This window comes from Flavobacterium pedocola (assembly GCF_053764385.1).
Genome location: NZ_JBSNCR010000001.1, coordinates 403,700 through 519,042, shown reverse-complemented (window position 1 = coordinate 519,042; position 115,343 = coordinate 403,700). Strand labels below are relative to the sequence as shown.

Sequence of the window (115,343 nt, the reverse complement as noted above, 5' to 3'; positions counted from 1 at the left end):
AAACATAAAAGCACAAAGTAGGGAAGAACTGCGTAACTCTTTAACCCACAACTCTTTTATGATTACTTCGCCTAAACGAGCCGCTTTTTTGAATTGCACTTTCAAGTCAACCGTTGGAATACCATTGGTTTCGTGCATCTTGGAAAAAGGTCTGTGCAATGCTTCTTCAAACCAGTCTTCCACTAATCCGTTAAGCATTTCCAGGAATCTTGGGTAAAATACAATTCCTGCAAAATCTATATGTTGAAAACGAATTTTCTCAGTTTTAATAAAATATTTCATATATGTGAAATTTATTTGTCAGCGGTCATATATGGTATCGCTTTTTAATTCTTTGGTGTTTATTTACAATAAACTGTTGTTTATTGCGATTTCATAAGTGTAAAATTAAGTATTATTTCAATTTAAATCGTTGGATTTTACCCGTTTCCGTTTTAGGCAAAACATCAATGAAATTGATTACTCTCGGATATTTATAAGGAGCAGCTACTTCCTTGAACCATTGCTGAATAGCCTTTGCGAATTCATCCGTTGCTTTATGTTTTTCTTTCAGAACAATATGTGCGCAAACGAGCATTCCTCTTTCTTCATCAGGCAAACCGACTACGGCACATTCCTGAATTGCATCATGGGTTAACAAAACGCTTTCCACTTCAATAGCAGCAATGTTATACCCCGAAGAAATGATCATATCATCACCACGGGCCACAAACCAAAAGAAACCGTCTTCGTCCTGACGGAAAATATCGCCTGTCAGGTTCCATCCGTTTTCCACGTATTCGCGTTGTTTTTCTTCTCTGTTTAGGTATTTACAACCTGTAATTCCTCTAACTGCCAATCTTCCCGGTTCGTTTCTCGGAACTTCATTTCCTTGCTTGTCAATGATTTTGGCTTCGTATCCAGTAATAGCAACACCTGTGGACCCGGGCTTCATGTTGGATTCGTTGGAGGAAATAAAAATATGCAACATTTCCGTAGCACCGATTCCGTCAATGATTTTTAAACCTGTTGCGTTGTACCAGTCTTCCCAAACTTTTAAAGGAAGGGTTTCTCCGGCTGACACACATTTGCGTAAACTTGAAATATCAAAATCATTTGCCTTCGTTGTTAAAACCCGCCAAGCTGTTGGAGCGGTAAAACAAATCGTGATCTTATATTCCTGAATCGCCTGCAATAACAAATCCGGGCTTGGTTTTTCAATTAAGAAAGTTGATGCGCCGAAATACATCGGAAACAACACCAAACCTCCTAAACCAAATGTAAAACCTAAAGGCGGACTTCCTGTAAATACATCATTTTGAGTAGGCTGTAAAGAATATTGCGGGAACGCCTCACAAATATTAAGCACATCTTTATGATAATGCGCTGTCATTTTCGGCAATCCCGTAGTTCCGGAAGTAAAACCGATTAAAGCAATACTATCTGATTTTGAATGGTAATTGGAGAATGTTTTTGGTTTGTTCTGCATTAAATTTTCCAATTCCGAAGCTTTGTAATAGCAGGTTCTTTTCAAAAAAGGAGATTTTACCAGTTCCATTTCTTCCGCTAAATCAGCGTCGCATAACACGTGTGAAATTTCTGCACAATCGATAATGGTTGTCAACTCTTTAGAGCGGAGCAAGGGCATGGTAGCTACCACAATTCCACCGGCTTTTAAAATGGCATACCAACAGGCTACCATCATAGGATTATTGGCAGAACGGATCAATACACGATTTCCGGACTTCAATCCTAAATCATCCACCAAAACATGTGCAATCTGATTAGCTTTTTCAAACAGATCGTTATACGTCCATTTTTCTTCAAATGTCTGAATACAAACTGCATCGCCGTGACCGTTCTGAATATGGTAATCCAATAAACGTTCAACACAATTAAGCATTTCAGGCCGATTGAATTGCGGCACATCCGAAAAAGTATAATCCGGCTGTAAATCCAGGCTTGGTAAACTATTGTGAGCGAAGTTATCTTCGTAATGTTTCATTGTCTAACTCTTTAAAAAATGCTTTATGCTGTTAAAATAAAGTTCTTTGGCATCCAGCCAGCCATAATGGCCACAATTCTTCATCAAAACAAGTTTAGAATTGGGAAAAGCCGCTGCATTCTCCTTTGCTGTTTCAATGCTGATAATATCATTTTCACCTTGCAAAACCAGAACAGGCTGTTTGAAATTACTGAATTTGTCGGTACAGTCAAAATTCCGTTGCATATCCTGAAAAACTATAGAATTGATCTCGAAATCAACCTGAGTCAGCCTTTGTGCTATAATAGAAGCATTTGCTTTGTTAAACACATAAGCATTAGCTAAATACTTCGCTCTCAATTTTTTGGTTATTTCTGTTGCATCACCATTGCTCATTTTCTGCTGATAATAATCTAAACTGTCTTTTTGCACTTTAGTAAGGTTATCAGCAATACGGCTTTGAGCATAACGGGTAAAATTCATGTTAACACCTCCTGAAGAAGAAAATATCAGTTTATCAATGTTATCCGGATGTTTTGTAGCATAATAAGCCGCAAGCATCCCGCCAAAAGAATGGCCCAAAATGGTCCATTTACTTATTTTAAGTGACTTTCGAAGCTTTTCGATGTCTTGTGTCATCAATTCCAAAGAAATATGTTCCGGATCAATTTTTTTAACCGATGATAAACCAGTGCCTCGCTGGTCATAAATAATGGTTTGATAGCCTAATTTAGATATTTCTTCTGCTACATAACTGAAGCCATCGCAATTCATTCCCGGACCACCGTTGATGATTAAGACGGGGTTACCTTTGCCAAAAGTTTTGTAGTGTAATTTCGAATCATGACTTACAACAATAGTTCCATTTACCTGTGAAAAACCAGTAAGCGTAATTATAAACAACAAAAAGGAAAGTATATATTTCATCTTAGTTTTTCTTATGACTTTCAGGTTTCAACGCTCTTTTCATGCCTTCAACCATTTTGCGGTCTGAAGTTTTTAGCGGATATAGATGTGTTGTTCCGGCCATGTATTGTTGTGGAATATCTGTTGGTCTGAAATTCTCGTAAGCCTGAGCATTTCGCACGAAATAAGGATCTAACAGCAATGGTCTTCCCAAAGAAACCAAATCGGCACGACCGTTTAATATAATCGTATTAATCTGATCGATATCTTGAATGTAACCTGCTGTAATCGTTGGAATATGAACGGTATTGCGAACCATATCCGAGAAAGGTGTTTGCCACATTCTTCCGGTTTGCGGTTTTTGATGAACAACTGTATTTCCTGTTGAAACGCTGATAATGTCTGCACCGGCTGTTTTGAACGCTTCTGAAATTGTAATCACATCAGCTTCCGTAATTCCGTTTTCGGCCCAATCGGATGCAGAGATTCGTACCGACATCGGTTTATGCTGCGGGAATACTTTTCGCATTTCGCTAAATACACGAATCGGGAATTTCATTCTGTTTTCAATACTTCCGCCGAATTCGTCTGTTCTGATATTGGTTAAAGGAGATAAGAATGAAGCCAATAAAAAACCGTGATGTGCCTGTAGTTCAATCATATCGAAACCTGCTTCATCTGCATTTTTAGCCGCCTGTACGAAAGCTGACGTTACCTGGTCCATATCTTCCAAAGTCATTTCCTTTGGCATCCCAAGTTTATCATTGAACGGAATTGGAGAGGCGGAAAGCAATTGCCAAGGATTCTCAATCGATTCAGAACCGCCTTCCCAAGGTTTTTTAGCAGCTCCTTTTCGTCCGGAATGCCCTAACTGGATTCCTATTTTGGTTTGTGTATTTTTATGAATAAAATTTGTGATTTTTTTCCAGCTAACTACTTGTTCCTGTGAATATAAACCAGCACAACTTTGTGTAATTCTTGCGGTTTCGGAAACTGCGGTCATTTCTGCGATAATCAATCCGACACCACCAATGGCGCGACTTGTATAATGTTGAAAATGCCAATCATTTACCTCACCGTTTTCCGCCGAATATTGTCCCATCGGAGACATAACAATTCGGTTCGGTAACGTCATTTCTCTTAATTTAAAAGGCGTGAAAGCTGCCGGTGTTTTAACATCGGTACCAATTTTTGCATTGAATTCTGTTAAAACTTTTTCAGGGTAAGAAGCATCTCGAATCGCTAAATTTTCAAAGGTAACTTTCTTGGAGCGTGTCATAACCCCAAAGGTAAACTGCTGAAAATCATGCTGTGCGTGACGATCCATATGCTCAAACCAATCCAGAGAAACATTTGCTGCATGCTGAATCATTTCCACACGGTTTCTTCTTGCATTCTCATATTGTTCAAAAGCTGCTGAAACATTATTCTGATTAGCAACTACCGAATCAGAAAGCGCAATCGCACATTCCATAGCCAGTTTAGTTCCGGAACCGATGGAGAAATGCGCCGTAGCTTTAGCATCACCTAACAAAACAATGTTGTCTTTCGACCATTTTTCATTGGTAACATGCGGAAACTGACGCCAATGCGATTTATTGGTGATTAGCGGATGCCCGTCTAATTCTTCTTTAAATATGTTTGCGATTTTAGCAATCGTATCTTCTTCATTTGTGACTTCAAATCCTGCTTTTTCCCAGGTTTCATTGGAACATTCGAAAATCCAGGTGCTCATTCCGGCTTCGTATTGATAGGTATGCGCCACGAAAGTTCCGAATTCAGTGGTTCTGAAGAAATAGGTGAAAGCATCCAGCGGCTTTGTAGAACCTAACCAAACGAAACGGTTTTTCTGAAGTTTTACATTGGTTCCGAAATCTGAAGCAAATTGTGTACGGATGGCGCTTCCGATTCCGTCTGCAGCTACAATGATATCGCTGTCTTTGAATTGTGATAAATCGGTGACATCAGTTTCAAAATGTAGATTTACACCTTCTTCGGTACATCTTTGCTGAAGAAGCTGTAATAAGGTTTTGCGCGAACAACCACAGAATCCGTTACCGGAAACACTAACTCTTTCACCATCACGCGCCACAACAATATCATCCCAATAAGCAAATTTACTGCGGATTAGTTCATAGGATTGTGTATCGCGGGTTAAGAATTCACCCAAAGTTTCATCAGAAAACACTACTCCGAAACCAAAACTGTCGTCGGCTTTATTTCGTTCGTAAACATCGATCTGACAATTTGGAATTGCTTTTTTGGTTAATATTGAAAAGTAGAGGCCTCCGGGACCACCACCAATTACGGTAATTTTCATTATAAAGGTCTTTTAACGGAGAAAATTTCTCCCAATTTTGAATAATTCGCGCCGGCTAAACGAGCAACAGGCTTATAGGTTTCCATATTGATTTTGAAATCGTCCAGCAATACACTTTCGTCCACATGAAACATTACTACACGGCCAATAATTACAGTCGCTCCACCATGTTTGTTATCTTCCAAAGTATAATGATGCACTAATTCACATTCCATGTTTATCGGGCTTTCCAAAACTCTTGGCGCTTTTACTTTTACGCATGGAGCAGGAGTGAGGCCGGCCAGTTCGAATTCGCTTACTTCGGGTCCGACAGGTTGTGAGGTTGTATTCATCTTTTCCACAATTTCTTCCACTACCATATTAACTACGAATTGTCCGGTTTCCAGAACATTGTTCAAAGTATCTTTGTTGGTATCATTCGGTCGGACGGTTGAAAACATTACATGTGGCGGATCTTCACCAACAGCATTGAAGAAGGAAAATGGGGCCAAATTCGGAACACCGTCTTTACTGATGCTGGAAATCCATCCTATAGGTCTGGGAATCACTGCTCCCGTTAATAATTTATAAGTAGCTTTCTGGTCAATTAGCTGAGGATCAAACTCCATAAGGATATTATAAGTTTTATTACAAATAAAGGAAAAATATCAAAAAGTTTATAGCAATATTACAGCGTTTTTTAACATATTTCGACAGAATCAAAAAGTGCAACAAATCAAAATAAATTAGTGACGAAAATCCCGTATTTTCTGAATAGTTTTCTTTAATTTGGTTTCCCTTAAAAAAAACAATTCAAGACATGAGTTATTATAAGATTAACAACCTTGAACAATACTTCAAACATTATAACAAATCTATCCGCGAACCACGTAAATTCTGGGGCAAAATAGCCGAAGAAAACTTTGTCTGGTACCAGGCATGGGACAAAGTAGTGGATTTCGATATGGGTGAAGCCAACGTAAAATGGTTTACCGGTGCGAAAGTGAATATCGTAAAAAACTGTATCGACAGGCATTTGGCGAAACGCGGCGACAAAACCGCTATCATTTTTGAGCCTAACAATCAGGAGGAAGCCGCACTTCATATTTCATACAATGAACTTTATGACCGAGTAGCAAGATTTGCCAATGTGCTTCGCGAACAAGGTATTAAAAAAGGAGACAGAATCTGCATATACCTTCCGATGATTCCGGAATTGGCGGTTTCGGTTTTGGCCTGCGCGAGAATAGGAGCGATACATTCAGTTGTATTTGCCGGTTTTTCGTCTTCAGCTGTTGCTTCCAGAATAAATGATAGTGAATGTAAAATGGTTATTACTTCCGATGGGGCCTATCGTGGAAACAAATCCATTGATCTGAAAGGGATTATCGACGATGCATTAGAAAAATGTCCTTCCGTTACTACGGTTTTGGTGGCTAAACGAACCAACACATCGGTAAACATGAAAGAAGGCCGCGACAAATGGTTACAGCCTTTATTAGATGATGCCATTCCGAATAACGTAGCCGAAATCATGGACTCGGAAGATCCGTTGTTCATCTTATACACTTCCGGATCAACAGGAAAACCTAAAGGAATGCTTCATACTACTGCGGGGTATATGGTGCAAACGGCTTATTCTTTTAAAAACATTTTCAACTACGAAGAAAACGATGTATTCTGGTGTACCGCCGATATCGGTTGGATTACAGGGCATTCCTATATTTTATACGGACCGCTTTTAAATGGTGCCACAACGGTAATTTTTGAAGGCATTCCGTCTTATCCGGATTTCGGACGTTTTTGGGAAGTGATTGACAAACATAAAGTTAGTCAGTTTTATACGGCACCGACAGCTATTCGTTCTTTGGCAAAAGAAAGCAATGAGTGGGTAGACAAACATGATTTATCTTCTTTAAAAGTAATTGGATCGGTAGGAGAGCCTATAAACGAAGAAGCTTGGCATTGGTACAACGATCACGTAGGGAAGAAAAAATGTCCGATCGTAGATACCTGGTGGCAAACCGAAACCGGAAGCATCATGATTTCGCCGGTTCCGTTCGTAACACCAACAAAACCAACGTATGCTACACTACCATTACCAGGAATTCAACCGGTTTTAATGGATGAGTTACGCAATGAGATTGAAGGCAATCAAGTCGTGGGAAGTTTATGCATCAAATTCCCTTGGCCTTCGATGGCAAGAACTATATGGGGTGATCATGAACGTTATAAAGAGACCTATTTTTCCGCTTTCCCTGGTAAATATTTCACTGGCGACGGTGCTTTACGTGACGAAGTTGGGTATTACCGAATCACGGGAAGGGTAGATGATGTTGTGATTGTGTCCGGCCATAACTTAGGAACCGCGCCAATTGAAGATGCCATCAACGAACATCCGGCGGTTGCCGAATCAGCGATTGTTGGTTTTCCGCATGATATTAAAGGAAATGCGCTTTATGGCTTCATCATCCTAAAAGAAACAGGAGAAAACCGTGACCGTGATAACCTGACCAAAGAAATCAACGAACACATTTCCAGCCATATCGGCCCGATTGCCAAATTAGACAAAATTCAGTTTGTAAGCGGTTTACCGAAAACACGTTCCGGAAAGATTATGCGCCGTATTTTGAGAAAGATTGCTGAGGGTGATTTTTCTAATTTCGGAGACATTACCACCTTACTGAATCCTGAAATTGTTGAGGAGATTAAAAACGAGAGGGTCTGAAATTAGCAGCCACGAATGCATTGATATTAATTAGTTAGCAGAAATTTTAAAAAAATGACTCAACAAATAAGAGATAAATTAATTTTCGAAAATCAAGAATTCTATCTTAATGTTGAACTAATTGAAGAATATTTTCGAGAATTTCCTGAAAAACGTCCAAAATTTGAAATACAATGTACAGCATTGTGGCGAGGATATGTTGCTAAATTTGAAGTCAAGAATAATGAATTAATAATTAATGAGCTTGATTGGTTAACCGACATAGATTTTAATATGAAATCATTACGTGACGAAATATTTCCTAATAATAAATTTGAATGGTATTCTGGTGTAATAAGAATTGATGAATTTAGAGGTGAATTTGACAAAGAGCCAGATGACGGAATTTTTGAGTACTTACAAATAGAAAATGGTAATTTTATTAAAAAAATAATATTTGATTACAAAGAATTGCAAAATTTTAAGAAAGAACAATATGAGTATTTTTTGTTATCAAATGAAGTGGAAATACTTTACGATTTTTGGAGAAAAAATAATGAAAATGGTGTAATCAATATAGAAAATGTAAATAAAATTATATTTGAAAACATAATGAGATTTACTCGAAAAGTATATGTATAATAAAAACTGTGTACAACAGCGGTTTTATAAAATGACTATTGCCGGTTCATAATTGAACGAACTGGAATCAATTAAACTTTTCGTTATATTTGAAAAATCAGTAATAAAAAGCAGGCTGGACGTTAGTAATCATTGTAGCATCTGTAATAATATAAATTAATAAATTATGTCTGAAGAAAAAAGCAATGAGTTAGGAAAATGGATTGGTCTTGGAGTTGCTTTTGGTGCAGCTTATGGAATTACTTCTAATGATCTTTCCTTTGGCGTTGGAATGGGAATATCTATTGGTAGTATCGCAGGTCTAATTTTCGGTTACATGAAAAAAAGATAAGAACAAACGCTAACAGCGGTAGTGCATATTAAAATATCTACATGAATAAAACATATTTAATCTTTACATTTCTGATTAGCCAAATAATCTTTAGTCAAAAAACAACTTTATTTGATAAATCTTCATCAGAATTACTTGATGATGAAATACTAAGTGTTTCCGTTGACAGATATGATAACAAATGGATTGGTACTTCAAAAAACGGATTAGTTATGTATAGTAACAAGGAGTTCATCCCATTTAAAAAAGATTTCTTTAACATGTTAAAGGGTGATTATATTACACCCATTTTTATAGATTCTAAAAATAGACTTTGGGTTTCTTATTCAAACCCAAATGATGGAGTTACAATGTTAGATGGATCTACTTGGAACAATTATTCTGAAAAAGAATTAGGTGACGTGTCAGTAATTTCTATAGCAGAAGATACCAATGGAATACTATATTTTGGAGGCACAAACGGAGTCATGACTTTTGATGGTAAGAAATGGTCAAAATTTAATCTGCCAAATGAAGAATATACCGAATATACAGTAAGGTCAATAACCATTAATTCAAATGGCGATATTGCAATAGGTCATAACGAAGGGTTATTAGTAAAACAAAATAATACCTGGAAAAATTATACTGAAGAAAATTCCGAATTAAAATTATCCACTGTCAGAGCGGTTAAGTTTATCAATAATAGTTTATTTGTTGGATATGGTGGTGGATATGGCAATGGTGGTTTTTCTATAGTAAACAATAATAAATGGCGCCACTTTAATAAAGGTAATTCAGATATATCAGACCATATGGTTAGGGATATAGAAATTGACCAAAAAGGAACAGTATGGATGGCAACCAATTTTGGTTTATTAAAATTTCAAGACAATAAAATAGTCCCGGTTTTTTTTAATGAAGGAAAATATACAAATGTTATTATGGATATTTTTATCGACAAAGAAGTTCTTTGGCTTGCCACAACTACAGGCTTAATAAAATACGTGCCGTAAACACCAAATTATTTCATTTTAAGTTTTCTTCGGAGTTTCAGAAATACCAGCGCGGAGGAATAAGCATCTCCTGAAGCGGTACTGCGGCTGTTTTTCTTAACTTTATAAATATCACACAATTGATCTAAAGTATTGTGCTGGTCTTCAGAAAGGTTTTTATGACGCTGATGCATTACATTGATATCGATGACTTCATTTTTGAGTTTGCCCAGATTCATTCTTTTTAACGCCTGATTGATCATTTCGATGTCAAGATTGGTGCTGTGTCCAACCAGAGTGGCATTTTTAATGAAACTTATAAATTGAACCATAGCTTCCGGTTCGGGAATTGATTCGATATTGGCTTTGAATAATTTCTCAACAGCTTCATTCTGATGCACTTCATGAGCATTCTCAATAAAAGTTTCAAAAAAATCACCGATAGCGATGGCATCATTTTGCACACCGATACAACCAATGGACAAAAGCTGATCTTCTTTCCAATCCTGTCCGGTCTTCTCACAATCAAAAACAATATAACGCACCGGAGCATTGGCATCCGCCTTATCAAAAGATTCGGAATACTTCTTCCAAAATTCGGGGTCTCCTTTACCTGTTAACCAGTCTAGCATCTTTTATGTGAAATATGTTAATTGGAAACGGTTTTTAATCAAATCCTGAATATCGTTAATCGGCTGAAAACAATTCTTTAATTTGACTTTATCAACTTTAGTTAATTCTTCAAGGTTGATGTATTGGCCACCTGAGTCTGTTTTCAAACCTTCTTCCGTTCTGAACCAGTGCAACGTATGAAAGGCTTCCGCACATTCTAAATACAAATCGGCATTCTGAGGTTCCAGATCGGCTAGTTTTTTATAACGCTGATAGGTATTTGTAATGCCTTTAATCCCTTTGCTTATGGCAAAAACACGAGCGGCATCCACCAATGGGGTTATTGCTCTGCTCTTGATATCAAAGGTGTCTTTATGTTCTTCATCCTGTTCCAATAAAAACTGACGGAAGAATCCTAACGGCGCCGGCTTTTTAATGGCATCGGTCCCTAAAAAAGCGTAGAACAATTGATTGTTATCTGCTTTGGCAAATATGTCGTCTGTCAATGCTTTTTCGATAAAAGGATCACCGAAAACGAAATCGTAATCAAAGAAAATTGTGCTTAAATGAATGCCTTTTTCACCTGGAGTGTTAATCCAAGTGTTGTATTGTTTTATCCAGTCAGTCAATGATTTACACCATAATTCATTATTCGAATTTGAACCTTGAGGACTTCTTTCAAAACCAATCTTTTCAAAAGTTTCCAAAACACGTTCAGACAATCTTAAAAAGTAATTTTTCACTTCATCGTATTGTTCCGAAGGCACATCTTCAAAGATAATGGAGTTATTAATGTCCGTCATCAAAAGCTGTTCTCTTCGGCCTTGGCTTCCTAAAGTAAACCAGGCAAAACGAACGGGTGCAGCACCGATTTTCTCAACACCTAATTCTATAGCTCTTCGGGTAATAGCGTTGTTGATTTCGCTCGCAACGCTTGTAATGTGAGAAATCGGAATGTTTTTATCAATGGAATTCTGAATCAGATCGGTTAATTTATCACGTACAATTTTCAGTTCTTTTGAACGGTTGGCACGTTTGGCCTGCTTTAACAGAACACCCGGGTTATTGGCCTGAGCAGCTACCACATCATGTTCCGAAATAATCCCAGTAATGGTACTTTTTTCAGTTCCGTCACGGGTTACGCATAAATAACCGACGTTGTGTTTCAGCATCATCATTTGGGCTTCGGCGATCGAAATGTTCTCAGGTACCGTCACGACAGGCGTAGTCATGATTTTATCTACCGTTGTATCAATAGGGAACTGGCCTGTAGCAATTTTAGAAGTCAGTTCAAAATCGGTCACAATACCAATAGGCATCTGGTTTTCATGAATGATCACACTTCCGATCTGACGACTGGACATCGTTTGAGCAATATGGCGCACCACGTCGTGAGTACTTGCCGTTATTGGGTTTTTAGTATATTTAATCGGTTGGAAATACTGAATATCCGTAGCGCTTTGTTCGTTGAAAATAGCGTTTTCAGAAATCAGTTTTCCGCGATTGTCTTTATCGTAAGGGTTTCGGGTATTCGAAGCAAAACTTTCCAGTAAAAAGCTTAAAACATAAGTGTTTCCGGCTACATACGGACGAAAGGTTTCAATTGGAATGGCATACACAATCGAGTCTTCACGCGATTTTGCCGTCATCAGATAATTGTTTTTGGCAAAGAACGGTCTTAAACCTAAAATGTCACCTTCGTCACATTTGTCAATTAAGGTTTCTTCCGCATCTGAAATAACCGACAAACCAATCGCGCCTGAAGCCACTACATAAAAGGAATCGTGAGTAGGATCCCCAATTTTGAACAAAATCTGATTTTTCTCTAAATAAACGACCTTAATATGTTCAGCGATTGCTACCAATTCCACGTAATTTAAACTGGAAAAAGGTGGATAATGCTTTAAAAAGTCGGCAATTCGTTCTGCAATTGGGTTTTTCATAACGTTTTCAGTTATTTGATTGTTGATTTTAAGATAGTTAATTTCAAAATCATTATGCTCTAAAAGTACTAATTTCTTATAAATATAAAAAGGAGGGAAGGAGATAATGTTTAAGAATAAACCTGCGAAAGCGTTATTATGATTACCGCTGTTAGGGCTAACGCAATTCCTATGTAATTTATTTTACTCAATTTTTCCTCAAAAGCTGCCACACCAATAAAACTTCCCAAAGCAATAACTCCGAAGTTCATGGCTGCAAATACTGTAGATGGATTATCCGCAAACGCCTGATGTGCTTTAAGATAGAAGAAAATGTTACCGAAATTCAGAAAGCCTAGTAAAATTCCCCAGTTGATGTTTTTCAATTGAAATTTGGACCTTCCTTTAATTATGTAAAATAGACTAATCAATGTTGCCACGACAAAAGCTCCTGAAAAAACAACAAAAAGCGATGTGGTAAACGGAATTTCTTTTGTTGCTGAAATTTGTTTAAACAATACATCAATAACTCCAAAACCCAAAAAAACTAGCATCGGATAAAGCCAATTGGCGGTTTTGGTATCAGTAGAATCTTTTTTATAAAGCGTAAGTAAGATGGCAGTAAATCCTAAGGCTAATCCCAGAAACTTTAAAAGACTAATATTTTCCTGAAAAATAAAATACGATGCGAGTATCGGAATGAATAAAGACAATCGTTGTGCAATATCTGTTTTGGCAATTCCGATAAATTTTATGGACATGGCAAGAATCAGGAATATTACGGGCAATAAAATCCATAAAGGAAAATAAATTTTCCAGGGCGCCGAATTTTGCAGTATTTGAAAATCCGGCTTAAAAATAAAATAACAAAGCCCGAGCGCAACTATGTAATTGGTATTTACAATCTGTTCAACGGCCACAGGGAAGCGTTTGGCATATTTTAAAAGCACGGCCACCGCAACACTGCAAAGGATACTCAATAGGATGTATATCATTAAAACCGGGTTTTATTACAAAGTAAAAGGAATATTGCACATCAAACAAATAAAATTATATTTTACATAATGTATATTATAGTTCAAAATAAGATATCAATAAAACTGCTAAAAAACATCATCAAAATGTTATGATAACTTTTATTTAATTAATAAATTTGCGCACCAAAATTAAATAACTAATCAACTATACTATCGTGGAAAACCCTACTGCTCAAAAACTAGTCAATAAAATCCAGTTAGATTTGTTTAAAAACGGATTTGATGCTAATACTTTAGTGACGGATTTGAAAAAATTAAGAGAATACGCTCTGGAGGAACAAAATCCGGTTTTAGTAAAAGCTATACGTTTGGCTTATGAGCATATTGAAGAAAACGGTGCCTTTTTAATTGCCATTCCAGATGATGAGCCGATTGAAGGTTTCGAAGAAAACAACGACGATTCTTCAAGCAACGAAAATAATCTTGAGAGTTTGGATTATCTTTTAAATCTTTTCACGGATTTGAAAAACAAAAACAACATCTCTGATTTAAGAGAATACAACAATGCTTTTCAGGCGTTTTAATCAGAAAACATCGTTCTATTTTACATAATATTAAAACTACGCAAACGCGTAGTTTTTTTATAAGTTTTAGTTAAATACTGTCAATTCTAAGGTTTTCTGGCTTATTTTTGACTTGATTTTTGATTTTTATCAACAATCCCACTAACTTCACAACATCAACAACCTGTTTATGAGTCGTTTATTTAAAATTATCGCGCTTCTTGAAGGCGTTTCCCTATTGGTTTTATTTGGTAATATGCTTTTCATAAAACCTAATGATCTTGAATTATACAAAGCCCTACTCTTCCCTGTCGGCATGACCCACGGTTTATTGTTTATCGCGTATATCGTATTGGCTACCATGTTTAAAATGGAAGAAAACTGGCCGTGGAAAAAATACGGTATTGTTTGCGTGGCATCGGTTTTGCCTTTCGGAACATTTTATGTAGAGAAAAAAATATTGTAAATTAGGACATCTAAATGCTGTTACTATTAAGTAATAGTTGTAATAATTGTATTCATGAAAATCTTTAATTGGGCGTATAAAATATTTAAGGAATTGGGATTCAGCGAAATTTGGGCTGATTATTCCAATTTGGCCATTAATATTATCATCCTGATCATCACCGCTTATGTTATCGATTACATCTTTAAAAAGATATTGATTATCCTGATGGCTATTGTTGCCGCCCGGACAAAATCAACTTTTGATGATTTTCTGGTAGCCAACAAAACCGCTAAATATGTAGCACACCTTTTTACGCTTTTCTTCATTCACAAAACGGTTCCTATTATTATGAAGGATTTTGTGTATTGGGAAGGTATTTTTTCCAAAGGCGTGAAATTCTACATTATTATATTATCACTTTGGATCATCCGAAGTATTTTCAATTCCTTAAAGGATTATCTTAAAGACCAGCCGAAATACAAAGATAAACCGATTGACAGCTACATTCAGGTAATCATGATCTGTTTGTGGATTTACGGAATCAGTTATTTCATCCTGACCCTTTTCGACACCAATTTCAAAACGCTGTTTACCACTTTAGGAGCTGTTTCGGCGTTGATTTTATTGATTTTCCGTGATACCATTTTAGGTTTTGTGGCCAGTATTCAGGTAACCGTAAACGATATGGTTCGCATTGGTGACTGGATTACCATGGAAAAATACGGTGCCGACGGAGATGTAATCGAAATCAACCTGGCTACGGTAAAAGTGCAGAATTTTGACAATACAATTACCACAATCCCAACATATTTCCTGATTTCTGATTCGTTTAAGAACTGGCGCGGGATGTTGGATTCAGACGGAAGACGTTTAAAACGATCCATTTTACTGAAGTCCAGCAGTATCCGTTTTTTAACTGAGGATGAGATTGAAAACCTGAAGAAAATACAATTGATTGCTCCGTATCTGAACCATCGTCAGACGGATATCAATAAATTCAATCAGGCAAACGGCATTGATAAATCAGTTTTAATTAACGGACGAAACCTGACCAACTTCGGGATTTTCAGAAAATATATCGATCAATATATCGCCAGTCATCCCGGAATCAATAAGAATATGATGTTTATGTGTCGTCAGTTGCAGCCTACCCAAAACGGTATGCCTTTGGAGATTTACGCGTTCATAAACGACAAACGATTAGTGGAATACGAACACATCATGGCCGATATCTTCGATCATATTCTGGCTTCGGTTCACTATTTCGATATGGAAATCAACGAAACCGGTGCAATAAAAATCGAGTATTAATTATTCTTCGGTTTCAATTACCGTTTTGCCGTGAATTGCCGGCTGTCCGAAACTATCTAAATTAACCATTGTTATTGCATCAACCGTAATGATTACGGCCTTTGTCATCACATTACGAACTTCACAACGCATGGTAATAGAGGTTTTACCGAATTTTACAATATCCAGACCGATTTCGATAATATCACCTTGACGTGCTGAACTCATAAAGTTGATTTCCGACATGAATTTGGTTACTATACGATTGTTTTTCAAGATGATAATGGAATACAACGCCGCTTCATCATCAATCCAGGACAACAATTTCCCTCCGAATAATGTTCCGTTAGCGTTTAAATCTTCTGGGCGAACCCATTTTCTGGTCTGGTAGTTCATAACGTAAGTTTCTGTAAGGACAAAGTTACAATATCTGAATGATCAAAAGCGAGTTTTGGCAAATCTTTTATGGAAAACCAACCGGCCTCTTTCGCATCATCAGCCGCAATGGCTTCGGTCGTATCAGGGACAATTCCGAAATAAGCAATAGATACCATATGGCCTCTGGGATCACGGAACGGTTTTCCAAAAGCTCCAACCTGTTCTAAATCAGTAGTTTTTATTTGTGTCTCTTCTTCAAGTTCACGGATGGCAGCGGCTTTTAAATCTTCATTTTCATCCACAAAACCGCCCGGAAGCGCCCAACAATCCTTGAAAGGTTCGTTTTTACGTTTGATCAGAAGCAATTCATAATCGGTTGATTTTCTAAGGATGACAGTATCAACGGTCACAAAAATTTTGGAAGTTTTCATACTAAAAGTTTTCAACACTAAACTACTAATAACTTTTTAAATGTGTCGATTATCAGCATTTCAGATTTAGTAATTTTAATACAAAGGATAGAAACCATGGAAAATCGCGACACATTTCTTATTGATTTGAGAGGAGAACCTCTTGGAACGATTTCGGCTCAGTCTACCTCTGAAGAAGTTTTTCAGAACAGGACTTTACGACCTATACTGGTTTTACAGAACGAACTTTTTGTTGAAGTTTTCCTGAATTATGCCATCAAACAGAAGAATGTATTCTTCTCTTTATCGCCGGAAAAGAAAATGGCTTACATCGAAAATGTGATCCAGCGGGACATTAAATTCAGAAACTCATTAAAAGGGATTATCATCGGGCTTTTTACGGTAGACGAATACAAAGACTACATCAAAAATTCCTCAAACATCAACAAAAGAATGATGAACATGCTGATTGAACGCTTAAAAAATCAGGTACAAATCCTGACTCTTGAATAGTACCACAACCAAAAACAATAAATACCAAGAACGAAAAAGCTGTCAATTACGACAGCTTTTTTTATTTTTTAATGTAACTCATCAGTTCTTTTGTTCCTTCATAAAAATAAAGTTTGTTGTTATCCACTTTAAATTTATCGGTACGATTTAAAAACCGATTGTAATTTTCATAATTCGTGTTCACACAGGCCATTTTGGTTCCGGCCATATTACCGAAAAGAATTTTATCACCCTGAACGCTGTAAGTACCTGTTATTAAATTACATCCGTCATTTCCTGTAACTTTTGAACCCACCCAGAAACGAACTTCAGGTGTTCTGGTAAAAGTTGTACTATCTATGACTTTTCCGTCAAACTTCACCAAACGCCAGGCTGCTGCGGTAAGCCCGTTATTAGTTGTAGAAGTACCTGTGCTGCTGCCGGACATTGTCGAGCATGAAAAACCCAACCCTAAAACAAAGGCAAGTCCTAAAGCAATCATTAAATTTTTCATAAACTATTCTTATTTGATTAATAAATACTTTCTCCATTCAGGTTAGTTCCCAAAACTTCACTCATGTAATCGAAAAATGGTCGCATGGCTAAAAAGGTCGCAATGACTTCAGCTTTGAAATTTTTATCCAACACTTCTTTATCCGTGAATTTTCGCATTACCAGATATTGTTTTTTACGGATCAGATCGTTGGCAGGATGTTCTTTATCAAATCCTTTTGGAGCCGTTTTCAGTTCATCACCCTGCAAAGAACCAAAGGTTTTTACGAAATTTTTATCCGCAACAATCTTTCGGATTTCGGTATCGTCCATCTCGAACTCTTTACGGATTCGGTTTAAATCTTCCGCGTTTGGCTCCCAAAATCCTCCACCGATAAAACATCCGCCCGGCTCAATGTGCAGGTAATAACCGCCGCGCAACAACGGTTTTGTTCTTCCTAAAGCCACACCGAAATTAGTCTTATAAGGCGATTTATCTTTAGAAAAACGAACATCACGGTAAATCCTGAACATCTGGATTTTATCAATACTGTCTGTTTTGGACAAATCGGTAACAACTTCCTGGGCAAAAGACTTGAACTCTTTTTCAAGTTGTTGAAACTCTTTCTTATTATCGGTAAACCATTCGCGGTTGTTGTTATTTTTCAGCTTAATTAAAAAATCCAGCGTCGCTTTTGAGATCATATTTTTCTTTTAAAAGTACGAATATTTTTATTTCATCTCTAAAATTATTTCGCTCTCAATTTCAAAATTCGAATAACATCTTCAAGCTGAAATCCCTTGGCCTGCAACAAAATCATATAGTGAAACAATAAATCTCCTGCTTCATTTAAAAACAAATCGTCATTGGCATCCTTTGCTTCTATCACCACTTCAACGGCCTCCTCTCCTACTTTTTGGGCAATTTTATTGATGCCTTTTTCGAATAACGAAGCAACATAACTGTCCTCTGAAGGATTCTCTCTTCTGTCTTTTATCGTTTTCTCCAATTCAGATAAAAACCCAAATGTTTGCTGGTTTTCTTCTCCCCAGCAAGTATCCGTTCCTGTGTGACATGTCGGTCCTTGTGGTTTGACCTGAATCAGGAGTGTATCGTTATCACAGTCAGTTTTTAAACTAATAAGATTTAAATAATTTCCGCTTTCCTCCCCTTTTGTCCACAGCCTGTTTTTACTTCTGCTGAAGAACGTTACTCTCCTTGTTTCAATGGTTTGCTGATAGGCTTCTTCGTTCATGTATCCTAACATCAAAATATTTTTTGTCAAGGCATCCTGAATGATTGCCGGTATAAGTCCGTCGCTATTTTTTGTAAAATCTATATTCATAACTTATAATCGAATTGCTATTTTGTTGTTTTCAAGTTCTTTCTTTAGCTCCGGAATTGTAACTTCCTGAAAGTGAAAAATACTGGCGGCTAAAGCTGCATCCGCTTTTCCATGGGTAAAAACCTTGACAAAATCATCACAGTTTCCGGCACCACCTGAAGCAATAACCGGAATGTTCACCGTTTCGGAAAGCTGAGCTAAAGCTTCATCGGCAAAGCCTTTTTTAGTTCCGTCATGATCCATGGAAGTGAATAATATTTCACCTGCTCCTCGTATTTCTACTTCTTTGGCCCAGTCGAATAAATTCAGATCCGTTGCTATTTTACCACCTACTAAATACACTTTCCATGTACCGTCAATTTGCTTAGCATCGATTGCCACAACAATACATTGACTTCCAAAGGCTTCTGCCAATTCATTGATTAATTGCGGGTTTTTCACTGCCGATGAATTCACGGAAATTTTATCCGCCCCGTTTTGCAGCAGCAGTTTTACATCTTCTACAGACGAAATTCCTCCACCTACAGTAAAAGGGATGTTGATCGATCGGGCTACTTCTCTAACCAATGGGATCAATGTTTTTCTGCGTTCTTCTGTAGCTGAAATATCCAGGAATACCAATTCATCGGCTCTGGATGCTGCATATTTTTTGGCCAATTCTACCGGATCACCGGCATCTTTGAGGTCTGTGAAATTTACTCCTTTTACGGTTCGTCCGTCTTTAATATCCAAACACGGAATGATTCTTTTTGCCAGCATAATTAAAGTGTTTGAAGGATAAATTTTTCCAATTGTTGCAGTGAGATTCGGTTTTCATAAATCGCTTTACCTATAATTACGCCTTCACAGCCTAATTTGGCTAATTCAGGCAGTTCATCAATGGTTGAAATCCCCCCGGAAGCAATCAGTTTTACATCGGAAGCCGATTCCAATATCTCTTTATACAAATCAAAGCTTGGCCCCTGCAGCATCCCGTCTTTACTGATATCCGTGCAGATAACATGCTTAATACCTGACTTTTGATACTTCTGAATAAACGGAACAATATCTTCGGAACTTTGTTCCATCCACCCTGAAACGGCAATTTTTCTGTTTTGTGCATCGGCTCCCAAAATAATTTTATCCGCACCGAAATCACTGATCCATCGCTTGAAAACTTCGGTCTTTTTTACAGCTATACTTCCACCGGTAATCTGTTTGGCACCAGAATCGAAAGCGATTTTCAAATCTTCATCAGATTGAATGCCACCACCGAAATCAATGTTCAGATTTGTCTTCGAAGCTATCTGCTCTAAAACTTTATAATTCACAATTTTAGCAGCTTTTGCACCGTCTAAGTCTACCAGGTGCAAATACTGTATTCCACTGTTTTCAAAGGCTTTGGCTATTTCCAACGGGTTTTCATTGTATATTTTTTTGGTTGTATAATCGCCTTTGGTCAATCGTACGCACTTTCCGTCGATTATGTCTATTGCTGGTATAATTCTCATTGTAAATTGGTTATTTGGTTATTCGGTAATTTGGAATTCTCTATAGTTTCAGAAAATTCTTCAGAATCTGTTCGCCTACACTGCCACTTTTTTCCGGGTGAAACTGAACGCCGTAAAAGTTATCCTTCTGTAAAGCGACCTCATATTCAATACCATAGCACGTTTTTGCGATACTTTGAGCAGCTTTAGGAACAAAATAGCTGTGTACCAAATATTGATATGAATCCTCTGAAACACCTTTAAACAGATTAGATTTTAAATTGAAAATGGTATTCCAACCCACTTGAGGCACTTTTACGTTGTTTGAAAAACGTACAACTTCAGCATCAAATATCCCGAGACATTTTGTATTTCCCTCTTCTGAAAAATTGCACATCAGTTGCATCCCTAAACAGATTCCCAAAACCGGCTGTGTCAAAGTCGGCAGCAAACTATCTAAACCTTTAGCTTTCAATTGTTTCATTGCACTGGCTGCTTCTCCAACTCCCGGAAAAATTACTTTATCCGCTGCCAGGATTTCGTTAGGATCATTGCTCACAATTCCTTCATATCCAAGGCGTTCCAGACTAAACAAAACACTTTGAACATTCCCGGCCCCATAGTCTATAATAACTGTCTTCATTTATAAAATCCCTTTAGTTGTAGGCAAAATCATTTTTTCAGTATCTCGTTTTACGGCCATTTTTATGGCTTTGGCAAACGCTTTGAAAATCGCTTCAATCTTGTGGTGCTCGTTTGTACCTTCCGCTTTAATATTCAGGTTGGCTTTGGCACCATCCGTAAACGATTTAAAAAAGTGAAAAAACATTTCAGTAGGTATTTGTCCAATCATTTCGCGCTTAAAATCGGCATCCCAAACCAGCCAGTTTCGGCCTCCGAAATCAATTGCTGCTTGCGCCAGACAATCGTCCATCGGCAGACAAAAACCATATCGTTCCATTCCCAGTTTATCCCCTAATGCCTTGGCAAAAACTTCCCCCAATGCAATAGCCGTATCTTCGATGGTGTGGTGCTCATCTACCTGTAAATCACCTTTTACCTGTATGTCCAAATCGATTTGTCCGTGACGCGCAATCTGATCCAGCATGTGGTCGAAAAAAGCCAATCCGGTATCGATTTTACTTTTGCCGGTTCCATCTAAATTTACCGTTATCATGATATCCGTTTCATTGGTTTTTCTGGAAACAGCTGCGGAACGTTCTTCCAATTTCAAAAACTCATATATTGATTTCCAGCTAGTTGTCGTTAAAACCACATCAGTAGCCAATTCATCCGCAGAATATGAAATCTCATTACTTCCAAGGTTTTCCTCCGTATTAATGAAAATAGCTTTACAACCTAAGTTTTTGGCCAGAGCGACATCGGTAATTCTGTCTCCAATCACTATGGAATTGACTAAATCGTAAGCCGGATTGTTTTGGTAACCGGTTAACATTCCCGTGTTTGGTTTTCGGGTTGGCGCATTGTCTTCCGGAAAACTGCGGTCTATGAAAATGTAATCGAAAGTCACGCCTTCTCCTTCAAAAGTCTTTATAATGAGATTCTGAACGGGCCAAAAAGTTTCTTCCGGAAAAGAGGATGTCCCAAGCCCATCCTGATTGGTCACCATTACTATTTCATAATCAAGCTCTTTAGTAATTTTTGACAGATATTGTAACGCAAACGGATAGAAAACAAGCTTATCAAAACTGTCCAGTTGATAATTGTTTGGTTCCAAAACCAATGTTCCGTCGCGGTCTATAAATAGCACTTTCTTTTTCATTCTAAAGTTTTTAAAGCAGTAATAAGCTTGCGGTTTTCATTATTAGTTCCGATGGTGATACGCAGGCAATTTTCACACAAAGGTTCATTGGTTCGGTTTCGGATTACAATACCTTTTTCCAATAATTGACGGTAACGTAAATTAGCATCATCGACTTTTATCAGCAGGAAATTAGTATCGGAGGGATATATTTTTTGAATAAAATTTATTTGAAGCAATTCTTTAAGTAACACATGCTTTTCATTTACAATAGAATCAATTTTACTTTTAACTGATTCTGAAAAAAGCAAAATGCTCATTGCTTTTTCCTGTGACAATATATTCAGATTGTAGGGCGGTTTTATCTTATTCAAAACACTGATGATCGTTTCCGAAGCATACAAAATCCCAAGACGAATCCCCGCCATTCCGTATGCTTTTGACAACGTCTGAACAATGACAAGATTCGGAAATTCATTAATTCTTCTCAACCAGCTTTCTTTATCTGAAAAATCGATGTACGCCTCATCGAGTATCACCAATCCTTTGAATTTCAACAGTAATTGCAAAACGGTTTCTTCTTCAAAAGTATTCCCGGTCGGATTGTTTGGCGAACACAGAAAAATCATTTTCGTCGTAGCATCAACCGTTTCCAGAATCTGCGAAAGCGTCGGCTGAAAATTTTCGTCAAGCTGAATTTTACGATTTTCAACAGCGTTTAAATCAGCAAGAACACTATACATTCCGTAGGTTGGTACTAACGTAATGATGCTATCCTGATTCGGTTCACAAAACGCCCTGAAAAGCAAATCGAGCACTTCGTCACTACCATTTCCCAGCAACATTTGTTTTTCACTGATGTTTTTCAGCTTTGACAAAACACGTTTTACTGCTTTCTGTTGCGGATCAGGATAGCGATTAATGCCATTTTCAAAAGGGCTTTCGTTAGCGTCCAGAAAAAGCATGGATTCACCAGACCCTTTGAATTCGTCTCTTGCGGACGAATACGGCTGCATTGCCGCAATATTTTTACGTACTAACTGATTAATTTCCATTGTCTAACGATTTTAAACGAACGGTTACTGCATTTTTGTGTGCCTGTAATCCTTCTGCTTCTGCCATTATTTCTATTGTATTGCCAAGATTTTGGATTCCTTTTACAGAGATTTTCTGAAAAGTCATAGTCTTCATAAAACTATCTATCCCTACACCACTGTAATTTTTAGCAAACCCATTGGTCGGCAAGGTGTGATTTGTTCCGGAAGCGTAATCCCCGGCACTTTCAGGAGTATAATTTCCAATGAATACCGAACCCGTATTTTGAATTCCGTCAATGAAAAACGCTTCGTTTTCACTGCAAACAATGAAGTGTTCCGGCGCGTATTCGTTGATTAAACACAAAGCTGTTTCGTCATTTTTTACATAAATCAGTTTTGAATTCTCAATCGCTTTTTCAGCAATTTCCTTTCTCGGCAATTTCTTTAATTGCTCAACTACCTGATTTTCAACTTTAGCAATCATTTTTTTTGACGTTGAAACCAAAATAACCTGACTGTCGGTTCCGTGTTCCGCCTGACTCAATAAATCAGAAGCGATAAACTCCGGATTTCCGCTATCATCCGAAAACACAAGCAGTTCAGAAGGACCTGCCGGCATATCGATCGCTACACCAAATTGAGTTGCAAACTGCTTGGAAGCCGTAACATATTGATTACCGGGGCCAAATATTTTATACACTTTAGGCAATGTTTCGGTGCCGAATGTCATTCCTGCAATCGCCTGAATACCACCAACTTTATAAACTTGTTTAATGCCGCAAAGTTTAGCCGCGTAAAGAATCGCAGCATTGATGTTACCGGATTTATCAGCAGGTGAACACAAAATAATCTCGTTGCATCCTGCCAACTGAGCCGGAACTCCCAACATCAAAACCGTTGAAAATAAAGGCGCTGTTCCCCCTGGAATATACAAACCGACTTTTTGTATCGGCCTTTTTTCCTGCCAACAAAATACTCCTTCAATTGTTTCTGTTTCAATTTTAGCAGTTTTCTGAGCGGCGTGGAATTTTTCAATATTTGCTTTCGCCTGTTTAATGGCTTGTTTTAAATCGTTTGAAACGTTTTTTTCAGCCAAATCAAATTCTTCTTTCGAAACCTGAAGTGCATCCAATGACACACCATCGAAAAAGGAAGTATATTTTTTAATTGCCTTATCCCCTTTTAATTCAACTTCTTTAAAAATTCCCTTTATCGTTTCCTCAATATTCTTAACATTAACAACCGGTCGTTTCAACAATAATGACCAATCTTTCTCTATCGGGTTCTCTATTTTATTCATCTTTCTATACTCTATTTTCTTTATTCTATTCTCTTTTCTCTTCTACAAAACCATTTTCTCAATCGGACAAACCAGTATGTCTTCCGCCCCAACTTCTTTTAACCGGTCAATCACCTCCCAGAATTGCTCTTCATCAATTACTGACTGGATGCTGCTCCAACCCACCTGAGTAAGCGGAACAATCGTTGGACTCTTTAAAACCGGAAGAATTTGAGTGATGTCCTCAATTTTAGAATCAGGAACATTCATCAGGATATAGCGTGATTTTTGAGATTTTAAAACCGATTGAATTCTGAATTTCAGTTTGTTCAACAGCGCTTCTTTTTCAACACTGATTTTGGGAGAAACCGCTAATACTGCTTCACTTTTGAGTATCACCGATACTTCTTTCAGATTGTTGTTGAAAAGCGTGCTTCCGCTGGATACGATATCAACAATAGCATCTGCTAAACCTATATTTGGCGCGATTTCAACAGAACCGGAAATCTCGTGCAGTTCCACATTGATGTTTTGGGAATCGAAGTATTTCTGAACGGTATTCGGATAAGACGTAGCAATTCGCAATCCGCTTAAATCCGAAAGATTTTTAAATGGAAAAGCTTTGGGGACAGCAACCGAAACCCTGCATTTTGAAAAGCCTAACTTTTCAGCTACCGGAATGGTTTCACCTTTTTCTTCAAGAAGATTGCTGCCGACAATAGCAACATCCACTACTCCATCCTGCAGATACTGAGGAATATCCGAATTACGAAGAAACAAAACTTCCAAAGGAAAATTTGTCGCTTCCGCTTTTAACTGGTCGTTCCCATTGTTAATGGAAATCCCGCAGTCTTTTAGCATTTTCAGGCTTTCGTCACTTAAACGACCTGATTTTTGAATTGCAATTTTTAATGTACTCATTGTGTTGATTTGGATTATGCCTGAGTACACCGAATGGATGGAATAAAAAAACCCGTTTGATGTACTCAAACGGGTTTTAAAAATATATGACTTATACACATACCATTATCACTTCGCTTGAGCGGAGAAATAATGATGATGATGTAGTTGGTTTAAAAACATGATTTGTCTTTTGTTGCTGCAAATGTATGTTTAAAAAAATCAAACTTGCAACATTTTTTTAAAAAAATTAATTTGAATCGCCTGAATGACTTCCTTCAGAATGAGCTTCAGCCCCTTTATTTTCAAGCTCTTCATGATGCTCTTCAGATGTGGAAAAATTTTCACGGATTTCCGTATGACGTAGTTCTCCTCCTGAAGTTCCAACCGGCTGAGCCAGAATTGCTGCACCCAACGATAGGAACAAGGTTACAAAAGCAAATACCTTTGCTTTCGCGTGGTTTTTAATGGAAGTGACCAAAGCCAATAAGGCCACAGCTCCGGTTAAATACAAAAGAATTACGAATTTTTCGGCAATTTCTTCGTGTTCATGAATCATATCGTGGGAAATACCCAATTCTTCGGCAATTTCCTCAGCCCCTTCTCCGGTTTTCATGGTCAACAATCCGAAAACTGCTGAAATGGCAAGTAAAACGAAGGCCGTGTGCTGAATCGATTTATTTTTAAACAATAAGCCGGCAAGCAAAATTCCAAAACCGAAAATCGTTCCGACAATTGGGAAATGGTTGAAAACCATGTGTAAATGTGCTTCATTCATAAGCATTTATATTTATGTTAGAAAATTAGTTTAAAAGTTGTAAGTTCATTTTCTGAACTTTCTACTGCTATATCGATTTGTAATAAATCACAAAGTTTTTTCACGATAGACAATCCCAAACCTACCCCTTTTTTTACTTTCATATTAGCGGAATGTGAACGGAAAAACGGGCTAAAAACCTTGTCTATCTCATCTTTAGGAATTCCAATTCCGCTATTTGATATGCTGAATTCTATTTTTTCATCAAGGCTACATATCTTAATACGAACTATTCCGTTTTCATTGGAATATTTTAGTGCGTTTGAAATTAAATTTGAAACGATAATACCAAGTTTCTCCGGATCGGAAAGGATATGAAAATCATCTTCAAAATCAGTTTCCAAATGAATCTTATTCATTTTAATTTTCTCTGTAAAACGCGTTAAAACATCAAGAACAATTGCATTTAAAGAAACAGACATCCTTTTTTGGCTTTCTTTCTGATTTTCAAACCGGGCCAATAACAACAATTCATCAACTAAAGTATTCAACCGGTCCACTTCGGCAATACAAAAATTAATTTTTTCTTCATACTCCTCTTTTTCTCTAGGTTTACGAATCAAAACCTCAAGCGTTCCTTTAAGTACTGCTAAAGGTGTTCGCAACTCATGTGATGCATCTGAAGTAAATTGTTTTTCTCTTTCTACAGCGCTTTCAATTCGATCCAAAAGGCTATTAATGGTAACTGAAAGAGTGTAAATTTCATCTTTATTTTTAGGCAGCCCGATTCGATAATTGAGATTATCTTTTGTAATCAGTTTTGATGTTTCTATGATGTTATCTACCGGTTTTATGCTTCTACCCGCAATCAGACGCGCTATAAAAAACAGAAGCACCAGAACGATCGGATAAAGCAGGAAAAGAATCATTTTAAGGTCTTTCAAAAGGGAAATCGGGTGCTCTATCGACATGGCAATCAGTAAGTAGCCTACTTTTTCCTTCTTATTGAAAATGGGCGATTGCGATAATTTAATTTCCTGATTGTTGAGTTGGGTATCTATAAATATTTTCTGGTCAAGATTTTTATGGAACGTTAATTTGTCTTTTTTAAGATTTGGAGACTTTTCAATTGTATTACCTTCAAGGTCTTTAATTTCAACAAAAACCGGATTGACATTTACTTCGTTATGCTCCTTCTCCTCCCATTCTTCCTTGTTTATCCAGCTAATTATTGATTTGTCTGCGAATTTTATTTCAGCCTGATGAAGCTTGATTTCGTTCTCAATATCAGTCTTAACATCTTTAAAAACTGTATATTCAACAGTAATATATATGCCGAAGAAAACCACAAACACCAGCAGTGCAGTGGAAATGATATAATTTAAAGCGATTCTGTTTTTAAACGATAAATGCATTTTTAATTATCTGATTCGTCAGCCATATATCCAACACCACGAATGGTTTTGATGATGTCTTCTGTTTTTTTTAAGTTCATTTTTTTACGGATGGCATTGATAAACACATCAATAACCCCTGTGTCATACTCAAATCGAATTCCCCACACGTCTTCAATAATCATGTTTCGGGTGCAAACTCTTCCTTTGTGGTCCATGAGGTATTTAAGCAATTCAAATTCCCGCTGTGTTAGAAAAATTTCATCTTTACCAACAAAAACCTTGTGTTTTAAAGGATCAAGTTCAACAATTCCCAATTTTAAGGTTTCGTCTTTTGTTAAATTTCTAAAATGAATTTTGACCCTTTCCAAGAGTTCCTCAAAACTAAAAGGCTTTTTAATGTAATCGTTCGCGCCGGCTTGAAGGCCTTCAATCGTTTCCTGAACCGTATCTTTAGCTGTAAGGAATAATATCGGTGTTTTCTGGTCGTGTTCCCTTATTCTCCTGCAAACTTCCAGACCGGATATTTTCGGCATTAGCCAATCCAAAAGAACCAAATCCGGTTTTTTAGCATAAAAGGTTTTCAAACCTTCTTCTCCATTTTCAGCTAAAGTAACAGTGTAATTTTCTTCTTCCAGACCTTGTTTCAGAAAGTCCGAAATACCTTTTTCATCTTCGATAATAAGAATATGCATATAAATGGGAAATATAATACAAGATACTAATTAAAGGGAAACAGGCAACACTTCTTAAGCTAATATTAAGCGTTTAAAATTCAGTATCTTATAATTTTGTAATGTTAAATTCATCCCCAATGAAATCATTAAAAAACGCATATCCCTTTATAATTTTAGGTTCTTTCTATCTGCTTGCAAACATGATTCTGAGAATTGTTCTGTTGTTTCATCCTCTAACACAGGCAACTATGGGTTTTGGCAATGCGTTTAAGATTTTTGGAACCGGATTGGTTTCCGATGTTTTTGTTTTTGTGATAGCCAGCTCAATCTTATGGTTGTACTTACTCTTTATATCAAATGCCAAATTCAGCAAGCCTTGGGGTTACATTATCTTTTCGCTGCTTTTAGCTTTATTGGCTTACACTTACTTTTTCAATACTATTTTAAATGAATACGGCGGAGTTGTACCGACAATAGGCATAAGTTTCATTGGACTGAAAACCTTATTGTTCGGACTGCTATTGTTTTTTCCAAAATACAGAAAACAACTGCGATTGACTTTATATTCCGTAACTGTTTTCCTTTTTGTAGTAATCATTATTCAAAATGCAGTAAGTGAATTCTTTTTCTGGAATGAATTCGGTGTGCGCTACAATTTCATAGCCGTTGATTATCTGATTTACACCAATACAGTAATTGGCAACATCATGGAATCCTATCCTGTAGTTCCGTTGTTTATTACCATCGGAACTATTGCTTTGTTATCGACTTATTTCATTGTAAAAAAATCTAAAGGCTATCTTGAAAACCTACCTTCGTTATCCGATAAACTTAAACTGTCTGTAGTTTATCTTTCTTTATTTGTCCTGTCTTTTTTTGTTTTACCATTTTTGGCAAAATCTGAAAAATCCGCGAATATTTTCAACAACGAATTGCAATCCAACGGTGTATATAAATTTTATCTGGCGTTTCAAAACAGTGAACTCGATTATCTGAAGTTCTATTCAAGTGTGCCGGAAAAAGAAGCGTTTACAATCTTAAAGAACGAATTGCATACAAAATTTAAAAACTCAACTGTTCGCCATATTGCTTCCGAACAGCCTGAAATTCACAAAAATGTGGTACTCATAACGATCGAAAGTTTAAGCGCTGACTTTATGAATGCATACGGAAACAAAGAGAACATCACACCTTTCCTTGACAAATTAAGTTCGGAAAGTTTATTTTTCACTAACCTTTATGCCACGGGAAACAGAACCGTCAGAGGACTTGAAGCCGTAACTTTATGCATTCCTCCTACTGCCGGCGAAAGCATTATCAAGCGAATTGACAATAAAAATAAATTCTCAACGGCGTCTGTTTTTAATGAGAAAGGCTATCAAGTCAAATACCTTTATGGAGGCGATGCTTATTTTGACAATATGGAAGATTTCTTCAAAGGGAACGGCTATGATGTTGTAGACAAAAAAACATTCAAACCGAACGAGATTACTTTTTCGAATATTTGGGGAGTTTGTGATGAAGATATGGCCAGAAAAGCAGTTACAACCATGAATGAAGAAGCGAAATCAGGCAAACCTTTTTTCAATCATTGGATGACGGTCAGCAATCATCGCCCGTTTACATATCCTGACGGCAAAATCGACATCCCTGCAGACCAAAAATCCCGAAAAGGCGGCGTGAAATATACCGATTACGCTATTCATAAGTTTTTTGAAATGGCCAAGAAAGAGCCTTGGTTCAAAAATACGGTGTTTGTAATCGTGGCTGATCATTGCGCTTCAAGTTCGGGAAAAACAGAATTACCTATGGAAAAATACCGAATCCCGGCCATAGTTTACGCGCCAGATTTCATCAAACCACAGCTATACACCAAGTTAATGTCACAAATTGATGTAATGCCTACAGTTTTTGGTTTGTTGCATTTCGATTACGACAGTAAGTTTTATGGACAGGATGTTTTTAAGAAAGAATACAGTCCCCGCGCTTTCATTGCAACCTACCAGGATTTGGGATTGATCAAAAACAATGTATTGACCATTATTTCGCCGGTGAAAAAAGTAAAACAGTTTAATCTTGTGGCTTTGCCCTCGGATGCTAAAGGCATTTCTGTTAAATACGAAGAAAAACCGATTAACCAGTTACAAACCGATTTAGTTTCTGAAACGATTGCTTATTACGAAACCGCATCAAAGGTTTTGAAACATAAGAAATACCAACGATTAGTAGTTAACCGACTAAGCCATACTACTTCTGACGATTCACAAAACAATATTCATCCGCAACAGAAGAAATATTTGTCTAAATCGTAAGTAAGTATAATCTAAAAAGGGAGATTAAAGAAGCCCGTTGTATTTACGGATAAACCATTCCGCAGCTAAACAAACCGCTGTGAATACCAAAAGCCAAACCCAGTCAATCAGCGGGGTTTGTTTGATAACTGCTTTTTCGGTTGGTTTGTAATTCTCGTTTTTAGCAAGAAAATCAATCAGTTGCTCAATCCGGTTAGGAAAATAGGCTTTACCATTAGTATTCGAAGCCAATTGGTTTAAACGATCCAAATCCGGATTGATAAATTGCTTTTCGATTTCAAAATCAAGCACCTGAAAATTCCCGGCATACTGTGTTTTGGAATTGTTTTCTTTTACCGTAAAACTGTAATTTCCATGCTCTAAACCATCAAGACTTACTTTGAATTCATTATTCCCTTTCAGGAAGTCATATGATTTTACAGCCTTGGTTTGGTTGTTTTTAAGCTGAATTGTTAATCGCGCGTTTTCGTCAAACTCGTAGTTTTTATTGAAATACTGTGCCGAAATCTCAATGGTTTCACCGGAATTATAAAAACTTTCGTGATTCACCACCAATGATTTTTTAGCTGCATTGGAAGCCAGATACTGAATGATCTTGTCTGCAAAAACATCAAATTCTTCAAACGATTTTGTTTTCAGATGCGTTTCCATACGCCATTTCCAGATGTTTTCCCCAAAAAGGAAGGCATTTCGTTTCAGACCGTTTTCTGAAAAAGCAAGCAACGGATTTTCTGTAGCAATGTTTCTTACTTTTGATTTCAGAAGCACATTAGGATTTTCTTTCATCGTAACAGTGCCGAAAGGATGCTCCAATGGTGGAAACTGCTCAAAACCTATATCGTCCAGCGCAAACGAATTAAACTGCGAATTGAATTCCGCCGTATAATCTTCCTTTAAACCGGAAACTTTAAAATTAACCTGACTGACATATTGCTGCAACAGATTGAAATCGGTATTCATTCCGGTGATTACAAAACTATTCAGCTGAAGCTTTTTATTCTGCTCCAAAACAGTTCTGAACTGCGCATCAGGTTGGTATAAAATCAAAACATTATAATCTTGTAACGTTTTGATTTCGTTTGGTTTAATTATAGTTACTTTACGTTGTTGATTAGATTCAATTGCGCGTTTCAAAGCACCCAAATCCGGATGATTAACAGATGAAATTAAGGCGATTTCAGAACGCTGATCGATTACTTCAACAGCAAAATTCTTTACGTTATTATAGCTGTTTTTTTCTTTTTCAGAAGAAGAAATAACCGCTTTATACGTTTGCACTCCAACACTGTTTGCATTCAGTAAAACGGAAACAATTTGTGATTTATTTGATGATGAAAACGAAACATTCTGTTTGTGAATAGTACTGTTTCCCTGCTGAATACTAAACGTTGCAGTAACCGGTTTCTTTCCACTGTACTGCAGAAAAACCTCTACAGGAAATTTATTTTTCAGAAATGCATACTTATTCGCATTTAACTGATTGATTTTCAAATCCAGAAAAGCAGTCGTATCCCCTAAAACAATCGGATAGGCCGTTGTATTTTGCTGAAAACTGTAAACATAATCGTTCCCAACAGTCTGATTTCCATCAGTTAACATCACCAACGGATAATGCTGATTGCGGTAAAACTGCTTTAGGTTTTTGGCAACCTGATCAATATGGGTTTGTTTTCCTTTAAAATCCAATTCATTACCGGACTGAAAATCACCATCAAAACGGTAAAGTTGTACATCATATTTATCTTTCAGGGAATTGTTTTTTGACAGTTTCTCAGCAAGCTCTTTTGCAACAGCATCCTGACCCAACTCCTTAACAGATTGCGAGTTATCTACCACAATCGGTAATGGCGTTTTGGTAACTTCAAATGTTTTCTTCGAAATAACCGGGTTTATCAGTAATACAAATATGGATAACAGGGAAAGAAAACGTAAAAAAGCCAAAAGACGATTCACTTTAGCATCGCTTTTGGCTTTGTATAAATATTGGTAAAACGACAAACCTGCAGCAATCAATACCGATAACAGTAAAAGTAGAATGGTGCTTGTTGTCATTTTTGGTTATTTGGTTATTTGGTTATTTGGTTATTCGTTCCTGAAAACGCATAACTCATAATTCATAACACAGGATTAAGTTAGCATTCCTCCGTCTACGTTCATTACCTGACCGGTAACATAGGATGACAAGTCACAAGATAAGAAAACACAAGCGTTTGCTACATCTTCAGGAGTTCCGCCACGTTTTAAAGGAATACTCTCTCTCCATCCTTTAACAACATCCTCATTCAATTTAGCTGTCATTTCTGTTTCGATAAAACCAGGAGCGATTACATTACAACGGATGTTTCTTGAACCTAATTCCAATGCAACCGATTTAGAAAAACCAATAACTCCCGCCTTAGAAGCAGCATAGTTAGTTTGACCTGCATTTCCTTTAACTCCAACCACAGAACTCATGTTGATGATAGAACCTGCGCGGTTTTTCAACATGATTTTCTGAACTGCTTTAGTCATATTGAAAACCGATTTAAGGTTTACATCGATAACAGTATCGAAATCTTCTTCTGAGATTCTCATTAACAGGTTATCTTTGGTAATACCTGCATTATTGATCAAAATATCTACATTTCCGAACTCAGCAATTACATCGTCTACCAGTTTCTGAGCTTCATTAAAGTCTGCAGCATTTGACTGATATCCTTTTGCTTTAATTCCTAAAGCCGTTAATTCATTTTCCAATTCCTGAGCCGCAGAAGCCGAAGAACTGTAAGTAAAAGCAACGTTAGCACCATTTTTAGCAAATACTTCTGCTATTCCTCTTCCGATACCTCTACTCGCTCCGGTGATGATAGCGGTTTTTCCTTCTAATAGTTTCATTATTTTAATAATTGGTTTTTGTTTATTTTAGTGAAGTCAAAGATATTAATATTTTAAAGTAAAAAAAACCTAACTTAAATTAAACCTTAAGTAATTTAATAAGTCGAATAGTACATACTTATCCTTGATGGGCAACGAAAACATTATTTTCAAAAACATATACGATCAATTTAATATGATGGTGTACAATGTTGCCTTAAATTACGTGCAGAACACCGAAGATGCCGAGGAAATCACACAGGATGTCTTTGTGAAACTGCACGCCTCTCTGGAACAATTTGAGAATAAATCAACACTCAAAACATGGATTTACAGGATAACCGTTAACGAATGTCTGGATTTCATCAAGCACAAAAACAGCAAAAAGAGGTTTTTCATCTTCGGTAAAAAAACAACTGCACCTTCAGAAATCCAAAACCTGACCAATTTTGAACATCCCGGAATTTTACTGGAAAATAAAGAAAAGACCGAGATTCTTTTTTCCGTTATTAATGAACTGACCGAAAACCAGAAGACCGCTTTCCTGTTATCGAAACTGGATGGCCTTTCCAATCCTGAAATTGCAGCAATTATGGAGTTGAGTATTTCCTCAGTCGAATCACTTGTTTTCAGGGCTAAAAGCGCTTTACAGGAAAAACTTTCTGCTAAATTTGAAAATTACCGCAAGAAAAAATAAAATTAATCGTCTAATGTAATATGGAACGAGATCAATTCATAAACGAAATACTTAACAGTGCCGATCACATTAAAAAGGTCCGCCCAAGTGCCGGTTTGTATTCTAAGATCGAAAGCAGGATTTATAATTACAAAGTATCCGCAAGAACAATGTGGATGGCAGCTGCTTCCATAGCAATATTATTGACAATCAATATATTGCTAATTACCAAAGCCGAAAAGCAGCAAAACAATGCAACTGCTTCTTTTGAGCAAACGCTTAACGCGTCAAACGAATTATATTAATATCATGAGCAAAACGAAATTATTAACGTTATCCGTGATCATTTTAACCCTTTTGAATCTGGGTTTGCTGATTTTCTTATTTTCCCATGGCGGAAAAAAAAGACCGATGCCACGTGAAATCATCATCGAGAAATTACACTTTGATGACTCGCAAATCGTTGCTTATGACAAAATAATCAAGGAACATCAGCAAGCTATCCGAACGCTAGACAAATCCATAAGAGAGACTAAAAACGAGGCTTACAGCCATCTGAATGATGCTACTGTGGATGAAAACACAAAGAACCGCTTACTCAATAAAATTGCTGTTTATCAGGCGAAGATTGAAACCACACATTTTAACCATTTCATGGAAATCAAAGCGATTTGCAAACCGGATCAGCTGGAGGATTTTAAAAACCTGACAACGGAACTCTCAAAAATATTTGGCCATCCGCCAGGACCAAAAAAATAATGCTTACTAAATGGGTCTACATACTAATTTGCTTATTCCATTTTCCAATTGTCTTTGCACAGAAGGAAAATGACTCACTGCAGCTGAATTTACACCTTAAATTCGGCCGCAGTGATTTATTACTTAACAAACCGTATATTTCTAAAAATCAAGACACTCTTCAAATTACCACTTTAAAATTTTACCTGTCGGATATTAAAGTGTATTACAAAGACAAAACTACTTTTCAGCAACAAAACAGCTTTCATTTAATTGATATAGAGAAGCCGGGTTCGATGCGAATTCCTGTTTCGAAATACAAAACAGCCAGTATTGAAAAAATAACGTTCAACATCGGAATTGACAGTTTAACCAGTTCTTCCGGGGCTCTGGGAAGTGATTTAGATCCTACAAACGGTATGTATTGGGCCTGGCAGAGCGGTTATATCAATTTCAAAATAGAAGGAATCAGTAAAAGCTGCTCAACCCGAAAAAAAGCCTTTCAGTTTCACATAGGCGGCTATCAGAGCCCTAATTACGCTATGCGTTCCGTAGCACTTCATCCGAAGAAAACCAATAACGAGGTAAACATAAGCTGTGATATTGCTGAATTCTTCGCCTCCGTAAAACTAAGTTCCGAAAACAGTATTATGATTCCGGGACCAAGCGCTATGAAACTTGCCGATTATTCCGCTAAAATGTTTTCTGTGGAATGAACAAAAAGGCTTCCATACGAATATTTACAGGGCTGACAATGTTGACTTTGTTGGCCTTTTCAAAAATCAACACTACCCCTATTTATCTCGATATCCCGAAAGGTTGGCCTAAACCAACGTACGATTTCAAAAAAAATCCTTTAACCGAAGAAGGTTTTCAGTTAGGAAGAAAATTATTCTACGAACCGATGCTCTCGCGTGACAATACGATTTCCTGTTCGAGCTGTCATTTGCAGGCTACGGGTTTTACGCATGTAGATCATGATTTAAGCCACGGTATCGAAGGCAAAATCGGAACACGCAATTCTTTAACCCTGATGAATTTAGCCTGGTCGAAAAATTTCATGTGGGACGGAAGCATCAATCATTTGGAAGTTCAGCCCCTTGGCCCTATAGAAAGCCCTGTCGAAATGGATGAAAAGCTTGCTAACATTGTTGTTAAGCTCCAAAACAATGAGCAATACGTTTCTTTATTCGAAAAAGCCTTCGGAACCAGAAAAATTACAGGACAATTGACTTTAAAAGCCCTTTCACAGTTTTTGGTAATGCTGAAAACATCCAATTCCAAATACGACAAAGTCATCCGAAAGGAAGAAAAATTCACAGAAAGTGAGCAAAAAGGCTACGATTTATTCAAAAACCATTGCGCTTCCTGTCATACCGAACCGCTTTTCACTAATAATAAATTCGAGAATAACGGATTAGCGATGGATGAATACCTGAAAGATGCCGGACGGATGAAAATCACCCAAAACCCAAAGGATTCTCTAAGATTCAAAGTTCCGACGCTCCGAAATATCCAATTTACCTTTCCGTACATGCACGATGGCAGGTTCAAAACGTTGACCGAAGTCGTAAAACATTACAATACCGGAATTGTAAAAAGCAAAACGTTGTCGAAGCAATTGATCAGAAACAAAAATCTTTCAGATAACGACCGCACTGATTTGGTAGCTTTCCTGAAAACATTATCCGATAAAGAATTCCTCTTCGATACCCGATTTTCCTATCCTTCAAAATAATTTTTACATTTTCGCGCAAGAATAAAATTGTTTTAGCGTCTAAGTTTTAGAACCAATAAACTAACTCATGACTAAATTTATTTTTGCCTTCGGATGTTTGTCTTTGAGCTTACTGTCTTTTGCACAAACAAATCCTGCAATAACCGGCTGGTTGCGAAACACCACAGGAATTACCGGCCGCCATTATGTTTCCGGGAACGCTACTCCTATTAACGACGCTGTTTTGGCCAATGTGCAAACGGTACAGTATTCTGCCAATTGGGTTTACGCCACCACCAACGGAATCCCGGCTTATATCACTGGCCCTTTTCTGGACGGAAATCCTTCATTGGCAACTTCACAAAACGCCGCTATTTTTAAGTTCCCGTTAAACCCAACCCAAAACACCGGAACTCCAACAGCTACTAACGGCGGAAATATTGGATTGTTTGTTAACGGCGTTGCCTTATTTGATTATCGCGATGGTGTTTCCTGGAAAAGTTCTACCAATACAATAGCAGGTGGACCTGTTGGTGGAACCGGAGACGGTGTTTGGAACCGTGATGCTATTGTTGCGGAAAGAAGCGGCTTCGATTGTAACAAAGCGCATCCGGCGATGGGCAATTATCATCATCACCAAAATCCGAGTGCTTACAATTTAGATTTAACAGTTCTTTCAACGATTTGTTCCACATATCCGGCTGATGGTCTGTATGTTATCTATGCATCACAACACTCTCCTTTACTTGGTTTTGCCTACGACGGATTTCCGATATATGGTGCCTACGGTTATGCTAATGCTGATGGAACGGGTGGAATTGTGCGCATGAAATCAAGTTTTCAATTAAGAAATATTACAACGAGAACTCATTTATACGATGGTACAAACGTAACAGATGGCCCTGCAGTAAGTGCGACCTATCCGTTAGGGTATTTCAGGGAAGATTACGAATTTGTTTCCCATCCTACCGATGCAAGTTATCTTGATATCCACAATGGCCGTTTCTGTGTGACTCCGGAATATCCGGCTGGTATTTACTGTTACTTTGCTACGGTTGATGCCAATCATAATTCAGCTTATCCTTATGTGGTCGGACCAACTTTCTATGGAAATAAAACGGCTGTAAAAGTTACTACGATTTCAGAATCCACAACAACATTAGCAACTGCAAATTTTACATCAAGCAATTTAGATGCAGTAATTTACCCGAACCCGGCTCAGGAATTCATAGCTATACAATCACAATTAACGGAAAATGATTTATCGGTTCAGTTAATTGATGAATTGGGCAGAGTCGTTAAAGAGAATAAAATCCTTCAGGGAAGTACCTTGAGCATTCTTGAAGTCGATAGTGTATACAACGGTGTTTATTTTGTACGTCTTTCTGATGGAAAAAACACTAAAAGCTATAAGGTTATTATTAAAAAGTAAACCTGTTTTCAGGAATCTGATTAAACCCAATATCAAAAACACAGTCCAATTAGAAACCAAACGCTAAGCTTATGAAAAAACTAACGCTCTTTGCGATGACACTACCATGGTTTTTGTTATCCTGCAACAATGAAAACGGTGACTACACATCGGTACCAACCTACCCTAATGTTGAAGCTGAATTTGATGGTGCAATTAATCTGAACAATCTTACTAATTACGCCAATCAGACCGTTCCCGGTTATATCACTAAAGACAATTCGACTTTTAACCCAATTACCGATGCCGGTGCAACACTGGGAAGAGTTTTATTTTATGATAAAAACCTTTCTTCGAACAACACGGTTTCCTGCGCGAGTTGCCATCAGCAGGCCAATGCTTTTAGCGACACCAATGTGGCGAGTATCGGAGTGAATGGTACAACGGGAAGACATGCGATGCGATTAATCAACACGCGTTTTTCCAATGAGGTGAAATTCTTTTGGGATGAAAGAGCCGCAAGTTTGGAAATCCAGTCTACCATGCCTATCAAAAACCATGGAGAAATGGGCTTTAGCGGAGCTGACGGCGATCAGGATTTTACAGCTTTGATTGCTAAATTAAGCGAGAAAGGCTACTACAAAGAACTATTCAAGTTTGTATACGGTTCTGAAGAAATTACGGAAACTAAAATCCAGACGGCATTAGCGCAATTCATAAGAAGTATTCAGTCCTTTGATTCCAAATACGATACAGGAAGAGCTAGTGCTGCAAATGACAATCAGCCATTTACAAATTTTACAGCACAGGAAAACCAAGGAAAAAATTTATTTTTGACACCTCCAGTATTTGATGCAACCGGCTCGCGTACCGGCGGCGGTTTTGGTTGTGCAGGATGTCATGCCGCTCCTGAATTTGATATCGATCCCAACACCGGAAACAACGGCATAATCGGAGTGTTAAACGGGACAGGAATTGATGTGACCAACACCAGAGCCCCTTCACTTAGAGATTTAGTTAAAACCGACGGAACTACAAACGGCCCAATGATGCATACCGGAGTAATCACCAGCTTACAGGCTGCCATCGGTCATTATGGAACCATAAATCTTGCACCGGGCAATAGCAATTTAGATCCGCGATTAAGACCCGGCGGAAACGGGCAGCGACTGAATCTTACGGCCAACGAAGTGAATTCCGTGATTGCTTTCCTGAGAACACTTTCCGGAACAGATGTTTACGTAAATCCGAAATGGTCGAATCCTTTTCCGAATTAAATACAATAAAAAAGCCCCGAGAATCTCGGGGCTCTTAAATTTATTTAAGCTACTAAATTACTTTACAGCAACTAAGTCTAAAACTTCTTTTACTTTTTTACCGATTTCAGCCGGTGAATCTACAACGTGAATACCGTTTTCTCTCATGATACGTTTTTTAGCTTCCGCTGTATCATCAGCACCACCAACGATTGCACCTGCGTGACCCATTGTACGACCTTTAGGAGCAGTTTCTCCTGCGATGAAACCTACAACCGGTTTTCTGTTTCCGTCAGCTTTAATCCATTTAGCAGCATCAGCTTCTAATTGACCACCGATCTCACCAATCATGATGATACATTCTGTCTCAGGATCGTTCATTAATAACTCAACCGCTTCTCTTGTTGTAGTTCCGATGATTGGATCTCCACCGATACCGATAGCAGTTGTAATACCAAACCCTTGACGAACTACCTGATCTGCAGCTTCGTAAGTTAACGTTCCTGATTTAGAAACGATACCGATTTTTCCTTTTTTGAAAACGAAACCTGGCATGATACCAACTTTAGCTTCTTCCGGAGTAATTACACCCGGACAGTTAGGACCTACCAAACGACAGTCTTTTCCTTTGATATAATCGTATGCTGTGATCATGTCTGCAACAGGAATTCCTTCTGTAATACAAATGATTACTTTGATTCCGGCATCAGCAGCTTCCATAATGGCATCAGCAGCAAATGCAGGCGGAACGAAAATGATTGAAGTATCGGCACCAGCCTGAACCACTGCATCTTTAACAGTGTTGAAAACCGGACGATCCAAGTGCGTTGATCCTCCTTTACCCGGAGTAACACCACCTACTACGTTTGTACCGTATTCGATCATTTGGGAAGCATGGAAAGTTCCTTCACTTCCTGTAAATCCCTGAACAATTATTTTAGAATTTTTATTTACTAAAACACTCATGATATCGTTTTTTATGTTGTTTTTAAAATTTGTAATGCAAAAATAGACTTTTGGAAGAAATATCTAAAGTATTTTGCAATAAAGTTTTGAAGTTTTTTCAAGGAAATTATCCCAATTGGGTCATTTGGTAACCACGGTATAATTTACCGTCATTTACCTCCCAAATTACAACTACATAAGCCATAATCTGCTCTTCTTTTGGAGTTTCAATTGGCGAAACAAAGTAAGCGTACCTTACGGTAACCGTATTCCCTTCTTCCAAAATATGTGAAAATTCAGCTCTTGTTGAACTGTAGGAACGATTCATCTCTTTAGCAAATTCTAACAAATCGCTTTTTCCCATCTTTAAAAAACCTTTGGAACTGTGCCAATGGAATTCTAAATCATCATGAACAAGTTTTTCAATAACCTCCTGATTTCGGTATGGGTCCAATTGATAAAACTCGGCAACGAGTTCTTTAGCCATCATTTTTGTTGAGTTTGTTAAGTATTTCAGGTATTTTTTTAACGTTGGCAAGTTGTTTCAGCTTTTCACGGGATTCTTCGATTGGTGTTCCGAAATAGGTTTTTCCGCCTTCAACGGATTTGGTAACCCCGGTTTGCCCAAGAATAATTGCTTTTTCCCCAATGGTAATACCGCTCGTAGTTCCTACCTGTCCCCAAAGCGTTACTTCATCTTCGATTACCACGCACCCGGCAATACCGGTTTGTGAAGCAATAAGGCATTTTTTACCGATAACGGTATCATGTCCGACATGCACCTGATTATCAATTTTGGTTCCGGCTCCGATCGTAGTATCACCCGTTACACCTTTATCAATAGTACAAAGGGCTCCGATCCCAACGTTATCTTCAATGATCACACGACCACCGGACAACAACTGATCAAAACCTTCCGGGCGTTTCTTGTAATAAAACGCATCGGCACCTAAAATACTTCCCGAATGAATGATTACATTATCTCCGATGATACAATTGTCATAAATGGATACATTGGAATGGATCAGACAGTCTTTTCCGATTGAAACGTTGTTACCAATAAAACAATTCGGTTGGATTACAGTTCCCTCTCCTATTTTAGCCGATGCTGCAATCGCTGAATTTGAAGACTGAAACGGTCTGAAATGTTTGGTCAGTGTATTGAAATCGCGAAAAGGATCGTCAGAAATCAATAAAGCTTTACCATCCGGACAATCTACTTTTTTGTTAATCAAAACAATAGTTGCCGCCGATTGCAAAGCCTTATCGTAATACTTGGGATGATCAACAAAAACAATATCTCCTCGTTCCACTACGTGAATTTCGTTCATTCCATGTACAGGAAAACGTTCGTCGCCTACAAATTCACATTGAATAATGTCTGCAATCTCTTTAAGAGTGTGTGTTTTTGGGAACTTCAAGCTATATTTTTTAAAATTATTCTTTTACACGCTCCATGTAAGAACCTGTAGCTGTGTCAATTTTGATTTTATCACCTTCGTTGATGAACAATGGCACGTTGATTTGAGCGCCTGTTTCAACTGTAGCAGGTTTTGTTGCGTTAGTTGCAGTATTTCCTTTTACTCCAGGCTCCGCATAAGTTACTTCTAAGACAACTGAAGCCGGCATATCTACTGATAAAGGCGCTTCGGTTTCCGCATTGATCTGAACCATTACGTTTGTTCCTTCTTTCAATAACTCAGGAGCATCCAAAATATCTTTGTTCAATGAAATCTGCTCGTATGTTTCGTTGTTCATGAAGTGGAAATCGCTTCCTTCCGCATACAAATACTGAAAAGTGTGCGTTTCAACACGAACTACTTCAATTTTATGCCCTGAAGAAAAAGTGTTATCAAGTACTTTTCCGTTGGTTAAACTTTTCAGTTTAGTTCTTACGAAAGCCGGTCCTTTACCCGGTTTTACGTGTAAAAACTCAATGATTTTATAAATATCGTGGTTAAATTTAATGCACAATCCGTTTCTGATATCTGCTGTAGTTGCCATTCTTGTTTGTTATTGATTTATTACTTGTTTTTTTAATTAAAATGCTCCTCCTGTATATCCTTTCATAATTCCTCTGGAAGAATTACGGATAAACATTATGATTTCGTCGCGCTCCGGAGTTGCCTCCATTTCAGCTTCTATAATGCTCAATGCCTGAGTCGTGTTATAGTTTTTCTGATACAAAATTCGGTAAATATCCTGAATTTCACGTATTTTTTCTGTTGAAAAACCTCTTCTTCTCAAACCTACTGAGTTGATTCCCACATAAGAAAGCGGCTCTTTTGCTGCTTTTGTAAAAGGAGGCACATCTTTACGAACCAATGAACCACCGGAAATCATGGCATGATCACCAATATGGATAAACTGATGAATTGCTGCCAATCCTCCGATTACCGCATAATCACCAACAATAACGTGTCCTGCCAAAGCAACACCATTCACGATAATTGCATTGTCACCAATGTGGCAATCGTGTGCAATGTGAGCTGTCGCCATGATCAGACAGTTTTTACCAATCTTGGTTTGTCCCGATGCAATAGTTCCTCTGTTAATGGTAACACACTCTCTTACAGTAGTGTTATCACCGATGATCGCAAGTGATTCTTCACCCCCGAATTTCAAATCCTGAGGAACGGCTGAAATAACAGCTCCCGGGAAAATATTACAGTTTTTACCGATTCTTGCACCTTCCATAATGGTAACATTAGAACCAATCCAGGTTCCTTCACCAATTTCAACATTGTTATGAATAGTTGTAAAAGGTTCGATCACTACATTTTTTGCAATTTTCGCCCCCGGATGCACGTATGCTAACGGTTGATTCATAAATCTCTTTTTAGTTCTTTTTTACAATTTGAGCCATTAATTCTGCTTCGGTAACCAATTTACCATTAGCATAAGCACTTGCCTGCATGTGGCAAATACCTCTTCGGATTGGGGATAACAAATCTAATTTAAAGATAAGCGTATCACCCGGCAAAACCTTATGTTTGAATTTCACATTGTCAATCTTCATAAAATACGTTAAGTAGTTTTCAGGATCCGGAACAGTACTTAAGATCAAGATGCCTCCTGTCTGAGCCATTGCTTCAACAATTAAAACCCCCGGCATTACAGGTGCTCCCGGGAAGTGTCCCACGAAAAATTGCTCGTTCATGGTAACATTCTTAAGACCAACCACATGAGTGTCTGACATTTCAAGGATTTTATCCACCAAGATGAAAGGATAACGGTGTGGCAACATCGACTGGATCTTGGTCACATCCATTAGTGGTTCTTTATGCAGGTCATAAACCGGAACATGGTTTTTCATTTCGTTCTTGATGATTTTAGACATTTTTTTCGCAAACATAGTGTTTACAAAATGCCCCGGTTTGTTAGCAATTACTTTTCCTTTTATTTTCATACCGATCAAAGCCAAATCACCCACCACATCCAATAATTTGTGACGCGCAGCTTCATTCGGATAATGTAACGTAAGATTGTCCAGGATTCCGTTTGGTTTTACACTAATACTTTCTTTATCGAAAGCCACTTTCAGGCGTTCCATGGTTTCAGGGGAAATCTCTTTATCAACGTATACGATAGCGTTGTTCAAATCGCCGCCTTTGATTAATCCGTGCTCTAACAAACCTTCAAGTTCATGTAAAAAGCTGAATGTACGACAATCTGCAATTTCCGTTTTGAATTCCGAAATGGATTTCATCGTTGCATTCTGGGTACCAAGCACTTTGGTTCCAAAATCAACCATAGCGGTAACCTGATAATCATCAGCAGGAATTATTGTAATTTCACTACCGGTAGCTTCGTCAGTAAAGGAAATAACTTCTTTTACCACATATACTTTTCTTTCAGCATCCTGCTCCTCGATTCCAACTTTCTCAATAGCTTCCACAAAATATTTTGAGGAACCGTCCATGATTGGTGGCTCGGAAGCATCTAACTCGATAATCACGTTATCTACATCGCAACCTACAAAAGCTGCCAAAACATGTTCAGAAGTTTGAATTTTAACCCCTAATTTCTCAAGATTAGTACCTCTTTGGGTATTTACCACATAATTAGCATCTGCTTCAATTACAGGCTGACCTTCCAAATCAACACGCACAAAGGTGTATCCGTTGTTTGCCGGTGCCGGTTTGAACGTCATTACTACGTCCTGTCCGGTATGCAGCCCTACTCCTTTTAATGTAATTTCACTTTTAATGGTTGTTTGTTTAACCATGACTTAGTTATTTTAATTTTAGTTTGTTTCGTTTATTGTTTTTTTCAACTGATGGATTTCATCCACAATCTTAGGAAGATTTTTAAAATGCACGTACGATTTGTTATAATCGCCGTAGTTTAAAGCCGGACTTCCCTGAATCACTTCTCCGTCTTTTATATTTCTTCCAACACCGGATTGTGCCTGGATACGAACATTATTACCTATCACAATATGGCCCGCAATTCCTACCTGCCCGCCTATCATGCAGTTTTTACCAATTTTTGTAGAACCTGCCACTCCGGTTTGCGCTGCAATTACAGTATTCTCACCAATTTCCACGTTATGTGCAATTTGAATCTGATTGTCCAGTTTTACACCTTTTCGGATAATCGTTGAACCCAAAGTAGCACGATCAATGGTTGAACATGCTCCAATTTCTACATTGTCTTCAATGATAACATTGCCAATTTGCGGCACTTTTGTATAGGTTCCGTCTTCCTGAGGCGCAAAACCGAAGCCGTCCGACCCGATAATCGTACCGGAATGAATGGTACAGTTTTTACCGATTTCAGATTCCGAATAAATTCGCGCACCGGCAAAAAGAACGGTTCCGTCTCCGATAACAACATTATCCCCGATAAAACTGTTCGGATAAATTTTTACGTTGTCGCCTATTTTGACATTCTTCCCAAGGTAACAAAAGCTTCCCAAATAAAGGTTTTCGCCGTAAGTTACACCTTCAGAAACAACCGAAGGCTGCTCGATACCGGATTTCATCAGTTTCACCTGATTGTAATACTCTAATAATTTTGAAAAAGACTTGTAAGCATCTTCAACTTTAATTAAAGTGGTTTCGATTTCCTGTTCCGGAACGAACGTATTGTTAACGATTGTTATGCTGGCTTTAGTGGTGTATATGTAATTCAGGTATTTCGGATTGGCTAAAAAAGTAAGTGAACCTTCTGTACCTTCTTCAATCTTGGCTAATTTATAGACTTCCACTGAAGGGTTCCCCACAACTTCCCCTTCAAGAATACCTGCTATTTGTTCTGCTGTAAATTTCATCTTATAAGATTTAATTTCCCATCGGTATAAGATGGAACTCACTACTATTTAAAGTGCTTACTACACCCATTTTTTAGTTTGGTTCATTTTAACCCGACAAAAATATAAAATTTAATTCATTTTTAACTTTCCGATAACACTTTTGGAAAGCAGATAAAATATTTGGTCACCGGTTTTGAAAGCGCTTTCAAATGAAGCTGATCGGATGCTTCCACCACATCTTCAATGGTACGATCTTTCTTTAAAATATGAATCGGTTCGCCGGTTTTGTTGTAAGCCTGATTTTTCAGTTTTCCCTTAAAAACAAAGTACTCAGCCTCTTTTTCGGTTAATTGATATTTTTCTATATAACGTGTTTTAAAATCATTTAATTGCTCTTTGCTGATTTTCTCTTCCGACATCTGGATTCGCATCAGATCACGATTGATAATCATCGAACTCAGGGTTGACAACACATAATCTTCATGAAACTGCCAGGATTTAATGGCACTTACTATATCGAAATCATCTAACAAAGCGAATTTTTTTAAGATTTCCGGAGCGAATTCATCCATGGTGATTCGGTTCTGCATAAAAAACTGCAAAGGCTCACTGCATGGCAAAACAACTCCCTTCTGAGTAAGCTCTTTTGCTCTTTTCAGGATTTTGGTTAGGATGAGTTCCGCTACAACACTGGTTTTATGAAGGTAAGCCTGCCAATACATCAAGCGTCTGGCCACAAGAAATTTTTCTACGGAATAGATACCTTTTTCTTCGATGACCAAAATATCATTTTCGACATTCATCATCTGGATAAGCCTTTCGGAATTGATGTTCCCTTCGGCTACACCGCTGTAAAAACTGTCGCGCTTCAGATAATCCATCCTGTCCATATCCAACTGACTGGAAATAAGCTGCAACATGAATTTTCGGTGGTAATCGCCTTTGAAAATCTGAATAGCTAAAGAAAGCTGTCCGTCAAACTCTTTGTTCAACTGATTCATAAAAAGCAAAGAAATCTCTTCATGATGCACGTCCTCCACAATGCTGTGTTCCATCGCATGCGAAAAAGGCCCGTGTCCTATGTCGTGTAAAAGAATAGCAATATATAAAGCCGTTTCTTCGTCGGATGAAATTGCAATGCCTTTAAAACGCAAAGTCTGAACCGCTTTCTGCATCAGGTGCATACAACCCAGCGCATGATGGAAGCGCGTGTGATGCGCTCCCGGGTAAACAAGATAAGACATTCCCATCTGGGAAATCCTCCTAAGTCTCTGAAAAAAAGGATGTTGTATTAAATCGTAAACTAAAGTATTCGGAATGGTTATAAAACCATAAATGGGATCGTTGAGGATTTTTAACTTATTAATTTGAGTCACGTAGGAATGTATTTACTACAAATATAAAGATTTAGTCCATACATGCTTACCGCACACTCAACAATTGTTGTTTATAAATCCCTTTAGCTATCACTTTTGATTGATTGTTGATATGAAATTCCTCAACATTCCGGTTGCTTTTATTGAACAACGATACATTGACGATACTGTCATCTACCCATCTGTATTCGGCAAATTCATAATCCTGATCCGTGCCGTAAACAAAGTTTTTATCACAGCTTACCTCGTTGTTTTTGTTGTTGTAAATCACTGCCATGTATGCACTTCCGTTGGCGTCGATCCTGTAAACTTCTACGGTTTTGTCTTTAACGTAACAGGTTTTCAGGTTCTGTTGCCAGTTTTTGGTTTTGCGCACATCTTTGATTTTTACAGTATGTGTATCGTTGTTTACAAAAGTGGAGCATATAAAAGAAGCGAAGAGTAGAATTGTAAGTTTCATAACATTCTGATTTAAAGTTATCTACTAATTTATTAAGGATTAACTGTAAAACCTTTTTTTGTCGATAACTATAAAAAATACGCGATGAATGACCGCTTTTCATTTTAATGACTGATTTTTACAATAATTTTAACCACAATCCGTTGATAAAACCATAAATTGCACATTAATTCAACAACACATCACTATGAGCCAGATAAAGATACTTTGGGTAGATGACGAAATCGATTTACTGAAACCACATATATTATTCCTTGAAAAAAAGGGATACAACGTAACCACCTGTAATAATGGCCAGGATGCTATCGAAGTCTTTGAGGACGACAATTTTGACATTGTTTTCCTTGACGAGAATATGCCCGGACTGAGCGGCCTGGAAACCCTTTCGGAAATTAAAGAAAAGAAATCCGCAACACCGGTAATCATGATTACTAAGAGTGAGGAGGAATATATCATGGAGGAAGCAATCGGTTCTAAAATTGCCGACTATCTTATCAAACCGGTAAATCCGAACCAAATCTTGTTGAGTCTGAAAAAGAACCTTGATCATTCCAGACTTGTATCTGAAAAAACCACTTTGGATTACCAGAAAGAATTCCGAAAAATAGCAATGGATATGGCCATGGTGAATTCGTATGAAGACTGGGTCGAGCTATACAAAAAACTATTGTTCTGGGAAATCGAACTGGAAAACATTGAAGACCAAAGCATGGTGGAAATCCTTGAAAGTCAAAAACTTGAAGCCAATTCCCAATTCGGGAAATTCATTGAGAAGAATTACGAGAAATGGTTTTCCAGCGAAGATAACAGACCGTATCTTTCCCATGAAATCTTCAGAAAACTGGTTGTGCCCGAAATCCGAAAAAAAGACAAACCTATCCTTTTTGTGGTAATCGACAACCTGCGTTACGATCAGTGGAAAGCTTTTGAAAGTGTAGTAAATAATCATTACAAACTGGAAAAAGAAACCAGCTACTTCTCCATCCTGCCCACTGCAACACAATATGCCCGAAATGCAATCTTTTCAGGTTTATTACCCGTGGATATGGAAAAAAATTATCCGCAATACTGGAAAAACGATATAGACGAAGGCGGTAAAAACATGTTCGAAGGTGAATTTCTTACCGAACAACTCAAACGCCTGCGCATCGACATCAAACAGGAATATTTCAAGATTACCAATTTCAAAGACGGAAAAAAACTTGTCGACAACTTTAAAGCTTTAAAAAGCAATGACTTAACCACTGTGGTTTACAATTTTGTAGACATGCTTTCCCATGCCAAAACCGAAATGGACGTGGTTAAAGAATTAGCATCCAACGACAAAGCTTATCGTTCATTAACGCTCAGCTGGTTTAGAAATTCACCGCTACTTGAGATTATTCAATTAGCACAACAACAAGGTTTCCGATTGATTTTAACTACAGATCACGGAACCATCAACTGTAAAAACCCGTCAAAAGTTATCGGGGACAAAAACACAAGTTTGAATTTACGCTATAAAACCGGCCGAAGCCTTACTTATGAAGACAAAGATGTTTACGTGGTAAAAGATCCTAAAAAAGTCGGACTGCCTTCCATCAACATGAGCAGTTCGTTCATTTTTGCGAAAAACGATTTGTTTCTGGCCTATGTAAACAACTACAACCATTACGTAAGTTACTACCGAAATACGTATCAGCACGGCGGTATTTCACTGGAAGAAATGATCATACCGTTCCTGGTATTTGAACCAAGATAATCAGCAATCAACAACTGATTTTTAGAATTGTAGGAATTAATCTTTGAATTTGGGTAGTTTTTGCTACATTTGAAAACGAAGATTAATTCCTCTTATTTTATATGATGACTAACCCCTTGGAAATTAGCTTTTCCCTGAATGAAATTCAGGATGTGGCCCGCAGAATATTGTCGCAACCGCTTAAAAAAGTAATTACATTTCATGCGGAAATGGGTGTCGGAAAAACCACCCTCATCAAAGCTTTGGTTAAAGAATTAGGCGTAGACGACATGACCTCCAGCCCTACTTTTTCATTGGTTAACGAATATCATTCCGATAACGGGGAAATCATCTACCATTTTGACCTGTACCGTTTAAATTCAGAAGAAGAAGCCTACGACATGGGCATTGACGAGTATTTTTATTCCGGGAACTGGTGCTTTATAGAATGGCCGGAAAAAACACCGCATCTTATTCCGCTGGATCATGCTTCCATTCACATCAAGCAACTTCCTACCGGAAACCGCATTTTGGTTCTCAAATAAAGGTCTTTTACAATTTTTTCGTAACTTGTACTAAACAATCACAACAACATCATGCCAATAACACCTTTTTCGTCGCAACAATTAATTCCGCAGGAAGAAAAACTGGAAGTGACCAAGCACAAAAGCCAGCTTTTTATTGGAATTCCAAAAGAAACGTGTTATCAGGAGCGAAGAATCTGTTTGACACCTGATGCTGTAATTTCCCTTACTTCTCACGGTCACCGTGTGTTATTGGAATCCGGAGCAGGTTTAAGTTCAAGTTATTCCGATAAAGAATACAGCGAAGCCGGTGCGGAAATCACCAGCGACACCAAAAAGGTTTTCAGTTGCCCTATGCTTTTAAAAGTTGAGCCGCCTACGCTGGAAGAAATCGAAATGATTAACCCTCAAACGATTATCATTTCTGCCTTACAGATTAAAACACAGAAGAAAAATTATTTTGAAGCATTAGCCACTAAAAGAATCACCTCGCTTGCTTTTGAGTTTATTAAAGATGAAGACGGTTCCTACCCTGCTGTTCGTTCCCTTTCAGAAATTGCCGGAACAGCCTCAGTATTAATTGCTGCTGAATTAATGATCAATCAGTCTATCGGAAAAGGACTTTTGTTTGGAAATATTACAGGAGTCCGTCCGACGGAAATCGTGATTTTAGGTTCGGGAACTGTAGCGGAATATGCTGCCAGAACTGCTTTAGGATTGGGTGCCAACGTTAAAGTTTTCGACAATTCAATTACCAAACTTCGTCGTTTACAAAACACTTTGAACCAACCGATTTTCACTTCAACGATTCAGGAAAAATCTCTGCTTAAATCTCTTATGCGTTGTGATGTGGCCATCGGAGCCATGCGAGGTAACAACCGAACTCCAGTCGTTGTAACGGAAACCATGGTGGAACATATGAAAAAAGGCGCTGTAATTGTAGACGTAAGTATCGACACGGGCGGATGTTTTGAAACAGCAGAAATTACAACCCACGAAAAACCGATTTTCATCAAGCACAATGTAATTCATTATTGTGTTCCGAATATTCCTTCCCGTTATTCCAAAACGGCTTCCATGACTATCAGTAACATCATCACACCTTTCCTTATTCAGATTGCAGACGATGGCGGAATCGAAAGCGCCATTCGCTTCAACAGAGGTTTGAAAAACGGTGTTTACATGTATCACGGGCTTTTGACCAACAAATCCATAGCAGATTGGTTTAACATTCCTTACAGAGATATTAATTTGATTGTATTCTAGCGTATCGTTTTCAGATTACCTATTTTTGCCGAAAATAAAATACAATGAAATTCATACACCGCTTATCTTATTTTCTTATCGGATTATTATTAGGAGGAATCTTTTTAATGTTTTTCTTTCAGAAGAAGAAAACCGAATTCTGCTACATGCCTAATTGCAGGGTTTTGAAAGATTTAAGAAGCAAACCTATTCAAATTTCAAAGGAAGCCGACGCTAAAATGAAGGAGAAAGTCCTTACAATGGAAGATATTAAAGCGTGTCTTAAAAATGGTGATGTCGATTTCTCAAAAAGCAACAAACCGGCACAAAACGGCAAATTGTATGTGATTGAAGGATTAACTACTAAAAACGAAGAGATTACTGTTGAAATGATCAATCAGTCTGAAAAAGTTATTTTAAACAGTATTCAAAAACAATAAAAAAATTCAAACTCCTTGTGTAATCAAATATTGAATGTATATTTGCAACACAATAGGGCGATTAGCTCAGCTGGTTCAGAGCACCTCGTTTACACCGAGGGGGTCGGGGGTTCGAACCCCTCATCGCCCACTAAAAGCACTCAATTTGAGTGCTTTTTTTATACGCCAATAATTTCTATTATATGCCCCACACCGTCTACATCCTCTATTGTTCTACTATAGATAAATTCTACGTCGGTTATTCTGCTAATCTTCAAGTGCGAATAATCTTCACCTCAATCAAAAAGTTCTCGAATTAGGCTGATTTTATACTATTTTCCTGAAAATTTCGTTAGTATTAAAAAAGATCATGAAACTCAACCTTGCCCTTTTTTCTGCAATCAACAGCTTTTTAGTCGCGCAGTTTCTTTTCTTTATCGACGAAGGCTATTACGATTTCCGATGGATGGAAGATGCCGGGAACTGGTTGGTATTTGCAGTCTATTTTGTGGTAATCTTCGGGATGCTCATTCTTATCAATGCAATGCTCGATAAATATAAAGTCAGCCGTACCTATCAGGTTGCTATCAACTTAATAATCTTCCCGATAATCCTGTTAATTGTAAACCACTATTTTTAAATAAAAAAAACTCCGATTATCGGAGTTTTCATTTATAGTTTTCTACGTTTCTTTTCGGTTTCCAACAACATCAGTTCTCTACCTGTTTGTCCTGCCACCGAAGTGTTTTCCTGAGCGCGACGAATCAGATACGGCATCACGTCGCGAACCGGTCCGAATGGTAAATATTTTGCAACGTTGTATCCGGATTCCGCCAAATTATAACTGATATTATCACTCATTCCGTATAATTGCCCGAACCAGATTCTGTTGTCATTTTTTGTCATTCCTTTTCCTGCCATCAAATCCATTAATCTGTACGAACTCAATTCGTTATGAGTTCCTGCAAAAATAGCCATAGTGTCAATGTGCTGCATCATATAATCGATACAGGCATTGTAATTATCATCTGTTGCTTGTTTTGAAACACAGATTGGGTTTTTATAACCTTTTTCTTCTGCGCGTTTAGCTTCTTTTTCCATGTAAGCACCACGCACAACTTTCATTCCGATATGGAAACCGTCCGCTTTTGCTTGTTCGTGTAATTTCTTCAGGTAATCCAAACGATCCCAACGGTACATTTGCAGTGTATTGAAAATCAACGCTTTTTCCTTGTTGTATTTTTTCATCATTTCGGCCACCAAATCATCGGCAGCATCCTGCATCCAGCTTTCTTCAGCATCGATTAAAATCATTACATCTTTATCGAAAGCCGTTTTACAGATGATTTCAAAACGATTCACCACCCTGTCCCACTCTGCTTTTTCACTATCGGTAAGCGGCTGATTTTCACCAATCTTCTCGTATAATCCGATACGTCCGACTCCTGTTGGCTTAAACACGGCAAACGGAATAGCTTCTTTGGCTTTGGCAAATTCAATCGTTTTAAGCGTCATTTCCAAAGCAGCGTCAAACTGCGCTTCTTCTTCTTTTCCTTCCACAGAATAATCCAAAACGGAAGAAACACGCTTAGTGTACATTTTATCAACTACTTTCAAGCAATCTTCTTCGCTCACACCACCACAAAAATGATCAAAAACAGTACTTCTGATAATACCTTCCACCGGCAAATGCAGGTTTAACGCAAAATTCGTTAAGGAAGTTCCCATTTTTACCAACGACGGATTACCGATCATTTTAAAAAGGAAATGCGCTCTGTTTAATTCTCTGTTATTCTTAAGTGCAAAAGCTACTTCTGTATTGTTGAAAATTTTTTCCATTGTATTGTTATAAATCGCTTGCAAATATAAGGAGCGTTTGAAAATAATTGATAAAAAATCCCTTATTTTGCGACTTCATTAACAATACTTCAAAATGCAAACCATAAAAGCCAACGGTTATTCAGTTTATTTCAACGAAAACAGCTATACTTATTTAAGTGAAGTACTTAAGCCTGAGGAATTTTCCAAAGTATTCATCTTAGTTGACAGCAAAACCAGCGAATATTGTTTGCCTGCTTTTTTAGCCAATCTGGCTACCGAAGCACCTATTGAAATTGTTGAATTTGAGGCTGGAGAAGAGTTTAAAAACATCGAAACCTGCTTCGAAATATGGTCAGCTTTAACAGAATTGGGCGGCGACCGAAAAAGCATTATCATCAATCTTGGCGGTGGTGTGGTTACGGATTTAGGCGGATTTGTGGCTTCAACCTTCAAACGCGGTATCGAATACATCAATGTTCCCACTACCCTTTTGGCTATGGTTGACGCTTCCATCGGTGGTAAAAACGGTGTGGATTTAGGAAACCTGAAAAACCAGATCGGAACTATTACAACGCCAAAATCAGTGTTAATTGACACTGCATTTTTAGCTACTTTACCGCAAAACCAAATGCGTTCCGGATTAGCCGAAATGCTGAAACACGGTTTAATTCAGGACAAAAATTATTGGGAGAAATTCAAAAACCTAAAAGATTTAAGCACTGAGGATTTAGACACTTTAATTCACCAATCTGTTGAAATAAAAAACAATGTCGTAACACAGGATCCGACGGAAAACGGAATCCGTAAAGCGCTTAATTTCGGGCACACTTTAGGCCATGCCATCGAAAGTTATTTTCTGGAAAACGAAACCAAAACCGCTTTACTTCACGGGGAAGCCATCGCTGTGGGAATGATATTGGAAGGTCATCTTTCTTTAGAAAAAGGACTAATTTCAAACGATGAATATCAGGAGATTAAATACATTATCCTCGATTTATTTGACCGCATAAGTTTCAGTCCTGACGACATCAATAAAATAATGGATTTGCTGATTCACGACAAGAAAAATGAGTTTGGGAAAGTACAATTTGCGTTACTTCAGGGAATCGGTAATATAAAAATTAACGAATCTGCAGCAAACGAACTGATAATCAAGGCTTTTGAAGATTATAGTTGCTAACATTTTTTTAGCAAAAATCTTTTTAAATACATTTTAATATTTTTTACATTTGCGCTGATGAAAAAAAATCAGCATACTCAATTCGAAAACACCACAAACACAAGGAAAAGAAAGATTCTGTGCAAATTGCAGCGCATTGTTTTTTCCGTTAAGAGCTGTCAGAATTATGATGTTTTTCATTTCACCAACCCTCTTCACGAAGAATTACAGATTATATACGCTAATTTAAGAGTTTGAAAATCAGTCGTTTTAGGAAATATTTTATTACATTTATAATCTTATACAACTGATATTCAGATGAACACCAAGTATTACGACTTAATCAATCAGACTTTTTATTTTCCACAAGAGGAATTCACATTAAATAAAGACAACCTTCAATTTCACGGTATCGACCTGATGAAATTGGTTGAACAATACGGTACACCATTAAAATTCACTTACCTTCCTAAAATTTCCCAAAACATCAACAAAGCCAAAATGTGGTTTAGAAATGCGATGGAAAGACACGGTTATGAAGCGAAATACTTTTACTGTTACTGTACCAAAAGTTCTCATTTTGAATTCATTTTAAATGAAGCTTTAAAAAACAACATCCACATTGAAACGTCTTCTGCTTTTGACATTGATATTGTTGAACGTTTAATGGAAGATGGTAAAATCAACAAAAACACCTTTGTGGTTTGTAACGGTTTCAAACGCGATCAGTATGTTACCAACATTGCCCGTTTAATTAACAACGGTCACAAAAACACCATTCCTGTTATCGACAATTTCGAAGAATTGGATTTATTACAGGAGCAAATCGATGGTAAATTCAAAATAGGAATCCGTATCGCTGCTGAAGAAGAGCCTAAATTCGAATTCTATACTTCCCGTCTTGGAATCGGTTATAAAGACATCGTTCCTTTCTACCGTAAACAAATCCAGGACAACAAAAAAGTGGAACTTAAAATGCTTCACTTCTTTATCAATGCCGGTATCCGTGATACTGCCTACTACTGGAATGAGTTATTGAAGTGTATGAAAGTGTACATCGCTTTGAAAAAAGAATGTCCTTCCTTAGACAGTTTGAATATCGGTGGTGGTTTCCCAATCAAAAATTCATTGGCTTTTGATTACGATTACCAATATATGGTTGATGAAATCCTGAACCAGATCAAAATTGCCTGCGACGAAGCAGAAGTTCCGGTTCCGCATATTTTCACTGAATTCGGATCTTTTACCGTTGGAGAATCAGGCGGTGCTTTGTATCAGGTTTTATATCAGAAGAAACAAAATGACCGTGAGAACTGGAACATGATCGATTCTTCGTTCATCACTACCCTTCCGGACACTTGGGCGATCAACAAACGCTTTGTAATGCTTGCTGTCAACCGCTGGAACGATACCTACGAACGTGTGCTTTTAGGCGGACTAACCTGTGACGGAGACGATTACTACAACTCCGAGCAGCACATGAATGCTGTTTACCTACCGAAATACAACAAGGAGAAGCCTTTATACATCGGATTTTTCAACACCGGAGCCTATCAGGAAACCATTGGAGGATTTGGCGGATTACACCACTGTATCTTACCACAACCGAAACACATCCTGATCGACAAAGACAAAAACGGGATTTTTGCCACCGAAGTTTTCTCGGAACAGCAAAAAGCCGAGGAAGTTTTAGAGATTTTAGGATACAACAAAAAGAAATAATTCAATAATTACATAAAGAAACACATAATGAGTAAAGGACCTATCAGTCAGTTTATTGAGAAACATTATCTTCACTTCAATGCAGCAGCACTTGTGGATGCAGCAAAAGGTTACGAAGAACATTTGTTAGATAACGGTAAAATGATGATTACCCTTGCCGGGGCCATGAGTACTGCCGAGCTTGGAAAATCGTTAGCCGAAATGATTCGTCAGGACAAAGTTCACATCATCTCTTGTACAGGTGCCAACCTTGAAGAAGATATCATGAACCTTGTCGCTCACAATTCTTATAAAAGAGTACCCAACTACCGCGATTTAAGCCCGCAGGAAGAATGGGATTTACTTGAAAACCACTACAACCGTGTAACCGACACTTGTATTCCTGAAGAAGAAGCATTTCGTCGTTTACAACAACATTTATTTGATATCTGGAACAATGCTGATTCTAAAGGGGAAAGATATTTTCCACATGAATTCATGTACCAAATGATCAATTCAGGAGTATTAAAACAATACTACGAAATCGACCCTAAAGATTCATGGATGGTGGCAGCAGCTGAGAAAAACTTACCAATTGTAGTTCCGGGATGGGAAGACAGTACTATGGGTAACATTTTCGCTTCTTACTGCATTAAAGGTGAATTCAAAGCTACGACCATGAAAAGTGGTGTGGAATACATGATGTGGTTAGCAGACTGGTACACTAAAAACTGTGAAGGCAAAGGAGTTGGATTCTTCCAGATCGGTGGAGGTATCGCCGGAGACTTCCCTATTTGCGTAGTTCCGATGTTATATCAGGATATGGAAATGCACGATGTTCCGTTCTGGAGCTATTTCTGCCAGATTTCCGATTCTACTACAAGTTACGGTTCCTATTCGGGAGCAGTGCCTAATGAAAAAATCACTTGGGGTAAATTAGATATCACAACTCCGAAGTTTATTGTGGAATCTGATGCAACAATCGTGGCTCCGCTTATTTTTGCTTACCTTTTAGACTGGTAATTTTTTTTAAAAAAAAATTGAATTTTATTTGAAAATAAGATTTAGGATATTACATTTGACCATACACAAAGATTAAAGCACAACGAATGAAAAGAGTAATTGTAGATTACGCTAAATTGACGAATGAGATCTTAACCCTTCTGGTTGAGAAGTTTCCTGACGGATATGATGATTCCGACGTTATCCGTTTTAAAAACGCTAAGAATGAAACAATTGAAGCTGTGGAAGTACGCACAGAAGACACCATTTACCTGGTAAAAGTAAGTACTAAATTAGCGGATAGAATTGAAAACTATGACGAGGACGATGAAGATATCGACGGAAGCGAAGATTCATTAGACGCATTGAAAGAGTTGGATATCGAAGATGATAACTCTGATGATGAAGAGGAAGAACCAAAAGACGAACCTACTGACGAAGATGATTCCGATGAGGATTAAATAAAAAAAGGAACTCAAACGAGTTCCTTTTTTTATTCCATATAGCGCTGTTTAAAAACACGCATGTGATGGTTCTGATGTCCTATAATTATAAACCCTACCGCTCTTACCGACATTTCTCTTTCGGAAGCAATTCCGCTTTTCAGAAAATCTTCCGGCGTAAAGCTCTTAAAAAGAGTAATCGTTGCATGACGCACTGCAGATAATTCCGTAAGTAAATCTTTCAGATGCCTTTTATTGGCTACCGGATTTACAGCTGCAGCAAATTCATTTTCATCATACCCGGGCAATTCCGTTTTGTCATTTCTGGAAAAGCGTAGCGCCCTATAACTGAAAACACGCTCTGCATCAATAATATGCTGAATTATTTCTTTAATGGTCCATTTTCCTTCCGCGTAGCGGTAATCGAATTTGTCCATCGGTATATCCTGAATAAAATGGATGGTATTATAAAGACTGATCTCGAGTTCATCCAAAAGATTGATGTTTTCTTCTAGAGCATCAATATAAGGCTGATAAAATGGTGCATATTCGGTAATTTGCAATTCTGTAGGTTTCATGATTTATTTTTTGATTAACGAAATAAATATAAATAAAAAACCCGAAGCTTTCACTTCGGGTCTCTTTAACTTGATTACATATCCTTGAAAATCGTGTGCATCAAACGTTTTTTGTCGTTGATACTCTCTTCCAAAGAAATCATGGTTTCTGTTCTGTAAACACCATCAATATCGTCAATCATAAAGATAACTTCCTTAGCGTGTTTGGTATCTTTAGCTCTGATCTTACAGAAAATATTGAATTTTCCTGTTGTAACGTGAGCTACAGTTACGAATGGAATTTCATTAATACGCTCCAAAACAAATTTAGTCTGTGAAGTATTATGAAGAAAAACACCAACATAAGCAATAAATGAATAGCCTAATTTTTCATAGTCTAATGTCAAAGACGAACCTTGGATAATCCCTGCATCTTCCATTTTTTTAACACGAACGTGAACGGTACCGGCAGAAATCAGTAATTTTTTAGCAATATCGGTAAAAGGAACTCTTGTGTTATCAATCAGCATATCTAAAATCTGATGATCTACTTCATCCAAACGAAACTTACTCATACTATTAATTTATCTGTTATTTGTTTTAAAAGTTTAAATTTAAGAATAAAAAATTACTTATTTGTCAACAAAATAATTAATTTTCTATTTTTTCATCAATCCATTAACAATTTTATTGTCATTACCTACGGTAAAATCAGCTTTTGAATCAATTTTCGGTATTTTACCTTCTTGATTTTCAAACAATTGTCCTTGAAAATTATAAGTATAATGTCCGAAGTTATCTTCTAAACCGTCTAACTGTCTAATTGTTGCTTTAAAAACAATTGCTTCATTTTCAAGTTCTTCGCTGTAATGGGCTGCAAAATTAATACTTTTTTCATAACCGTCAAGCATTATCTTGACATTTTTATAAATAAAATCAAAAAATATGGCCTTATTTTGAGGAATCCTAAAATAATCACTGGTTTTATTGATAAGAATTTCATTTTCCTGAATTACCCGTAAGCCCTCCATATAGGAAATAAAGATCATTTTTCTGGTTATCTCCCTGTCGTAGTCGTCTTTATAATGTCCAGCTTCAAACAAAATGGTTGGTGTCCCCAATGACTGAAACATATCCCCTATACAATTAATATTAAAGGAATCATCAAATCTCCCCACCTGTTCCGGAATATAGATCTGAAGTTCCTTATTCATTGCCGCAATCACATTAATAGCTTTCTGACGCGACTCATCAACAGAACGTTCTTCATTAAAAGAAGGTGCTAAAAAAGAGACTGTAGCAGGATTATTGGTTTGGCCTGCTGCAAAAATAGTGCGCTGATCATGTAGATTAAAGCAGAAATCCGGTTGGAATTCCTCATACAAGTCCCTAAGGATGCAGCTTTCAGGTTGCGACAAATCAACAGAATCCCTGTTTAGGTCCACTTCATTGGCATTAACTCTAGTATAAGCCTCAGCTCCATCAGGATTTAGAATCGGGATACATAATAAGGTGCAACTTTCCTTTAACCGAATGGCGAAATCATCATCGCTTTTCAGAAAATTAAACAAGTCAAACAATGCTTTTGTACAAGTGCTTTCGTTACCGTGCATTTGTGACCACATGTAAATTTTAGTTTTTCCGGAACCTATCTTAACCGAATAAATAGGTTTCCCTTTGACCGATTTACCGATTTCGGCAACTTTAAAATCTCTCTTCAATTCTTCCAAAAGAGGTTCGATATGTTTATTGGTAATGTATCTGCCAAATAAATTTGTTTGCTTGTACGCTTCGAAAAATGATTGGTAATTCATGTTATGTAGTTTCTATTTACAAAAGTAAACATCTTATTTTTTACAATTGTAACCATCTTGAATTATCACATAATTTACTAATGTAAACAAGTTTGTATTCAATTCATTATCCTTTGTACTCACCATTGTAAACAATAAGCCTTTAGTTAATTATGAAATTTTAATAGTTTATTAATCAATATATTAGATTGTATTATATAACCTTATTATTTAATAATTTTAAGCTGTTTACAATTGTTTTTTATGGTTTATTTGGCTGTAACCTTTCTTTTGTTTACATTTGTAATTGATAATTTAAAATCATTTAATTTACAATGTTAAACCTGGACGATTTCATTAAAAGACTGGAGAATATCTTTGAATATTATGGTCTGTCTGCCTCTTCTTTTGCAGATAAAATTGGAGTGCAGCGCTCCAGTATGTCTCACCTACTTTCAGGAAGAAACAAACCAAGTTTGGATTTTATCATGAAAATTGTTGAAGTTTTCCCCGAAGTAGATTTGTATTGGATTTTAAATGGAAGCGGAAATTTTCCCAAAGGAAATGCATCGGAAAATATTCCGGAAAAAGCACAACCCACTACTCTATTTTCAGAACCGATTGCTCCATCTGAAAAAACAGAAATAGCATCTGAAGTATTTGAAACAAAAAATGAAGCGCAAAAAAATCGCGTAAATGAAATTCCAGAAGAAATTTTTTCAAATACGCGAAATTTTGAAAATATAAAAAACGATTCCGAAATCGACCGGATTGTGGTCTTTTATAAAAACGGAACCTTCAAAAATTACATTCCGGAATAATCAGTCTTTCGGAACAAAACTGTTTTGAGGAACTTTGCCCGTTACTCCTTTGAAGTTTTGTTCGAGATTTTTAAAATCCTCCTCTTTATTACCCGTTGGATAATACGGTTCCGAAATAACAACCGTTCTTTTACCGTAATCAAAAGCCACAGGGATAATCGGCACATTTGCTTTTAAAGCGATATAATAGAACCCGGTTTTCCATTCAGTTACTTTTTTACGTGTTCCTTCCGGAGCGATTGCCAGACGAAAAACTTCATTGGTCTGAAACACTTTTGCAATGGCATCTACCTTATTTTCATTCTTTTGTCTGTTTAAAGGCTCACCTCCCATCCATCGGAAATAAGCGCCGAACGGAAATCGGAACAATTCTTTCTTCGCTACAAAATTTATCGCAATTCCGAGAATTCCCCTGGTAAAAAGCCCAATATTGAAATCGTGCCAGCTTGTATGCGGAACCACAATGATCACGCATTTTTTGACCTCCGGCGAAATCGTACCGTTAATCTTCCAACCCATGATTTTGAAGAATATAAACTTGTAAAGAATTTGTTTCATTATGAAAAGTTTGGTTCAAAAATAACATTATATTTACGAATAGAAAATGTAACAATTGATGATTAAAAAGATTCTCAGTTATTTCATCCCTATTAACATCCATAAAAAGAATTCCGAAATCAACAAAAGCCTTGAAGTGACCTGGGCTAATGGTCAATTAGTGCTCGATTCCAAAAACACGAATTACTCCTATGGAAGTTTACAGCGAATACTGCGTAAAGGATTACATTACATAGGTTTTGAACGTATTCGTGGTTTTGAAAACGTCTTGGTTTTAGGTGTTGCCGGCGGAAGTGTCATCAAAACATTGGTGGATGAAATTAAATTTTCCGGAAAAATTACCGGCGTGGAATTAGACGCGAGAGTCATTGAAATTGCCAATCAATACTTCGGATTAGATCAGATTCCAAATCTGGAAATCGTGATTGACGATGCTTTTGAATATGTATTGAAAACCAAAGAAAAATACGATTTAATCATCATTGATATTTTTCAGGATACCAAAATGCCAAACTTTCTCTTTGAAGATTTCTTTATAAACAGAATTAACTTTTTACTTAAAGTAAACGGTTTTATCTTATTTAATACGATGACTTTAAATGAGAAACAAAAGCAGCGAAACGAAGCCTACCGAAGTCGGTTTTCAGAAGAATATTCCGTGAGAATGTACCCGAAAGTCGAGTTTCACAATGAACTGTTTACCATCAAAAAACTGAAGTGATTACAGCGGGAGACGAAACCCGAACACTTCCAACTCGCCTTGTGAAAAATCCAAATCTTGTGAACGTTTAAAACCGATGGCTTCATACATTTTCCAGGCTGGTTTCATAGCATTGGTGGTGTGGATTATCATTTGTGGCAATTGCTGATTTTTAGCTTTTTCAATACAGGCCAAAGTCAATAGTTTGCCAACTCCTTTTCCTCTCTGAGTGTCATCGACGGCTAAAAGTCTGAAACCGGCCGCGTTTTTTTCCTGTGGCGCAGTGCCTCCAGAGCCGTAATATTGCATATTGCCAAAATACACGACTGCTCCCACAATTATATTTTCAGAGGAAACGGCTACTAAAATTTCAGTGTCCGGCTTGTTTGTGAGTTGCCCTACATTGGCCAGCAGGTCAAAATATCTCGGATGTACATGTGGTTTAGGAAAACCGTCTAACGCGCTGTAGACCTTAACCATCAATGCTCCAATGGATTGAAATTCTTCCGGTTGGGCATTTCGAATGTTAAATTCTGATTGGCTCATACTTACAACAATTTACGTGCTTTTTCCAAATCTTCCAGCGTATCAATTCCGATGCTCCCGTGATCGGTTTCAACCATTCGGATTCGTTTACCGTATTCTAAATAACGAAGTTGTTCAAGTTTTTCGGAAGCTTCCAACGACAACATCGGCAAACGGTAAAAATCCATTAACGCTTCTTTTCTGAAGGCATAAATCCCGATATGCTTCATATAGCGAACACCCACATTTTCTTCTCTCGGATAAGGAATAACCGAACGCGAAAAATACAGTGCAAATCCCTGTTGATCCACTATAACCTTAACATTGTTAGGATTTTCAACCTCAGATTTCTCTTTGATTTCAAACATTAAGGAAGCCAAATCGACTTTCTTATCGGTATCATTTCTGAAAATTTCAATCACCTGCTCCAACGGCTTTTTGTTGATGAAAGGCTCATCACCCTGTACATTGATTACCACATCAACGTCCATGTTCTCAACCGCTTCCGCAATTCTGTCGCTGCCGGATTCATGCTCTTTGATACTCATGATGGCTTTTCCTCCGTTGGAAATGATTTCATCATAAATCAAATCGGAATCGGTTACCACAAAAACGTCTTCAAACAATTTTGTGTTGATGGCAGCTTCATAGGTTCTTAAGATTACGGTTTTTCCTCCTAAATCCTGCATCAGTTTAGCAGGAAAACGTGTCGAGGCATAACGTGCGGGTATTACGGCGATTATTTTCATTTTTTGATGATGAGTTGTAAAGTGGCTAAGGTACTTAGTTTTTGAAAATTAATTTTGTTGAAGGTTCTTTTTTTAGTTTAAACGCGTCTGCTAAACCAAAACTAATATATGTTTGATTAGGTTCAAACTGATAAACTTCGATTACATTATTATCATAATTCATGATATGCTTCAAACAATCTCCTTCCTGTAAAAAAATCTCATCTTCTAACATCTCGATAAAACCAACTTCTTTACCGTCAATTATGACAAAATACTCATCCGAAGCATCAATTTTATTGTAAAGCTCAAGAAAATCTCCATAACGATCTTCAATAGCCATCATCTTTAAACCATAGAAAATGACTCCAAAAATGAACAATACAACACCTATTAAAAAAACAAGGAATATTTTAAGCTTTTTACTCATATATAATTTTACTAATCACTAATCCCCAAAATATTCATCCTGAAAACCAATCAGATACAATTTATCTTTGGCTCGCGTTACCGCCGTATACAACCAACGGATATAATCCCTGTCAATTCCGTCCGGCAAATACGGCTGTTCAATAAAAACGGTATTCCATTGTCCTCCCTGAGATTTATGACAGGTTATCGCATACGAGAATTTTACCTGCAAAGCATTGAAGTATTCGTTGTTTTTTACTTTCTGAAAACGTCGGTATTGACTGGTTTCGTCTTCGTAATCTTTCATAACTTCTTGATACAGTTGGTTGTTCTGATCATAAGTTAACGACGGAGATTCACTCATAACCGTATCCAGAATCAGAATGGTTTCCAAAGGAATCTGGTTCGGATAATCGATCATTCTGATTTTCACTTTGGCGAATTTGAAACCGTACAATTCCACAATTTTAAAAATCTCAAGAATTTCAATGATATCGCCGTTTGCGATAAAACCGGCTTCGTCACTGTCTTTAAGCCAGAAATAATTATTCTTCACCACCATCATGAAATCACCGGGAGAAAGCTCACTTTCTTTATCCAGAATTCGCAATCGGATTTGCTGATTGTACTGATTGGCTCTTTTATTGGAACGCACGATAAACGCCGTATCTTCAATGGAATAGTTGGAATATGCTGCATGAATTGCATCCTGAATATCATAGCCGTCGGTCAATCGGACAATATCTTTAAAACCGCGCAGCTGAAACTGAAAGGTGTCTATAAAGTGGGATTTCAGAATCTCCCGTAATTCCGTTGCATTGAACAAAATTCCAGATTTTTCTTCCTGACGCATTACTTCATCCAACTCAATATGAGGCACTTCCATATTGTAATTCATGGAAAGCTTATCCATATCAAGCGCGGGGCTAACATCCATCCCAACCGGTGGCAACTGAGCAGTATCACCAACCAAAATCATTTTACAATTATGACCGGAATAGATGTACATAATCAAATCGTCGAGCAGTGAACCATTCTCGTACATGCTTGATTCTGAAGGTGAATCGGAAATCATCGAGGCTTCATCGATTATGAAAATCGTATTCTTGAATTTATTGACCTGCATGGTGAAACTTACACCCCCACTGCCTTTTTTCGGAAAATAAATTCGTTTATGAATAGTATGCGCCGGTTTTTCGGAATAATTGGCCATTACTTTTGCCGCACGTCCGGTTGGCGCCAGTAAAACATATTTTTTGTTGATGTCTTTCAGATGTTCAACTATCGTGGAAATCACGGTCGTTTTCCCGGTTCCGGCATATCCTTTTAAGAGGAAAATTTCGTCCTGATTCTCATTACTCACGAAATCAGCTACTTTCTGAAAAAAAATATCCTGCTTGAGCGTTGGCTGAAAAGGAAAATTATTCCGGAGTGTATTGTAGAATTTTGCTGGAATCATGGTAGTTTTTAGTTCATACCTGACAGGTTTTAAAAACCTGTCAGGTGTAGCGAATGGGTTTCAAAGATACTGATGAAATTTGAGCATATTCCGTTACACTAGGAAAAAAAATGTAAATTTGTCCGGCTTATCAATCGTAGCACTTTCATGTCAGACACTTCAATAGTATCCAAAAATTATAAAAAACTATCCCTTCAGGTTGCCTTGAACGGGCTTTCGTTTTGTGTATTCGATACTTTAAACCAAAGTGTAAAAGAGCTTCAGCAAGTAAAATTCAATCACACGCAGTCGCTGGAAGATCAGTTATGGCGCACCTTTGTGGATTATCCACTGCTTACCCGAACTTATGATGAAATCATGGTTTTGCATGATAACAACCTGAGTACATTTGTTCCGAAATCGTTGTTTGACGAAAGTTCAATGGCGAGTTATCTGCAGTACAACACGAAAGTTTTTGAATCCGATTTCTTCTCTTTTGACGAAATTGATACTTACGATATGAACAATGTTCACGTGCCTTATGTAAATGTGAACAACTTCCTTATCGACCAGTTTGGGAGTTTCGATTACAAAAACGTTAATTCGGTATTAGTGACCCGATTGCTTGATTTATCAAAGAATAAAATTGACAAACAGGTTTATGTTCATTTACAGGATTCGCATTTTGAAATCGTAGTAACCAATCAGTCAAAATTACTGTTATATAACTCTTTCGAATACAAAACACCAGAGGATTTCGCCTATTATCTGTTGTTTACTTTAGAACAATTGCAGTTAAATCCGGAAACCATCCAGGTTAGTTTTCTGGGTAAAATTAAGGAAGACGATGCCTGTTTCGAAATTGCTTACCGTTATATCCGCAACATTTCATTGCTTGATGTTTCGGATTTAGCCTTCCGTTTATCCATTAAAAAAGAAGACGCACTTCATTATTTCACGCTTTTACATTCATGAGAATAATTTCCGGTAAATATAAAGGAAGAAGGATTAGCCCACCCGGCAACCTTCCTGTACGCCCGACGACAGACATGTCCAAGGAAGCTTTGTTTAATATTCTGAACAACCATTTCAATTTCAGCGAATTACGTATTTTGGATTTGTTCGCCGGAACCGGAAACATCAGTTATGAATTTGCCTCACGCGGTGCCGAACCGATTATTTCCGTGGATGGTGATTTCGGTTGTGTTAGCTTCATCAAAAAAACCGCAAAGGAATTCGATTTCGACATTACCCCAATCAAAAGTGATGTTTTCAAGTTTTTAGAGAAGAACAAAGCCAGTTACGACATTATTTTTGCCGATCCGCCGTATGGCATGGGACAAAAGGATTTTGAAAAAATCATTCAGTTAATCTTTGAAAATGAATTACTTGAAGAAGACGGCATGATGATTATCGAACATTCCAAACACACCAAACTGGACCATATGGAAAACTTTTCCTTTGACAGAAACTATGGTGGATCCGTATTCACTTTCTTTGAATTCCAAGGCAATGAAGAGGAAATCGATGAAGAGGCGGAAGACGATGAGTTTGACAGCTAACTATCGGATTCTGTTGGTATTTTCATCTATATTTCTCTCTTGAAATTCTGAATTTTTAATTTTTCCGAAAAAGTATTTTACTGATACTGAAATCATATGAGCATCAGTGAAATATTTCCCTTTTGTGCTTATCGAATTGGCGGTATAACTATCATAATATTTTAGTTTTTTAAAGATGTCATTATAACTCAGCGTACAGTCAAAATGCTTAAAAAAAGTTTTTGACAAGGCTAAATCGGTTGTAAACACTGCTTTATTTTGAAAAACACCTTCTCGTTGTCTGGTTAATCCCCATCCGGTTACCGCCAGCTCAATATCTTTAGGTAATTTAAACGAGTGGTTGGAATAGTAATACAAATACGGCTTAGAATCCTGCAGAACAGCAGATTGATCTTCAATTTTATTCCATGAAACACTCAGAACATTTGTTGTCGTCCAGGATTTATAGCTGAACGGCAAAGAGAATTCTACATTAAAACCCGATGCTTTTTCAAAATTTGCAGGTTTAAAAGTTAAAAGGTTCTGGGTTTCATCATAAGTGGCACTATAGTAAACCGGGTTTGTTTTTTTATTGTAACTGATGCTCAATGACTTATCTCTATACTGAAAATTCACCATCGCTTCATCAGTAATTGTCGGATCGAGGTTAATATTATTAGAAAAAACCAAATAAGGATTGATGTAACTGGAAATCTGACTGGTTGTTGAAAAATTAGGCCTTGAAATGCTTTTGGCATAATTAAATGTGACTGTTTTAGTACTGTCAATTGGGATTTCAAACTTTGCTTTAGGAAAGAAATTAGTATACTCTTTGTCGATTGGCAATCCGTCTCCAGCGCCGTATCTTCCTTTAACAACAGTGTTTTCAACCCTCAATCCTACTGTATATGTTAGTTTTTTAATGCTCCCGGACAATTGAGAATATCCCGAGCTGTTCTTCTCCTTATAAGTATATTTTGAAACTGTTGTGCTTTGAGGGTTTATGTTTTCAGCAAAGAAATCCGTATCCGCATTTGCCTGTAAGTAAAGTGTACCGAGTTCCAGTTTCATTTGGTTTTTGAAGGTTTTTTCAAAATCTGCCCTACCGGAAATTACTTCGATGGTAAACTCCTGATTTCTGTTTTGAACTACTTCAAATCCAGAATCGTTATAATTATCAGCAATTATACTCTTCGTTTTTTGATTGAAATTTGAATACTGAAGCCCGGTAAACACTACGCCATCAATACTTTTGATTTTATGGTTGTAATTTACAAATGCGTTATGGAAGCGTCTGTTTTCGTCATTTTCATTCGCAGTTTTAATATTATCTTCTGAATCCAGATCTTTGTTATAGGTTGTTGTTGTAATGTCAAATTTGTCTTTATGCGTTCTTGCATTGAAATTAAAGGAGAAATAATCGTCTTCATTTATTTTATAAAAAACACCGCCACCATAAACAAACTGAGGTCTTTTGGTAACCGCTTTAGTCAGGTAATTAGAAATAATTTCTTTATCGGGAATCATAAAATCATTGCCGTTACTTTCCCACATTTTAAGTTGATTGTAATTAAAATTGGCTTTATACTCCGTTTTTTTATTCTTAATACTTGAATTCACCCCGAAATAATTATTAAAGTACTTTTTGAAAGATGCAGTTTCAACGATATCCACTTTGAAACCTTCTTTTTTGGTTAATTTCCGGGTTATCAGAATTACGGCTCTTCCGTCGGCTTCGTATTTTGATGAAGGGTTGTTGATAATCTCAACCGACTTGATATCAGCGACATTCAATGTGTTCAAATCATTAATTTCAACCTTTTGGTTATCAATATAAACCAATGGGCTTCCTTTACCAATCACGGAAAGACTTTCTCTGTTTGGGCTGATTTGTATTTTAGGCAGTTTCGAAAGCAAGTCCAATGTATTGGGAACCGCATTGAAAATGGAATTGGCCACATCCAGTTTAATATTCCCGTTTTTGGTGACAAAGGTTTTAGGATTGACAGTAACGACAATTTCTTCCAGTGATTTTTCTTTATTTTCTTTATTTTCTTCTTGGGAATAAGCAAACGCTGTAATAAGGAATGTGCTTAACGTGAGAACTAATTGGCTTTTCATACTTAACAAATTTGAGTGCAAATATGATTTTGATTGGTCAAACGGAAAGTTAATTGTAGGTTAATGCGCGGTTAAAAAGAGTAATTACCTATAAAAAAGTTATTTTTGAACGTTGTAAAGAAACTGATGAAACAAAAAATAAATCTTTTAATTGGTATTTCGGCTTTCGTTCTGATTGCACTTTCAGCTATGCAGTTTTATTTGATTAAAACCACATACGAATACAAAGTAGCGCAGTTCCGATCAGAAGTAAAGGAGAAAATTGCAGCCATCACAAACGACTACAGTTCTGTTGATTCTACCCTTTTCAATAAAAAAGATTTACTTTATAAAAATCTGGCTCAGGACTATTTCAAAAATCCCAAAAGCAGAATGTCTATCAAGAAAAAACTTCTTGAAAATGACTTTGAAAGCCATCTAACCTCAAAGCTGAAAAAAGAATTTGAAAGAGAATTTTCAGAGCATGAACTGGATTTTGCTATCGTGGTAAATAAGTTTGTAGTTTATGAAAATGCTCGAAAAATTGACACCGTTTTTTCGGAAAAATCACAGATCAAGAACAAAATCTGCGGTAACTTAACCACGTTGGAAAACGCATTCACGGCCAGAACTTATGTAGGAACCACTAGCGGAACCATTGAAAAACTGCCTTATAAATTACTTACCGAAGACACTTTGTATGTGTCCGTAAAAAATTGGGAATTCATAATTTTAAAACGAATGGCCCTGTTGTTCGTTTTTGCGGTTGTTTCCATGACAATCCTGATTTCGCTCTTTGTGATAACGATCAGGGCTTTAATCAGGCAAAAAAAGATCAGTGATATTAAAACCGATTTCATCAACAACATAACACACGAACTGAAAACGCCATTGACGACACTTTCCGTTTCTACGAAAATCCTTGAACGAAAGGAAATTAAGGAAAATGAAACCGTTTATAATGACGTTTTAAATACTATCAATCGACAAAACATCCGTTTGCAGCATCTAATCGATCAGGTTTTGACGAATTCATTGGGTCATGAGGAAATTCAGCTCCAGAAAGAAGAAATCAATCCGACTGTTTTTCTGAAAACCATTGTGGATGATTTTAAAATAGCTTATCCGGCTGCGTACGTTAAAACGTGTTTTGCAACCGAAGATTTAGCATTGAAACTGGACAAATTCCATCTGACGACCGCCATTAATAATGTTCTGGAAAATGCCGTAAAATATGGCTGTCAGAACATATCGGTTTCGACTTCCTTTGAAAATAACTGCTTCAAAATCAATATTCAAGATGATGGCATTGGAATTCCAAAAGCGCAACAACTGCTTTTATTTGATAAGTTCTATCGTGTGGAAAACGGTAATATTCACAACACAAAAGGCTTAGGTTTAGGGCTTTATTATGTAGATCAGATTATAAAAGCGCATAAAGGTTCGGTTAAAGTAATCAGTGATTTAGGCAATGGCGCTTTGTTTACGATCAGTATTCCTTCTTTATAACATATGAAAAAGATTCTCCTTGCCGAAGATGATGCAGATTTCGCTTCTGTTTTAAAGCAATTTCTGGAACTCTACAACTACGATGTTTGCTGGGCTAAAGATGGTGAAGAAGCGTATTCACTATTCGGAAAAGAACCTTTTACGATTTGCATTTTAGATGTGATGATGCCCAAAATGGATGGTTTTACCCTGGCCGAAAAAATGATTGAACACAATCCTGGAATTCCATTCATTTTCCTGACAGCCAAGAAATTAAAAGAAGATATCCTTAAAGGTTTAAAGCTTGGTGCCGATGATTATATCGTGAAACCTTTTGAAGTGGACGAATTGATTTTAAGGTTAAATAATATCCTCAAGCGTTCTGAAAGAAGCAGTGTTTCAGATTCAATTTCAGATGAAATCAAAATCGGAAAATATATTTTTGACTGTAAAAGACTTGAACTCAAATCCGAAAATACCATTCAGCGCGTAACGGAAAAGGAAGCCGCTTTAATTGTCTTCTTTCATAAAAACAGTAATCAGCTTTTAAAAAGAGAAGATATTCTAAAAACCATTTGGGGAACCGATGACTATTTCTCCGGAAGAAGCATGGATGTTTATATCAGCAAGTTACGAAAGTACTTTGCGGATGACACCACCATTTCCATTGAAAGCATCCGAAATGTTGGTTTGGAATTCAAATTAAAAAATGCAGACCTGTAAGCCGGATTCTGTATCTCGTCTTTTGGGACGAGACCCTTATCATTTATCTAGTCTCGTTGTTACCAACGAGATCAAGCTGCCTACCCCTCAGCAACGGACGAGCCGCCCTTAACTGCTGATATACATGGCATTTCACCGCATAGAGTTTACCTGGTTTCACTACAGCATTACCTGTACATACTTTCTGTTGCACTTGTCCTCCCCTGATTGCTCAGAGTGACGGGCGTTACCCGCTATGCTGCCCTTTGGTGTCCGGACTTTCCTCCCTCTCGTCCCTAAAGACGAGAGAGCGATAAGGCGGTCTGCGGTGCAAACTTACAACAAATAACTTGCAACTGCGAATATTTGTAACCACACTTTAACAATTGTTTTAAGGGAAATCATCTGACAAAATCGTAAATTTATAGTGATTCATTAATTAAATCCGGAGTCATGATTCATAAGTATAATTATGCCAGTGTTTCCAATGCTTTACAGGAGTTAAAAGCGTTGGGTTTTGTTTATGATTTTAATATTCATGATGATGAGTTTAAAGACAATCCGCATAATTTTGAAATCGTTCACATTTATCGCTATGAAGGCGACTCCAACCCATCGGATGAAGCTACCGTGTACGGAATTATCTCAAAAACAGGTAAAAAAGGGGTTTATGTTTCCGGATTTTCAGCAAATTCAGAAAGTGAATCGGCAAGGTTTCTCATTGGATTGGAAATTAAAGGGAGAAAAGGGTTATAATTTTCAAATTACGAATTACGAATTACGAATTACGAATTACGAATTACGAATAACCAAATACACGAATCCCCGAATACACAATCAAACGTTGTGAATAACTTTTCTTCAAATCTTCCAATTAACAAACAGCCAAACCAACAAAACTTCTATATTTGTATTCCAATAAATTTCTATGGAACAATTTATAGTATCCGCCCGTAAATACAGACCTCAGACGTTCAAGGACGTTGTGGGACAACAGGCTATTACCAATACTTTATTGAACGCCATAGAAAACAACCACTTAGCACAGGCCTTACTCTTCACAGGTCCTCGTGGCGTTGGAAAAACAACCTGTGCGCGAATTCTGGCCCGTAAAATCAATCAGGAAGGTTATGACGATCCTTATGAGGATTTCGCTTTTAACGTTTTTGAACTGGATGCCGCTTCCAATAACTCGGTGGACGATATCCGAAATCTGATCGATCAGGTTAGAATCCCGCCGCAAACCGGAAAATACAAAGTATACATCATTGACGAGGTGCATATGTTGTCTACATCGGCTTTCAATGCTTTTTTGAAAACCCTTGAAGAACCACCGCGTCACGCGATTTTCATTTTAGCAACTACTGAAAAACACAAAATCTTACCGACGATTTTATCCCGTTGTCAGATTTTTGATTTCAAACGAATTACGGTTAAAGACGCTAAAGAACATTTAGCCGAAGTAGCTAAAAGCCAGAACATTACTTTTGAAGACGATGCATTGCACATCATTGCCCAAAAAGCAGATGGTGCCATGCGTGATGCACTTTCCATTTTTGACCGTGTGGTTTCCTATTGCGGGAACAATTTAACGCGTCAGGCCGTAACGGAAAACCTGAATGTGCTTGATTTCGAATACTATATAAGAGTAACCGATCTAATTCTGGAGAACAAAATCCCTGAATTATTATTGGCTTACAACGATATTTTGGCAAAAGGATTTGACGGACATCATTTTGTTGCCGGATTAGCATCACATTTCCGTGATTTATTGGTTTGTAAAAACCCTTCCACCCTTATTTTACTGGAAGCCGGTGAACACGCGCAACGTTTGTACGGTGAACAGGCGCAAAAAGCTTCACAACACTTTCTTTTACAAGGAATTGACATTGCCAACGATTGCGATTTAAAGTACAAAGCCTCTCAAAATCAGCGTCTTTTAGTAGAACTTTGCTTAATGCAGCTTGCCTCCATCACCTTCGATGGAGAAAAAAAAAAGCTGACAAATTTATAATTCCACCAACCTATTACCGAAATTCCGGTTATTCGATAGTTGAAGTCACTTCACCTAAACCACAAGTTGCTGCTCCAACTGAAGCATCAATCAGCGAGCCCGTTATTGAGGAAAAGGTTGATGAACCCGTTGTTTCTGAAGTAAAACAGGAAGAAATAATTACAGAGGTTGCTCAAAACCAACCGAAAGAAACAAATCCGGTTGTTGAAAATACCCCACCTTCAGCGACACTGCCAAATTTACCGAAAGTATCAGCATTATCCCTGGCAAGTATCAAAGCCAAAAGAGAACTGGAAGCCTCACAAAAGGCATCGGTAAAGCATCATGACGAACTCCCGAAAGAGCCTTTTACGGAAACCGAAATGCTATTGCATTGGGTAAATTTCGCAGAGAAATTAAAACTTAAAGGACAGCACATCATGGCAACTTATATGTTGATGGACGATCCTGTTTTAGAAGGCAGTACTATAAAATTGCGTCTGCCTAATGAGGGTTCCAAAGTTGATTTTGACAACAACAAATTTGACCTTCAAGGCTATCTGCGAGGTCATCTTCACAACCACGATGTTACAATTCAAGTATCAGTAAACGAAACGGTTGAAACCAAATACGCATTTACACCGTTGGAAAAATATGAAAAACTGAAATCCATCAATCCGGCTTTGGAGCTTCTGAAGAAGACGTTTGATTTAGATGTTTAATTTCAGTCTTCAGCGTTATATTCCCTCCCCTTATTCAAAACGTTATTTTTCAGGATGATTTCTATAGTATCTGGCTTGGTAAACTCTGATTAAATTTTCCAATTTTTCATGAGTGGTATTCAGATCATCAATTTGAATCGTTACAGATTTATTTTCGTCGTAAGAATACTTAAGGTATGTTTTTGATGATCTTATGAACCTTTCTTTTGTGACTTCTATTGAATTGATTACAGCCCAACTCTTAAATCCGGTAAATCTTGTTTCAATACCATTGTTGCTGATAATTATCTGAGGCTTTCTGTCACATGTTTTTTTAAGCTCCGTAAATAAATTATAAAGCCCAATTAAAATTAATATTGAACCTAAAATAATAGATTCCGTTTCAAACAATGAAAATAAATAATAACCGACACCGATAATTATAATGGTTACCCCTATTTCAAATAAATTGGTGAATCTTGAAAAAAATATTTCTGTTTTGTTGGGTAAAGAATGGTCCTCTTCAAAAACAACTTCCTGCACAAATTATTTCTTTAACTTATTACTATTCTTTTGTTGACAGATGCTTCTATAACCTAAAAAGATACTAAATTTTCCCATTATACATCGCCTTAACAACACCATCGGAAAGACCTATTTTCGGTACATAGATATTTCTTGCGCCACTCCATTTCATGGCATTCAGGTAAATGCGCATAGCCGGGATGATTACGTCGGCACGGTCAGTATTTAAACCTAACTCAGCGATTCGTTGTTCGTAGGTAAGGGAATTCAGTTTTTGATACTCGGCATTCAGATAAATATACGACAATGGCTTATCCTGTGCTTTACCGGAAAGTTTGAATATCTTATTGATGTTTCCTCCGGAACCGATTAAAGTAATGTTCTCGTAAGGTTCGGTTTGCGCTTTTATCCATTTCTCGATTTCCTGCCAAACAACTTCGTTTACCATATTGTTCAGCAAACGAACCGTTCCGTTTTTAAAGGATTTGGAAGCCACCATTTTCCCTTCTGAGAACAAGGAGAATTCGGTGCTGCCACCACCAACATCTACATACAAATACGTTCCGTCGGTTTTAATGAAATGATGTAAATCTGAAGAAGCAATAATCGCCGCTTCTTTTTTACCGTCGATAATCTCTATTTTAACGTCGGCTTTTTTCTTGATGATTTCCGCAACTTCCTTTCCGTTATAAGCCTCACGCATAGCGGAAGTAGCACACGCCATGTAACGTTCTACTTTATATACTTTCATCAGCAGTTTGAAGGCTTTCATGGCATCAACCATCCTGTCGATGTTTTCATCGGTAATTTCCCCAACAGTAAAGGCATCCTGTCCCAAACGAATCGGCACACGGATCAGGGCACTTTTATTGAACTGAGTTTCTTTGCCGGCCTGTTCCACTATATTGGTAATAAGCAAACGCATGGCGTTGGAACCAATATCTATAGCCGCATATTTTTTGATTGTAATCATTAATGATTCGGTTATTCGTTCTTTCGGTTATTTACTTCGTCAGTTCGCTAACGCTCGTGTGGTTATTTGGAAAACTCCAATCTATATGTTTTCTGCAATCACCTCAAGTTTGTCCCTGTAGTAATTGTACATTTCATGTTGCGCACGGAACATTTTCTGATCCGGTTGTTTTCGGTACTTATTGTCCAGTTTTTCGGAATGTAGTCGTGCTTTTACATTGGCTTTCCACCCTATTTCAAAGGTTTCCAGCATTTCTTTTTTAATTTCCTGGTCGTAAATCGGGCAACTAACCTCAACACGCGCATCTAAGTTACGGGCCATGAAATCAGCAGAAGAAATGTATACGTCCGGATTACCGTCGTTCGCAAAAATATAAACCCTTGAATGCTCCAGATAATTGTCTACAATACTGATCGCTTCTATATTTTCGCTCATACCCGGAATTTCAGGAATCAGACAGCAAATACCTCTAATGATCAATTGAACTTTCACACCGGCACGGCTTGCATCGTACAACTTATCAATCATTTTATAATCCGATAAGCTGTTCATTTTCAGTTTGATGTAAGCTTCTTTTCCGGCATTGGCATTCGAGATTTCCCTATCAATCAACTTGTAAAATTTTGAACGCGTATAATGTGGTGACACCAAAAGATGTTTGTAACGGTACACACGATAATTCACATCGAAAAACTCAAAAACCTTCGAAACATCCCGCATAATCTGAACGTGGCTGGTAAACAGCGTAACATCGGTATATACTTTTGCTGTCGCTTCGTTGAAATTTCCGGTTGAAATCAAACCGTAACGTTTCACCTTACCTTCTTCCATTCGTTCAATCACACATATTTTACTGTGTACTTTTAAGCCTTTTACACCGAAAATAAGCTCAATGCCTTCGGTTTGCATCATTTCGGCATAAGAAATATTACTGGCTTCATCAAAACGCGCCTGCAATTCAATCTGAACGACAACTTTCTTCCCATTCTTGGCCGCATTGATTAAGGAACTGATAATCTGTGAGTTCTTCGCCAATCGGTACAAAGTAATTTTAATGGAAACCACTTTTGGATCCAAGGCAGCTTCCCGTAAGAACTTGATCAGATAGGCAAAAGTCTGGTAAGGTGCATTAACCAGGTAATCTTTGTGTTTTATTTTTTCGAGTATACTTCCTTCTAAATCCAGGCCTGGAACGGGAAGCGGTGTATTTTTTTTCGTAAGTAAATCGTAACGCCCTAAATTCGGGAAATCCATGTAATCACGACGATTGTGATAACGCCCACCGGGAATTATACTATCAGTAGCATCGATTCCCATTCGGGTTAAGAAAAACGCAAGTGTGTCTTTTTCAATAGATTGATCGTACACAAATCGTACGGGCTCTCCTATTCGTCGGTCTTTTACACTCGAGGAAATCTTCTCCATGAAACTTTTATTCAAATCGGAATCGATATCCAATTCGGCATCACGGGTAATTTTAATCATGTGAGCTGAAATGCTCTCGTAATCGAAAATATTGAAGATGTTGTGAAGGTTGTATCGGATTACATCATCCAACAAAATGATATACTGTTTATCAGAATTGGACGGTAAAACCACGAATCGGTTGATCGTCTTCGGGATTTCGATAACCGCATAACGAACGTCTTTCTTCTGAAGGATTTTCGAAAGAATAGTGTTCTGGGTTTGCGGTTTCATCACCAATTTAACGGCAAGATAACCGGAAGTGTCTTTCAGCAAAGGAAATTCGTCCAGATCATTAAGGATGATGGTAATCAATTCCGGCCCAACTCTTTGAATGAAGAAGTCTTTAATGAAATCCTGCTGTTCTTTATTGATTTGGTTTTCGTTGATGATGAAGATATTCTCTTTCTCAAGCATCTTCTCGATTACGCTAAGAATACGCAAACTTTCCGACTGTTGTTCGATAACGATTTCGGTAATGTCTTTTAATAACTGCTCTGCTGAGATTCCCCCTAAAAGTTTTTCACCGGAAATCCCCTGTGAATTTAAACGGCGAATGGCAGCATAACGAACCCTGAAGAATTCATCTAAATTGTTTGAAAAAATTCCCAAAAAACGCAATCGGTCTAATAAAGGGACGCTTTCGTCTGCAGCTTCCTGTAGTACTCTGGCATTAAAGGCTAACCAACTTTTTTCTCTGTCTATATACTTGTTTTCCTGCGTAACGATCATGATTTTAAATGACTGGGAAAAATCGTTTTGAGTATTTTCCCTCTTTGTATGTTCTTCCACTCTTCTTCTTCAAACTTTAAGGCTACAAACCCCGAAGTCGGCACATTATCTATGTAATGATCTCCAAATTTATTAACAAAATTTGTGATAGCCTCATTATGTCCGAAAAGAATTAGGTTGTCATACTTGTTTTCGCAGTTTTTTATGGTGTTTTCAAGACTTTTTTCATCGAAAGTATACAAATCGTCTTTATATATAATAGTCTCTAACGGAATGGCAAGGTTTTGGGCATAGATCATGGCAGTTTCTTTGGCTCTTTTAGCAGGACTGCTCCAAACGATAAAGGATTTCGGCAGAAATTGATCAGCAGCATGAGAGGTTATATGGGCATCACCGATCCCTCTTTTGGAAAGTGGCCGATCGATATCTTTTAAAGGAGCATCCCAACTTGATTTTGCATGACGAATAAGAATTAAATTTTTCATAACCAACAATTTAGATATATAAAGTAACTCAAAAAAAATCAGAAAAACCAGAGAATATTTGTCAAAAAATTGTTAATTCACGGATAAAAGAGCAACTTTCATCGAAAATAGAGGCAATTGTTAACCATGTAATTTTTTAATTGAATAATTTAGACTTAACAAATTATCGAAACACTATTCTGAAGTTCTTACCTATTCTGTTCCTTATATGAAAATACCACTCCTTCGTATTTGGAATTCTTTTTTTCTTTCAGACTAGTTACGCAATCTTGTTATTGATTAACAGGATTTTTCAATTCTATTTTTTCCAACAAATTTTTTGCTGTGTAAATTTCTTTGTCCTCACTCAAGGCACTTATGCTCACACTATTTCATTCGTGTTCATCGGTCAGGGAAATTATATCTGATTATTTATTGAATTATAAAAAATGAATTGAAAAAGTAATGTCCATGAAACCAAAAATTACCTTATTGTTATTATTTTTCGTTATTGGAATTAACAACGTTTTTTCTCAGTTTACTCCTCAAAAACCGGACTTAAGACTTTGTGGTAGTGCACCAAACTACTATGAAGACTATTTTAATTGTACTTCTAACAATTATACTCTGGATCAGGTTTTTTTGAGTTTAACCGATGTTAATGGTGTACCACTAGGTAACACAACCTGTACACCGGGTGTTTCACAACAGATGTATGTTATGTTGGATTACACCTCAAATTCCAATAGTAATATCACACAAACGAGAATCTTTGCAGATCTAACCATTGACGGAGTTGTTACTCCTATCAATGCTTATTTGGGAAATGTTATGCCCGGTGCAGGACAACGTTTGATTTACGGACCCTTTACCTGGACTTGTGGCCAGGAGATGTCGTTATGCAGAATTCTGGTAGTTTGGAAAACCAATGGTAATGCCAACGATCCGGAACTGTCATCTTATGACTGTAGCACTTTTAGTAGATCACAATGTGAATTCAGTAACTGTATGACTATAGTTGCTCCATTGGCAGTCGAGTATACTTATAGCGTTTGTACTTCCGGAAATACCTCAACTGTGACTTTCGACAATGAAACTACAGGTGGTATGGCTCCTTACTCCTATTCCTGGAATTTTGGAGATGGTTCTCCGGTTTCCACACAGGCTAATCCGGTGCACAACTTCCCGTATCCGGGTGGCCCGTACACAGTCGTTTTAACGGTTACAGATTCCAATTTACCGACTCATTTAGTTAGTACTTTTACTCAGGTAATTACACCTCCGGCACCAATTACTATTACTGGTAATGTAAGCGCTGCAAGTTGTAGTGGAAACAGTAATGGTTCGATTGATGTAAGTGTTAGTGGTGGAACGCCTCCGTATTCTTATTCCTGGAATACAGGTGCAACATCACAAGATCTTTCAGGACTTAGTCCCGGAACTTATACTATTACAGTAACCGATGCTTTCGGATGTATTAAAAGCCAAAGTTTCGTAATCGGTACAGGAGATGTATCCAATCCGGTTGTTACGGCACCGAATGACTTATCACTTGAAGGCTGCGGTACTTCTGCTATTGGAGGACAAGGCTATTTGGCTTTTTCCACTTCACCAGTTGTGATTACCCTGCAACAATTTACTGCTGCAGGCGGAAGTTATACCGATGCCTCTGCTATAGCTACAATCACTTATCAGGATGCTGCCTCAGGAACCTGTCCGACTGTAGTTACCCGTACTTTCAGATTAACAGATGTTTGTGGAAATTCAGGCTCCGATGTTCAAATTATCAGCATTGATGATACAACTCCTCCTGTAATTGCTGCACTTCCTGCATCGTCAACCATTAACTGCCCGGCAGTTCCGCAATTCGCTCAGGCTACGGCTTCAGATAATTGTGGTGCAGCTCCATTGACTTTTAATGATGTGACTACACCAGGACAATGTGCCGGCTCTTATACTGTAGTTAGAACATGGACAGCAACCGATGCCTGCGGAAATACTTCAACTGCATCTCAAACTATTAACGTTCAGGATGCTTCTGCTCCGGTAATCGCTGCACTTCCAGCACCGTCAACCATTAACTGTCCTGCCGTTCCGCAATTTGCTACGGCTACGGCTACAGACAATTGTGGTTCAGCATTCACGCTGACTTTTAATGATGTGACTACACCAGGACAATGTGCCGGCGCTTACTCCGTGACCAGAACATGGACTGCGACTGATGCCTGTGGAAATTCTTCTACAAGATCTCAGACTATTAACGTTCAGGATATTTCTGCTCCTGTAATCGCTGCGCTTCCTGCAACGTCTACCATTAACTGTCCGGCTACTCCGCAATTCGCTCAAGCTACGGCTTCAGACAATTGTGGTTCAGCATTCACGTTGACTTTTAATGATGTGACTACACCAGGACAATGTGCCGGTGCTTACTCAGTGACCAGAACATGGACTGCAACTGATGCCTGTGGAAATTCTTCTACAAGATCTCAGACTATTAACGTTCAGGATAATTCTGCTCCGGTAATCGCTGCACTTCCTCCTGCGTCAACCATTAACTGTCCTGCAGTTCCACAATTTGCTCAGGCTACCGCTTCAGACAATTGTGGTTCAGCATTCACGTTGAATTTTAACGATGTGAGAACCAACGGACAATGTGCCGGTTCTTATACTGTAGTTAGAACATGGACAGCGACTGATGCCTGCGGAAATTCTTCTACAGCATCACAAACTATCAACGTTCAGGATATTTCTGCTCCGGTAATCGCTGCACTTCCTGCACCGTCAACCATTAACTGTCCGGCTACTCCGCAATTCGCTCAGGCTACGGCTTCAGACAATTGTGGTTCAGTATTCACGTTGACTTTTAATGATGTGACTACACCAGGACAATGTGCCGGCTCTTACTCGGTGACCAGAACATGGACTGCAACTGATGCCTGTGGAAACGCTTCAACAGCTTCACAAACTATCAACGTTCAGGATATTTCTGCTCCGGTAATTGCTGCACTTCCAGCACCGTCAACCATTAACTGTCCTGCCGTTCCGCAATTCGCTCAGGCTACGGCTACAGACAATTGTGGTTCAGCATTCACGTTGACTTTTAACGACGTGAGAACCGACGGACAATGTGCCGGTTCTTACTCTGTGACCAGAACATGGACTGCAACTGATGCTTGTGGAAACACTTCTACAAGATCTCAGACTATTAATGTTCAGGACATTACAGCTCCGGTTCCACCTCAGGCTCCTGCAAATGTAACAGTATCCTGTAGTGGAGATATTCCTCCAATGATTTCTCTAACTGCAAATGATGCCTGTAATGGCCCTATTACAGTTCAAGGTTCAGATGCCATGACTGGCGGAAGCTGTTCCGGAAGTTTCACTGTAACAAGAACATGGACTTTTGTGGATGCTTGTGGTAACACTTCATCTGTAAGTCAGACAATTAATGTGAATGACGCTTCAAGTCCTGTTTTACCAACGCCTCCGGCAAATGTAACTGTATCTTGTAGTGACCAAGTGCCGCCAATGATTTCATTGACTGCAAGCGATACATGCTCCGGCCAAATCACTGTACAGGGAGTTGACAGCACAGTTCCTGGAAATTGCCCTAACTCATTTGTGATTACCAGAACCTGGACTTTCTCAGATCCTTGCGGAAACTCAGCTTCAGTATCACAGACTATTACAGTGAATGACAATATTCCTCCGGTAGCTCCGACAGCTCCTGCTAGCATTACAGTAGCATGTATGACTGATGTTCCTCCAATGGTTTCCATGACAGCAAACGATGCTTGTAGTGGAGTAATTAACTCACTGGACTCTAGCAGCATTGTACAAGGAAATTGCCCGAATTCTTTCATCATAACAAGAACATGGACATTTACTGATGCTTGCGGAAACAGTTCATCCGTTTCTCAAACCATTACTGTAAATGATAATGTTCCACCAGTAGCTCCGACAGCTCCTGCAGATGTTACAGTATCCTGCGGCGGTGAGATTCCTCAAATGATCTCGCTAACAGCAAATGATTACTGTGCAGGTGAAATTACCGTTGCAGGTGTTGACAGTATTGCTGAAGGAAATTGTGCTAATTCATATGTTGTAACAAGAACATGGACATTTACTGATGCGTGCGGTAACAGTTCTTCTGTATCACAAACCATCACTGTTAATGATAATATTCCTCCTGTAGCTCCAGAGGCTCCTGCTGATATTACCGTTTCTTGTAGTGACGGAATTCCTGACAACATCATTCTGAATGCTCAGGATAACTGTTCCGGATTGATTTCGGTTTCAGGTAATGATGTTGCAGTAGAAGGTGAATGTGCTAATTCTTTCATAATCACCAGAACATGGACCTTCACAGACGAATGTGGAAACAGTTCATCAGTATCACAGGTTATTACAATGATTGACAATACACCTCCGGTACCTCCGGTAGCACCTGAAAACGTTTCAGTTTCTTGTGCCGGCGATGTGCCTCCAATGATTACTTTAACAGCTACTGATAATTGTAGCGACAATATCCGAGTAGAAGGTGTAGACACTGTTACAGAAGGTAACTGCCCTAATTCATTCGTAGTTACCAGAACATGGACTTTTACAGATGCTTGTGGCAACACTTCATCAGTATCACAGATTATATCCGTTTCCGATGAAATTGCTCCGGCAGTTCCTGAAGCTCCTGCTAATATCACCGTATCGTGTGGAAGTGAAGTACCTGCAATGGTTACTTTAACAGCTACTGATAATTGTAACGGTGCAATTACAGTTGAAGGTTCTGACAGTGTAACACCAGGAAACTGTACCGATTCTTATGTGGTAACAAGAACCTGGACATTTGTGGACGCTTGCGGCAACAGCTCATCTGTTTCACAAACCATAACTGTATCCGACCAAACGCCACCTGCACTGCCTGAAGCTCCGGCTGATGTAACAGTATCTTGTGGAAGCGAAGTACCAGCAATGGTTACTTTAACAGCTACTGATAATTGCAGCACTGAAATCAGTGTTTCCGGTGTAGACAGCATTGTGGAAGGAAATTGTCCTAATTCCTATGTAATTACAAGAACATGGACTTTTACAGACAATTGTGGTAACACATCATCTGTTTCACAAACTATAACTGTAAGCGATACTATACCTCCGGTTGCTCCTGAAGCTCCAGCTGATATAAGAGTATCCTGTGGTTCTGAAGTACCGACAATGCCAACATTAACTGCAATGGATAATTGTAGTGGTCAGATCTCAGTACAGGGAACCGACGAAGCAGGTCTAGGAGAATGTGCAAACTCTTATGTTATTGTAAGAACATGGACATTCACAGATACTTGCGGTAACAGTTCTTCAGTAAGTCAAACTATAACTGTTTCTGATGAAATAGCACCAGTACTTCCTGAAGCACCGGCAAACCTAACCGTTTCCTGTGCAGGAGAAGTTCCAAGACCGGTTGCATTAACAGCAAACGACAATTGTAGCGGAGCTATCACTGCAGAACCTGTAGACAGTATTCAAGAGGGAGATTGTGCTAATTCATTCGTGATTACAAGAACATGGACATTTACTGATGTTTGCGGTAACTCTTCATCGATTGCACAAACAATCACTGTAAATGATGAAACAGCTCCAACTTACAGTCCTGAGATTACTTCAGAATTAACAGCGCCTTGTTCAAACATCCCTCCTGCTCCAGAATTGGTGTTTACCGATAATTGCGGTGGTGAAGTTACTGTTGTTTTCGAAGAACATGCTGAGAATGAATCACAAAATGGCGATGCTGTCACTTATGATTTAATCAGAACATGGACTGCAACAGATGCTTGTGGAAACATTACAATCGTTACTCAGGTTATCCATGTAACTTCAGCGGATTACTTTGATGCTGACAATCCGGATCTATGTAGTAATGATACTGCCAACGTAGCTTTCAACTTAATGTCTTTACTTGATCCGGGTACAGATCCTGACGGAACCTGGTCCGGTGGTATGGAAAATAATCCAGAGTTAAATGCTTTATTAAACAGTTTGATAAACAACGAAACCGATACTATGAATGTAACAGGATTACAACCGGGATATTACACCATAAATTATATCCTGACTGCCGAACAAGCGGCTTGTCCTCAAAAAATCCAGTTTTATATTCATGTGGTTGATGATTGTAATGTGTTAGCCTGTCGTTCTTTAGAGATCAACAATGCCGTATCTCCTAATAACGATACCCTAAACGAAGTTTTCAATATCGAAAACATTACTGATGACTGCTACATTGATAACAATGTGCAAATCTACAACAGATGGGGAATCCTGGTTTACGAAGCTGACAACTATAACAATGACACTGTGGCATTTAGAGGTAAATCCGAAGGACGTGCAACGTTCAACAAAAATGAAGATTTACCTGATGGAACGTACTTCTACATCCTGAAATACAGAGATGATGTTGGCTGGCACGATAGATCTGGATATTTATATTTAAACAGATAATTCTCATATACTGCAAAATTAATTTAAATTAGTAACGATGAAAACAAAGTTAGTAACACTCGTTTTAGGATTAGTTAGTATGATGGGGTATTCTCAACAAGACTCACAATATACTCAGTATATGTACAATACTGTTAATATAAATCCTGGTTATGCCGGCTCTAGAGGGGTATTTAGTGTGTTCGGTTTACACAGAACCCAGTGGGTTGGACTTGATGGTGCTCCTACAACTAATGCCTTCTCGCTTAACACCCCAATAGGTGATTCAAGTTTCGGTATAGGACTATCCGTGGTTAATGACAGGATAGGTCCGGCAGAAGAAAACGCAATTTCGGCTGATGTATCCTATTTTATTCAAATGTCTGAAGATTATAAACTCGCTTTCGGATTAAAAGGAACAGCAAATCTTTTTAATATAGATGTTTCAAAACTGAATCCGCAACACGCAGGCGATCCACATTTTCAGGATTTAAAAAATGATTTCAGTCCAAACGTTGGTGCAGGCGTATATTTATATTCCGATAAATTCTACGCAGGTCTTTCAGTACCAAACTTTTTTGAATCTAAACATTATGAAGATAATTCAATTTCAATCACTCAGGAAAAATTGCATTATTATTTCATTTCCGGTTATGTATTCGATTTAGGAAGCAATTTAAAAATGAAACCGTCTGTTTTGACTAAAGCTGTAGAAGGCGCCCCACTTCAGATTGACGGTTCATTGAACTTCTTAATTTATGAGAAATTAACTCTTGGAGCGGCCTACAGATGGGACGCTGCATGGAGTGCGATGGCAGGCTTTCAGATATCAAATTCAATATTCGTAGGATATGCTTATGATATGGAAACTACTCAATTGGAAAATTACAACTCAGGATCGCATGAGATATTCTTACGATTCGAATTGTTCAACAATTCCAAAATGCTAACTCCTCGTTTCTTCTAAAATCAATGTTATGAAAATTAAAGCTATAATTCTACTTACCTTTTTAAGCATTGGAAGTGCATACGCCCAATTGGGAAGAATGGCTACTGCTGATAGAAAATATGACAAATATGCATATATTGATGCAATAGAAATTTACGAAAAGGTAGCAGAGAAAGGACACAAATCGGCAGATTTATTTCAGAAATTAGGTAATTCCTATTATTTCAACGGTGAATACGACAAAGCCGAAAGATGGTATGCAGAGCTGTTCGCAATGACAAATGATGTTGAACCTCAATATTATTTCCGCTATGCACAGGCTCTGAAAGCAAATGGCAAAAATGCTGAAGCAGACAAATTTTTAATGGATTTCTACCAGAAGACCAACAATCCGGTTGGTGATGTTTTGAAAAACAATAAAAATTATCTTGATGAACTGCGAAGAGGATCTGACCGTTATGTCTTGGAAGATTCCGGTATCAACACAGAAGCTTCCGATTACGGTTCGATTTTCAAAGGTTCCGAACTGATTTTCGCTTCGGCCCGCGCTAACGGTGCAGTTTTCCAGAGAAAACACAATTGGACAGGGCAATATTTTACCAGCCTGTACAAAGCAACTGTCGCAGAAGACGGTAAACTTAGTGATGCCAAAGAGTTTTCAGACCAACTGGACTCCAGATTTCACGAAGCAACACCGGTTTTTACAAAAGACGGCAACACTGTTTACTTTACCCGAAATAATTTTAATGAAGGGAAAAAAGGAAAAAGTGACGACAAGATCAATAAGCTTAAAGTGTACAAAGCCACTTTAAAAGACGGAAAATGGGACGATATTAAAGAACTTCCTTTTAACAGCGATAATTACAGTGTGGCCCACCCTGCCTTGAGTGCAGACGAGAAAACGCTTTATTTCGCTTCTGATATGCCAGGAGGTGTAGGGGAATCAGATTTGTATCGTGTGGCCATTAACGAAAACGGCACTTTCGGAGCACCTGAAAACTTGGGAAAAGACATCAACTCTCCCCTGCGCGAGACCTTTCCCTATATTACTGAAAAGAATGTATTGTATTTCTCTTCAGACGATCATTTGGGGATTGGCGGACTGGATGTTTTCGAATCCAAAATGAACAAAGACGGAAGCTTTACTTCAATTAAAAATGTAGGAGCACCGGTAAACAGCGTGAAAGATGACTTCGGATATATCGTAAATCCAAAAAGTCATATCGGATATGTAACTTCTAACCGTGATGGCGGTGTTGGTTCTGACGACATTTACAAATTCAAAGAAAATGTCTGCGAACAATTGCTTAAAGGAACAATTACCGACAAAGCAACAACAGCAGTACTTCCGGGTTCAAAAGTATCATTATTTGATTCCAATATGGAATTACTTGAAGCGGTAGAAGCGGATAAAGACGGTAATTATCAATTCACTGAAAACATTGAATGTGATAAAAAATACTATGTGAGAGCCGAAAAAGAGGATTACGAAACCAACGAAGTAAGCGTTTCCATTCCTTTAAAATCAGGCGAATCAAGAGCAGACATTGCTTTAGATAAAAAAGTTCATCCTATTGATGCAGGTACCGATTTAGCTAAAATATTTGATATCAGTATTATTTATTTCGACTTAGACAAATGGAATATCCGTCCGGATGCAGCTGTAGATTTAGAAAAAATCATAGCTGTAATGGAGAAATATCCGAAAATGAAAGTGGATATCCGCTCGCATACAGACAGTCGTCAAACACATAAATACAATGAACGTTTATCAGACAGAAGAGCTAATTCAACCATGCAGTACATGATTAAACACGGTATCGAAGCAAGCAGATTAACTGCAAAAGGCTTTGGGGAAACACAACTTGTTAATGGTTGTTCGGACGGTGTTCCTTGTTCAGAAGCAGATCACCAGAAAAACAGACGAAGTGAGTTTATCATCTTAAGTATGGAATAGTGTTTCATTCATTTTTATACAATTCATTAAATAAAAAAGTCCCGCGTTACTTCGGGACTTTTCTTTTTAGGATTATATCCATAACCCAGAAACTAAACACATATTTTTAACTCGATTATTTGCGGATAAAGATGTTGGTAAAGTATAACTTTCCATCTGCATTGGCTCTTACCGATATACCACAGTGGGTATAATTCCCTTCCATGTTTGCTTTGTGCGAAGGGCTGTTTAACCAGGCCGTTACTACAGATTGTGCTGTTAAATAGTTATAAGCAACATTCTCTCCTACTGACAGTGCTCCCACTGTAGCGCGTAAATTATCTTCTCTTTGGGCAAAAAGGGCGTGCGATAATGTATTGTTAGCAATCATATACTGATCGTGTTCTTCTGAAACATTCGAAATATGATTGATTTTCTCTAATTGATTTAAACCTAATCCGGCGCGATGAGCATTTACAAGGTTTAAGATGTCCAATTCGATTTGAGAATAGGTATAGTTATTTTTGATAACATATTCCGATGAATTGGCAGGAGATGAATCCTCAGTACTTTCTGAAGAGCAAGAAGCAAAAGTGATAAGTAGGACAATGATCGATAAGGGGCGGAAGATTGTTGATACTTTCATAAATTAAAATTTAAATGTTATTGCTTCGCTACCAATTATTTTTTCGTAACTAATTGATAACGAGACAAATGTACATCAATTTCGATTAACTGCAAATTAAATCGACGAAATGCACAAAATTTTAACATTTAAAGCTAATTTACTGGTAATCAAGGAGATAATCTGTCAATTTTCCAATCATATTGGTCTGAAATTGTATAGCGGATTCTGTCATGTAAACGGTTCGCCCTGCCCTGCCAAAACTCAACCGAAACTGGTTTAACTAAATAGCCACCCCAGTGTTGAGGCCGTTCAATTTCTTTGTTTTGAAATTCAGATTCCAGGTTTTTCAGGTTATTCTCCAGCAAATCTCTGGAAGGAATAACGTCACTTTGCGGGGAAACTATTGCGCCCAATTTACTACCGTCCGGTCTGGAGCTAAAATAATTATCAGAATCTACCGTTGAGGTTTTCTCGGCAACACCTTTAACAATTACTTGTCTTTCCATGGAATGCCAAAAAAATGACAGGCAGACATTTGGGTTTTCTGCGATGGCTTTACCTTTTTCAGAATTATAATTAGTATAGAACACAAAGCCTTCCTCGTTAAACTTTTTAAGCAAAACAACTCTGGCCTTTGGAAAACCGTCCAGTCCAATGGTTGAAACAGTCATGGCGTTCACTTCTCCTTCAGCACCAAACTCTTCAGCCTCATAAAACCATTTATGAAACAAATTGATCGGATCTTCCGGAATATTGGTTTCCAGGAGTTCGCTTTTCTCGTAAGATTTTCGGTAATTGCTTAAATCGGACATTTTTGAAGGTGCTAAGGTTCTGAGTTACTAAGGTATTGAGTTTTTTTAAACCCTTTCAGGTTGTATTTCTTCTAGAATTCAAATTCCCTGCCGTCATCAGCCAGGAGAATATTCTGGAAAACGGTTTCCGCTTCCGTCTTAAAATGTTCAATTGAATTGTATCGTGTAGAATAGTGGCCTAAAACCAACAATTCAACATTCGCTTTCTTTGCAATGGCTGCGGCTTGTTTTGCGGTAGAATGCATCGTTTTTTCCGCCAGATGTTCTTCAGAATCCAAAAAAGTACTTTCGTGATACAAAACAGTTGTCTTTTCAATTATCGGAACAATACTTTCATCGTAAACCGTATCGGAACAAAAGGCATAACTCTTTGCAGGTTCCGGATCGAACGTGAGTTTTTCATTGGGAATTACTCTTCCGTCTTCCAACGTAATATCGCCGCCGTATTTTATTTTGTTGTAATACACCACATCGATGTCGTGATTTAAAATCGCATCAATATTTAGTTTGCGTTCGATGTTTTTCTCGATGAAAAGATAGCCGTTTGTATAAACTCTATGCTTCAACGGAATGGTTTTTACCAGCACTTTATCGTCTTCAAAAATGGTTTCGCTTTCCTTGCTTTCCAATTCATGAAAATATAAATTATAACCAGTGTAAGAATTTGATAATCTTAATTGTAGAAGGATTACTTCTTTAATCCCTTTAGGTCCGTAAACGTGTAAATCCGCTTGACGGTTAAGTAACATGAAGGTCGAAATAAGTCCTACCAAACCATAAAAATGATCCCCGTGCAAATGCGAAATAAAGATATGCTCGATCTTTGAAAACTTGATTTTATTCTTGCGAAGCTGTACCTGAGTTCCTTCACCACAATCAATGAGAAACATACGGTTTTTCATTTCCAAAACCTGTGAAGTCGGATTCGTGATCGTTCTGGGAGTCGCGGCGTAACAGCCAAGTATGGTGAGCTTCATTGGTATAGTTTTCAGTCGCAGTTCTCAGTCGCAGTTTCTGAATACTGTAAACTGGGACTGCCTACTAATTTAAAATCCTAAATCGCGTTCGATTTCTTCCATTTCAATCATGTCGTGTGCTTCCAATAATGTCGGAACCACCAACATAGAGGCCGGAACATCATTAAAATCGATATTTTCAGCAACGATTACGAATGATTTTTTAGCTTTTTTATGCTTTTTAGACAAATCGGAAAAGGCCTTAATCCCTTTAATGTCTACTGATTTATCTTGGGTGATATCCAAAACAAGATTGCGCTCTTTGAACTCATCATACTGATTGGTAACCTTTTGCAGAAATTCCGAAATATTACCTTCGGTATCTTTAAGTATTGTGGTGTGTGCTTTATTTTCTACTTTCATGGGTTAGTTGCTGAATGGCTGAGTTGCTAAGGTACAGATGATTTTCAGTTTTCACAAATCAATTTTATTGTAACATCCACTTCATTAAGCCTTCCTTGTCTATAATTGACCAGGAATGCGGATGACGGTCTCCATTGGCACGATATCCTTTGTTTTTGGTCTGAATCAACTCAACACTTGAAAAGCCTTGCTTTTTCAACTCCTGTGAAAGTTTTTCAATGGAATAGGCATTCATTTCTTCATAACTTTGATCGCTGTCTTTTTTCCACCAAGCTACGTCCGGTTCCGTATAAAGCCTAATTTTAGTATTCTTTAAAGCGGATAGATTTTCAATATTTCCCGTTTGATAAGTAAAGGGTGAAACTTGCTCGTATTTTTCAATTCCACTTTTTGGACTACCTATTTTAGCATTAAAATCGCCAACTATCCATTTCGATTCTTCAACAGTTTCTTCAGAGAAATTTTTCGCGATGTTTTTTTCGCAATTCTGATAGATTTTCAGTAAATCCACAGGCGAATCTCCTATAAAAACGCCTTTAGGCTGAATTTTGCTTTTCGTTTTTATCAGATAATCCGATAACAAAAGACTCACATTTCCACCGCTGGAAAAGCCTCCGATATAGCTATTTTCAAAAGAAAGCTGATTGATTTCAAAAATAGAAACCATTTCTTTAGCTAAAGATGCTTTTTCATCGTCTCTTAAAAAAACATGCTGATTAAAACTCATGTACAGCACAGAAAAACCATTCTTTTCAGCTAAGTCAATGATGTTATATTCATTTTTAGAATCCGCAGCTACGTGTCCATAACCCGGAAACAAAACAAGCGTTCCTTTTGAATTGGCAACTTTAAACAGTTCATAATTTTCGTTTTTCACAGTTTCAATTTCAGTTGAAGCCTGTAATCCGGAAAGATTCTCATTAGTTGAGTTCTTACAGGAAGTGATTAAAATAATGAAAACTGCTAAAATTGAAAATCTCATATTATTTTAAAATCTTAGATAAATAAATACTTTAGGAGGTTACTGAAAACCGAAAACTGTGACTGCTAACTTACTTAATCTTCTGCGCCAGCAAATAAATAACCGCCATACGAACTGCCACCCCATTTTCTACCTGATTAAGAATCACAGACTGTTGAGAATCAGCTACATCAGAAGTAATTTCTACTCCACGGTTAATTGGTCCCGGGTGCATGATTACGATTTCTTTGTTTAAAGAATCCAAAAGGGCTTTATCTACACCATATTGCTGGGAATATTCTCTTGTGGACGGGAAGTAATTTACATCCAAACGCTCGTTTTGAACACGAAGCATATTTGCTACATCACACCATTCCAAGGCTTTACGAAGATTTGGCTCGTATTTCACACCTAGAGATTCAATGTATCTCGGAATTAGTGTTTTAGGCCCGCAAACCATTACTTCAGCACCTTGCATCTGTAAAGCGAAGATGTTTGACAAAGCCACACGTGAATGAAGAATATCTCCAACGATTACAACCTTCTTTCCTCCTACATCACCAAGTCTTTCCCTTATAGAATAACTGTCCAATAAAGCCTGAGTCGGGTGTTCGTGTGCGCCGTCTCCTGCATTTACAATACTTGCTTTTACGTTTTGGGATAGAAAATAAGCCGCTCCCGGGTTTTTATGACGCATTACCACCATATCCACTTTCATCGAAAGGATGTTGTTCACCGTATCGATTAAGGTTTCCCCTTTTTTTACAGAAGACTGTGCCGCTGAAAAACTCATGACATCGGCAGAAAGTCGTTTCTGGGCTAATTCAAAAGAAAGTTTGGTTCTTGTACTGTCTTCAAAGAAAATATTAGCAATGGTAATGTGCTGTAAAGACGGTACTTTTTTGATCGGACGATTGATTACTTCCTTAAACTGATCTGCGGTTTCAAAGATTAAATCAATATCGTTTTTGTTGATGTATTTTATTCCAAGTAAATGATTGACACTTAAATCCTTCATTGTATGTTGTGTTGTTGTATTCTTAGTTGATTGTTGTTTTCGCTACCAAAAGCACCTGATCTTCCCCGTCATTTTCCTTCCAGTTCACAATCACTTTTTCGTTGTTGATGGCATCTACCTGTCTTCCGCGATAATCCGGCTGAATCGGTAAATCCCTGCTGAATCTTCTGTCGATCAAGGTCAAAAGCTCAATTCCTGAAGGTCTTCCAAAAGACTGGATCGCCGTTAAGGCAGCTCTGATACTTCTTCCCGTATACAGCACATCGTCTATGAAAACCACCTTTTTGTCTTCTACCAGAAAATCAATTTGGGTTTTGTTGGCTTCAAGCGGTTTTTCGTTTTTTCTGAAATCATCCCTAAAAAAGGTAATGTCCAGAAAACCAAGCTGAATACTGTTAATATTGTAATCCTGCTCTAAAAGCTGTTTGATTCTTTCGGCTAAATATTTACCGCGAGGCTGGATTCCGATAAGAATAGTGTTTGAAAAATCGAGATGTTTTTCGATTAACTGACAGGCCAAACGATGCAGAATGATATTGACTTCTTTTGAAGTGAGCAATACTTTTTGACTCATATTGAAGTGTTGTGTTTGGGGTGTAAATGTACGATATTTTTGTTAATCTACTAATTCAGTACCTGGATATTTAGGCCGTCGCAAACCGAATTGCTTTTCATCGGTCAAATTTGACGATCATCTACAAAAAATAACACTTTGTGTTTTTAGTCGCTAAAACCCTTATTATCAACGAAAAAACCACAATAAAATAAGATTTCAGGAGAAATTGAAATATTTTTAACATACTTATTAACAAGTAAATATACTGGATCATGAAAAAAATTAATTACTCCAACAGTAGTGTGGCTATTTATTGTCTGAGTGTTTGCTTCTTCATGTTAACGGCCTGTCAGCCGGAAGAGAGCATCGAAACCAATGTTACATCTGACAAATCGTCACAAACCCTTGCCAGAGCAGGCGATTGTAATTCAGAATGCATTGTACCCGGAGGACCGTATTTTGAAAATTCAGAATCAAAAGTTATTAATTGGGGGAACCGCACAAAAACTATCGAGGTTAAGTATTACAACACAGAAACGCATTTTGTAGTCATGGCCAAAAGCACGAACGGCTGGGCAGATTTACTAAAAAACAGCGTATCGGTATGGACTGCAGGATCAGTGGCAGCAAACACCTGGGCAACTTATTCTTATCCTCTTCCTTCGGGTTGGGAAGCCTGTGATCTGGAATCTTTTGTACTGGAAGTTGCCGGCAACGGACCACCTGCAAAATTTGTCGTAGATTACAATCTGATCGGTGTTTGCAATGATGGTTGTGAGACAGAGTTTACCGGAGATGTACTGGCATCCGGAGACACCAAAGAAGCTGTTTACACTTTTACTGCTAACAGTGATTACGATTACATTAAAATCCAGGGAGGATTAACCAATTTTGTTGGTACCAATGCCATCGTTACAGTAACGGGAGGTAATTTAGAGGTATCACAATCAACACCTGGTGGCAGTACAAACCGAATCATTAAAATAAAAGGAAGTGTTTCGGAATGCGAAAAAATCACAATACACGTTACTTGGAATTCCATCAATACCGATGGAATCATAACAGGAGACTGGTCTGTCAAGAACCGATTGGGATCAGACATCACACATCCTGTAAACGCATTGCGTTCCAACTAAGCAACCAACTATTTTCAAAGAAAGCTGTGCCTAAAACCGCAGCTTTTTTTTATGAAATTTCTTAATCTAAATTAAGTACTTTCCGAATTCTGATGCAGTAACTTTGTGTATCAATTTAAAAGAATAAAACAATGGCAACAAAAAATATAGAATTGGTAGCCGAGCCAAGAGCACCGCATTTTGTAGGGGACGGCTTCAGAGTTCACAACTTTATCCCAAGCGGTTTTCGTTTGGATATGGAACGCATGAGCCCTTTTATTATGCTGGATTACAACTCTAAATACAACTTCCCTCCTTCTGAAATTCCAAAAGGTGTCGGTGTACATCCGCACCGAGGTTTTGAAACCGTAACCATTGCTTACAAAGGCAAAGTAGCGCACCATGACAGTGCCGGCGGTGGCGGAATCATCGGTGAAGGCGATGTACAATGGATGACGGCAGCTTCGGGGGTTTTACACAAAGAATACCATGAAGAAGCATTTAGCAAAACTGGCGGTGAATTCCAGATGGTGCAACTTTGGGTCAATTTGCCGGCTAAAGACAAAATGAGCCAACCGAAATATCAGGCAATCACCAACGCTGAAATGGGACGTTATGAACTAGATAATGATGCTGGTTTCATCGAAGTTATTGCCGGAAATTATAAAGATGTAAAAGGTCCGGCTTCAACATTCACACCCGTAAACATGCAAAACGCCAAACTGAACAAAGACGGAAAAGCAACCTTCTCGTTCCCAGCCAATTTCAACACGGCGGCATTGGTAATCGAAGGAAGCATCAAAGTGAATGATTCCGAAATCGTTCCAACAGATCATTTCGTTCTGTTTGAAAATGAAGGCGAAGAATTCACCATAGAAGCTCTTGAAAATTCAGTAGTATTGGTTTTAAGCGGCGAACCAATTAACGAGCCGATTTTCCCTCACGGTCCATTTGTAATGAATACCAGAGAAGAAATCGTTCAGGCGATTGACGATTTTAATAATGGTAAATTTGGGCACCTTGAGGATTAAGAAAGGGGAAATTCCAAATTCTAAATTCTAAATTCTAAATATAAAATAACCGTATAAGTCATATAAGTTTTAACCTTCTTGTGCTTATATAGCTTATATGGTTAAATTTAAATTCTAAATAAACACATAACCAAATCCACACATAATCAATAAAAAACATGAAACCTGAATTCGAACACATCCCACTTGTCAAAAACGAAGAAAACCATCGTTTTGAAATTACTTTTGACGGACACAAAGCCTTTATTGATTATAAAGAACGTCCGGAAAAAATCACTTTGATTCATACTGAAGTGGAACCCGAACTGGAAGGCAAAGGCGCTGCAACTGCCGTAATCGAAAAAACGCTGGAGTATATTGAACAAAACCATTATAAACTTGTTCCGCTTTGCCCATTGGTTTTTGCCTACATCAAAAGACATCCGGAATGGAAGCGCATTGTAGCCGAAGATTTTAAAGGATTTGAGGAATAAATCTTAATTTAACTACAATTTGTTATGAGCAGTAAATCACCCATCCGAGACCCCGAAAACGATCACTTATTAAGTCCTGAAAATTCAGCGCTTATTATCATTGATTATCAACCAATTCAGGTTTCCTCTATCAAATCCATGGATCAAACTTTTTTGGTCGAGCAGATTGTCCGTCTGGCAAAAACGGCTAAAGTTTACAATATTCCCGTAATTTTATCGACGGTAAACGTACAAACCGGAAGAAATCAGGACACCATTGCGCCTTTAAAAGAAGTTTTGGCATTAGAACCTTCCTATGACCGCACCAGCATTAACGCTTGGGAAGACAAGGAGTTTTATGATGCGGTTAAAGCAACCGGCAGAAAAAAACTAATCATGGCAGCACTCTGGACAGAAGCCTGCCTAACCTTTCCTGCATTAGACGCTCTAAAAGAAGGATTTGAGGTTTTTCCAGTGGTTGATGCTGTTGGCGGAACATCATCGGAAGCACATGCAATTGCGCTCAGAAGAATGGAACAGGCCGGGAGCCAGCTTATTTCGGTGAACCAATTGCTATGTGAATTACAGCGGGATTGGAACCGGGAAGCCACAGTGCCGGGCTTTTTTCAGGTATTATTTAAAGATGGAAAAATACATTAAACTATGTCAAACGTACAATTAATCATAGAAGAACGCTCAGCCGATATCGGGAATTTCATGGTAGGCCGATTGCTTCCTTTCCGCGAAAAAAGAACCGTTGGCCCTTTTGCTTTTATTGACCATATGGGGCCAACCTGCTTAAAAGACTATCAGAATCTAGACGTGGGACCGCATCCGCACATTGGGCTTTCCACACTGACTTACCTTTTTGAAGGCAGCATCATGCACAAAGACAGTCTTGGAACCGAAGTGGAAATCCAGCCCGGAGCCGTAAACTGGATGACTGCCGGAAAAGGCATTGTCCATTCGGAACGTACACCGCAATACCTTCGAACTTCCGATAAAATGTTGCATGGTTTACAAATCTGGGTGGCACTCCCGAAGGAATTGGAAGAAATGGAACCTAGTTTCACCCACGTGGAAAAAGACGATTTACCGCATTGGGAACAGGACGGTGTTTCCATCAAACTGATTGCCGGTGAAGCTTTTGGCAGAAAATCCCCAGTTCCGGTTTACAGCCCGATGTATTTTCTGGAAATCAAATCGACTTCGGCACAAAAAGTAAGAATTGGTGATTATTTATTTGGTGAAAGTGCTTTGTATATCCTTGAAGGCAGCATCAAGAGCGAAGAAAACGTATTTGAACCCAAACAAATCCTGATTGCCAAAGACAGCAAATTATGTGAATTCGAAATGGCCGAAAATACGACCGTTTATATTTTTGGTGGGGAAGCTTTCCCGGAAGAACGCTTTATTTACTGGAACTTCGTTTCCTCAAGAAAAGTGCGCATCGAACAGGCCAAAACCGATTGGGAAAACCAAACCTTTCCGAAAGTTCCAGGTGAAACCGAATTTGTTCCCTTACCTCCTGCCCTAAAAAATTTCAAATAAACCACAATTTGGCTTATAAATAAAACCCTACTTTTTACAAGCTGTTTTAAATTTGCTGATTTTATTCACAATGACAAAAAAAAAATTGATTCTGTAAGTTTTTTTTCATAACTTGCTTAGGCTTTAGTTTCTCTTTTTCAACAAAAAAGAGGGATTAAAGATTTAAGCAAAGTGGTTATTTACCCCCTTTCCTAAATTCATCTCGTTACTTTAATTACTAAGTGGAAATTTTTGAAAAATGGGACTTAAAATCAAAATAGTACTTACAATATGGTTTGCCATTATACTTGCTGCTATATCTTTTCTCTTTTGGCGTAATGAGTACAAATACAGTTTACCGACTCCCCTGCCTAAAGACTATCAAACTGTTGCCATAGGCGAACACATAAATCTTAACGGAAAGCTTGCAGCAAAAAAAAGCAAGCCCCTTTTCCTGCACTTTTTTAACCCGGATTGCCCTTGCTCCCGTTTTAATGTTCCTCACATTGAATCTTTGGTAAAAAAATATGGCGATAAAATCTCATTTGCCATCGTTGTAATCAACAAAGACAAGAGCTATAACGAACAGGATATTCAAGATAAATTCGACTTGACAATTCCTGTTTTATTTGATAAATCCATCGCAACTTCCTGCGGCGTTTTTTCAACCCCACAGGCTGTAATTCTTGACGAAAATCATAAGCTGTACTATCGTGGCAATTACAATAAAAGCCGTTACTGTACTGACACTAAAAGCTATTTTGCACAAATGGCTTTAGATTCCCTACTAAATAAAAATCAGAATCCTTCCTTTAGCGACCTTGCCTTAAAAGCGTACGGATGTTCATTACCAAATTGTGAAAAATAATTATGACAAAGGAATCAGAAAATACAGAACAGTCCGTGCATATTCAGGAGTTTCTTTCTGCAATAAAAAGAAAATCTGATAATTTAATTAACTATTTTATTTTCAGCTTTTTTGTTGCCGGCTTACTACTTGCCTTTTATTATGACACCTGGGAAATTGCTATTGGAGTTGGAGGTTTGTCAGTCGTTGCCTATTACTCTGCAAAATTCGCCTTGCCGGAATCAAACCTTTATCAGTATGTACTTAGTACTGTGTTAGGGATTTTTATGGCGCAATATATTTACCAGATGCACGGTATGTTCGAAATGCACTTTACAGCATTTGTAGCCAGTGCAATACTTATTACCTATCAAAACTGGAAACTACAGATACCCCTTGCATTGGTTGTGGCCATTCACCATGGACTATTCGGTTATTTGCAATACATCGGTTTTGAGGAGATTTATTTCACGCAGTTGGATTATATGTCGCTGCAGACCTTTATTATTCATATAGTGCTGGCAACTGCAATTTTCGGACTTTGCGGATTATGGGCGTATCAATTTAAAAAATACAGTGAAGCCCATATCGAACTGACTTTTAAGAAACGGGAAATTGAAAATCAGGAGCTGAAAACGGCAAATTATGAACTGGACCGTTTTGTTTACAGCACCTCACATGATTTACGCGCACCACTGAATTCAATGCTTGGCCTTATTGAAATTGCACAGGACGACACCTCTGATGAATTAATGCAAGGGCATCTCCAAATGTTAAAAGGAAACGCCAAAAAACTCGATGGTTTTATTTGTGACATTCTAGACTATTCCCGCAACTCACGCATGGAAATCCATAAAGAACCTATCAACTTTTATGAGCTTCTCGAGGATGTGACGCAAAATCTGAAATTTATGGGCGACACTAACAGAGTAGTTGATTTCAAAATTGATATCAGTGGTGATATTCCCTTTCATTCCGATAAAAACCGTCTGGTTACCATTTTAAACAATCTCATTTCAAATGCCATCCGGTATCAAAATCCTAATGTTACCGATCCTTTTGTCAATATAAAAATAGATTCTTCCACTACCGAGGCAAATATTGTTATCAGTGACAACGGTATCGGAATCCGCAAAGAATTACATCCGAAAATATTCGATATGTTTTATCGGGTATCGCATGAATCTGTTGGCTCAGGCCTCGGGCTTTATATCGTAAAAGAGGCAATCAGCAAACTTAATGGTAATATAGAAGTGCAATCTGAAATTGGTGAAGGAACCACATTCGCTATTAAAATCCCAAATAACTAAACTAACTTTTACTTATGGATCATACAATTACAAACCCTTATTTCAAAAAAATTCTCGTTATAGACGATAGCGCAACAGATCGTTATATTGCAAAACGATTGGCAGAAAAAAACCATTTTGCAGAAGAAGTCGTTTTACATGAATCCGCAATTGAAGCGCTCAACTATCTGATTTCATTAGAGAATACGCCACAGATGCTTCCTCAGCTTATCTTCCTCGATATTAATATGCCGGGAATGAACGGTCACGAATTCCTTGATGAATACTCAAAACTTTCCGAAACAATCAAGACAAACTGCATCATCATGATGATTACCACTTCGGTACACCCTGATGATCTGAAACGGGCCGAAGAAAATCCTTGTGTAATCCGCTTTCTGAACAAACCACTGGATAAAGAAAAACTTGAAAGCATCAAACAGGATTTTCCTTTGAAAAAGCAATTTGTTTAAAAGTTAGCGGTAATGGCGTGACGACACAATAACAACAATGAAACGAATACTTTTCACAATTGGCACAGCGGCTTTAACAGTAATAACAATCCTTTTGGTATTGGTATTTGCAGAACGTCTGGCACTAAATTATAATTCAGAAGGAAACTATTTCGATGAAAATACTGCTATAGTTTATCACGAACAGGCAGTATTGGTTTATGGGATTTTATCTGTACTTTTTCTGGGAATGACTTTGTTATTGACCTGTTTGACGATAAAAACATTTAAGAAAGACAATAAGAGAGACAAAATGTAATTTACTGTCCGTCAAAATTGAAAAAGGTGTTTAGTCCATTTAATTCTCCGCTATTCTATAAGGTTGAAGAATAGGAAAAAAAAAATCAGGATTGCTCATTATAGCGCTCCAACTCTTTTTTTAATTCCTTTTGATACTGCTGCACCGCCTTTAATTTAAGTTCGCATTGTAACTGAACGGTCTTGCCATACTTATCAATGCCTCTCTTGGCTTTAATGCGCAAAACTTCTGTTAAACCCTGTGAAAGTTTATCTTTTTCCGAAGTTTCGGTTTCCAGAAACGCGGCTAATTCCAAAACGGAAACGCTTTTCTGATACTTCGCTTTTAATTGCTCCAGTTCTCGGTTTAGCAGGTATACTTCCATTTCGCTGTTGCTGAGTTCCCGCTCAAGCATTGGTATGCATTTGGCGTTTTCCGCTTTATCGTGTATCACTGTGGTGTTTTCCTGCTGTTTGCTTTGTACGTGATTGTACAACGTAACGAGTTTCAGCATTTTGGCGGCTGGTAAATCCCGTACCCCGAGTTCAAACATCGCGATTTGGCTTTTGGTCGTTTTTAACAACATAGCTAATTCTTCCTGTGTGATGCCTAAAGTGGTTCTAAAGTCCCGGTTGCTTACCATACGAATTGATTTTTATAAGACTGTGATTTTTTTTTCGCAGTTTTTTAATTTGATCACAAGATTGTGATTTTATTTTAAAATAAAAAATTCTGATCACAGTTTTGTGATTATTTTTTTTCAAAATTATTTTTGATCACAGCTTCTCGCAATCATAGGTTTTAAAAACAAGGTGCTTTTTTGATTGATTGTCTTGCAGGAATTTTAGTATATTTGGTTGGTGTAGATGTCTTTTGAAAACGTATTTAGAAGTTGTACGCAATCTTATTCCAAAAACATGATTAATAAAATCTTTATATTCTTACTATTATTTAGCTTTCAGTTCTCTAAATCACAGGTTGTTAGAATTGAAGGGACTGCTTTAAATACTTTTAAGGTAAATGGTTTTGTTGGAATTGATGTAAATGATACATTAAGAAAATTTAGAAAGAAAGCATTTGACTCAAAAAATTGGGACGGCTATCAAGAATTATGTAAGAATAAAAAATATGTAACACATTCTGATTCAACAGGTCATTTCATTATTACAGCAAGACTCACAGATTCAATTTTCTTTTCTGTTCACAGACATATTACACAAAAATATTTAGTCTCTGATTTGCTCAAAATGAAAAGTATAAAAATTCAATTAGAACGAGAACCTTGCGTAGAATATGTGAGTTGTGAACAAATTGAACCAACAAATTACTATATTTTTATTGGAAAAAAAATCGACGTGACTGGAGAAATACAGCCTTATTACTGTAACGACATTGAGTTATTTGATGCAAAGTTCAAGTCAATATATAAAATCGAGAAAAATATTTATGGAAATTTTCCTAAGAATATAATAACTTTTACTGCTTTAGATCATTTTGGGAAACCAAACTTTAGCAAATATGATAATGTTCTACTTTTTGTGGGGGAGTATTGTGGAAAACTGTATCACGAAAAATATCAGTATTTTGATTTATATAAAACAAAAAATGGAAAATGGGCATGCCCTGGCAGTCCTTATAAATACAATAAATACCAAAAAGATAAAGTAATCAAACCTAAAAAAATCAAATTTGACAAATCAGTTTGGTTTGATGTTTCTAATTTAAACCCTAAACTTATTGAACAAGAATATCCAAAGGAGTTTTACAAAATAATAGACAACAAGGCAGTACCGTTTATGGGAACTTATGTCGAAGAATTGATAACCGTTAAAGGATATAACCTAAAAGCAAAAATTAATACAAAATAAAAACTAATGCTATCAGTAGTTTTAAACAACAGTTAAAACAACAACCTATCAAAAAAACATCCGTCACTGCATTTACTTGTGACGGATTTTTTATTTTTACAAAAAATCTTACATTTTTAATTTTCAAAACAATTGTATGACAACACAACTACGTTTCCTCCTATTCTCTTTGATTACGTTTTTTTCAATCGGTTATTACGCAAAAAATAAAGCGAATTTTAACGATATTCAAACGGAAAATAAATCCAATGCCGATACTTTGGTTTACGGCATCGATATTTCTCATTATCAGGGTGATGAAATTGATTATCTGAATGCCAAAGGAAATAAACTCTCTTTCGTAATCTGCAAAGCCACGGAAGGCGTTACGTATACCGATCCGGATTTCAAAAGCAATTGGGCTATGATTCAGGGCAATGGTTTTGTTAGAGGTGCATATCATTTTTATCATTGTTCGGATGATCCGACGCAGCAGGCTAATTATTTCCTTTCTACCATCGGACCCCTTTCCAGTACCGACTTCCCTCCCATTGTGGATTTCGAAGAAAACAGTATTGACAAAGGCTGTGACAAGACGCTCATCCAAAAAAACTTATTGACCTTTTTAAAAATCCTCCAGCAAAAAACAGGAAGAAAGCCCATTTTGTATACCGATACCAATATCGGGAACGCGCAAATCAACAATCCGGCTTTTGGAAAATATGCCTTATGGATCGCCGACTACAACAATGGCAGCACCCCAAATATCCCGGCGGTTTGGAAGAACAATTCCTGGACGATATGGCAAAAAATGCCTGATTACAGTTTAAATAGTTACAGTAACGACTATGATGTTTTCAACGGTAATGATGATGCTTTTATTAAATTCCTTCAACAGAATTAGCAATAACTGCACGATTTTTAATAATGTATTTTTACTTTTGACCAAGACAATTATCAACTATGGCTAAACAATGGTGGCAATTTTGGGTGCCAAAAACACCTAAATCCGAAAATGTGCAGGATGTTTTCTGGAATTCCGAAAAATGGGATAACTTAAAAATCAGCATAAAAACAGCGGTTTCCGAAAATGTGACCAAACTAAAATCTGAGCATCCGGATTTATATGCTTATGCCATTCATCCGGGAGATGAATATGAAGTGAATGAGCTGGTTCCGTCTTATAATACACTTTCCAAAATAAAAAGCGATGATGCTTATTATAAGTATAGTGTAGACGAATGGGACAATTACGATACAACCGCCCTAAACGCATTAAATCCTTTATTTACTGAAATTAATAATGATTTCAGAATTACATTCAGTCATCTTGAACGTGAAACTGACGCTATGTATGATGAGGAAGCGAAACTGTTTACTAAATTCATGGGCGTTATTTTATCGGCTTTAAAAGAATTAAAAGCAGAAAACAGTGTATTCAACTTTAATACAGGTAATGATTTTGTTGTAATTTGGTTTTCCGATTCGGATTCCAAGTGGATTATTAAAGCTGTTGAAGAACTGAATTCGAAAGAAGTCCACGAGGAATTCAGTGCCTTGTGGTTTTGTACTTAATTAGTAAAATACTATCATGAAAAATATCGTTTTTGCATTCCTTCTGGTGTTTTCTCTTTCATGCAAATATAAAATCCAAACACAATGGGAAAAATAAACGTAATCGAAGGCGATATAACCAAGATTAAAGTTGATGCAATTGTAAATGCCGCGAATACGTCTCTTTTGGGCGGCGGCGGTGTTGACGGCGCCATTCATCGTGCAGGAGGCCCGGAAATCCTTGAAGACTGCAGAAAAATAATAGCCAAACAAGGCGGCTGTAAAGTCGGTGAAGCTGTTATAACAACAGCAGGAAAATTACCAGCTAAATATGTAATCCATACCGTTGGCCCGGTTTGGAACAACGGCAACAAAAACGAAGATGAAAAACTGACCAATTGTTATAAAAATGCTTTAAAACTAGCGATTGAAAATAATTGCAAGACAATAGCATTTCCGGGTATCAGTACCGGAATTTACAGATTCCCAAAAGATAGGGCTGCCAAAATTGCTGTTACCACAATAAAGGATTTTTTAAAGGAACACCCTGAAATTGAAGAAGTAACACTTGTTAGTTTTGATAATGAGAGTTATGAAATTATGCTTAATGAAGTATAAACAGACTTTAGTGATTTTAAGCGATGAGCATATAACCAATGATACTTTATCCTCTTCAACATACACTAACCGTAAAAACTTAAAAAACACACGAATGAAAATCATACTGATACTGTTTTTTGGACTTTTTATCAATGTTTCCTTTTCACAACAGAAAGCCGAAAACAGGCTTATTAAATATGAAACGGATGAGTATTCTATTCAATATTATTCTGAAAATCTGAATTTTAATATCATTTCTGAAAAATGTGAGAACCTGTTTTGTACTATGTTTGAAATAACAAGGGATACTAATACTATTGAAAAACCCAAAATACCTCTAATAAAGTTAAAGGTCTCGGATTGCTCAAGACTTGGAAGCGGGACCTCTTCTTTCGAGAAAACAATCAATTCTGAAAATTACACACGAATAACAAGGCTGGACAATTATCAATTCTATGAAAAACGATTACGGGTTGACAAGTATATGTGGGTGCGTTATGTCTGTATTAAAAATCATAAAGTGTATACTTTAGAATGCCTGACCGAAATGAAAGGTTCTAATGAAAACAATGAAAAAGAATTAAGCATTATGAACACATTCCGAGTAAAATAACCAATATTATTCCGCTTAGCCGGCATCGCCACAAGCTGCAAAACATGTAAACTATTTAAACAATGACTATGCAAATAAAGTTCCTGGAAACCGATCTTTTTGACAACTATATAATTGAAGGACATACATCTTTAGATGAAGTAATCGAGGCGTTTCAAACCTTCAGAAAAAACAATACAGGCAAATCCATCATTATTACTTTAGATGATTTAGGTCAGGCCGAATATACCAGTACACATGCAACAATGTATCATGACCTTGATGATACCGAAGGATATGACTTGTCCGGAATCGACCCTGCGGCTTTTGAAGACGGGGAACATATCGGCTACCTTTCCACGCCATCCGAATTTTTCATACGAAAAGAGAATTTTTTAAAAAAGGCAAAAGAAGTCGATTTTTCAAACGTCTCAGAATGGGGCTTATCCCTTGGCGATGAAGAACTTTTATTGTTAGAAACCATCAACAAATCCCCTGTTGAATATTTGGACAAACAAATAATGGTAATGATCGTCCCGACAGACAAATCATACGAAGCCATCTGCGGGTTTCCAAACGGTTATTTTTCAGGCGACTTAAACCCTATGGAAAATTATGCTTTGGCCAAACATTTACACGACAAGTATGCTTATGATTTCTTTGGGATTGGGGCATCGCTTATAGGTTTTATCCGAAACCATGAATTAGACGAACAACAAGCAGGAGAACTGACAGCTGATTTACTGAAATTTTACAATTCAGATATATCTAATTTTGACAAAATGCTGGACATTGTAAAGAACAGCAAGTGTTTGCTGCTGAAATACATAGAGGGTTTCGAATAATAACTCAGCAGTTTTTTTGAGTGTTAAGGCGTGAAGTTTTTTTCAAAATGGAAGTTTGATTACGGAAAATTACTTTGCAAAAAACTTCTCCCGCATACGTAAGAGGTGATTTTATCGTTTTAGAGATACACGGGCTTTAATTTATTTTAAGTTCCCCTGTTATTTCTATGAACAAGTAAACAAACCCTCTGAAAATGATGCCTTTAAAATTACTTCTGCCTTTTATACTTATTTCAATTAGTTGTACCGATGCTAAGAAAACGGAAAACCTACTTTCAGCAAAAACCAATGAGGAAACAACAAGAGTAACAGATATTCCCAAAAAGAATCAGTTAATCGTAAACAATGTGAAAAAATATGGCCCCGAAATTTCAGCAACTTATGAAAAAGCGGTATGCACGGAATTAGTAATTCAAATACTAGAAAAAGTTCAAAGTTTAAACGCTATTGATAAACAAAGAATACGAATTATTACAACCCAGAATATTCATGACTTATTAAAGACGGATTCTGATATTCCTAAAGGCGTGTACTATTCACTTATTGAAAAAGGTGTCGGGATTCCGATAAAAAACATAAATGAAGTCTGCGAAGGGGATTTTGTACAATTTTGGACGGAAATCTGGGGACATTGCGGAATTGTTAAAACAATAAACACCCAAAATAATGTAATGGAGTTGTATTCTTCTTTTCCGTCAACAAACGGTTATGGAATACAAAAATTTACTATTCCTAAACATTCTTTTTTTGTAAGATTGAAGTAAATCTTCTGATAAAAACCGTTTTTATACAATCGCAAATAAAACAGTAACAACATTATACGTTCTAAAAAACAAAAAATCCCGCTATAAAAGCGGGATTTTCAATTCTGTTATTCAACTAATTATTCCACAATCAGTTTCGCTGTAAATAATTTTCGGGAATGGATTTTTAAAACATAAACACCTTTAGGTAAATCCTGAGTAATCAGGGAGTATTTATTGTTGTTTACGTTTTTGGTTGCGTAAAGCAGTTTCCCTTCCGTACTGAATATCTCAATCATATCAATAGGATATTCCGACTGGATGAAAGTCTGTTTGTCATTTTTAGTCGGATTCGGATACACTTTTAAGCCGTTATCAATCTTAAATTCATCTTTATCCAGATTAGAAACCACTTGGAAAGTTACACGGTTAGACACTTCGTTATAAGAATCATTGGTAAACATTACAAGGAAATAATTTCCGGTTTGTGTTGGAATATTGGCTCCGGTAATATTCGTTGATCCTTCCGCAAGTCCATTAAAATAAGTATAACTCACCAACGGATTTACATTTGGGTTATCGCCCTGACGGTAAATCCCCAACCAGTCTTTTACAATTCCCGGAGCATCGGTCCAGGAAGCTGTAATTTGTTCCCCTAAATCATAAACCGGCTTATTGATCCATAATTCTGTTACAATATCCCCTACTTTAAAGAACACTTTGTTTCCAATTGCGTTGTATCCGTTTTGCAGATAATATTCCGCATAATAATACCCTTTTGGCAGGTTATTAAACACTTTTGATCCAGAAGCAGTTGTCACATATTGCCAAGCCGTAGAAGCCACACTACCTCCCGGCGTAACACCCATCTTATAAATACCGATCCAGTCGTTGGTTAACTGCGGACCATTACTAAAGGTAACCGTAACCGACGCTCCTACCGGATACTCCGCCTGATTCGTACTTAATACCGGAACAGGTCCAACGTAAAAATATTTTCGGGCTGCGATTTCCGTATAACCTCCGTTAGAAAAAATGGCTGCGAAGTAACGGCCTTTGTTAGGTAATCCGCTGGCGAAATTTATGAAACCACTGGCGCTGCCGTTTGTGTATTGCCATGCCTGAGAAGCTACAGCGCCCGGGGTCTGCCCTTCTTTATACAAACCAATCCAAGTGGAAGTACTTGCCGGAGCATCCGTATAATTAACCCTGATGGCTGCATTTTGAGCGTATGTTGCTGCATCTGTGGTTATTTCAGTATTTACAACAGTACTTCCGGAGATTGTAAGTGTTTTAACATCGCTCCATGGTGACCATTCCAAATTTCGGTCCCTGTAACGCAATTTCACATAATACTGTCCGTTAGGAAGTGAATTGGAAGCCAAAGTCATTTTGGTAATATCCACACCTAAATTGATATTTACCGTAGAATCCTTTTGCGTTCCGTATTTCCCATATAAATTTTCAAAATCACGGTACACTTCTTTTTTAATGATATCGAAAGTTGGCGACTGTGAAATCAAAAATTGACTTGTATTCAACAATTCATTTGTTGTGGTACTAAAAGCCGATCCATTAACCGTTAAAGGCAAAGTAACACTTGCCGGAAAAGTATTGGTAATAGAAGGTTTTGCAGGAGCCGGCTGGTTTTTATACCTGTGAAAGGTGTCCATCAGCTGATTGTTCTTCCAACGGTCCACACTTCCTATGGAATAACTTTCGATATCCATTTTTCCGTTAACCACATCAATATCAACAATTTGATAAATCCAGTTGCATATTGTTTTCTGAACATCATCAAAGTCCTGTTCGGTTGAAGATCCCCAATACTGATCCCACGCAGTTCCTCCCGAAATAATATTGTACGTTGGCGTATTCTTTAATTGTCCTCTGTGGTACAAGTGATGGTGCGCCCCGATGTGCATTGCATATTTTGAGGAAGTTACTAATAAAGGAACTGCGGTATTCCTAACCCAAGTGGAAATATCACCTACATATTGTTCGGCCTGATAAGGTCTGTGGCTTAAAGAAAAAATCCAATCAACCGTCGTATCCGTATTTGCTGCGGCTAAAACCTGTTGTAACCAAGTCAATTGCGCTGCACCTGTATGTTCAGAACTCAAACTGATAAACAAAACGTTCCCGGCCTGATGCGCATAATAATTTTCATTTCCTGAAGTAATCCCCTTATAACTGATTTCACTGATGTAAAAATGATCGTAATAAGAACTCATTCCTAAAGTCCCATAGGTTTCATGATTTCCAACCGTGGTCTGAATCGGAATATTAGCAGAAAGGCCTCTGTTTTTCTTAAAATGAACGTTCTCATAATGATCCAGAGTTCCTACATCTACCTGATCCCCAACCATAAACGTCATGGCAATGTTATCTTCCGGTGATAGATTCGAACCCCATTTTTGTTTAATTTTTCTTTTTGCAGCCGAAACCAAAGAATCATAACGCGGAACGGCTTTCAACTGATTGTCCCCCATTATCAAAAAGCGGATATGCCCATCCGCAGTGGCAGCCTGGCCTGGAAGTGGCAGTGTTTTAAAAGAGTGGATTGCAGACACGGCGGCTCCCGTTTTAATTCTGTAATAATACTTCGTGTTTGGCGTAAGATTAGTCAGTTTTACGGAATGGTAATAATAATTCCCGGGATATCCGGAGTCCGTAAAGATGTTGGTATTACCGGTTGTGGTAACATTCAAACTGGAAGAAGTAGTACCGTATTCCACAATGGATTCCGGATTACTGTCAGTTTTCCAATTGACATAAATTGATGATGGCATTGCGTTTTGCAGGTAAGGATAAAGCGTTTGCGACCTTACTGAAAAACAGACCAATACAATTAAAATCGTAAAAATTTTTTTCATTGTTTTTGTGATTAGTTAGACATGGCAAAAGTATTTTATCAAAAATCAATTACTTTTAATTCTATGTTACACTTCATTTATGTTTACCTATCTTTTTTGTTAATTTTATTAAATTATTGTAATTTTTATGCACAAAAAATGTTTTTTAAACACTGAAGTATATCTATCAAATATAGGAATTTTATTATAAATTTAACAAAGCAAACATAATGGCTATTAGTTCACTGAAACGTAATTACCTGAAAAACTAAAACAATTATGAAAACCATATTTAAGCAAATCCTTACAACAGGCTTCATTGCAGGGCTATTAGATGGCCTTGCCGCGGTTATATTTCTTGGAAAAATGAATGCTGAAAGAGTTTTTAAATTTATATCCAGTGGTATTTTTGGAGAAAAAGCATTCACAGGCGGATACGAAATGATACTTTATGGAGCGCTGTTACATTTCTTAATTGCTATAAGTTTTGCCGCTTTTTACTACTTTATAATGAACAGGATCATTTCTTTTACAAATAATAAAATCATTAAAGGCCTTATATACGGCTTATTCATTTGGGGATTTATGAACCTTATCATTTTACCACTTTCAAATACTCCCCAATTTCCATTAAATTTTATTGGCGCTTTAAAGGGAATAGTAATAATTATCCTGTGTGTCGGTTTACCTATATCACTACTGACAAAACCGCAAAACAAATTAGTTCCGAAAGACCTATAATATGAAACAAAAAATCCCGCTGTACAAGCGGGATTTTATTGTATTTAAGAATACATCTTCGTTCTCAATTCTTTGATTTTCGGATCATCTAAGTAATCATCGAAAGTCATGTAACGGTCGATAACTCCGTTTGGCGTGATTTCCACTACTCTGTTGGCAACCGTTTGTGCAAACTCGTGGTCATGTGTTGTGAACAATACTGAACCTTTGAAGTTTTTCAACGAGTTGTTGAAGGCTGTAATCGACTCCAAATCCAAGTGATTGGTTGGCTCGTCAAGCATTAACACGTTGGCTCTCATCAGCATCATTCTTGACAACATACAACGTACTTTTTCTCCTCCTGATAAAACACGTCCTGTTTTTAAAGCTTCTTCTCCTGAGAAAATCATTTTTCCTAAGAATCCGCGAACGTATACTTCATCTCTTTCCGGTTCTGTTTTCGCCCATTGACGTAACCAGTCCACCAAAGTCAAATCGTTTTCAAAGAAACTGTGGTTATCTGCCGGTAAATACGATTGTGTGGTTGTAATTCCCCATTCGTAAGTTCCGCTATCGGCTTTTAAGTTGTCGTTTAAGATTTCATAAAAGGCTGAAGTTGCACGGGAATCTTTTGAAAAAACCACAACTTTATCGCCTTTGGCCATATTCAAATCGATATCTTTAAACAAGGTCTCTCCTTCCAAAGTATAACTTAATCCCTGAACATTTAAAATCTGATCTCCCGCTTCTCTTTCCTGATCAAAAATAATGGCAGGATAACGACGGCTTGACGGTTTTATTTCATCCAGATTCAATTTATCGATCATTTTTTTACGGGAAGTTGCCTGTTTGGATTTTGCAACGTTCGCCGAGAAACGACGGATAAATTCTTCTAATTCCGCTTTTTTCTCTTCCGCTTTCTTATTTTGCTGTGCTCGCTGTTTAGCCGCTAATTGAGACGACTCATACCAGAAAGTATAGTTACCGGAATAATGGTTGATTTTCCCGAAGTCGATATCCGAAACATGCGTACAAACCGCGTCGAGGAAGTGACGGTCGTGAGAAACCACTAAAACCGTATTGTCATAATTCGCTAAGAAATTCTCCAACCAACCGATCGTTTCAAAGTCAAGGTCGTTGGTAGGCTCATCCATGATCAGTACATCCGGGTTTCCGAAAAGCGCCTGTGCCAATAACACACGTACTTTCATCTTTCCTTCCATGTCGCTCATCATCGTGTAGTGATGTTCCGCTCCGATTCCTAAATTGGAAAGCATGGCTCCCGCATCAGACTCGGCATTCCATCCGTTCATTTCGTCAAACTGCATTTGCAATTCTCCAATTCTGTCGGCATTTTTATCGTCGTAATCGGCATATAAATCATCCATTTCCTTTTTAATGGCAAACAATACTTTATTCCCCATCAAAACGGTTTCCAAAACGGTATGTTCGTCGAACATATTGTGGTTCTGGTTTAAAACCGACATACGTTTTCCCGGCTCAAGAATAACACGTCCCGAAGTAGGATCGATATCTCCCGATAATATTTTTAAGAACGTTGATTTTCCGGCACCGTTTGCACCAATAATACCGTAGCAGTTACCTTGGGTAAAAGTCACGTTTACTTCGTCGAACAAAATTCGCTTGCCAAATTGTACCGATAAATTTGAAACTGTTAACATTGATTTCTTATTTTTTATAAAAGTGTTGCAAAAGTAGAAAAAATAACGGAGTTTTGAGCCGGTTTATTTAGAATGTCTTTATGCTTAATTTAACTGTACATTAACAGCAAGTTAAGTATTACAAAGTTACTTTTGTTTTGGTAATTAACTGATTTTGAATGTTTGCCTATTTTAAAAACCTACTACTTCCGTTAACAGCGGTTACCCTTTGTTCTTTATGTTCCTGTAAGAAGGAGTTTAAGGATGACAATTTCACGGCTTATTTTGGAGGAGAAATCGTAAATCCGAATAACCGTTATGTCCTTTTACTGAAAGACAACGAGGTAATCGACTCCATTTTATTAGACAAAAACAACCGTTTCCTTAAAAAAATCGATTCGTTGGCACCGGGCATGTACACCTTCAAGCACGAGCCGGAATACCAATACATTTATTTCGACAAGAACGACAGTTTGATGATTCGCCTGAACACCAAAGAATTCGACAATTCGCTTGTTTTCTGTGGGAGAGGTAATCTTAAAAACAATTTCCTGATCGAGATGTTCCTTAAAAATGAGGAAGACCGAAACGCTTCGTTTGATGTTTACGATAAAGACTATAAACAGTTTTCAAAAAGCATTGATTCTGCATACAACGTAAAAAAATCATTCTATTTACGTCGTAAAACGGAAATCGGCTGGGATGAAAAATTCGATCAGTATGCAAAAGCTTATGTAGATTTAACCCATTTGGCCAAAAAAGAGATCTACCCGATTGCACACAAAAGAAGAACCGGCGAAGACGTTTGCAGAAATTTACCGAAAGATTATTATGCTTACCGGAAAAATATAGACTTCAACAATGAAGAACTAAGCACATTCGTTCCCTTTGTCCGTTACCTGAATACCATGCTGAACAATTATGTTTACAGGGATTGCAGCAGCGAAAACCAGTACGAAAAACAGGCATTGGAATACAACATCAAAAAGCTGAACATTACCGATACGCTTATTGACAACAAGAAAATCAAAAATGCGGTTTTGAACAACATTGCTTTTATGTATTTGCTTGAAGACCAAAACATGTCGAACAACAAGAAATTCTTCGACAGGTATTTCCAATTGTCTACAGATAAGAGCAAGCATAATGAAATTAAAAAAATCAGTGATGCGGTACAGTTCTTAACACCAGGTAAAAAATTACCTAAAGAAGATTTCATTAATGTTTTTGGCGAAAAAGTAGATTTCAATCACATGGTAAACGGCCCAACCGTTGTTTTCTTCTGGACTATCAGTGCGAAATCACATTTGGAAGGTGCTCATAAAAAAGTCATGGAACTTAAGGTTAAACACCCGGAACTTAATTTTATCGCCATCAATATTGACGAATCGAAAGAAGTATGGACAAGCACGTTAGGCAACTATGCTTTTCAGAATACCGTAGAATTACATGCCAGCGATTGCCAAAAACTGAAAGACGAATGGGTTATCACAAAAATCCACAGAACCATGTTATTAAACCCTGATGGCACTATTAAAAACGCATTCATCAGTTTATTTGATGCCGATTTTGAGAAATATTTAAAATAGTTTTCAGTCACAGTTCACAGTCGCAGTTTACAGTCGCAGTTTACAGTCGCAGTTTACAGTCGCAGTCGCAGAAAAAACAGTATAAAAAAAGGATTCAATAAAATTGAATCCTTTTTTATTTTTTAAGTAAAGTGAATAACTGAAAACTGCGACTGAATACTAATTACTTATTCCCTTTCTCGTAATCCGCAATAAACTGAGCGATTCCGATATCCGTAAGAGGGTGTTTCAATAATCCTGTGATAGATGATAAAGGCCCGGTCATTACATCAGCACCAATTTTAGCACAGTTAACCACGTGCATAGTGTGACGAACGGATGCTGCTAAAATCTGTGTTTCGAAAGCATAGTTGTCATAAATCTGACGGATTTCGTCAATTAAGTTTAAACCATCTGTAGAAACATCATCCAAACGACCTAAGAACGGAGAAACATAAGTAGCGCCCGCTTTAGCAGCCAATAAAGCCTGACCTGCCGAGAACACTAATGTTACGTTCGTTTTGATTCCTCTGTCTGAAAAATATTTACAGGCTTTTATGCCTTCTTTTGTCATTGGTAATTTTACAACGATTTGCTCGTGTAAATCAGCAAGCTCCTCACCTTCTTTGATCATACCTTCGAAATCCAATGCGTTCACTTCGGCACTTACATCACCGTCTACGATATTACAGATATCCACATAATGTTTAAGGATATTATTTTTTCCGGTGATACCTTCTTTTGCCATTAACGACGGGTTTGTGGTAACACCATCTAAAATCCCTAACGCCTGAGCTTCTTTAATCTGCTCTAAATTTGCTGTGTCAATAAAAAACTTCATATATACAATAGTTGTGTTTCTAAATTTGATAAATCGGTTGCAAAATTACAACTTATAATGGTTCATTAATAATTTCTCATACATTTTATCCGGAAGTACCCGTTTCAGTACTATCGAAAATTTCTGCATAAAAGCTCCTACTTTATAATGGATATCAGGATTTGGTTTTTGCATGATCGCATAAACTGCCAAAGCCATGTCATTCGGATCGCTGCCGCTGTCTACGTGGGAATCCATTTCTTTCAGGATATTTCCGTAGACTGTTTCATAAGCCGAACCTTTGACAACCGGCGCATGATAACGTCCCGCTGCAATATTAGTGGCAAAATCCCCGGGAGCCACATTCGTTATATGAATCCCGAAGGATTTGGTTTCCATCCGCAAAGCTTCGGTAATCAGTTCCAAAGCACCTTTTGAAGCGGAATATACGCTTCGGTATGGCAACCCCATATAACCGGCAATAGAAGTCACGTTGATAATCAAACCTGATTTCTGAGTGCGCATTTGTGGTAAAACCGCTTTCATCACTTCGATCGGGCCGAAAAAATTGGTTTCAAAATTGTTTTTGATTTCTTCCAGTGGAATTTCTTCCAAAGGACCAGTGATTCCGACACCTGCATTGTTGATGACAACATCCAGGCGACCTGATTTTTCGATAACTTCTGCGACCGCTTTTTTAATGCTTTCAGTGTTACGAACATCCAAAGCAACTAACGGAAAAACAGAATTTTCAATTCGCTCAGGATTTCTACTGGTTCCGTAAACCGTATACCCTTTCTGATGCAAAAATTCACCAACGGATTTCCCAATTCCGGATGAACCTCCGGTAATCAAAACCACTTTATTCATTTGATTGATTTTAGTAAAGCACTGCGAAAGTAAGCATTTTTAGACGTTTTCCGACTATAAAATCTGAATTCCCAAGCCCGGTTTTTCAGAAAGAAGCACTTTTCCGAATTCAATTTTGGAACCGTCTGCAATATCATTGGCAATTAAATTAGCGCCGTCTAAATCGACAAAATCAACCAGTGGCACTAAAACAGCGCCTGCAGAAATTCCAACCGTAGATTCCGTCATGCAGCCAATCATAATTTTGAAATTCAACGCACGGGCATTTTTAATCAATTCCAAAGCAGGAGTCAGCCCGCCGCATTTTACGAGTTTGATATTGATGCTTGGGTAATGTGGCTGAAGTTCTTTCAAATCGATGTTTTCCTGACAATCTTCATCAGCCATCCAATTCGGGAATGCATCAGAATCAAGATTGGAATAATTTTCTTTTGAAGGTTTCATCGGCTGTTCCACATAGGTAAACTGCTTTGAAAGTTCATAGTTTTCCAACCATTTGCATTGTTCAACCGAATAACTTCCGTTAGCATCTAAAGCGATGGTTTTACCGCAATTTACAAGCCTTTCGATTTCTTTCTCCTCAAAATGATTGCATTTCACTTTAAATTTTGGCCAGGACGATTTTTCAATTTTTGAAAGTTGCTCCTCAATCGGTGCGGCACTTATGGTAATGGAAGATTCCGGTAAATCGTTTATTTTGATGGCATTCAGTTCGATAAAACTGCGGTTTTCCAATTTTCCAAACAAATCCCAATACGCACAATCCAAAGCCGAACGAAGGAAACTCGGTAACTGCAAACTTTCTAAAAACCGATAAAAATCTGTTGGATGGTTAATCTTCTGACTTTCAATCTGATGCTTAATAGTGTGCAGTTTTTGTTCAAAATCCGATAAACTGATGTGATAATAATCAATTCCGGTACATTCACCATAACCCGAATAACCGTGTTTGGAAAGTTGCACTTCAAGCGCTTCCCTGAAGGAATAACTGCCGTAAGAAATTGAAAAGGTTTCTTTAAGATTGAAACGAACGATTTGCCAGGATAAAACCATTGCCAGAGTTTGAATGGTCCTAAAATAAAAAAATCTCCTCAAGGGAGATACTTAATACTATTTTATTTTTTGCTTTAAGCTTTAAAAAAATGGCAAGCGACCTACATCGCACCGCTACAACCACATACCTTTGCTGCGTTCCCACCCTGGAGGAGTCTGCAGGAGCTGGTCGTGTAGGACTTGCCGTTGCAAATGTACAACTTTTTTATTTTTTTGCAAGGCAATTTGAGGATATAAAATATCGTTGTATATTGCTTTTATTAATTTTAAACCAATGAAAAAATATAACTCGTTAGCTTTCATTTTATTAAGTACAATCATTGTTTCGTGCGACAGTACAAAAAAAAATGAAGAAAACTTATTTTCCATCAATTCTGACAACTTTAAAGTACAGTATAAGCCTGAGGAATCCTTTTCCCTGACCCTAAAGAATCCGGAAAACAAAGCAGTTGATTCTGTAATTTACTATATCAACGACAAAAAAATCGGATCCGTAAAAGGAAACGAAAAACTGGATTTCCCGTTTGCCGATCAAAAATTAGGCTACCAGAACATCAAAGCATTGGCTTATTATGAAGGAGAAAACAGCGAAGCTACCTACCGTGTGGAATTGGTTTC

116 protein-coding genes, 1 tRNA gene, 2 other RNA genes and 1 pseudogene (2 of these 120 running past the window's edge) are annotated in these 115,343 nt (G+C 37.6%); 57 read left to right on the top strand and 63 right to left on the bottom strand.

From position 1 onward, the window contains the following. The 5 genes from ACWPKD_RS02510 to ACWPKD_RS02490 form a co-directional block, all read right to left on the bottom strand. Nucleotides 1–282, bottom strand: the 5' portion of a protein-coding gene (locus tag ACWPKD_RS02510) for an acyl-CoA thioesterase (protein ID WP_455411101.1). The gene continues 144 nt to the left of window position 1, outside the view; the window shows 282 of its 426 coding nt (coding positions 1–282); its start codon is at nt 280–282; its stop codon lies beyond the left edge, outside the window. Between the two features lie 112 nt (nt 283–394). Continuing rightward, the gene (locus ACWPKD_RS02505) at nt 395–1,984 is read right to left on the bottom strand and encodes an AMP-binding protein (protein WP_455411100.1); all 1,590 of its coding nucleotides are present in this window, start codon (nt 1,982–1,984) and stop codon (nt 395–397) included. 3 nt (nt 1,985–1,987) lie between these two features. Beyond that, complete coding sequence (locus ACWPKD_RS02500) at nt 1,988–2,890, bottom strand: alpha/beta fold hydrolase (RefSeq protein ID WP_455411099.1); 903 nt, start codon at nt 2,888–2,890, stop codon at nt 1,988–1,990. 1 nt (nt 2,891) lies between these two features. Then, nucleotides 2,892–5,189: an oxidoreductase gene (locus ACWPKD_RS02495; RefSeq protein ID WP_455411098.1), complete on the bottom strand. Its 2,298-nt coding sequence runs from the start codon at nt 5,187–5,189 to the stop codon at nt 2,892–2,894. Next, entirely contained in the window at nt 5,189–5,797 is a 609-nt protein-coding gene (locus tag ACWPKD_RS02490) for a flavin reductase family protein (RefSeq protein ID WP_455411097.1), read from the bottom strand. The genes ACWPKD_RS02495 and ACWPKD_RS02490 overlap by 1 nt, the downstream gene beginning before the upstream one ends. A gap of 191 nt (nt 5,798–5,988) precedes the next feature. Between ACWPKD_RS02490 and acs the strand changes: the two genes are divergently transcribed. The 4 genes from acs (at nt 5,989) to ACWPKD_RS02470 (ending at nt 9,843) form a co-directional block, all read left to right on the top strand. Beyond that, nucleotides 5,989–7,896, top strand: coding sequence for an acetate--CoA ligase (acs, locus tag ACWPKD_RS02485; RefSeq protein ID WP_455411096.1), 1,908 nt, complete (start codon nt 5,989–5,991; stop codon nt 7,894–7,896). A 54-nt stretch (nt 7,897–7,950) separates the two neighbouring features. Next, nucleotides 7,951–8,517, top strand: coding sequence for a hypothetical protein (locus ACWPKD_RS02480; protein WP_455411095.1), 567 nt, complete (start codon nt 7,951–7,953; stop codon nt 8,515–8,517). Nucleotides 8,518–8,683: 166 nt separating this feature from the next. Next, nucleotides 8,684–8,848, top strand: coding sequence for a hypothetical protein (locus ACWPKD_RS02475; protein WP_455411094.1), 165 nt, complete (start codon nt 8,684–8,686; stop codon nt 8,846–8,848). Between the two features lie 41 nt (nt 8,849–8,889). Further along, nucleotides 8,890–9,843 carry a hypothetical protein gene (locus tag ACWPKD_RS02470; RefSeq protein ID WP_455411093.1) on the top strand — a complete coding sequence of 318 codons (954 nt, stop codon included), beginning with the start codon at nt 8,890–8,892 and terminating at the stop codon, nt 9,841–9,843. A gap of 8 nt (nt 9,844–9,851) precedes the next feature. On the opposite strand, the gene ACWPKD_RS02465 is transcribed toward ACWPKD_RS02470, so the two are convergent. From ACWPKD_RS02465 to ACWPKD_RS02455, 3 genes are all read right to left on the bottom strand, one after another. Next, nucleotides 9,852–10,454, bottom strand: a complete 603-nt coding sequence (locus tag ACWPKD_RS02465; RefSeq protein WP_455411092.1) for a 3'-5' exonuclease — start codon at nt 10,452–10,454, stop codon at nt 9,852–9,854. Between the two features lie 3 nt (nt 10,455–10,457). Continuing rightward, nucleotides 10,458–12,377, bottom strand: a complete 1,920-nt coding sequence (locus ACWPKD_RS02460) for a DUF294 nucleotidyltransferase-like domain-containing protein (protein WP_455411091.1) — start codon at nt 12,375–12,377, stop codon at nt 10,458–10,460. Nucleotides 12,378–12,487: 110 nt separating this feature from the next. Then, nucleotides 12,488–13,351 carry an EamA/RhaT family transporter gene (locus tag ACWPKD_RS02455; RefSeq protein WP_455411090.1) on the bottom strand — a complete coding sequence of 288 codons (864 nt, stop codon included), beginning with the start codon at nt 13,349–13,351 and terminating at the stop codon, nt 12,488–12,490. Nucleotides 13,352–13,548: 197 nt separating this feature from the next. Here ACWPKD_RS02455 and ACWPKD_RS02450 point away from each other — a divergent pair, with 197 nt between their 5' ends. The 3 genes from ACWPKD_RS02450 to ACWPKD_RS02440 all read left to right on the top strand — a co-directional run bounded on the left by ACWPKD_RS02450 (nt 13,549) and on the right by ACWPKD_RS02440 (nt 15,655). Further along, nucleotides 13,549–13,917 carry a hypothetical protein gene (locus tag ACWPKD_RS02450; protein WP_455411089.1) on the top strand — a complete coding sequence of 123 codons (369 nt, stop codon included), beginning with the start codon at nt 13,549–13,551 and terminating at the stop codon, nt 13,915–13,917. Between the two features lie 169 nt (nt 13,918–14,086). Then, on the top strand, nt 14,087–14,362 hold the full coding sequence (locus ACWPKD_RS02445) for a DUF3817 domain-containing protein (RefSeq protein WP_455411088.1): 276 nt from the start codon (nt 14,087–14,089) through the stop codon (nt 14,360–14,362). Nucleotides 14,363–14,416: 54 nt separating this feature from the next. Further along, the gene (locus ACWPKD_RS02440) at nt 14,417–15,655 is read left to right on the top strand and encodes a mechanosensitive ion channel family protein (RefSeq protein ID WP_455411087.1); all 1,239 of its coding nucleotides are present in this window, start codon (nt 14,417–14,419) and stop codon (nt 15,653–15,655) included. Here the strand turns inward: ACWPKD_RS02440 and ACWPKD_RS02435 are convergent, their stop codons facing one another. After that, the gene (locus ACWPKD_RS02435; protein ID WP_455411086.1) at nt 15,656–16,030 is read right to left on the bottom strand and encodes an acyl-CoA thioesterase; all 375 of its coding nucleotides are present in this window, start codon (nt 16,028–16,030) and stop codon (nt 15,656–15,658) included. It abuts the gene before it with no gap. Beyond that, a complete protein-coding gene (locus ACWPKD_RS02430; RefSeq protein WP_455411085.1) occupies nt 16,027–16,443 on the bottom strand; it encodes an NUDIX domain-containing protein in 417 nt (138 codons plus the stop codon). The genes ACWPKD_RS02435 and ACWPKD_RS02430 overlap by 4 nt, the downstream gene beginning before the upstream one ends. A gap of 96 nt (nt 16,444–16,539) precedes the next feature. Here ACWPKD_RS02430 and ACWPKD_RS02425 point away from each other — a divergent pair, with 96 nt between their 5' ends. After that, nucleotides 16,540–16,935 carry a glyoxalase gene (locus ACWPKD_RS02425; RefSeq protein WP_455411084.1) on the top strand — a complete coding sequence of 132 codons (396 nt, stop codon included), beginning with the start codon at nt 16,540–16,542 and terminating at the stop codon, nt 16,933–16,935. Nucleotides 16,936–16,996: 61 nt separating this feature from the next. Here the strand turns inward: ACWPKD_RS02425 and ACWPKD_RS02420 are convergent, their stop codons facing one another. The 13 genes from ACWPKD_RS02420 to ACWPKD_RS02360 form a co-directional block, all read right to left on the bottom strand. Next, the gene (locus ACWPKD_RS02420) at nt 16,997–17,428 is read right to left on the bottom strand and encodes an META domain-containing protein (RefSeq protein ID WP_455411083.1); all 432 of its coding nucleotides are present in this window, start codon (nt 17,426–17,428) and stop codon (nt 16,997–16,999) included. Between the two features lie 17 nt (nt 17,429–17,445). Beyond that, nucleotides 17,446–18,111, bottom strand: coding sequence for a DUF2461 domain-containing protein (locus ACWPKD_RS02415; protein WP_455411082.1), 666 nt, complete (start codon nt 18,109–18,111; stop codon nt 17,446–17,448). 44 nt (nt 18,112–18,155) lie between these two features. Further along, complete coding sequence (hisIE, locus tag ACWPKD_RS02410) at nt 18,156–18,752, bottom strand: bifunctional phosphoribosyl-AMP cyclohydrolase/phosphoribosyl-ATP diphosphatase HisIE (RefSeq protein WP_455411081.1); 597 nt, start codon at nt 18,750–18,752, stop codon at nt 18,156–18,158. Nucleotides 18,753–18,755: 3 nt separating this feature from the next. Continuing rightward, nucleotides 18,756–19,511 (bottom strand): imidazole glycerol phosphate synthase subunit HisF, encoded by a 756-nt coding sequence (gene hisF, locus ACWPKD_RS02405; RefSeq protein WP_455411080.1) that lies wholly within the window; start codon nt 19,509–19,511, stop codon nt 18,756–18,758. Nucleotides 19,512–19,513: 2 nt separating this feature from the next. Continuing rightward, nucleotides 19,514–20,242 (bottom strand): 1-(5-phosphoribosyl)-5-[(5-phosphoribosylamino)methylideneamino]imidazole-4-carboxamide isomerase, encoded by a 729-nt coding sequence (gene hisA / locus ACWPKD_RS02400; RefSeq protein ID WP_455411079.1) that lies wholly within the window; start codon nt 20,240–20,242, stop codon nt 19,514–19,516. Between the two features lie 40 nt (nt 20,243–20,282). Beyond that, a complete protein-coding gene (hisH, locus tag ACWPKD_RS02395) occupies nt 20,283–20,864 on the bottom strand; it encodes an imidazole glycerol phosphate synthase subunit HisH (protein ID WP_455411078.1) in 582 nt (193 codons plus the stop codon). Continuing rightward, entirely contained in the window at nt 20,865–22,004 is a 1,140-nt protein-coding gene (gene hisB, locus ACWPKD_RS02390) for a bifunctional histidinol-phosphatase/imidazoleglycerol-phosphate dehydratase HisB (protein WP_455411077.1), read from the bottom strand. Continuing rightward, nucleotides 22,001–23,038, bottom strand: a complete 1,038-nt coding sequence (gene hisC / locus ACWPKD_RS02385) for a histidinol-phosphate transaminase (RefSeq protein ID WP_455411076.1) — start codon at nt 23,036–23,038, stop codon at nt 22,001–22,003. The genes hisB and hisC overlap by 4 nt, the downstream gene beginning before the upstream one ends. Further along, a complete protein-coding gene (gene hisD, locus ACWPKD_RS02380; RefSeq protein WP_455411075.1) occupies nt 23,028–24,320 on the bottom strand; it encodes a histidinol dehydrogenase in 1,293 nt (430 codons plus the stop codon). Before hisD ends, hisC begins: the two co-directional genes overlap by 11 nt. A gap of 42 nt (nt 24,321–24,362) precedes the next feature. Then, nucleotides 24,363–25,220, bottom strand: coding sequence for an ATP phosphoribosyltransferase (gene hisG, locus ACWPKD_RS02375; protein WP_455411074.1), 858 nt, complete (start codon nt 25,218–25,220; stop codon nt 24,363–24,365). Between the two features lie 229 nt (nt 25,221–25,449). Beyond that, nucleotides 25,450–25,977 (bottom strand): DUF2231 domain-containing protein, encoded by a 528-nt coding sequence (locus ACWPKD_RS02370; protein ID WP_455411073.1) that lies wholly within the window; start codon nt 25,975–25,977, stop codon nt 25,450–25,452. A 17-nt stretch (nt 25,978–25,994) separates the two neighbouring features. Beyond that, nucleotides 25,995–27,311 (bottom strand): sensor histidine kinase, encoded by a 1,317-nt coding sequence (locus ACWPKD_RS02365; RefSeq protein ID WP_455411072.1) that lies wholly within the window; start codon nt 27,309–27,311, stop codon nt 25,995–25,997. A 62-nt stretch (nt 27,312–27,373) separates the two neighbouring features. Beyond that, nucleotides 27,374–28,045: a response regulator transcription factor gene (locus tag ACWPKD_RS02360; RefSeq protein WP_455411071.1), complete on the bottom strand. Its 672-nt coding sequence runs from the start codon at nt 28,043–28,045 to the stop codon at nt 27,374–27,376. Nucleotides 28,046–28,164: 119 nt separating this feature from the next. Here ACWPKD_RS02360 and ACWPKD_RS02355 point away from each other — a divergent pair, with 119 nt between their 5' ends. After that, entirely contained in the window at nt 28,165–30,339 is a 2,175-nt protein-coding gene (locus tag ACWPKD_RS02355) for an LTA synthase family protein (RefSeq protein ID WP_455411070.1), read from the top strand. A 24-nt stretch (nt 30,340–30,363) separates the two neighbouring features. On the opposite strand, the gene ACWPKD_RS02350 is transcribed toward ACWPKD_RS02355, so the two are convergent. Next, nucleotides 30,364–32,391 (bottom strand): hypothetical protein, encoded by a 2,028-nt coding sequence (locus ACWPKD_RS02350; protein WP_455411069.1) that lies wholly within the window; start codon nt 32,389–32,391, stop codon nt 30,364–30,366. A gap of 75 nt (nt 32,392–32,466) precedes the next feature. Further along, nucleotides 32,467–33,213, bottom strand: coding sequence for a 3-oxoacyl-[acyl-carrier-protein] reductase (gene fabG / locus ACWPKD_RS02345; protein ID WP_455411068.1), 747 nt, complete (start codon nt 33,211–33,213; stop codon nt 32,467–32,469). Between the two features lie 127 nt (nt 33,214–33,340). Here fabG and ACWPKD_RS02340 point away from each other — a divergent pair, with 127 nt between their 5' ends. From ACWPKD_RS02340 to ACWPKD_RS02310, 7 genes are all read left to right on the top strand, one after another. Beyond that, entirely contained in the window at nt 33,341–33,889 is a 549-nt protein-coding gene (locus tag ACWPKD_RS02340; protein WP_455411067.1) for an RNA polymerase sigma factor, read from the top strand. A gap of 20 nt (nt 33,890–33,909) precedes the next feature. Next, on the top strand, nt 33,910–34,173 hold the full coding sequence (locus ACWPKD_RS02335; protein ID WP_455411066.1) for a hypothetical protein: 264 nt from the start codon (nt 33,910–33,912) through the stop codon (nt 34,171–34,173). A gap of 4 nt (nt 34,174–34,177) precedes the next feature. Continuing rightward, nucleotides 34,178–34,627: a hypothetical protein gene (locus tag ACWPKD_RS02330; RefSeq protein WP_455411065.1), complete on the top strand. Its 450-nt coding sequence runs from the start codon at nt 34,178–34,180 to the stop codon at nt 34,625–34,627. Then, a complete protein-coding gene (locus ACWPKD_RS02325; RefSeq protein ID WP_455411064.1) occupies nt 34,627–35,322 on the top strand; it encodes an MbnP family protein in 696 nt (231 codons plus the stop codon). Before ACWPKD_RS02330 ends, ACWPKD_RS02325 begins: the two co-directional genes overlap by 1 nt. Then, nucleotides 35,319–36,344: a cytochrome-c peroxidase gene (locus ACWPKD_RS02320; RefSeq protein ID WP_455411063.1), complete on the top strand. Its 1,026-nt coding sequence runs from the start codon at nt 35,319–35,321 to the stop codon at nt 36,342–36,344. The genes ACWPKD_RS02325 and ACWPKD_RS02320 overlap by 4 nt, the downstream gene beginning before the upstream one ends. A gap of 67 nt (nt 36,345–36,411) precedes the next feature. Next, entirely contained in the window at nt 36,412–37,755 is a 1,344-nt protein-coding gene (locus ACWPKD_RS02315) for a YHYH protein (RefSeq protein WP_455411062.1), read from the top strand. A gap of 71 nt (nt 37,756–37,826) precedes the next feature. Continuing rightward, nucleotides 37,827–39,011, top strand: coding sequence for a cytochrome-c peroxidase (locus ACWPKD_RS02310; protein ID WP_455411061.1), 1,185 nt, complete (start codon nt 37,827–37,829; stop codon nt 39,009–39,011). Between the two features lie 57 nt (nt 39,012–39,068). Here ACWPKD_RS02310 and sucD read toward each other — a convergent pair whose 3' ends face one another. The 9 genes from sucD to ACWPKD_RS02265 form a co-directional block, all read right to left on the bottom strand. Continuing rightward, nucleotides 39,069–39,956, bottom strand: coding sequence for a succinate--CoA ligase subunit alpha (gene sucD / locus ACWPKD_RS02305; RefSeq protein ID WP_455411060.1), 888 nt, complete (start codon nt 39,954–39,956; stop codon nt 39,069–39,071). A 106-nt stretch (nt 39,957–40,062) separates the two neighbouring features. Continuing rightward, nucleotides 40,063–40,425, bottom strand: coding sequence for a nuclear transport factor 2 family protein (locus ACWPKD_RS02300; protein ID WP_455411059.1), 363 nt, complete (start codon nt 40,423–40,425; stop codon nt 40,063–40,065). Next, on the bottom strand, nt 40,415–41,356 hold the full coding sequence (locus ACWPKD_RS02295; protein ID WP_455411058.1) for a UDP-3-O-(3-hydroxymyristoyl)glucosamine N-acyltransferase: 942 nt from the start codon (nt 41,354–41,356) through the stop codon (nt 40,415–40,417). The genes ACWPKD_RS02300 and ACWPKD_RS02295 overlap by 11 nt, the downstream gene beginning before the upstream one ends. Nucleotides 41,357–41,372: 16 nt before the next feature. Continuing rightward, entirely contained in the window at nt 41,373–41,939 is a 567-nt protein-coding gene (gene efp, locus ACWPKD_RS02290; protein WP_455411057.1) for an elongation factor P, read from the bottom strand. Between the two features lie 36 nt (nt 41,940–41,975). Beyond that, nucleotides 41,976–42,764, bottom strand: coding sequence for an acyl-ACP--UDP-N-acetylglucosamine O-acyltransferase (lpxA, locus tag ACWPKD_RS02285; RefSeq protein WP_455411056.1), 789 nt, complete (start codon nt 42,762–42,764; stop codon nt 41,976–41,978). Between the two features lie 10 nt (nt 42,765–42,774). Next, entirely contained in the window at nt 42,775–44,163 is a 1,389-nt protein-coding gene (locus ACWPKD_RS02280) for a bifunctional UDP-3-O-[3-hydroxymyristoyl] N-acetylglucosamine deacetylase/3-hydroxyacyl-ACP dehydratase (protein ID WP_455411055.1), read from the bottom strand. Nucleotides 44,164–44,181: 18 nt separating this feature from the next. Continuing rightward, a complete protein-coding gene (gene lpxD / locus ACWPKD_RS02275; protein ID WP_455411054.1) occupies nt 44,182–45,210 on the bottom strand; it encodes a UDP-3-O-(3-hydroxymyristoyl)glucosamine N-acyltransferase in 1,029 nt (342 codons plus the stop codon). A 122-nt stretch (nt 45,211–45,332) separates the two neighbouring features. Then, on the bottom strand, nt 45,333–46,568 hold the full coding sequence (locus ACWPKD_RS02270; protein WP_455411053.1) for an HD domain-containing protein: 1,236 nt from the start codon (nt 46,566–46,568) through the stop codon (nt 45,333–45,335). A 46-nt stretch (nt 46,569–46,614) separates the two neighbouring features. Continuing rightward, nucleotides 46,615–47,028, bottom strand: a complete 414-nt coding sequence (locus ACWPKD_RS02265) for a hypothetical protein (protein WP_455411052.1) — start codon at nt 47,026–47,028, stop codon at nt 46,615–46,617. A gap of 187 nt (nt 47,029–47,215) precedes the next feature. On the opposite strand from ACWPKD_RS02265, the gene porX reads away from it, so the two are divergent. The 6 genes from porX (at nt 47,216) to ACWPKD_RS02235 (ending at nt 51,576) form a co-directional block, all read left to right on the top strand. Beyond that, a complete protein-coding gene (gene porX, locus ACWPKD_RS02260; RefSeq protein ID WP_455411051.1) occupies nt 47,216–48,769 on the top strand; it encodes a T9SS response regulator signal transducer PorX in 1,554 nt (517 codons plus the stop codon). Between the two features lie 101 nt (nt 48,770–48,870). Continuing rightward, nucleotides 48,871–49,293, top strand: a complete 423-nt coding sequence (gene tsaE, locus ACWPKD_RS02255) for a tRNA (adenosine(37)-N6)-threonylcarbamoyltransferase complex ATPase subunit type 1 TsaE (RefSeq protein ID WP_455411050.1) — start codon at nt 48,871–48,873, stop codon at nt 49,291–49,293. A 51-nt stretch (nt 49,294–49,344) separates the two neighbouring features. Continuing rightward, on the top strand, nt 49,345–50,538 hold the full coding sequence (locus tag ACWPKD_RS02250; protein ID WP_455411049.1) for an alanine dehydrogenase: 1,194 nt from the start codon (nt 49,345–49,347) through the stop codon (nt 50,536–50,538). A gap of 44 nt (nt 50,539–50,582) precedes the next feature. Further along, nucleotides 50,583–50,957, top strand: a complete 375-nt coding sequence (locus ACWPKD_RS02245; protein WP_455411048.1) for a DUF4258 domain-containing protein — start codon at nt 50,583–50,585, stop codon at nt 50,955–50,957. A 55-nt stretch (nt 50,958–51,012) separates the two neighbouring features. Then, a tRNA-Val gene (locus tag ACWPKD_RS02240) sits at nt 51,013–51,087 on the top strand. A 219-nt stretch (nt 51,088–51,306) separates the two neighbouring features. Further along, nucleotides 51,307–51,576: a hypothetical protein gene (locus ACWPKD_RS02235; protein ID WP_455411047.1), complete on the top strand. Its 270-nt coding sequence runs from the start codon at nt 51,307–51,309 to the stop codon at nt 51,574–51,576. A 32-nt stretch (nt 51,577–51,608) separates the two neighbouring features. Here the strand turns inward: ACWPKD_RS02235 and ACWPKD_RS02230 are convergent, their stop codons facing one another. Then, nucleotides 51,609–52,775: a proline dehydrogenase family protein gene (locus tag ACWPKD_RS02230; protein WP_455411046.1), complete on the bottom strand. Its 1,167-nt coding sequence runs from the start codon at nt 52,773–52,775 to the stop codon at nt 51,609–51,611. Nucleotides 52,776–52,869: 94 nt separating this feature from the next. Here ACWPKD_RS02230 and aroB point away from each other — a divergent pair, with 94 nt between their 5' ends. The 4 genes from aroB (at nt 52,870) to ACWPKD_RS02210 (ending at nt 57,080) form a co-directional block, all read left to right on the top strand. Further along, nucleotides 52,870–53,937, top strand: a complete 1,068-nt coding sequence (gene aroB, locus ACWPKD_RS02225) for a 3-dehydroquinate synthase (protein WP_455411045.1) — start codon at nt 52,870–52,872, stop codon at nt 53,935–53,937. 297 nt (nt 53,938–54,234) lie between these two features. Beyond that, nucleotides 54,235–55,638: an arginine decarboxylase gene (locus ACWPKD_RS02220; RefSeq protein WP_455411044.1), complete on the top strand. Its 1,404-nt coding sequence runs from the start codon at nt 54,235–54,237 to the stop codon at nt 55,636–55,638. 27 nt (nt 55,639–55,665) lie between these two features. Then, the gene (locus tag ACWPKD_RS02215) at nt 55,666–56,640 is read left to right on the top strand and encodes a deoxyhypusine synthase family protein (RefSeq protein WP_455411043.1); all 975 of its coding nucleotides are present in this window, start codon (nt 55,666–55,668) and stop codon (nt 56,638–56,640) included. Nucleotides 56,641–56,726: 86 nt separating this feature from the next. Beyond that, a complete protein-coding gene (locus tag ACWPKD_RS02210; RefSeq protein WP_455411042.1) occupies nt 56,727–57,080 on the top strand; it encodes a DNA primase in 354 nt (117 codons plus the stop codon). A 32-nt stretch (nt 57,081–57,112) separates the two neighbouring features. Here ACWPKD_RS02210 and ACWPKD_RS02205 read toward each other — a convergent pair whose 3' ends face one another. The 3 genes from ACWPKD_RS02205 to ACWPKD_RS02195 all read right to left on the bottom strand — a co-directional run bounded on the left by ACWPKD_RS02205 (nt 57,113) and on the right by ACWPKD_RS02195 (nt 59,433). Continuing rightward, nucleotides 57,113–57,640: a DinB family protein gene (locus tag ACWPKD_RS02205; RefSeq protein WP_455411041.1), complete on the bottom strand. Its 528-nt coding sequence runs from the start codon at nt 57,638–57,640 to the stop codon at nt 57,113–57,115. 74 nt (nt 57,641–57,714) lie between these two features. Beyond that, on the bottom strand, nt 57,715–58,194 hold the full coding sequence (locus tag ACWPKD_RS02200) for an Lrp/AsnC family transcriptional regulator (protein WP_136401578.1): 480 nt from the start codon (nt 58,192–58,194) through the stop codon (nt 57,715–57,717). A gap of 84 nt (nt 58,195–58,278) precedes the next feature. Next, nucleotides 58,279–59,433 carry a M14 family metallopeptidase gene (locus ACWPKD_RS02195; RefSeq protein ID WP_455411040.1) on the bottom strand — a complete coding sequence of 385 codons (1,155 nt, stop codon included), beginning with the start codon at nt 59,431–59,433 and terminating at the stop codon, nt 58,279–58,281. 314 nt (nt 59,434–59,747) lie between these two features. On the opposite strand from ACWPKD_RS02195, the gene ACWPKD_RS02190 reads away from it, so the two are divergent. Further along, nucleotides 59,748–60,233 carry a helix-turn-helix domain-containing protein gene (locus tag ACWPKD_RS02190; protein WP_455411039.1) on the top strand — a complete coding sequence of 162 codons (486 nt, stop codon included), beginning with the start codon at nt 59,748–59,750 and terminating at the stop codon, nt 60,231–60,233. Here the strand turns inward: ACWPKD_RS02190 and ACWPKD_RS02185 are convergent, their stop codons facing one another. Beyond that, the gene (locus ACWPKD_RS02185; protein ID WP_455411038.1) at nt 60,234–60,791 is read right to left on the bottom strand and encodes a 1-acyl-sn-glycerol-3-phosphate acyltransferase; all 558 of its coding nucleotides are present in this window, start codon (nt 60,789–60,791) and stop codon (nt 60,234–60,236) included. 58 nt (nt 60,792–60,849) lie between these two features. On the opposite strand from ACWPKD_RS02185, the gene ACWPKD_RS02180 reads away from it, so the two are divergent. Continuing rightward, nucleotides 60,850–61,512, top strand: coding sequence for a spermidine synthase (locus ACWPKD_RS02180; RefSeq protein ID WP_455411037.1), 663 nt, complete (start codon nt 60,850–60,852; stop codon nt 61,510–61,512). On the opposite strand, the gene ACWPKD_RS02175 is transcribed toward ACWPKD_RS02180, so the two are convergent. The 4 genes from ACWPKD_RS02175 to ACWPKD_RS02160 are packed head-to-tail and all read right to left on the bottom strand — an operon-like array spanning nt 61,513 to nt 64,614. Beyond that, complete coding sequence (locus ACWPKD_RS02175) at nt 61,513–62,037, bottom strand: GNAT family N-acetyltransferase (RefSeq protein ID WP_455411036.1); 525 nt, start codon at nt 62,035–62,037, stop codon at nt 61,513–61,515. A 2-nt stretch (nt 62,038–62,039) separates the two neighbouring features. Continuing rightward, on the bottom strand, nt 62,040–62,765 hold the full coding sequence (gene kdsB, locus ACWPKD_RS02170) for a 3-deoxy-manno-octulosonate cytidylyltransferase (protein ID WP_455411035.1): 726 nt from the start codon (nt 62,763–62,765) through the stop codon (nt 62,040–62,042). 34 nt (nt 62,766–62,799) lie between these two features. Then, on the bottom strand, nt 62,800–63,174 hold the full coding sequence (locus ACWPKD_RS02165; protein ID WP_455411034.1) for a hypothetical protein: 375 nt from the start codon (nt 63,172–63,174) through the stop codon (nt 62,800–62,802). An 18-nt stretch (nt 63,175–63,192) separates the two neighbouring features. Next, the gene (locus tag ACWPKD_RS02160; RefSeq protein WP_455411033.1) at nt 63,193–64,614 is read right to left on the bottom strand and encodes an ATP-dependent DNA helicase; all 1,422 of its coding nucleotides are present in this window, start codon (nt 64,612–64,614) and stop codon (nt 63,193–63,195) included. 147 nt (nt 64,615–64,761) lie between these two features. On the opposite strand from ACWPKD_RS02160, the gene ACWPKD_RS02155 reads away from it, so the two are divergent. Together ACWPKD_RS02155 and rsmD are read left to right on the top strand one after the other, a co-directional pair. Then, nucleotides 64,762–65,568 (top strand): DUF3822 family protein, encoded by an 807-nt coding sequence (locus tag ACWPKD_RS02155; RefSeq protein WP_455411032.1) that lies wholly within the window; start codon nt 64,762–64,764, stop codon nt 65,566–65,568. Then, nucleotides 65,565–66,155 carry a 16S rRNA (guanine(966)-N(2))-methyltransferase RsmD gene (rsmD, locus tag ACWPKD_RS02150; RefSeq protein WP_455411031.1) on the top strand — a complete coding sequence of 197 codons (591 nt, stop codon included), beginning with the start codon at nt 65,565–65,567 and terminating at the stop codon, nt 66,153–66,155. The genes ACWPKD_RS02155 and rsmD overlap by 4 nt, the downstream gene beginning before the upstream one ends. Here the strand turns inward: rsmD and ACWPKD_RS02145 are convergent, their stop codons facing one another. Further along, on the bottom strand, nt 66,156–68,255 hold the full coding sequence (locus ACWPKD_RS02145; protein WP_455411030.1) for a TonB-dependent receptor domain-containing protein: 2,100 nt from the start codon (nt 68,253–68,255) through the stop codon (nt 66,156–66,158). A gap of 126 nt (nt 68,256–68,381) precedes the next feature. Here ACWPKD_RS02145 and ACWPKD_RS02140 point away from each other — a divergent pair, with 126 nt between their 5' ends. Together ACWPKD_RS02140 and ACWPKD_RS02135 are read left to right on the top strand one after the other, a co-directional pair. Next, nucleotides 68,382–69,743: a sensor histidine kinase gene (locus ACWPKD_RS02140; protein ID WP_455411029.1), complete on the top strand. Its 1,362-nt coding sequence runs from the start codon at nt 68,382–68,384 to the stop codon at nt 69,741–69,743. 3 nt (nt 69,744–69,746) lie between these two features. Continuing rightward, nucleotides 69,747–70,352 (top strand): annotated as a pseudogene (locus ACWPKD_RS02135) (response regulator transcription factor); the annotation flags it as partial. 74 nt (nt 70,353–70,426) lie between these two features. On the opposite strand, the gene rnpB reads toward ACWPKD_RS02135, so the two are convergent. Further along, nucleotides 70,427–70,754: RNase P RNA component class A (rnpB, locus tag ACWPKD_RS02130), an RNA gene on the bottom strand. 123 nt (nt 70,755–70,877) lie between these two features. On the opposite strand from rnpB, the gene ACWPKD_RS02125 reads away from it, so the two are divergent. The 3 genes from ACWPKD_RS02125 (at nt 70,878) to ACWPKD_RS02115 (ending at nt 73,139) form a co-directional block, all read left to right on the top strand. Next, nucleotides 70,878–71,180 (top strand): hypothetical protein, encoded by a 303-nt coding sequence (locus ACWPKD_RS02125; protein WP_455411028.1) that lies wholly within the window; start codon nt 70,878–70,880, stop codon nt 71,178–71,180. A 172-nt stretch (nt 71,181–71,352) separates the two neighbouring features. Further along, a complete protein-coding gene (dnaX, locus tag ACWPKD_RS02120; RefSeq protein ID WP_455411027.1) occupies nt 71,353–72,438 on the top strand; it encodes a DNA polymerase III subunit gamma/tau in 1,086 nt (361 codons plus the stop codon). Further along, a complete protein-coding gene (locus ACWPKD_RS02115; protein WP_455411026.1) occupies nt 72,375–73,139 on the top strand; it encodes a DNA polymerase III subunit gamma/tau in 765 nt (254 codons plus the stop codon). The genes dnaX and ACWPKD_RS02115 overlap by 64 nt, the downstream gene beginning before the upstream one ends. Before the next feature lie 42 nt (nt 73,140–73,181). On the opposite strand, the gene ACWPKD_RS02110 is transcribed toward ACWPKD_RS02115, so the two are convergent. The 4 genes from ACWPKD_RS02110 to ACWPKD_RS02095 form a co-directional block, all read right to left on the bottom strand. Beyond that, a complete protein-coding gene (locus ACWPKD_RS02110; RefSeq protein ID WP_455411025.1) occupies nt 73,182–73,661 on the bottom strand; it encodes a hypothetical protein in 480 nt (159 codons plus the stop codon). 64 nt (nt 73,662–73,725) lie between these two features. Continuing rightward, nucleotides 73,726–74,616, bottom strand: a complete 891-nt coding sequence (locus tag ACWPKD_RS02105) for a Ppx/GppA phosphatase family protein (protein ID WP_455411024.1) — start codon at nt 74,614–74,616, stop codon at nt 73,726–73,728. A gap of 81 nt (nt 74,617–74,697) precedes the next feature. Then, entirely contained in the window at nt 74,698–76,812 is a 2,115-nt protein-coding gene (ppk1, locus tag ACWPKD_RS02100) for a polyphosphate kinase 1 (RefSeq protein WP_455411023.1), read from the bottom strand. Next, nucleotides 76,809–77,297 carry a SixA phosphatase family protein gene (locus ACWPKD_RS02095; RefSeq protein ID WP_455411022.1) on the bottom strand — a complete coding sequence of 163 codons (489 nt, stop codon included), beginning with the start codon at nt 77,295–77,297 and terminating at the stop codon, nt 76,809–76,811. The genes ppk1 and ACWPKD_RS02095 overlap by 4 nt, the downstream gene beginning before the upstream one ends. Nucleotides 77,298–77,747: 450 nt before the next feature. Between ACWPKD_RS02095 and ACWPKD_RS02090 the strand changes: the two genes are divergently transcribed. Genes ACWPKD_RS02090 through ACWPKD_RS02080 form a run of 3 tightly spaced genes read left to right on the top strand, consistent with a single transcriptional unit; the run spans nt 77,748 to nt 86,650 of the window. Further along, entirely contained in the window at nt 77,748–83,765 is a 6,018-nt protein-coding gene (locus tag ACWPKD_RS02090; protein WP_455411021.1) for an HYR-like domain-containing protein, read from the top strand. Nucleotides 83,766–83,802: 37 nt separating this feature from the next. Then, nucleotides 83,803–84,711 carry a PorP/SprF family type IX secretion system membrane protein gene (locus ACWPKD_RS02085; protein ID WP_455411020.1) on the top strand — a complete coding sequence of 303 codons (909 nt, stop codon included), beginning with the start codon at nt 83,803–83,805 and terminating at the stop codon, nt 84,709–84,711. Nucleotides 84,712–84,721: 10 nt separating this feature from the next. Continuing rightward, nucleotides 84,722–86,650 carry an OmpA family protein gene (locus ACWPKD_RS02080; RefSeq protein WP_455411019.1) on the top strand — a complete coding sequence of 643 codons (1,929 nt, stop codon included), beginning with the start codon at nt 84,722–84,724 and terminating at the stop codon, nt 86,648–86,650. 115 nt (nt 86,651–86,765) lie between these two features. On the opposite strand, the gene ACWPKD_RS02075 is transcribed toward ACWPKD_RS02080, so the two are convergent. The 7 genes from ACWPKD_RS02075 to pyrR all read right to left on the bottom strand — a co-directional run bounded on the left by ACWPKD_RS02075 (nt 86,766) and on the right by pyrR (nt 92,001). Then, complete coding sequence (locus tag ACWPKD_RS02075) at nt 86,766–87,275, bottom strand: CAP domain-containing protein (RefSeq protein ID WP_455410803.1); 510 nt, start codon at nt 87,273–87,275, stop codon at nt 86,766–86,768. Nucleotides 87,276–87,424: 149 nt separating this feature from the next. Continuing rightward, nucleotides 87,425–88,069, bottom strand: a complete 645-nt coding sequence (gene pdxH / locus ACWPKD_RS02070) for a pyridoxamine 5'-phosphate oxidase (RefSeq protein ID WP_455411018.1) — start codon at nt 88,067–88,069, stop codon at nt 87,425–87,427. Between the two features lie 71 nt (nt 88,070–88,140). Next, nucleotides 88,141–89,046: a ribonuclease Z gene (locus ACWPKD_RS02065; protein WP_455411017.1), complete on the bottom strand. Its 906-nt coding sequence runs from the start codon at nt 89,044–89,046 to the stop codon at nt 88,141–88,143. A gap of 69 nt (nt 89,047–89,115) precedes the next feature. Then, nucleotides 89,116–89,448 (bottom strand): ribonuclease Z, encoded by a 333-nt coding sequence (locus ACWPKD_RS02060; RefSeq protein ID WP_455411016.1) that lies wholly within the window; start codon nt 89,446–89,448, stop codon nt 89,116–89,118. 64 nt (nt 89,449–89,512) lie between these two features. Continuing rightward, nucleotides 89,513–90,430, bottom strand: coding sequence for a hypothetical protein (locus ACWPKD_RS02055; RefSeq protein WP_455411015.1), 918 nt, complete (start codon nt 90,428–90,430; stop codon nt 89,513–89,515). Between the two features lie 70 nt (nt 90,431–90,500). Further along, nucleotides 90,501–91,427, bottom strand: coding sequence for an aspartate carbamoyltransferase catalytic subunit (locus tag ACWPKD_RS02050; RefSeq protein ID WP_455411014.1), 927 nt, complete (start codon nt 91,425–91,427; stop codon nt 90,501–90,503). A gap of 22 nt (nt 91,428–91,449) precedes the next feature. Continuing rightward, nucleotides 91,450–92,001 carry a bifunctional pyr operon transcriptional regulator/uracil phosphoribosyltransferase PyrR gene (gene pyrR, locus ACWPKD_RS02045; protein WP_455411013.1) on the bottom strand — a complete coding sequence of 184 codons (552 nt, stop codon included), beginning with the start codon at nt 91,999–92,001 and terminating at the stop codon, nt 91,450–91,452. Nucleotides 92,002–92,255: 254 nt separating this feature from the next. On the opposite strand from pyrR, the gene ACWPKD_RS02040 reads away from it, so the two are divergent. The 9 genes from ACWPKD_RS02040 (at nt 92,256) to ACWPKD_RS02000 (ending at nt 99,018) form a co-directional block, all read left to right on the top strand. Next, nucleotides 92,256–93,119: a hypothetical protein gene (locus ACWPKD_RS02040; protein ID WP_455411012.1), complete on the top strand. Its 864-nt coding sequence runs from the start codon at nt 92,256–92,258 to the stop codon at nt 93,117–93,119. 131 nt (nt 93,120–93,250) lie between these two features. Then, a complete protein-coding gene (locus ACWPKD_RS02035) occupies nt 93,251–94,129 on the top strand; it encodes a pirin family protein (RefSeq protein WP_455411011.1) in 879 nt (292 codons plus the stop codon). Between the two features lie 158 nt (nt 94,130–94,287). Continuing rightward, the gene (locus ACWPKD_RS02030; RefSeq protein ID WP_455411010.1) at nt 94,288–94,602 is read left to right on the top strand and encodes a GNAT family N-acetyltransferase; all 315 of its coding nucleotides are present in this window, start codon (nt 94,288–94,290) and stop codon (nt 94,600–94,602) included. Between the two features lie 24 nt (nt 94,603–94,626). Beyond that, nucleotides 94,627–95,241: a hydrolase gene (locus tag ACWPKD_RS02025; protein WP_455411009.1), complete on the top strand. Its 615-nt coding sequence runs from the start codon at nt 94,627–94,629 to the stop codon at nt 95,239–95,241. A gap of 3 nt (nt 95,242–95,244) precedes the next feature. Further along, the gene (locus ACWPKD_RS02020) at nt 95,245–96,132 is read left to right on the top strand and encodes a pirin family protein (protein ID WP_455411008.1); all 888 of its coding nucleotides are present in this window, start codon (nt 95,245–95,247) and stop codon (nt 96,130–96,132) included. 238 nt (nt 96,133–96,370) lie between these two features. Then, complete coding sequence (locus tag ACWPKD_RS02015) at nt 96,371–96,979, top strand: TlpA family protein disulfide reductase (RefSeq protein WP_455411007.1); 609 nt, start codon at nt 96,371–96,373, stop codon at nt 96,977–96,979. Between the two features lie 2 nt (nt 96,980–96,981). Further along, nucleotides 96,982–98,268 carry a sensor histidine kinase gene (locus tag ACWPKD_RS02010; protein WP_455411006.1) on the top strand — a complete coding sequence of 429 codons (1,287 nt, stop codon included), beginning with the start codon at nt 96,982–96,984 and terminating at the stop codon, nt 98,266–98,268. Nucleotides 98,269–98,282: 14 nt separating this feature from the next. After that, a complete protein-coding gene (locus ACWPKD_RS02005) occupies nt 98,283–98,720 on the top strand; it encodes a response regulator (RefSeq protein WP_455411005.1) in 438 nt (145 codons plus the stop codon). A 37-nt stretch (nt 98,721–98,757) separates the two neighbouring features. Further along, on the top strand, nt 98,758–99,018 hold the full coding sequence (locus ACWPKD_RS02000) for a hypothetical protein (RefSeq protein WP_455411004.1): 261 nt from the start codon (nt 98,758–98,760) through the stop codon (nt 99,016–99,018). A gap of 85 nt (nt 99,019–99,103) precedes the next feature. On the opposite strand, the gene ACWPKD_RS01995 is transcribed toward ACWPKD_RS02000, so the two are convergent. Continuing rightward, a complete protein-coding gene (locus ACWPKD_RS01995; protein ID WP_455411003.1) occupies nt 99,104–99,640 on the bottom strand; it encodes a helix-turn-helix domain-containing protein in 537 nt (178 codons plus the stop codon). Between the two features lie 274 nt (nt 99,641–99,914). Here ACWPKD_RS01995 and ACWPKD_RS01990 point away from each other — a divergent pair, with 274 nt between their 5' ends. From ACWPKD_RS01990 to ACWPKD_RS01960, 7 genes are all read left to right on the top strand, one after another. Beyond that, entirely contained in the window at nt 99,915–100,865 is a 951-nt protein-coding gene (locus tag ACWPKD_RS01990; RefSeq protein WP_455411002.1) for a hypothetical protein, read from the top strand. 136 nt (nt 100,866–101,001) lie between these two features. Then, entirely contained in the window at nt 101,002–101,748 is a 747-nt protein-coding gene (locus tag ACWPKD_RS01985; protein ID WP_455411001.1) for a glycoside hydrolase family 25 protein, read from the top strand. 59 nt (nt 101,749–101,807) lie between these two features. Beyond that, nucleotides 101,808–102,419, top strand: a complete 612-nt coding sequence (locus tag ACWPKD_RS01980; RefSeq protein WP_455411000.1) for a DUF4303 domain-containing protein — start codon at nt 101,808–101,810, stop codon at nt 102,417–102,419. Between the two features lie 84 nt (nt 102,420–102,503). Beyond that, complete coding sequence (locus ACWPKD_RS01975; RefSeq protein WP_455410999.1) at nt 102,504–103,016, top strand: O-acetyl-ADP-ribose deacetylase; 513 nt, start codon at nt 102,504–102,506, stop codon at nt 103,014–103,016. After that, entirely contained in the window at nt 103,006–103,611 is a 606-nt protein-coding gene (locus tag ACWPKD_RS01970; protein ID WP_455410998.1) for a hypothetical protein, read from the top strand. The genes ACWPKD_RS01975 and ACWPKD_RS01970 overlap by 11 nt, the downstream gene beginning before the upstream one ends. A 62-nt stretch (nt 103,612–103,673) precedes the next feature. Beyond that, nucleotides 103,674–104,435 (top strand): hypothetical protein, encoded by a 762-nt coding sequence (locus ACWPKD_RS01965; protein WP_455410997.1) that lies wholly within the window; start codon nt 103,674–103,676, stop codon nt 104,433–104,435. A gap of 194 nt (nt 104,436–104,629) precedes the next feature. Continuing rightward, nucleotides 104,630–105,199: a hypothetical protein gene (locus ACWPKD_RS01960; protein ID WP_455410996.1), complete on the top strand. Its 570-nt coding sequence runs from the start codon at nt 104,630–104,632 to the stop codon at nt 105,197–105,199. 119 nt (nt 105,200–105,318) lie between these two features. Here the strand turns inward: ACWPKD_RS01960 and ACWPKD_RS01955 are convergent, their stop codons facing one another. Next, a complete protein-coding gene (locus ACWPKD_RS01955; RefSeq protein WP_455410995.1) occupies nt 105,319–108,054 on the bottom strand; it encodes a fibronectin type III domain-containing protein in 2,736 nt (911 codons plus the stop codon). A 258-nt stretch (nt 108,055–108,312) separates the two neighbouring features. Here ACWPKD_RS01955 and ACWPKD_RS01950 point away from each other — a divergent pair, with 258 nt between their 5' ends. Further along, nucleotides 108,313–108,774, top strand: a complete 462-nt coding sequence (locus ACWPKD_RS01950; RefSeq protein ID WP_455410994.1) for a DUF1440 domain-containing protein — start codon at nt 108,313–108,315, stop codon at nt 108,772–108,774. A 44-nt stretch (nt 108,775–108,818) separates the two neighbouring features. On the opposite strand, the gene ACWPKD_RS01945 is transcribed toward ACWPKD_RS01950, so the two are convergent. Beyond that, entirely contained in the window at nt 108,819–110,435 is a 1,617-nt protein-coding gene (locus ACWPKD_RS01945) for an ABC-F family ATP-binding cassette domain-containing protein (RefSeq protein WP_455410993.1), read from the bottom strand. 158 nt (nt 110,436–110,593) lie between these two features. Here ACWPKD_RS01945 and ACWPKD_RS01940 point away from each other — a divergent pair, with 158 nt between their 5' ends. After that, nucleotides 110,594–112,003 carry a TlpA family protein disulfide reductase gene (locus ACWPKD_RS01940; RefSeq protein ID WP_455410992.1) on the top strand — a complete coding sequence of 470 codons (1,410 nt, stop codon included), beginning with the start codon at nt 110,594–110,596 and terminating at the stop codon, nt 112,001–112,003. A gap of 163 nt (nt 112,004–112,166) precedes the next feature. On the opposite strand, the gene fsa is transcribed toward ACWPKD_RS01940, so the two are convergent. The 4 genes from fsa to ffs all read right to left on the bottom strand — a co-directional run bounded on the left by fsa (nt 112,167) and on the right by ffs (nt 114,911). Further along, the gene (fsa, locus tag ACWPKD_RS01935; RefSeq protein WP_455410991.1) at nt 112,167–112,823 is read right to left on the bottom strand and encodes a fructose-6-phosphate aldolase; all 657 of its coding nucleotides are present in this window, start codon (nt 112,821–112,823) and stop codon (nt 112,167–112,169) included. A gap of 45 nt (nt 112,824–112,868) precedes the next feature. Further along, nucleotides 112,869–113,672 (bottom strand): SDR family oxidoreductase, encoded by an 804-nt coding sequence (locus ACWPKD_RS01930; protein WP_455410990.1) that lies wholly within the window; start codon nt 113,670–113,672, stop codon nt 112,869–112,871. Nucleotides 113,673–113,726: 54 nt separating this feature from the next. Then, nucleotides 113,727–114,725, bottom strand: coding sequence for an enolase C-terminal domain-like protein (locus ACWPKD_RS01925; protein ID WP_455410989.1), 999 nt, complete (start codon nt 114,723–114,725; stop codon nt 113,727–113,729). 88 nt (nt 114,726–114,813) lie between these two features. Then, nucleotides 114,814–114,911: signal recognition particle sRNA small type (gene ffs, locus ACWPKD_RS01920), an RNA gene on the bottom strand. 88 nt (nt 114,912–114,999) lie between these two features. Here ffs and ACWPKD_RS01915 point away from each other — a divergent pair. Beyond that, a protein-coding gene (locus tag ACWPKD_RS01915) for a glutaminyl-peptide cyclotransferase (protein WP_455410988.1) crosses the window boundary here: on the top strand, nt 115,000–115,343 show its 5' end (the start). The gene runs 733 nt beyond the window's last position; only the first 344 of its 1,077 coding nucleotides appear in the window; the start codon lies at nt 115,000–115,002; its stop codon lies off the right edge, out of view.

Bases quoted from the DNA above. Each gene is read 5' to 3' on its own strand.
- ACWPKD_RS02505 (WP_455411100.1), bottom strand. From the start codon at position 1,984: ATGAAACATTACGAAGATAACTTCGCTCACAATAGTTTACCAAGCCTG.
- ACWPKD_RS02500 (WP_455411099.1), bottom strand. From the start codon at position 2,890: ATGAAATATATACTTTCCTTTTTGTTGTTTATAATTACGCTTACTGGT.
- ACWPKD_RS02495 (WP_455411098.1), bottom strand. From the start codon at position 5,189: ATGAAAATTACCGTAATTGGTGGTGGTCCCGGAGGCCTCTACTTTTCA.
- ACWPKD_RS02490 (WP_455411097.1), bottom strand. From the start codon at position 5,797: ATGGAGTTTGATCCTCAGCTAATTGACCAGAAAGCTACTTATAAATTA.
- acs (WP_455411096.1), top strand. From the start codon at position 5,989: ATGAGTTATTATAAGATTAACAACCTTGAACAATACTTCAAACATTAT.
- ACWPKD_RS02480 (WP_455411095.1), top strand. From the start codon at position 7,951: ATGACTCAACAAATAAGAGATAAATTAATTTTCGAAAATCAAGAATTC.
- ACWPKD_RS02475 (WP_455411094.1), top strand. From the start codon at position 8,684: ATGTCTGAAGAAAAAAGCAATGAGTTAGGAAAATGGATTGGTCTTGGA.
- ACWPKD_RS02470 (WP_455411093.1), top strand. From the start codon at position 8,890: ATGAATAAAACATATTTAATCTTTACATTTCTGATTAGCCAAATAATC.
- ACWPKD_RS02465 (WP_455411092.1), bottom strand. From the start codon at position 10,454: ATGCTAGACTGGTTAACAGGTAAAGGAGACCCCGAATTTTGGAAGAAG.
- ACWPKD_RS02460 (WP_455411091.1), bottom strand. From the start codon at position 12,377: ATGAAAAACCCAATTGCAGAACGAATTGCCGACTTTTTAAAGCATTAT.
- ACWPKD_RS02455 (WP_455411090.1), bottom strand. From the start codon at position 13,351: ATGATATACATCCTATTGAGTATCCTTTGCAGTGTTGCGGTGGCCGTG.
- ACWPKD_RS02445 (WP_455411088.1), top strand. From the start codon at position 14,087: ATGAGTCGTTTATTTAAAATTATCGCGCTTCTTGAAGGCGTTTCCCTA.
- ACWPKD_RS02440 (WP_455411087.1), top strand. From the start codon at position 14,417: ATGAAAATCTTTAATTGGGCGTATAAAATATTTAAGGAATTGGGATTC.
- ACWPKD_RS02435 (WP_455411086.1), bottom strand. From the start codon at position 16,030: ATGAACTACCAGACCAGAAAATGGGTTCGCCCAGAAGATTTAAACGCT.
- ACWPKD_RS02430 (WP_455411085.1), bottom strand. From the start codon at position 16,443: ATGAAAACTTCCAAAATTTTTGTGACCGTTGATACTGTCATCCTTAGA.
- ACWPKD_RS02425 (WP_455411084.1), top strand. From the start codon at position 16,540: ATGGAAAATCGCGACACATTTCTTATTGATTTGAGAGGAGAACCTCTT.
- ACWPKD_RS02420 (WP_455411083.1), bottom strand. From the start codon at position 17,428: ATGAAAAATTTAATGATTGCTTTAGGACTTGCCTTTGTTTTAGGGTTG.
- ACWPKD_RS02415 (WP_455411082.1), bottom strand. From the start codon at position 18,111: ATGATCTCAAAAGCGACGCTGGATTTTTTAATTAAGCTGAAAAATAAC.
- hisIE (WP_455411081.1), bottom strand. From the start codon at position 18,752: ATGAATATAGATTTTACAAAAAATAGCGACGGACTTATACCGGCAATC.
- hisF (WP_455411080.1), bottom strand. From the start codon at position 19,511: ATGCTGGCAAAAAGAATCATTCCGTGTTTGGATATTAAAGACGGACGA.
- hisA (WP_455411079.1), bottom strand. From the start codon at position 20,242: ATGAGAATTATACCAGCAATAGACATAATCGACGGAAAGTGCGTACGA.
- hisH (WP_455411078.1), bottom strand. From the start codon at position 20,864: ATGAAGACAGTTATTATAGACTATGGGGCCGGGAATGTTCAAAGTGTT.
- hisB (WP_455411077.1), bottom strand. From the start codon at position 22,004: ATGAAAAAGAAAGTGCTATTTATAGACCGCGACGGAACATTGGTTTTG.
- hisC (WP_455411076.1), bottom strand. From the start codon at position 23,038: ATGGAAATTAATCAGTTAGTACGTAAAAATATTGCGGCAATGCAGCCG.
- hisD (WP_455411075.1), bottom strand. From the start codon at position 24,320: ATGAATAAAATAGAGAACCCGATAGAGAAAGATTGGTCATTATTGTTG.
- hisG (WP_455411074.1), bottom strand. From the start codon at position 25,220: ATGAGTACATTAAAAATTGCAATTCAAAAATCAGGTCGTTTAAGTGAC.
- ACWPKD_RS02370 (WP_455411073.1), bottom strand. From the start codon at position 25,977: ATGAATGAAGCACATTTACACATGGTTTTCAACCATTTCCCAATTGTC.
- ACWPKD_RS02360 (WP_455411071.1), bottom strand. From the start codon at position 28,045: ATGCATATTCTTATTATCGAAGATGAAAAAGGTATTTCGGACTTTCTG.
- ACWPKD_RS02355 (WP_455411070.1), top strand. From the start codon at position 28,165: ATGAAATCATTAAAAAACGCATATCCCTTTATAATTTTAGGTTCTTTC.
- ACWPKD_RS02350 (WP_455411069.1), bottom strand. From the start codon at position 32,391: ATGACAACAAGCACCATTCTACTTTTACTGTTATCGGTATTGATTGCT.
- fabG (WP_455411068.1), bottom strand. From the start codon at position 33,213: ATGAAACTATTAGAAGGAAAAACCGCTATCATCACCGGAGCGAGTAGA.
- ACWPKD_RS02340 (WP_455411067.1), top strand. From the start codon at position 33,341: ATGGGCAACGAAAACATTATTTTCAAAAACATATACGATCAATTTAAT.
- ACWPKD_RS02335 (WP_455411066.1), top strand. From the start codon at position 33,910: ATGGAACGAGATCAATTCATAAACGAAATACTTAACAGTGCCGATCAC.
- ACWPKD_RS02330 (WP_455411065.1), top strand. From the start codon at position 34,178: ATGAGCAAAACGAAATTATTAACGTTATCCGTGATCATTTTAACCCTT.
- ACWPKD_RS02325 (WP_455411064.1), top strand. From the start codon at position 34,627: ATGCTTACTAAATGGGTCTACATACTAATTTGCTTATTCCATTTTCCA.
- ACWPKD_RS02320 (WP_455411063.1), top strand. From the start codon at position 35,319: ATGAACAAAAAGGCTTCCATACGAATATTTACAGGGCTGACAATGTTG.
- ACWPKD_RS02315 (WP_455411062.1), top strand. From the start codon at position 36,412: ATGACTAAATTTATTTTTGCCTTCGGATGTTTGTCTTTGAGCTTACTG.
- ACWPKD_RS02310 (WP_455411061.1), top strand. From the start codon at position 37,827: ATGAAAAAACTAACGCTCTTTGCGATGACACTACCATGGTTTTTGTTA.
- sucD (WP_455411060.1), bottom strand. From the start codon at position 39,956: ATGAGTGTTTTAGTAAATAAAAATTCTAAAATAATTGTTCAGGGATTT.
- ACWPKD_RS02300 (WP_455411059.1), bottom strand. From the start codon at position 40,425: ATGATGGCTAAAGAACTCGTTGCCGAGTTTTATCAATTGGACCCATAC.
- efp (WP_455411057.1), bottom strand. From the start codon at position 41,939: ATGGCAACTACAGCAGATATCAGAAACGGATTGTGCATTAAATTTAAC.
- lpxA (WP_455411056.1), bottom strand. From the start codon at position 42,764: ATGAATCAACCGTTAGCATACGTGCATCCGGGGGCGAAAATTGCAAAA.
- ACWPKD_RS02280 (WP_455411055.1), bottom strand. From the start codon at position 44,163: ATGGTTAAACAAACAACCATTAAAAGTGAAATTACATTAAAAGGAGTA.
- lpxD (WP_455411054.1), bottom strand. From the start codon at position 45,210: ATGAAATTTACAGCAGAACAAATAGCAGGTATTCTTGAAGGGGAAGTT.
- ACWPKD_RS02265 (WP_455411052.1), bottom strand. From the start codon at position 47,028: ATGAAACTTACAATTCTACTCTTCGCTTCTTTTATATGCTCCACTTTT.
- porX (WP_455411051.1), top strand. From the start codon at position 47,216: ATGAGCCAGATAAAGATACTTTGGGTAGATGACGAAATCGATTTACTG.
- tsaE (WP_455411050.1), top strand. From the start codon at position 48,871: ATGATGACTAACCCCTTGGAAATTAGCTTTTCCCTGAATGAAATTCAG.
- ACWPKD_RS02250 (WP_455411049.1), top strand. From the start codon at position 49,345: ATGCCAATAACACCTTTTTCGTCGCAACAATTAATTCCGCAGGAAGAA.
- ACWPKD_RS02245 (WP_455411048.1), top strand. From the start codon at position 50,583: ATGAAATTCATACACCGCTTATCTTATTTTCTTATCGGATTATTATTA.
- ACWPKD_RS02235 (WP_455411047.1), top strand. From the start codon at position 51,307: ATGAAACTCAACCTTGCCCTTTTTTCTGCAATCAACAGCTTTTTAGTC.
- ACWPKD_RS02230 (WP_455411046.1), bottom strand. From the start codon at position 52,775: ATGGAAAAAATTTTCAACAATACAGAAGTAGCTTTTGCACTTAAGAAT.
- aroB (WP_455411045.1), top strand. From the start codon at position 52,870: ATGCAAACCATAAAAGCCAACGGTTATTCAGTTTATTTCAACGAAAAC.
- ACWPKD_RS02220 (WP_455411044.1), top strand. From the start codon at position 54,235: ATGAACACCAAGTATTACGACTTAATCAATCAGACTTTTTATTTTCCA.
- ACWPKD_RS02215 (WP_455411043.1), top strand. From the start codon at position 55,666: ATGAGTAAAGGACCTATCAGTCAGTTTATTGAGAAACATTATCTTCAC.
- ACWPKD_RS02210 (WP_455411042.1), top strand. From the start codon at position 56,727: ATGAAAAGAGTAATTGTAGATTACGCTAAATTGACGAATGAGATCTTA.
- ACWPKD_RS02205 (WP_455411041.1), bottom strand. From the start codon at position 57,640: ATGAAACCTACAGAATTGCAAATTACCGAATATGCACCATTTTATCAG.
- ACWPKD_RS02200 (WP_136401578.1), bottom strand. From the start codon at position 58,194: ATGAGTAAGTTTCGTTTGGATGAAGTAGATCATCAGATTTTAGATATG.
- ACWPKD_RS02195 (WP_455411040.1), bottom strand. From the start codon at position 59,433: ATGAATTACCAATCATTTTTCGAAGCGTACAAGCAAACAAATTTATTT.
- ACWPKD_RS02190 (WP_455411039.1), top strand. From the start codon at position 59,748: ATGTTAAACCTGGACGATTTCATTAAAAGACTGGAGAATATCTTTGAA.
- ACWPKD_RS02185 (WP_455411038.1), bottom strand. From the start codon at position 60,791: ATGAAACAAATTCTTTACAAGTTTATATTCTTCAAAATCATGGGTTGG.
- ACWPKD_RS02180 (WP_455411037.1), top strand. From the start codon at position 60,850: ATGATTAAAAAGATTCTCAGTTATTTCATCCCTATTAACATCCATAAA.
- ACWPKD_RS02175 (WP_455411036.1), bottom strand. From the start codon at position 62,037: ATGAGCCAATCAGAATTTAACATTCGAAATGCCCAACCGGAAGAATTT.
- kdsB (WP_455411035.1), bottom strand. From the start codon at position 62,765: ATGAAAATAATCGCCGTAATACCCGCACGTTATGCCTCGACACGTTTT.
- ACWPKD_RS02165 (WP_455411034.1), bottom strand. From the start codon at position 63,174: ATGAGTAAAAAGCTTAAAATATTCCTTGTTTTTTTAATAGGTGTTGTA.
- ACWPKD_RS02160 (WP_455411033.1), bottom strand. From the start codon at position 64,614: ATGATTCCAGCAAAATTCTACAATACACTCCGGAATAATTTTCCTTTT.
- ACWPKD_RS02155 (WP_455411032.1), top strand. From the start codon at position 64,762: ATGTCAGACACTTCAATAGTATCCAAAAATTATAAAAAACTATCCCTT.
- rsmD (WP_455411031.1), top strand. From the start codon at position 65,565: ATGAGAATAATTTCCGGTAAATATAAAGGAAGAAGGATTAGCCCACCC.
- ACWPKD_RS02145 (WP_455411030.1), bottom strand. From the start codon at position 68,255: ATGAAAAGCCAATTAGTTCTCACGTTAAGCACATTCCTTATTACAGCG.
- ACWPKD_RS02140 (WP_455411029.1), top strand. From the start codon at position 68,382: ATGAAACAAAAAATAAATCTTTTAATTGGTATTTCGGCTTTCGTTCTG.
- ACWPKD_RS02125 (WP_455411028.1), top strand. From the start codon at position 70,878: ATGATTCATAAGTATAATTATGCCAGTGTTTCCAATGCTTTACAGGAG.
- dnaX (WP_455411027.1), top strand. From the start codon at position 71,353: ATGGAACAATTTATAGTATCCGCCCGTAAATACAGACCTCAGACGTTC.
- ACWPKD_RS02105 (WP_455411024.1), bottom strand. From the start codon at position 74,616: ATGATTACAATCAAAAAATATGCGGCTATAGATATTGGTTCCAACGCC.
- ppk1 (WP_455411023.1), bottom strand. From the start codon at position 76,812: ATGATCGTTACGCAGGAAAACAAGTATATAGACAGAGAAAAAAGTTGG.
- ACWPKD_RS02095 (WP_455411022.1), bottom strand. From the start codon at position 77,297: ATGAAAAATTTAATTCTTATTCGTCATGCAAAATCAAGTTGGGATGCT.
- ACWPKD_RS02090 (WP_455411021.1), top strand. From the start codon at position 77,748: ATGAAACCAAAAATTACCTTATTGTTATTATTTTTCGTTATTGGAATT.
- ACWPKD_RS02085 (WP_455411020.1), top strand. From the start codon at position 83,803: ATGAAAACAAAGTTAGTAACACTCGTTTTAGGATTAGTTAGTATGATG.
- ACWPKD_RS02080 (WP_455411019.1), top strand. From the start codon at position 84,722: ATGAAAATTAAAGCTATAATTCTACTTACCTTTTTAAGCATTGGAAGT.
- ACWPKD_RS02075 (WP_455410803.1), bottom strand. From the start codon at position 87,275: ATGAAAGTATCAACAATCTTCCGCCCCTTATCGATCATTGTCCTACTT.
- pdxH (WP_455411018.1), bottom strand. From the start codon at position 88,069: ATGTCCGATTTAAGCAATTACCGAAAATCTTACGAGAAAAGCGAACTC.
- ACWPKD_RS02065 (WP_455411017.1), bottom strand. From the start codon at position 89,046: ATGAAGCTCACCATACTTGGCTGTTACGCCGCGACTCCCAGAACGATC.
- ACWPKD_RS02060 (WP_455411016.1), bottom strand. From the start codon at position 89,448: ATGAAAGTAGAAAATAAAGCACACACCACAATACTTAAAGATACCGAA.
- ACWPKD_RS02055 (WP_455411015.1), bottom strand. From the start codon at position 90,430: ATGAGATTTTCAATTTTAGCAGTTTTCATTATTTTAATCACTTCCTGT.
- ACWPKD_RS02050 (WP_455411014.1), bottom strand. From the start codon at position 91,427: ATGAAGGATTTAAGTGTCAATCATTTACTTGGAATAAAATACATCAAC.
- pyrR (WP_455411013.1), bottom strand. From the start codon at position 92,001: ATGAGTCAAAAAGTATTGCTCACTTCAAAAGAAGTCAATATCATTCTG.
- ACWPKD_RS02040 (WP_455411012.1), top strand. From the start codon at position 92,256: ATGAAAAAAATTAATTACTCCAACAGTAGTGTGGCTATTTATTGTCTG.
- ACWPKD_RS02035 (WP_455411011.1), top strand. From the start codon at position 93,251: ATGGCAACAAAAAATATAGAATTGGTAGCCGAGCCAAGAGCACCGCAT.
- ACWPKD_RS02030 (WP_455411010.1), top strand. From the start codon at position 94,288: ATGAAACCTGAATTCGAACACATCCCACTTGTCAAAAACGAAGAAAAC.
- ACWPKD_RS02025 (WP_455411009.1), top strand. From the start codon at position 94,627: ATGAGCAGTAAATCACCCATCCGAGACCCCGAAAACGATCACTTATTA.
- ACWPKD_RS02020 (WP_455411008.1), top strand. From the start codon at position 95,245: ATGTCAAACGTACAATTAATCATAGAAGAACGCTCAGCCGATATCGGG.
- ACWPKD_RS02015 (WP_455411007.1), top strand. From the start codon at position 96,371: ATGGGACTTAAAATCAAAATAGTACTTACAATATGGTTTGCCATTATA.
- ACWPKD_RS02010 (WP_455411006.1), top strand. From the start codon at position 96,982: ATGACAAAGGAATCAGAAAATACAGAACAGTCCGTGCATATTCAGGAG.
- ACWPKD_RS02005 (WP_455411005.1), top strand. From the start codon at position 98,283: ATGGATCATACAATTACAAACCCTTATTTCAAAAAAATTCTCGTTATA.
- ACWPKD_RS02000 (WP_455411004.1), top strand. From the start codon at position 98,758: ATGAAACGAATACTTTTCACAATTGGCACAGCGGCTTTAACAGTAATA.
- ACWPKD_RS01995 (WP_455411003.1), bottom strand. From the start codon at position 99,640: ATGGTAAGCAACCGGGACTTTAGAACCACTTTAGGCATCACACAGGAA.
- ACWPKD_RS01990 (WP_455411002.1), top strand. From the start codon at position 99,915: ATGATTAATAAAATCTTTATATTCTTACTATTATTTAGCTTTCAGTTC.
- ACWPKD_RS01985 (WP_455411001.1), top strand. From the start codon at position 101,002: ATGACAACACAACTACGTTTCCTCCTATTCTCTTTGATTACGTTTTTT.
- ACWPKD_RS01980 (WP_455411000.1), top strand. From the start codon at position 101,808: ATGGCTAAACAATGGTGGCAATTTTGGGTGCCAAAAACACCTAAATCC.
- ACWPKD_RS01975 (WP_455410999.1), top strand. From the start codon at position 102,504: ATGGGAAAAATAAACGTAATCGAAGGCGATATAACCAAGATTAAAGTT.
- ACWPKD_RS01970 (WP_455410998.1), top strand. From the start codon at position 103,006: ATGAAGTATAAACAGACTTTAGTGATTTTAAGCGATGAGCATATAACC.
- ACWPKD_RS01965 (WP_455410997.1), top strand. From the start codon at position 103,674: ATGACTATGCAAATAAAGTTCCTGGAAACCGATCTTTTTGACAACTAT.
- ACWPKD_RS01960 (WP_455410996.1), top strand. From the start codon at position 104,630: ATGATGCCTTTAAAATTACTTCTGCCTTTTATACTTATTTCAATTAGT.
- ACWPKD_RS01955 (WP_455410995.1), bottom strand. From the start codon at position 108,054: ATGAAAAAAATTTTTACGATTTTAATTGTATTGGTCTGTTTTTCAGTA.
- ACWPKD_RS01950 (WP_455410994.1), top strand. From the start codon at position 108,313: ATGAAAACCATATTTAAGCAAATCCTTACAACAGGCTTCATTGCAGGG.
- ACWPKD_RS01945 (WP_455410993.1), bottom strand. From the start codon at position 110,435: ATGTTAACAGTTTCAAATTTATCGGTACAATTTGGCAAGCGAATTTTG.
- ACWPKD_RS01940 (WP_455410992.1), top strand. From the start codon at position 110,594: ATGTTTGCCTATTTTAAAAACCTACTACTTCCGTTAACAGCGGTTACC.
- fsa (WP_455410991.1), bottom strand. From the start codon at position 112,823: ATGAAGTTTTTTATTGACACAGCAAATTTAGAGCAGATTAAAGAAGCT.
- ACWPKD_RS01930 (WP_455410990.1), bottom strand. From the start codon at position 113,672: ATGAATAAAGTGGTTTTGATTACCGGAGGTTCATCCGGAATTGGGAAA.
- ACWPKD_RS01925 (WP_455410989.1), bottom strand. From the start codon at position 114,725: ATGGTTTTATCCTGGCAAATCGTTCGTTTCAATCTTAAAGAAACCTTT.